This window comes from Peribacillus asahii (genome assembly GCF_004006295.1).
Classification (GTDB): Bacteria; Bacillota; Bacilli; order Bacillales; family DSM-1321; genus Peribacillus; species Peribacillus asahii_A.
Genome location: NZ_CP026095.1, coordinates 3,997,501 through 4,112,843, shown reverse-complemented (window position 1 = coordinate 4,112,843; position 115,343 = coordinate 3,997,501). Strand labels below are relative to the sequence as shown.

Sequence of the window (115,343 nt, the reverse complement as noted above, 5' to 3'; positions counted from 1 at the left end):
AATGTATCATATTATTGTAGAGATACAACCTGGTGATATGACAGAATTAGAATTAATTTCTCATAGCGGCGAAGAATGTGGGTACGTATTACAGGGGACATTGAAGGTATATTTAGGAGATCAACAATTTCACTTAAATGAAGGTGATAGTATTTCTTTCTCCAGTATGATACCCCATCATTACAATAATCTTGATAATGATGTATAAATTTCTGAGTTCTCCATAAAGAAAGGAGCGCCTTTGAGACGCTCCTATTTTATTAAACAAGAGATTGCCAAGATGAGTTTACTTTTTTAAAGTGCACATTCCTCAATTTCAAAACCTAAATCTTCAATTAGTCCCCAGTCACTCGTTGGTTCTTGTCCTTCAGTTGTTAAGTAATCGCCAACGAAGATAGAGTTTGCAGCAAATAATCCAAGAGGCTGCAAAGAGCGTAAGTTTACTTCACGGCCGCCTGAAATACGGATTTCTTTTGTTGGATTAACAAAACGCATCATTGCTAAAATCTTTAAGCATTGCATCGGTGTTAAGGCGTCTTTATTCTCGAGCGGTGTACCAGGAACAGCCACAAGGAAGTTACATGGAATTGAATCTGCATCCAATACATTTAATTGGAAGGCAATTTCTACTGCTTGTTCTTTTGTTTCGCCCATCCCGAAAATCGCACCTGAACAAGGAGATAATCCTGCTTTTTTAGATGTACTAACTGTATCTACACGATCGTCATATCCATGAGTGGAACAAATCGAATCATAGTTATCAGCATGAGTATTTAAGTTATGGTTATAGCGGTGAACTCCTGCATCAACGAGTCTTTCGGCTTGGTTTTCATTTAGAAAACCTAAACATGCACAAATTTTTAAATCTGTTTTTTCACGAATTTCTTTTACGGCACCAATGACGTGCTCTACTTCTTTATCCGTTGGACGGCGACCTGATGCGACAATACAATATGTACCTGCTTTACGGCGCTTTGCTTCAAACGCACCTTCAACAATTTTATCTTTCGTTAACCATGCATACTTATCAATCGGTGCTTCAGACACAATCGATTGTGAACAGTATCCGCAGTCTTCAGGACAAAGTCCAGACTTTGTATTGATAATCATATTAAGCTTTACTTTTTTTCCATAATAATGATGACGAATAAGATAAGCGGCATTCAGTACTTCTAATACTTGCTCATCCGGCACGTTTAAAATATGTAGGGCATTTTCTTGTGTAATACTCCCTCCATTAATGACGTTTTCGGCAAGCTGTTGCCAATTGATTTTCTTTGTAGTAGTCATGATATCCCCTCTTTGTTAACTATTTTTATTATAAGTTAACAATAAATGGTGTTATATGTCAACTTTTATTTATTATAAGTTTACAATTTTGCGAGAAATAAAAAGAGAACGGAGGAGTTGATGATTATTTCCGTTCTATTATAATGAATCAACAATTTCATAGATTAATGAGGAAGAAGGATTCCCTATTTAATAGGCCATTTCGTATCTTCTATAGCTCTTCTAATTTGCATTTGTTCAAGTTCAAGCTTGATTTTTTCTGTTTCTATGAGATAGTTTTCGTGCTTGAGTTTTTCTAGTTCTAACTCATCTTTTAGCATATCCCGTTTGATTTTCGATTGTTTTTGAAAATGACCTGTGATGATTGCGATGATGGGGATGGAAAAAATCATAATTACAGCGATTGTACCTGTCATTATTATCACCTCTTTATGGAATTTTTGTTAGTTTAAGTATACAATACTTTTAAACTAGCAACTTTACTATATTATGTTTAGATTCTTAAAAAGTTAGGAAATAGAAAGCGTTTAGTAAAGAAAGAATCGCCTTTCACAATGAATGTGAAAGGCGATTCTGATTTTGTTTAAATCGAAAAATCTTCAGGAATAAATACTTTTAATTGTTTTGGTCGTACATAAACTTGTTCGCCGACCTTTAGTTGGAGAGAGTGATAATGCTCTTTCGTTACTTCAGCTTCTAAAAATTCTTCCGCGTCTGTACGTTTTAATTCGATTTGGACAATTGGACCAATTACATGGATGTGGCTAATTGTCGTATGAACAGCATCTTCACTTGTTTTGGTTTTCTCGATTTGAATATCATGCGGGCGAACGTAGCCAATGGCTTCAGGATGATTTTGACTAAATAATTCTGGGATGTCTGCTTCAAAGCTTCCATGTTTTAATTTTCCGTTTTGGATGCGTCCTTTGAATAAATTGACATTGCCTAAAAAGTCATACACAAATGGACTATTTGGATGATCATATACTTCTTCAGGGCTGCCAATTTGTTCAATTTTTCCGTTATTCATGACAACGATTCGGTCCGCTACATCGAGTGCTTCTTCTTGGTCATGGGTTACAAATATACTAGTAATATGAAAGTCATCATGTAATTTCCGTAACCAGCGGCGTAAGTCTTTTCGTACTTTTGCATCGAGCGCACCGAATGGTTCGTCGAGCAATAATACTTTAGGTTCAACGGCTAAAGCACGAGCGAGCGCAACTCGTTGACGTTGCCCGCCTGATAATTGTGAAGGATATCTGTCCGCAAAGTTTTCTAATTTGACCAATTGTAATAATTCCATTACTTTCTTTTGAATGTCCGCTTTAGATGGTCTAGTTTTTCTCGGTCGTACTTTTAAACCGTAGGCGACATTGTCAAAAACGGTCATATGTCGAAATAAAGCATAATGTTGAAATACAAATCCAACATTTCGTTCTTTCGGATTTACATCTGTGATATCTTTTCCATCAAATAAAATCGCTCCTTGATCTAATCCTTCTAATCCAGCAATGATGCGTAGAAGTGAGGTTTTTCCTGAACCGGATGGACCAAGTAAAGCAATTAGTTCTCCGGTTTGAATGTCGATGTTAATCCGATCGAGCGCCTGAAATGAGCCGAACGCTTTTGAGACATTTTGAATTTGTATACTCATCTGTAAGAAGCTCCTTCTATTTAAATATGTTTTGCTTTCCATTCAATTAGATTTTTCACAATCAGTGTAATAATGGCGAGAACAGACATAAGTGATGCGACTGCAAATGCGGCTGAAAATTGATATTCATTATATAAAATTTCAATGTGAAGCGGCATCGTATTGGTCATGCCACGAATATGTCCTGATACAACGGATACGGCGCCAAACTCGCCAATTGCTCGAGCATTACATAAAATGAGGCCGTATAATAACCCCCATTTAATATTAGGGAGCGTAACTAAAAGGAAGGTTTTAAAGCCGCTTGCTCCTAATGTGAGGGAAGCTTCTTCTTCCGCTGTTCCTTGAGCTTGCATAAGTGGAATCAGTTCGCGTGCTACAAAGGGCAGGGTCACGAAAATGGTTGCTAACACAATTCCTGGTAACGCAAAGACAATTTTCAGATCATGCTCGAACAGCCATTCTCCAAATAAACCTTGTGCACCGAAAAGAAGAATAAAAACAAGACCGGCAATAACAGGTGAAATGGCAAAAGGCAAATCGATGATGGTAATTAAAATGTTCTTGCCTTTGAATTGGAATTTCGTAATCGCCCAGGCCGCCATGATGCCAAAAATAGCGTTTAACGGTACGGTAATAAGAACGACGAGCAAGGTTAATTTAATGGCTGAGAGTGCATCGGGATGTGTAATCGCCGCCACATAAGTTTCCCAACCTTTTTGAAAAGCCGTAATAAAAATGGTGACGAGTGGTAAAACAAGAAATAAAGCTAAAAAAGCGAGGGCAATGAAGGTTAAAATCCATCTGATTGCCTTCGGTTCTTGCGAGACGGAAGTTACTTTGATTGTAGTCGGCGTTTGTTGCAGTGGTACATGTCCAGCCATAGATTCTCCTCCTTAACTATGTAAAAACTTTCGATTAGTCACCCATTGAATCATATTAATGATGAATAATAACAAAAAGGATACAACGAGCATGACTGTTGCAATCGCGGTAGCCCCTGCATAATCGTATTGCTCTAGCTTTGTCATAATGATGAGCGGGGTAATTTCTGTTTTCATCGGCATATTTCCAGCGATAAAAACGACCGATCCATATTCCCCAAGAGCACGAGCAAATGCAAGTGAGAAGCCTGTTAAAATGGCTGGAATTAATTCTGGTAAAATAACTTTTATAAAGGTTTGAAGTCGATTGGCACCGAGGCTTGCAGATGCTTCTTCTACTTCCCCATTAAAGTTTTGGAGAACAGGCTGCACGGTACGAACGACAAAAGGTAAACCGATAAACGTTAATGCGATAATAATGCCAAGTGGAGTAAAGGCAATTTTAAAATTGAAAAACTGACCAACCCATCCTTGAGGGGCGTAGAGTGTCGTTAAGGCAATTCCAGCAACAGCGGTCGGCAGGGCAAAGGGCAAATCGACTAAACCATCGACAATCCTTTTTCCGGGAAAATCATAACGAACAAGCACCCAAGCAATAATGGTTCCGAAAATAACATTTAGAATGCCTGCTGCTAAAGCAGTGCCAAAGCTTAATTTATAGGAAGCAACGACTCTTTCGCCGGTAATGGTTTCAATAAATTCGCTCCAATTCATTGTGGTTGTGTTAATAAAAACCATTGATAAGGGCAGTAAAACGAGAATGCTAACATAGAGCATCGTATAGCCAAGTGATAAGCCAAAGCCAGGTATTATATTACGCCTTTTCTTTTTTCGTACCGGTAATATGTTCACGGAGTTGCACCTCTATTTCGCTAGATAACGTGAAAAGATACATACAAAGATATGTATCTTTCACTAATCATTTTGTGGAGTTATTATTTAGGTTGATAAATTTCGTCAAATGTTCCTCCATCATTAAAATGAGTTTCTTGTGCTTTTTTCCAGCCGCCAAAATCTTTAACGGTCACTAAATCAAGGGATGGAAATTGATTTTTATATTTTTCTAATACAGCTTCGCTTCGCGGACGATAGTAGTTTTTCGCTGCGATTTCTTGCCCTTTTTCTGTGTATAAATGTTTTAAGTAAGCTTCAGCTACTTCACGCGTTCCTTTTTTATCGACGATTTTATCAACAACGGCTACTGGCGGTTCAGCTAAAATACTTAGAGACGGTGTGACAATTTCAAATTCATCTTTACCTAATTCATTTAAAGAAAGATATGCTTCATTTTCCCAAGCGATTAATACATCACCAATACCGCGCTCTACAAATGTTGTTGTTGAACCGCGAGCACCTGAATCTAACACTTCAACGTTTCCATACAAGTCTTTCATAAATGCTTTAATCTTAGCTTCATCCCCGTTATATTGCTGCTTCGCATAGGCCCATGCTGCTAAGTAATTCCATCTAGCACCACCTGATGTTTTTGGATTTGGTGTAATAACGGAAACACCTTTTTTCGTTAAATCGTTCCAATCTTTAATGCCTTTAGGATTGCCTTTACGCACTAAGAAGACAATTGTTGATGTGTACGGTGTTGAGTTGTCTTCAAATTCTGTTTCCCAATCTTCATTTAATAATTGTCTTGCTTGAGCAATTTCATCGATATCATAGGCTAAAGCAAGTGTGACAACATCCGCTTCAAGTCCATCAATAACGGCACGCCCTTGTTTTCCAGATCCACCATGTGATTGTTGAATCGTGACATCCTGACCTGTTTCTTCTTTCCAGTAAGCGATAAAATCTTCATTAAATTCTTGATACAATTCACGAGTTGGGTCATAAGAGACGTTTAATAATTCCACAGGTTTTTTAGAGTCTGAAGAACCATCCTTCTCCTCATTGCTGCTTGATTGACTGTTGCTGCAGCCTGCTAGAATCATCATTAATGCTGAAAGAATTAATAAAAAATGAAATGCACCTTTTTTAGCTTTTACCACTGTGAACTCCCCCTTTTTTTCTCTAAAAATACAAAAAGACTGCAATCTTCATTACATGTCACACACGTAATAAGATGCAGCCTTCAGTTTGTCTGATCAGCATATGCATTTGGATATTCTTTTTAATAAAGGCAATAAATTCTTGTTTTTAATTTAAACTTATTTTTCTTATTAGTCAACTATGAATTTAAGATTTTTAGAATATTTTATTATTGTTTAGGAGAAGATAAGGTAATATAGATAATCTGAACTTATTTTTTTAATAAAGGAGCACGGTCATATGGATAAAATTGAAGTTGGCGATATTTTTACCCTATTTGATGAAAATGATGAAGAACAAGACATCGAAGTCTTAGGTACGCTAAGTGTAGAAGGAAATGAATATGTTGCGGTTGGTTTTGTAGAAGAACTAGAGCAGCAAACAGAAGAAGATGTTGATATTTTCTTTTTACGAGTGGAAGAGGGAGAAGAGTTGTCTGAAATTGTAAGTGATGAAGAATTTGCAAAAGTATCGATGGCTTTTGAAGGTGTTACGTCCTCAAAATAAACAATGAGCTCTTTGATTTTCAGATAATCAAAGAGCTCGTTTTATTTATCATTTCACAATAATTCTTCTGCGTGCTTCACCTTTGAGTAAGGTAGAGGGCGCAGGAGGATTTTTTAAATCCTTTGATTGGAAGTCCGGAGTTAGACGATACCATTTAATCAACAAGAAGTTAGGAAAAATATGCTATGATAAATGCTAGATTAGTATATAAGGAAAGGTTCTATATGTATATGAAATCAGCAGCTATGATGAAAATGATATTAGCCATGTCTATTTTTGGATCAATTGGATTTTTTACTGTGAAAACGGGTGTTCCGGCATCTGAGCTAGTGTTCGTTCGTTGTATTTGTGCCACGCTATTTTTAGGTTTGTGCTGGTTTATTACAGGACAGCATAAAGTAGAGGTTTGGAGAAAGAAAGATGTACTAGTTACAATGCTATGCGGTGTGTTTTTAGTATTAAATTGGGTATTTCTATTTAAAGCATTTGAGGAAATGTCTATAACCATTGCCATCTCTATCTATCATTTAGCTCCTATATTAGTATTGATTTTCGGAAGTATCTTTCTAAAGGAAAAAATGAATGTATGGTCTTTGTTGGCTGTTTTTGTGTGTTTCCTTGGAAGTGTCCTCATAATAGGCATTACTGGTCAAACATCATTTTCAGACTTCGTAAGCTCAGGCTTTATATGGGCTTTACTTGCAGCCATATGTTATGCAATGACGATGATTATAGGGAAAGGCATTCAAGGGTTAAGTGCCTATGCGATGACATTTGTTCAGACTTCGGTTGGAATCATTATTTTATTGCCATTTATGGACTTTAACGTGTTTCATCATTTGAGTTCAACGAATTGGCTATTTATTTTAGGGACAGGATTGATTCATACGGGGATTGTTTATTATTTATTTTTTGACAGTCTTAGACAACTATCTACACCTGTTATATCTGCTCTAGTTTTTGTTGATCCAGCTGTCGCTATCTTGTTGGATACCATTATAATAGGATTTCGACCTTCGACTTTACAGGTTATTGGAATGATCCTTATTTTTAGCGGAATGTTGTATACATTAGTGGAGCCAAAGAAGGTGACTTAAACGGTCATGCCTAAGGTTTGTATAGAATGTAGTGAAACATGAATGCATTGATGATGCGGAGTTTTGTTAAAATGGATGTATGGAAAAAAGAACGCTTAAAATCACCCTTATAAGGGCATTCTAAGCGTTCTTTTCTGTTTATCAACCAAAAGAATTAATGTTTAATTTGTTCGATTACACGTTGTTTTAGCTCTTCGTCCATTGAAGAAAGCTTAACTTGGTTTGTTAAACGATCTTGTATCTCTTTATCAGTTGTAATACCGTGTTCTTTTAAGATTTGGATAAGTAATTCAAATGTCATTTGGTCTTTAATATTTTTTGCTGTGTGTTCCATAGTAATGTCCCCTTTAATGATGTTGCTATATAGATTCTTTTATTTAAAGAGATGGTTTTTTCAAATACTGTACGCTAGCGATATAAATACTGTAACAAACTTTTCGTGATATAAAAAATATATTTATAATAATGATATTATATGAAAAAAATATGATTAGGGGGTGTATGAATGGATCTTAGGCAATTAAAGTATTTTAAAACAATCGTTGACGAAGGGAATATAACGAAGGCAGCGGAAATCTTGCATATGGCACAGCCGCCATTGAGTCAACAGCTTAAACAATTAGAAAAGGAATTAGGAACGGTTTTAATTAAACGCTATAGACAACAGTGGGAGTTAACGGAAACTGGGAGGGTCTTATATAACCATGCTGTGCATATGCTGCAAGATATAAAAGAGGTTAAGCAAGAAATACAAGAAATAGAAGAAGGAACTCGGGGAACATTATCGATGGGTATATCATCGAGTTGTGTTAACTTACTTCCTAAAAAGGTCAAAGAGTTTAGAAGGGAATATCCTGATGTATTCGTTAATATTTGGAAAGAGGATTCATCTTACCTGCAAAAACTATTAATTGAACGAAAAATCGAACTTTCATTTATGCTTCCTCCAGCTAATTTAGAAGAGTATCAAGTGCAAAGACTTAAGAGGAAACCTTTTGTAGTGACCCTTCCTGCTGCATGGGCAAACGGGCTTAATAAAAGTTCAATTAGTTTAAAGGAAATCATTAACTATCCATTTCTTATGTTAGGCCCTATGGAGGGTTCATCTATTTATAGGGACATTTTGAATGAATTCAATAAACGTGATTTTTCTCCTAATATTGTTCTAGAATGCAACGATATATTTACGGTATTGAATTTTGTTGCGTTAGAAATAGGTATTTCAATCATTCCGAAATCGGAAATTCATGATATCTCTCATCAGAATATTAGTACACTTGAAATTGAGGATTTTCCATTATTTATCGAACCAGCCATAGTATCCTTAAAAAGAAATCGTTTGACTAAAGCTGCAGAGCATTTCTTGAATTATTTTGCAGATTAATCATATGATTTCCATAGAATTTGGATTTTACCTATATTTCCAATGATAAATTCAAGCCCCCATACTTATGAGGGGGCTTGAAACTATACGTATCAAGGTTCAGTAGGGTGATCTGGTCCTTGTAAATCTAATTGATAAAAGGCAAGATCCAGCCATCTGCCGAATTTATAGCCTGCTTTTTTTATTGTGCCAGAATGGATAAAGCCTAATCCTTCGTGGATTTTGATGCTGGCCTCATTAGCGGCATCAATGCCAGCGACAAGTGTCGCATATTTCTGTTCATTGGCAATCATTATTATTTCCTTTAATAAGTGTAGTCCAATTCCTTTTCTTCGATGGTCTTTATGTACATAAACAGAATGCTCAATCGTATATTTATAGGCAGGCCAAGCTCTAAAAGGACCAAAAGTGGCAAAGCCCATTATTTGATCTTCTTCTTCAAAAACAATTATAGGGTATCCCGCTTCGAGCTTTTGTTTATACCATGTTCTTCTATCTTCAATGGTGTGTGGTGTATAGTCGTAAACCGCTGTGCTGTTTATAATTGCATCATTATAAATGTCTAAAATGGTGTGTAAATCTTTCTCTTGAGCATATCTAATCATCGATTTTACCCTTCTCTTCATGTAGTTTTTCTTATTATATTATCATCCTGAATGTATATCAGTATATGCATCTGTCTGATATCGATTCTATTCCTAAAGCAGGCGAAATGCTAGAGGCAATTGCTGAAGCAAATCGAATCTCAATTAATTGACAAAAATAGTGATAATGCTATCATAAAATTAATTATGATTGAATTAACTGTAAGCTATGTAAATTCGTTACGGTGATTACGGATTTATACTATTTTTGAATAATATTATTTATGCTTGTTTCTTCTATCTATAATGAGGGAGAAGAGTAGAATAAACTAAAATACAGGCGGTGAAAACAACATGGTGGAAACATGGTATTTTATTGATTCTGGGTTACAAAGTCCTGCTTATAATATGGCATTGGATGAAACGCTTCTTAACTGGCACAGTCGCGGTCTTATTCCGCCTGTTCTCCGATTCTATGGTTGGAAACCAGCTGCATTGACGCTCGGTCATTTTCAAAAAACAGTCGGTCGAATTGATATCGAGGCTACTAAAGCAAAAGGAATTGAAATTGTAAGACGTCCAACAGGAGGGCTTGCGGTGCTTCATGATAATGAGCTTACGTACAGTGTGATTGTGAGTGAATCGCATGAGAAGATGCCAGCTTCTGTTGTTGAGGCGTATCGAGTGTTATCGCAAGGGATTTTAGAGGGATATAGAAATCTAGGGATTCAAGCAGAACTAGCAATTCCAGATGCGCCGGTTGGAAGAACAGGGACAGCGGTTTGTTTTGAAGAAGCCTCCTGGTATGAATTAGAAATTGATGGAAAGAAAGCGGCTGGAAGTGCCCAAAATCGTCAGAAGGGCGTTATTTTACAGCATGGTTCGATTCCTATTGAAATGAATACAGAAACCTTATATGATTTGTTTATATTTGCAAATGAAAAAGTGAAAGAGAGAGCAAGAGAAGCGTTTGCACAAAAGGCTGTTTTCATTCATGATATTTTAGAACGAGAAGTAACAATGGAAGAGTTAAAGGCAGCTTTTAAAGACGGGTTCCAAAAAGGACTTGATATTGAGTTAGCTGCATTTGAACCAAATGAAGAAATGTTAGAGGAAGTCGAAGAATTGATGAAATCCAAATATACAAATGATGATTATACTTTTCAAAGATAAGGGGTAGAGAGCGTGGCGAACAAGGAATACTTGCGAAAACCTGAATGGTTAAAAATTAAATTAAACACAAATGAAACCTATACAGACTTGAAAAAAATGATGCGTGAAGAAAAGCTGCATACAGTATGTGAGGAAGCGAAATGTCCGAATATTCATGAATGCTGGGCTGTTAGAAAAACAGCGACATTTATGATTCTAGGAAGCATCTGTACACGTGGTTGCCGCTTTTGTGCTGTTACAACAGGAATGCCAACTGAATTAGATCGTGAAGAACCAGAACGTGTAGCGCGCTCTGTGGAGGTTATGGGCTTACGCCATTGTGTTGTTACGGCTGTTGCTCGCGATGATTTAGCGGACGGCGGTGCTGAAATTTTTGCGGAAACGGTTCGTGCGATTCACCGTAGAGTGCCTTCATGTACGGTTGAAGTTCTGCCATCAGATATGAAAGGTGACTATGAAAGTTTGCATATGCTGATGGATGCGAAGCCGGATATTTTTAACCATAATATTGAAACGGTAGAACGTTTAACTCCGCGTGTTCGTTCGAAAGCTACTTATCAGCGCTCTTTACAATTGTTAAAAAGGGTAAAGGAGATTAGCCCTGATACACCAACGAAATCTAGCTTAATGGTTGGTCTTGGCGAAACAAAAGAAGAAATTTTACAAGCGATGGATGATTTACGTGCGCATGATGTAGATATTATGACAATCGGTCAATATTTACAACCAACGAAAAAGCATTTGCCAGTTGAACGCTATGTGCATCCAGATGAGTTTGCCGAGCTAAAAGAAATCGCTCTTCAAAAAGGTTTTAAACATTGTGAAGCAGGCCCGCTCGTTCGTTCTAGCTACCATGCTGACGAGCAAGTAAACCAAGCAGCACGTCAAAGACAATTAGAAGGCGAAAACAAAGAGCCGGAACAGGTTATTCAACAATATAAAGCACAGTTTTCGAATTAATAAAGAGGAAGGAGGGGCCTGACGGACTCCCTTCTTCTTTTTTGCATGGTTTTTGACAAGAAAGGAAGATTTGTTTGGAAAATTATTTGCTATTTATTATCACAGCATTGCTCATTATTATCGTTCCAGGTCCTGACTTTGCTTTAGTGACAAAAAATACAATTACTTATGGAAAGGAAGGGGGATTTAAAACGGTTGCAGGTATTGTTACAGCGCTTTTCATTCACACGTTACTTGCAACATGTGGTCTTTCCGCTCTTATTATGAAATCGGCGGTGCTCTTTTCCGTACTTAAGTTAATTGGCGCAATCTATCTTATTTATCTTGCTATTGATTCTTTTCGTAGTGCTTTGAAGCGTCAGTCATCTCAATTAGTAAAAGAAGAGCGGGCTCACCAACGTAAGACAAAACCGAAAAACTTCAAAGAAGGATTTCTAACAAACATCTTTAATCCAAAAGTAGCGTTTTTTTTCTTAAGTTTTTTACCTCAATTTATCTCAAAAGGTGAACATCACTTTTTGAAATTTTTAGCACTTGGAGTGATATTTATTGCTCTTTCTGTCATATGGTATTTCTTTTATATTTCGCTTATTAAACGCTTGCATGCCTTTATGCAAACCGAAAAAGTAAGCAAAGCGATGGAAGTAATTACAGGAACTGTTCTTTTAGGATTTGGGATACGGATGGTGTTAGAGAAGTAATAATGTTATTGACTTTTTCAGTTACCTAAATTATCCTAATAGTGTAAGTGATTACTTGCATAAAGTGAAGGTTGGTTGTATATGAATGAAATAAAAAGTACATCAGAGCGTATTATTGCAGCCTTTATAGAATTATTTCGCGATTATGGATATAAAGGAGCCACTACTCGTGCTGTTGCGGAACGAGCCGGTGTGAATGAAGTAACAATTTTTCGTCATTTTGGAAATAAGAAAGGGATGATGGATGCAGCGCTGCAATCCTTATCCTATAGCCCTTTTTTAGAAAAAATAATCAAGGAAGAAATGGTTTGGGATCTTGAAAAGGATTTGTGGGTAATTGCTGATGGATACCAAACTTATATGGAGAAAATAGGGGACCTTGTATTAATTGGTCTTCGAGAAGCTGGATTGTTTCCGGAACTCAATGAAGCGCTTATGCAAGTTCCTAAACAATTGAAAGACAATATGGTTGCCTATTTGGGGGAAATGAGTAGAAGGGGCAAGCTAATTGATACCGATATTGAGTTTCAAGCGATGAATTTTATTTGGTTGAACTTTGGCCACTTTATTTCAAAATCGCGATTCGGTAATAGTGTCATTTCTAATTCAAGAAATGAATTTTTGAAAAATAGTGTTCAACTTTTTGCTAGGGGGTTAACCCCCTAGTAAATTTTTAATCTGAATGCAAGTATGTACTTACTTTAATGGAGGGCTTTAAATGAAAACATTCAAGCATTTTTTAAAACATTCTGAAACATTTGTTGGGATTGCTGCAGCTTTCGCCTTTTTACTGGTTTTTTTCTGTGTGTGGATGACAGCATATAATGGTGTGGCAGACCGGGCAGACAAACTGAAAATTGGCTTAGTTAATGAAGATCAGCAAATGGGTTCAATGATTGAAGAAGAAATCATGAAAAAAGTTCCATTTGAGATTAGGAGTTACCAATCTATTGAATCAGCTAAACAAGATATGAATCAACGAGAGTTAGATATGGTAATGCAAATTCCTGAAAGTTTTTCTAATCAACTTCAGGAGAATACACAAACGGAAATTCATTACTTTATTAACCAGGCAAATGCCTCTTTGGCCAAACAAATCATGGATGGAGCTGCTAATAATATTACGCAATTGATTAATGAACATGCTTATGCTTATAAGCAGAAATTAATTGTTTCTAATTTACCGGAACAAATGAATGCAGCGGTTCCATCAAAAGAGCTCGCTCAAAACTTAACAGCAAGTATTTCAAAAGTTGTGCAGTCTTTACATGTTCAATCGGTTCAATCAGTTGTTGAAAAAACGAATAATACAGATGGATTTACTGTTACGATGGTACCGCTGATGGTTGTGCTCGCCTCATTTGTCGGGTCTATGCTGATGAGCCTCAATTTAACTATTGTTTCATCAAAATTAAAAAACAGCTATAGTAAATGGTCTATCTTTTTAGTCAGACAAATCATTAATGTAAGTGCTTCTATATTGTTAGCAATGATTACTTTACTATTTTTCGCTATTTTCCATATTGAATTGAATACCACTTTATGGGAGATGGGGATCTTTCAAATATTAGTTTACTTCTCTTTCTTAAGCTTAACTCAAATGTTTGTTATTTTATTTGGACCAAGCGGTATGCTATTTAACATCCTTGCTCTTTCGTCACAACTCGTCACTTCGGGTGTAATCGTTCCAAAAGTGATGTTATCTGACTTTTATCAAACAGTAGGTTCTTATTTACCTGCCACATATGTAGCAGACGGCTATTATACCGTCATTTTTGGGGGAGAACATTTAACAACTGATATGCTGCCTCTGCTACTTATATCAGTGGTGACTCTTTTTGTAGCAGTGATTCGAATTATGGTTCAAAAAAATAGTGTACTTACAGTTAATGAGGAATTGAGAGAAAAGAATATTTCGAGCTAAATGATTAAACTATACTAGTTGACAGTATGAAGTGGATTAGAGAAAATAAGAAAGAGAACGCACGTTTGTTTTTGGTTTAATAGAAGGGGGCTCTTACATGGGAAATGCAAATCAAAAAGTTACGCCGTTTTTAATGTTCTCTGGAACGTCCGAAGAGGCAATGAACTATTATACTTCTATTTTTGACGACTCAGAGATCATTCATATTCTTCGATATGGTGCAAATGAGGTTGGTGAGGAGGGAAGTGTGCTGCATGCTACATTCTCATTAAAGGGACAAAATTTTATGTGTATAGATAGCAGTGTGAAGCATGAATTCACCTTTACACCTTCTATATCATTATTTGTCACATGTGATACGGAGGACGAAATTTATCGAACTTTTGAAGCTTTATCCCAAGATGGAATTGTTTTAATGCCGTTAGCCCCTTCCCCTGTGAGTGAAAAGTTTGGATGGGTTCAAGATAAATATGGTGTTTCATGGCAATTGAATCTAGCAAAAATCTAATTAATGGGGAATCTTGTCATAAGAAAAGGAGTTCTATTTCTTATGACAAGATGATTGCTTTTATATTAGTTTGTCTTAAAGTGATTTACCTTACTATGTAATTGTTTAGAGTTTTCACGAAGCTGATAAATACTGTCGATCATATTGTTCATACGTTCATTTTGGATGTCACAGTTATCAGAGATGCTCTGGATATGATGTTGTGCTTCATGAGACGCACCCGCAATCGTTTCAATAGCGGCATTCATTTCTTCTGTACCGGCTGATACTTCTTCAGTTGCTTGTGTAATAGATTGAAGTTTCTCAGTTATACCGCTTATTTCCTTCAGCACATGTAAAAATGATTGTCCTGCTTCTTCGGTAATTTCCTTTCCAGTATCTACATAATCACTGCTAATGTGCATGTGGTTGGCTGAACGTTCTACCTCATGCTGCATTCTTCCAATCAATGCTTGAATTTGCTCTGTAGCTGTATTAGTGTGTTCTGCGAGTTTGCGAACTTCTTCAGCTACAATGGAGAATCCTCTTCCATGCTCACCAGCGCGAGCCGCTTCAATGGCTGCGTTTAATGCTAATAAATTAGTTTGTTCCGAAATAGCTGAAATAGTGGATAAGAATGAATTAATTTCTACTGTATTAGATTGAATCATCCCGATTGTTTCCGATAGGATGTGGACTGATTCATCAATTGTTTTCATTTGGTTCACTGCGTCATTAATAACACGGTATCCTGTTTCAGCAGCTTCTTTTGTTCGTTCTGATTGTTTAAATAATTCACTAGACACTTCAGTAACCTGTTGAATATTAAGAGCAAGCCCAGTTGTCGTATGTACGCATTCATCTGTCATTGCTGACTGTGTAGCAGCTCCTTGTTCAATTTGTTCTACTGATTCTGATACTAAATGTGTTTGCTTAGCGGTTTCTTCTGTAAGCGTTGACAATGAAGAAGAAGAATCTAAAACATTGGCTGCCGTTTGCTTGACCCCGATAATAATTTCTTGAATTTGCGATAATGTCTGATTGAAAGCAGATGCAAGCTGGCCAATTTCATCTTTTCTATGAACATCCAGACGCATCGTTAAATCTCCTTCTCCATGACTAATCTCTTCAAGTGACTTTGTCATCATCTCAAGCGGTTTTAATAATTTTCTAACAACGAAATAAATGGCTAGTATGACAAGAATAATACTTATTAAGGCTGCAAGCATTGTATACAATTGCACAGTGTCCATCACTTCATTAGACAGGCCGACAACTAGCAGTTGCCCATTGGATAATGATTTGGAAAAATACATAACACGTTGATTATTGACTTCACCATTCCACTGTTTATTGGTTTCAATATTGGAATCAAGTGATAATTTTTCATTTGTTGAAACGATGACCTCACCAGATTTACTTAAAATAGCTGCATATTTTACCGTATCGCTTAGTTCATCTTTTAAGCTTGCAATCATTGGGGGTATGCCGATTTGTTGATCTAATTCTTGCAGCGTTGCTCCGTCGCGTCCGACTTGTACAATACGTTCATCATTCCAACCTGTTACACCAACAAATTTATATAATTTACCGTCAACGGAACGTTCAGTTGCTTTTTGAGTGACCACAGATTCTTCACCAGAAATCAATTTCATAAATTCATAGGCTTGCCCGTTGGGATCACTGCTGAAATTAAAGTCAACCTTCTTCGCCATATTTGTTAAAATCGTATTACCATGTTGGTCTGTAATCCAAAACTCATCGATTCCAGACTTTTCAGATAACTCAACCAACTCTTCATAACTTGTTCCTTTTTCAAATAAAGAAGCAGTCATTACAGCCTGTCCAATCATTTCCTGATCTAAAATGGATTCTGCTTTCTCGCGTGAAATAATGGAATCTTCTATATTCAATTGAATGGTTGACACAATCGCCTCACCTTTTTGTGTCAAAGACTGTTCCACTTGCTTTGTTAAAAAGAATGAAAAACCTCCAAATACTACAATAAGTGATAGAATAATAGGAAGTAAAATCTTCCACTTTATAGAAATTACCATACGCTACTAACTCCTTCCTGTGCCAAATTAACTATTGATAGCTACTATCTACCTATTTTACAGAATACAGATAATTAAATGCGGATAAATTGGAAATTATTTTTGACATATATGTTACAGAAAAATTCCTGAAGGATAGGTAAAAATTTAATAAAATTGAAAACTAATTTTCTATATTTATATTGTAAAATTACAATACTTAACAAAAAGGGTGGTTTTCATTTTAAAATGAGGATTAATAAAAAATATAAAAGATTTTCCTTACTTGCACTCGTACTTGCTTTAGTTGTTGTCTGGTTTCAATTTAATAATGGTTCGAATCAAACAGAAGCTCCTGATGAGAAAAAGGCTTCAACAGAGCATCGGGAAAACGCAATGACCACAGACGAAAAGGTCATAGAAGAAAAGCAGGAAGAGCAAGCAGCTGACACAAGTAATGTCGATGCTATAGGGAATCCAAAGGATAAAGTAAAAAAGCTGCTCGAAACGATGACATTGGAAGAGAAAGTCGGGCAGTTAATGATTGTTGGGTTTGATGGAACAGAAAAGAATGATCATATCAGTGAACTGATTGAAGAGAAAAACATCGGCGGAGTAATTTACTTTGACCGTAATATGTCGTCGCCGAAGCAAGTAGCAGAGCTGTCCAACTCCTTGCAGCAGTCAACGGGCAATAGCTCTACTCAGCTGCCGCTTATGCTTGCGGTCGATCAAGAAGGCGGGGATATTGTGCGGATGCGAGAGCAAGTATCACCGATCCCTTCGCAGCAAAAGCTCGGCAATCATGCCGATGCCAAACAAGTTTATGAGGTAGCTAAATTAAATGGAGCAGAGCTTGAATCAATGGGGATCCATATCAATTTTGCTCCAGTACTTGATTTATCAACAACAGATAGTCGTTCGTTTGGGAAAGATCCAGAAAAGGTATATCAATATGGAAGAAAAGCCATCCAAGGCTTAAATGATTCCTCTATTACAGGGGCATTAAAGCATTTTCCTGGGAATGGTCGCAGTAATATTGACCCGCATATTGAAACGTCTTCTGTAGAATCAACACAGCTTGATCTCGAAAATTCAGATATTTATCCATTTAAACAGATTATTAAAGAAATGGATAATCAGAAGTTTTTCGTGATGGTCACGCATATTAAATACCCAGCCTATGATCAGGAAAAGCCAGCGAGCCTTTCACATGCCATTATTGAAGACTTGCTTCGTGAAAAGCTTGGATATGAAGGAATCGTCATTACCGATGATCTAGAGATGGGAGCTGTGAATAAATATTTTTCCTATAAAGATATGGGAAAAGAGGCACTATTAGCTGGAGCGGATATTTTGCTTGTATGTCACCAATATGAGAATCAGCTTGAAGTGTATAACGGCATTATTGAAGCCGTTCAAAAAGGTGAGATTCCAATGGAGCGCATTGATGAAGCTGTAGAGCGAGTTTTGACGTATAAATTAAACACGATTCACGGAACTGTGGTCGATCCTGAACAAGCAGAAAAAGTTGTCAAAAGTACAGAACATGTCAATTATATAAGAAACCTTCAGTTGAATTGAATAATTGCAAAAGCCCTTTCTGAAACGGAAGGGCTTTTGCTTTAGATAATCACTTTGTAGAGTAAAATAAATCTATAATAATTCGCTAATTTTTTATAAAATTCGATAAATTAAAATTGCTGTTGTAGTACAATAACGTATATAGAGATAAAAATAACTACAGATTTCATCCTTTTTATACTATTTTGCACTATAATTGGTATAAAGGAAAAGGGGAAGTCATCAACAAGAAAAGAAATTAGGGAGGAAATGCAGCATGCAAGTACAAACGACTCGAATGGAAGAGGAACAAGCCAAAATTATTCTTCAAGAAACAGCAGGGTTAGCGATTATTACAATCCATCGCCCGCATTTAAAGAATGCCTTAACAGCGAATATGTGGGATCAATTAGCGGATGTTGCTTTGAAAGTACTTGAAAATCCGAAAAATAAAGTGCTGTTGTTAAGAGGATCGGGTGAGCAGTTTACGGCTGGATCAGATATTAAAGAATTTAATCAACTATCTTTAGAAAAAGCAGAAGAGGCATTTGTGCATATGGAAAAAACCATTTCAACAATTGAACGCTTACCGATTCCAACGATTGGGGTAATTAACGGTCCTGCGATGGGAGCTGGACTTGAATTAGCTTTAGCTTGTGATATTCGAATTGGATCAGAGAAGTCTAAACTAGGGATTCCTGTCGGAAAGTTAGGGATTACATTAAATAATAAATTTGCGCAAAGACTTGTGAATTTAGTCGGTCCAAGTTTAACGAAGGATTTAGTATATACAGGTCGGATGTTAAAAGCGGAAGAAGCATACCGAGTAGGGATGCTGAATTATTTGGTAACGGAAAAAGATTTGAACCGTTATGCTATCAAAATGGGAAAATTAGTCGCCTCTATGTCTCCTGCATCATTGCTAGCGGTTAAGACGTCTGTACAAGAATGTATCGACAGTGTACCAGTTCTTTGGAAAGGGTCTACACCGTTTGTTGATCAGAATGATTTCCCTGAAGGCGTTGGAGCATTTGTAGAGAAACGCTTACCTCGATTTACTCGTCGTACACAGTAATGAGCTAAAAAGACGACTCACATTCATCTTGAATTTGTGAAGTCGTCTTTTTTAGCTCATTGTTGATTTTGAATTAAAAGGAAATCCCGCGAATCTTTATGAATACCCCGTCAATTGATGAAATATACTCTAATTTACTTTGGTCTTGCCAACTGAGGAAACATGAACGTCAATAGAAGCAAATTCGATATTAAAGTGGTGAAGAAAATTGTGCTGAATTTCTAGTTGAAGCTGTTCGAGCATGTTTGGTAAATGATATGAGATAGGAGAGACGACAGAGACGTTTAAGCTTGCTGTCGGTAGTCCTTCTACCTGTACGTGAATAGAATCAAGATGGTCTATATACGGATTGTTTGAACATGTATGCTCAATAATATCGATAAATGCCTTTTTCTCGATTCGAATATATCCTTTATGAAAGTCTGGACGAACAATAGTTGTTTCCCCAATTTTCTCTTTTTTAGGGGAAAAGATATCCATCCCTTTATAAACTAATCTTTTGAAGAAGTTTTGCCCCACTTGTCTATGTGGAATCGGCATAATATGTTTTCCTTCTGTTTTTCTAATAAATTGCGCCATCTTGATTTCACTGGAAGAGCGAATATCTTCTACATAATAATAATGATTGATATCTCCTAATTCGAGCCGTTTAGCAATTAACTTGGTCATTTTGTCTGATGTACCAATAATAAGAATCTTATTGATTACGTAAATTTTTAAAGCTTCCTGTACTTCTTTTGCATGTAAATCATCGGAAAAAATGGCCCGTCTTACTGCAGTTACCGTGTTTTTTTCAAATTTTGCTGAGGTACCGGCTACTTTATGGCCATTTACAATTAATAGCCCATCATCAATAATAGCAGGAATTTTATGCTGGTCAGCAAATGCAAGGGCACTTGTACTTTTACCAGTCCCGCTAGGTCCACTTAATGAAAAAATCTCCATATGTATACTCCCTGTTTTTAGTTCCATTATATAGTTCATGAAGGGATTGTTCAAACGAGCATAATTCTTCTTACTAATCTCATACTAGAAGGTAAGAAGGAGGGATATCCATGGCTAAACGTACAAAAAAGAATGACGCGGATCAAAAGAATAAACAAGGATTTGATTCAAGCAAAACAGATTCAGAATTCTCTCAGGAATTTGGGAGTGCTAATGCTAATCGAGCACACAAACAGAAAGCAAAAAAAGAAAAAGCATCCAAAAATCAAGGTGAATGGAAAGGCATGCATTGACGTGCCCTTGTTAGCGTTTTATGAAAAAGATTGCGATATTTGTTCTATGTATACTGATTTTATTTCTTCCATTACAAGTGTTTGCGGAGCGAAAGGTACCGATTTTACTTTATCATTCGATTGATGAGTTTAAGGGGCATGGCTCTAAAGAGTTGTATGTAACGCCAAATAATTTCGAGCAACAGATGGTGTATTTACGAGATCATGGTTACACATTATTAACTTTTGAGCGATGGCAAGATATCGATAAAGTAAATAAACCGATTTTCATTACATTTGATGACGGATATAAAAATAATCTGAATGCATTTGCTGCTTTTCAAAAGTTAAAAACTGAGCGCTTTAAACCAACTGGTACAATCTTCGTTATTTCTGATTTTATCGGTCGTTCGAACCGGTTGTCACAGTCGGATTTAAAAATGATGGTCGATTCAGGCTTAATCTCCATTCAGTCTCATACGGCTACACATCCTTATTTGACACAAATAAAAAATTATGGGTATGAACTGAAAGAGTCCAAAGATAAAATTCAGCGAATAACAGGAAAACCAGTTATTGCTCTTGCATATCCGTATGGAATTTTCAATGACAAGGTTGTTGCAGAAACGAAGAAGTACTACTTATTTGGACTGACAACAACGCCCGAACTATTTTCTAAAAAGGGTATAAAAGATGAACTCTACCTCTTACCGCGAATCTATATCAAGTATTCAACGACACTTGATGATTTTGCCAAAATCGTGGAAGGAGAATGAATACATTGGAAAACGGGAAGAAAATATCTTCCCGTTTTTCTATTAAGGTTCTGTTACATAACGTATAAATCAACAATATTCATTCACATAGCCTATATTAAAATGAAATCACTCTAACTTTATCTGTTGATTTCCTCTAGTTCTCTTGCATGTTGGGCCATTTCATATAAGATGAGTTGACTATTTACTTCGCTTTCATCCGTTGCTTTTTCAACATAATGATAATAGCCTGAATTATTTTGTTCCCGTGCTTTTACATTATCGGCTAACATGAGCTTTACCCATGTTCTAATTCGTTGTTTTAAATGACCTTTTAAGATAGGAAATAGGATTTCTACACGGTTTTCCATATTTCGTGTCATCAAATCGGCTGAAGATAAATAGACTTTTTCTTCTCCGTTATGATGGAAATAGTAGATACGAGTATGTTCTAAAAAAACACCCACTATGCTTCGCACTTTGATATTTTCGCTGACTCCTTTAATTCCTGGGCGCAAACAACAGATTCCACGCACAATTAAATCGATTTTTACACCAGCATTAGATGCTTCATATAGCTTCATAATAAGGTTTTTATCAGATAGAGAATTCATTTTGGCGACAATATAGCCGTTTCCAAATTGTTTATGGAATTGGATTTCTTTATCGATTAATTCAATAAATTGATCTCTAATATCAAATGGAGCAACAATTAAGTGATGGTAGTGTGGCTTCTCCATATGCCCGCTTAAATAATTAAAAAAGTTCGTAGCATCAATTCCAATTTTCTTATTAGAAGTAATCAATCCCATATCTGTATAAAATCTAGCTGTTGCATCATTATAATTGCCTGTACCTAAATGAACAAATCGCTCGATTTTATTTTTTCTACGACGCACCACAAGGGTAATTTTACTGTGGGTTTTTAAATGGGTCATTCCGTAAATAACATGACAGCCTGCTTTTTCTAGTTCCTTTGCCCAATGGACATTGTTTTCCTCATCAAATCGAGCCTTTAATTCTACTAAAACAGTGACCTGCTTGCCATTTTCGGCGGCTCGTTTCAGGCTTTTAATAATCGGAGAGTTCCCGCTTACTCGATAAAGGGTCTGCTTAATCGCCAAAACATCCTGGTCACAGGCTGCCTGTGAAATAAACTCAATGACCGGTTCAAATGATTCATATGGATGGTGCAGCAAAATATCTTCCTGAAGAGCAGCGTCAAAAATATCTTGTTTTCCCACTAAATCTTTTGGAATGTGTGGAATGTATGTTGGCTCGCTTAAATATCCATGAGTAGATTGAATCTCATTACAAAAAGAAAATAAAAATGTTAAGTCGAGAGGAGCTTGGACAAAGTACACATCTTTTAAATGAATCTCTAGTTCGTCGATTAAATAATTTACGACCTGTTTGTCGTGCTCAGGATTTTGTACCTCTAATCGGACAGGTGCTCCCCATTTGCGTTTTTTTAGTTCTTCTTCAATTTCTTGCAGCAAGTCCTCTGCTTCATCTTCGTGAATTGTTAAATCAGCGTTACGCGTGATGCGAAAGGCTGTTACAGATTTTATTTCATAGCCGCTGAATAATTTATGAATAAAACGAGCGATGACTTGTTCTAATAATACAAACGTTCTTGTATCTTTTTCTGAAGGCAATTCAATATAACGTTTAATGACAGAAGGAACTTGGACAATGGCAAGCTTTCCTGAAACAGATTCAATATCGATATTTTCTTCCTTGTCTCCAATGATAATCGCTAAGTTTAGCGATTTGTTTGCTAACATTGGAAATGGTCGGTAGGCATCGATTGCCATCGGTGTTAATACGGGAAAGATGTGCTCATCAAAATGATTTTCTAAAAAAACTAAATCTGTCTTGGATATTTTCGTAATTGGAATGATGTTTATTTGTTCGTTTGCTAGAAGAGGAGCAAGTTGTTTCTTGTAAATATGGTCCTGTTTTTCAATCAGCTTATGTGTAATTTGAGAGATTGATTCCAGCTGTTGTACCGGTGTTAATCCTGCTTTATTTTCAGGACGATTAAACCCTGCTTTTACTTGATCGAGCAACCCAGCTACACGAACCATGAAAAATTCGTCTAAATTGGAACTTGTAATAGCTAAAAATTTGTATCTTTCTAGTAAGGCATTTTGGCTATCCATTGCTTCTTCCAATACCCGTAGGTTAAAGGCCAACCAACTTAATTCACGATTATTATAAAAAGAAGGATCTGCAATATTAATGGTTCTATCTAGTACTTTCAAGCTGAGTACAACTCCTTATATGTTACTATCTAGTCATATTGTAAGATATATGATGAAGAAAAATGTAAAGATTATATATTAATCGCGTGAATTTTTTGTAAACTCATGGAATATAGACACTTTAAAGGCGTATATGGAACAATAGCATTTGAATATCTATCACATTTAAATTGAGGAAAAGCTTTTTTAGTATTGAATTAATTGTTAGAAGGGTTTTTGTTTTTGAACGGTTTAGTACAAAACCACCTACAACAAAGATGTTGGAATCCTTACTACACGGCATATTGTTGGAAGGGGCAATTTAAGGTTGGCATGTAGATAAGGTTTATACAGATTCGATAGATATGGCAGAAAAACATAAACTAATAGTTGTAACTCCCAACGAAGAACGAATAACCTTATTTTTACTGTTATGTAAATATAAGCGATATAATTGATTGAACGTTCATTCATTGAGTGTAGGGAGGAATAGCTTATGAAAAAATCTAGTATTATTTTCTTTGAAAGAAAATTTCCCAGTGCAAACATGATCCTTATTAAGGATAAGCTCCCAATCCTTATTGATACTGGTTTTGGGAGTGAAGCGAAAGATACAGAACAATTAATTAAAGAAGCGGGCGTTTCACCAGAGGAATTACACCTTATTGTGAACACGCACTATCATAGTGACCATGTAGGCGGCAATTCTTATTTTCAAAAAAACTATGATGTTACGATTGCTGCTCATAAATGGGATGCCAATTTAATTAATTCTTGTGACCCTGAAGCCTGTAGTGCAGAATGGTTAGATCAGCCTGTAGAGCCTTATCGAGTCGATAAAAAGCTCTCAGATAACGATGAGATTCATACAGGAAGTAGAGCTCTGAAAGTCATACACACACCGGGACATACGTTAGGACATATTTCTTTATATGAACCTGAAGAAGAGGTATTGATTTGCGGAGATCTTTTTCACAAAAATGATATCGGATGGTTAAATATCTTTCGAGAGGGTGTTTCATCTATCCAGCGATCGATACAAAGTTTGGATCGGTTGTCCAGGCTCCGGATTGGGCGGGCATATTCAGGACATGGCCCTCAAATAGAGAATCCTAGTGCTTCCATTGATGCAGCAAGGGAGCGGTTTGAAAAGTGGCTTATGATGCCAGAGAAGGTTTCATGGCATGCCATCAAAAGGATTTTTGCATTCACATTAATCATTAAAAATGGATTGGCAAGAGAAGAAATCGATAGCTACCTACTAAAGTGTGGTTGGTTTCAGGATTTTGCACGCTATTCTTTCCAGCTGCAACCCGAAGAATTTATTCAAATTCTGCTTGATGAAATGATTCGTTCTAAAGCAGCGAGCTGGCACAATAATTATTTAATCGCTACGACCCCATACCAAGTACCACAAGAGAAATGGATGAATAAGAACATAAAGCCGAAAGATTGGAAGCCTCAAGATATTCTTACATAAAAAAGAGGTGGAAAGTGTCGAATACCGCTCACCATTATTTGAATATTTTGACTATTAACTATACAGCATAAAACCTTCAGGAGGGAGATCTATATGTCATTAAAAGTAGGAGATATTATTACATTTGAACGAACTTTTACAGTAAGGGATGTTGAATTATTTACAGAGATTTCAGGTGATGAAGGAATTCATCATATGACCCCGGATGAACAGGGAAGACTTGTTGTTCAAGGGTTATTAACCGCAACTCTACCAACAAAAGTAGGTGGAGATCATAACGTACTGGCTCGTACTATGAATTTTGAGTTTTTAAGACCTGTGTTTACAGGGGATACAATCATCTGTGAAGTAAAAATTGAAAAATACGAAAGGCAAGAAAATAAAAATAATAGAACAGCTATTATGGCATCCTTTTTATGTACAAATCAGAATGAAAAAGAAATACTAAAAGGGGACTTTGCGGGTGTGATCCTTTAAATTGCTTATATTTTCTTCAACTAACGAAGGCGTTAATTTAATAAGAAAGGACATTACATATTAGGTCAGATAAAATATGTAATGTCCTTTTATTTTTCAAAACTTAGCTTTTGATCAGCTTAGGAACTGCACTTTTTTGTTAGAGAAAATAATAATTAAGATCGAAAGACCAAGGCTATGAAGATTTTTACTTATTATGCCCACAAAGCCGGCTTTACGACCATAAACCAAAGCATCGTAATAAGAAGGAGGATATATATCCAAATAGTTCGCTGCAACTTAACAGCCAGTTCTTCCTTATTGGTGTCTTTCTCTTGGAACTTTCTGAGTTTTGGAGAAAATGCACGCGCAAGAAAGAATAATGAACAGAATAAAATCAATAGCGTCATGATAATCCATGATGTATTCCATGTCCATGGACCGGACATAACGAGTAATATACCTGATATTACTAGAACATGTCCTGAATGCATCGCAAGTCGAACGACAAATCGGAATGTGCCCAGATAGGCATCCAATTCTTCTTTTCCTACTAAGTGCATTTTTTTAGAAATCGGCAGGAGAATAAAGAAAGGACCGATGGATACGATTACGCTTAGAACATGAATATATAGTAAGAGTTTGTACAATAAATCCATTTCTTTTGCCTATTAATCGGTAACTGGGCTAAACTCATGCACCCAAACTCTCATTTGTGGAAGCCATGGCATTCCTGGATGAATAGAGAGGATAGATTGTTTGTATTCTTCTACTGTCCCATATCCTTCCTGACGCGCATGTTCATCCGTTAATTCACCTAATGATTGAGAATATACACGATTTACGATGAACTTTTTATCGTTTAGCACCATTATTTCACCTACATCAGCATATCTTCCATTCCGGCGCGTTGCTGTTTTGCGGCCTTCGATTACTTTATTAACATCTTCGGGCATAGTGACAAGTCTTTCAATTGTACATGTTTTTGGAGGCAGTGTATTCAGATCTTCATGATTTGACATTGAAAAATCTCCCTTCATATCTAGTTTCTCTTTAAATGTACCATATTTTTGATGTGGGAAAAGGACTAATCTTTATTTGCTTCAGATTCTTTTAGCTTCTCATTATCTCGAAATATTATGTGTAATCCTTCAAAATTCTAAGCTTGGCTAAGTAAAGGGAATATCTCATTTAATCTCGTAATATGATGGAATATCTATATGAGAAATGGGGCGATTGGATTGCAAATGGATGATTCCTTGATTACAAGGGACAAGTTGGTGCAATATGTTGAGCTAAGTCGCAAGAAAAAAGAAGTAGAAATGCAATTAGATGCTTTAAAGAAGGACTTTAATAAATATTTCGATCATTCAGTTGGAAAGTATAGCAAGGGTGAAATAACTATTAGCGATTATAAATTGCAAAGACAAGTAAGGAAAATGGAGAAATTTGATCGAGAGATAACGGTCAATCGATTAGAAGAATTGAATTTAAAGGATTTAATTCAAAAAAAGCCTGATGAGGAGAAGATAAAGTCAGCACTAAATTTAGGGCTATTAAAAGAGAATGATTTAGAAGGCTGTGTAATTACAAGTTCTTCACAGGCAATCTACGTTAAACAGATAGATTCATAGAAAGTGTGTGCCAGTTGCACCTAATATTGATAGGGATTGTCAATCATGAACGCCCTAAAGAGAAAATAATTTCTCTTTAGGGCATTTTTTATATCTAAAATGTAAAAAAGGATGTAGCTTGAAAGCTTCGAGTCCATTTGTTTAGCATAGGGCCACACTGTATAACAGAGCTATTATCGGAAGAAAAGAACACCTCCAGAATGGTGAAATCAAGATTCTGGAGGTCAATCAAGAATATGTTCAATTTTAAATAGAACTTCTGGTTTCTTATGGGGATAAGATTATTCCAGTACGAGTTTTTTTCTATTATAAAAGAGGTTATCTTAATGCTTTAATTCTTTACCCATTCCTTTTAGGAAATGGATACCAAAGCCAAGTGCTCGATTAATATCAGGATCATTTAATAGTTTAACTAGGTCCATTACTTTAACTTTTTTATCAGTTTGCAAATAGTCATTGGCTTCATCCATACCTTTCATAGCACTATTTACAAGCTTCGTTATTAATTCAGGATCAGTCTTCATGAGGGCACCTGTTGCCCCCATAAGTGTGTTAATTAAATTGGTCACCGGTTCTCGAGAGACTTGGTGAAGCGCAATTTGGGCAATCTTTTCTTTAGCTTGAAGCATGGAATCAGCTGCCTCTAGAACACCGATATCGTTTAGTTCACCCACAATGGTTAGTACTTTGTTTAAGGCTTCATCGTTATTGGCAAGAAGTGTTGTTAAGGCTTCTAGCTTTTTTTGTTTCTGTTCCTCCTCGGTGAGAAGGTTTTTTTTGATTTCTGTAATAGGTTGAGCCATATTTATTTCTCCTTCCTATTGATCTGTTAGATGGACATAGCCTGGACGAGCCCATTTTCGATTAACCTCAACTCCATTTTGAGGATAACGTTTTTTATTCCGTGGATTCGTAGATGGCAGTGGAACTGTTCCGCCTTCACTGAGCACTTCCATACGAACCTTTGTTTGTTTATAAGCAGGTGTATTTGTTCGTTGATCGAATATAGGACCTGTTAAAAAGTTAATAGCGGACTCTTTATCTACCGAGTTCATCGGAAGGAAAAGCTCGTTTGCTTTGACACGATCTGTAACAAGTGCATTTAATTTAACGGCTCCAAAAGGAGAGACTAATCGTACAATTGCACCATCATTAATTCCGCGCTCTTCAGCAAGTTCTGGTGAAACTTCAACAAAGATCTCTGGAACTTTCGATTGGATACCTTTGGATTTGTTTGTCATATTCCCTTCATGGAAATGCTCTAGCATACGTCCATTGTTAATATGCAAATCATATTCTTCAGGGAATTCTGCAGGCTCCACCCAGTCCGATAAGGCAAAGCGTGCTTTCTTATCCGGAAAGTTAAATCCATCCACATAGAGAAGTGGTGTGCTCACTCCTTCGAAGCTGCCCCATAGGAAGCTGTTCCAACCTTCTAGTACTTCATAATTGGCTCCGCTGAATAATGGAGATAGGCTGGCCATTTCATCATAGATGTCACTTGGATGATTGTAATTCCAATTTGCGCCTAGACGGTTTGCAATTTCTTGAGTAATCCACCAGTCCGGCTTAGCATCACCGAGTGTTGGGAGTGCTTGATATAATCGTTGAACACGACGCTCTGTGTTTGTAAATGTACCATCTTTCTCAAGAGATGGAGCTCCCGGTAATACGACGTCCGCATATTGAGCCGTTCTCGATAAGAAGATATCTTGGACAACAAAGAAATCAAGTTGTGATAAAACTTCGTGAACATGATTTGCGTCGGAGTCTACGAGAGCCATATCTTCACCAACAAGGTACATCGCCTTCATCTTTCCTTCTTCAATAGCATGAAGCATTTGAATGTTATCGAGGCCTGGTTTTCCGTCAATTTCTACACCATAAGCCTTTTCAAATTTTGCACGTGCGGTATCATCGGTAATATGTTGATATCCTGGAAGCCAGCCAGGAAGAGTTCCCATATCACAAGCACCTTGTACATTGTTATGACCACGAAGAGGATAAGCACCTGCACCTGGACGACGGTAGTTTCCTGTAGCAAGAAGTAAATTAGAAATGGCTGCGGAAGTATCAGAACCACCGGTATTTTGTGTAACGCCCATTCCCCATAGAACACAAGTCCCATCAGCATCACGAATCATTTCAGCGATTTGAATAAGCGTTTCTTTTGAAATACCTGTCACTTGTTCTGCGTAGTCAAGTGTGTATTTCTCAAGTACTGTTTTGAAATCTTCAAAGAAGTTTACGTTTTCTTCAATAAATCTTTGATCATGCCAGCCTTGGTCAATGATATACTTTGTCACAGCCATCAACCACACTTGGTCCGTCCCTTGTTTTGGGCTAATAAAGATGTCGGAACGCTCAGCCATTTCGTTTTTACGAAGGTCTGCTACGATAAGTTTTTGACCATGAAGTTTATGTGCTCGTTTAACACGAGTGGCTAATACTGGATGTCCTTCTGCTGGATTTGCTCCAACGATAATAACAAGTCCAGCTTGAGCAATATCTTTGATTGTACCGGCATCTCCACCCATTCCAACTGTACGGAACAAGCCGTCAGTCGCAGGAGATTGACAGTAACGAGAACAGTTATCGACATTGTTTGTTTCAAATATTTGTCGTGCTAGTTTTTGTATCACATAGTTTTCTTCATTTGTAATTTTTGAAGACGAAATAAATCCTACAGAACCCTTTCCGTATTGCTGCTTAATGGAGCCTAGTTTACTAGCAACTAAATCAAGTGCTTCTTCCCAAGTTGATTCTACGAATGCACCATCTTTGCGGATTAATGGTTTTGTAATTCGTTCCTCCGAGTTAACAAAATCCCAGCCGAATTTTCCTTTTACACAAGTAGATATTGCGTTAACTGGAGCATCGGAGACAGGTTGAACTTTAAGAATCTTTCTTCCTTTTGTCCATACTTCAAATGAACAGCCTACGCCGCAGAAGGTACAAACGGTTTTCGTCTTTTTCGTACGTGTGTCACGCATAGCTGCTTCTACTTCTGAAATAGCAAAAATACCGCTATACCCTGGTTCTACTTCTTTTACTAAATCAATCATCGGACTAAGCATCTCGTTTTGGAGACCTGTCATAAATCCAGCTTCGCCAAGCATAGACTTTTCCATCAAAGCGTTACAAGGACAAATCGTTACACATTGACCACAGCCTACACAAGATGAGTCGTTAATAGAGACCCCATCATCCCAAATAACACGAGGGCGCTTAGCTTCCCAGTCGATAGATATTGTCTCGTTTACTTGAAGGTTTTGACAAACTTCTACACATTGTCCGCAGGCAATACATTGGTTTAGATCATAACGGTAGAATGGATGGGACATGTCGACAGCATTTACGTCTGCTTTAGGTGTGTAAGGATATTTTTGATGTTCGATTTCCATCAATTCGGCAGTATTATGTAATTTACAGTTGCCGTTATTATTATCGCAAACAGTACAATACAGCAGATGGTTTTCTAGTAGGCGATCCATTGCTTCTGTTTGTGCAGCTTTTGCACTAGTTGAATCTAATTCTATGTTCATTCCGTCTAAAGCGACCGTTGAACAGGAGCGTACAAGTTTCCCGTTAACTTCTACAATACAAGTATCACATGTTTGGATAGGATCAACTTCAGGTACATAACAAATTTGCGGATGAGCGATTTTTTCTTGATTAATAATTTCTAATATGGTTGAGCCGGAGTTTGCTTCGTATTCGACATCATTGATTTTTATATTAATTTTAGAATGTGTCATTTTCTTCCTCCTCTTGCCTGTTAAACAAAAAAAACCACCACGAATACACATCTTAATTTTCAGAAAAAATGATGTGTAATCATGGTGGAATAGAGTATTAGCAGAACTTACTAATAGACCAATCCGATCCATTTAAAATGTAGTTTAATAATTGATAGAGCGGTAACAAAGCCATTATTATCGTTCCATCAAATCTTATTATGATTATATCGTTGACTTTAGAAATATACAAGATTTAAAAAATGCTGTAAATGCTTTTCCACTTTTATTTTTTTATTTGTTGCTTTATGATTAGAAAACTATAGGAGGATGTTTATTTATGTCAAAAAAAGTTCACGAATTTAATGATATCATCCGAAAGCTTCGTAAAGATCTTTTTGGAAAAGGACCAGAAAGAATTCATACGGTTTTTGTTGAAAATATGGCTATTTCAACGTTATACGGAAACCTCACTCCTACAGAAACTTTTATAGCAAAAACTTCAGAAGGACGTGAAATGGTTCATTTAGCTAGAACAAAAATGATTCAAGATGTGTATAGTGAGGGCCCTCCTGAAGGGCTGGAGGAACTAGTAGGAGCCAAATTTGTCCATCTGTTTTCAGATATCAAAATTGAAGAGAATATTGCAGTTTCCGTCTTTGTTTTTGATAAAAATATCACTTGAAGGGGAAGTTGAAATGAAGACGATCGTGAAGAAAAGGGAAATTCTCAAGTTTAGCAATGGACAACTAATGGATGCTGAAGATACAATTGTAACCGAATTTCCTGTTACGGTTAAAATCAATGAACAAGAATTTGTTACGATGGTTTGTACTCCCGAGTACATTGAAGATATGGTAATTGGTTATTTAGCATCTGAAGGTATTATTCGAAAGTATGAAGACATTAAAGATATTTGGATTCAAGAAAAAGAAGGATATGCGCATGTGAAGATTGATAAGTTGAATCCGTATTATCAAAACCTTCAAAATAAACGGTATATCACTTCGTGTTGTGGAATGAGCAGACAAGGCTTTGTTTTTGCTAATGATGCTCTTACTGCTAAGAAAATGAATGACATTCGAGTGACAATCTCTCCTGATGAGTGTTTCCGTCTCATGAATAATATGCAAAATTCAGCGACTATTTTTCATGAGACAGGGGGAGTCCATAACGCAGCATTATGCGATAAAAATGGATTTTTATTAAGTCGTATGGATATTGGGAGACATAATGCATTAGATAAAATATATGGGTATTGTTTGAAAAATAATATTCTGATTGAAGATAAAATCATTGTGTTCAGCGGGCGAATATCTTCAGAAATTTTATTAAAAGTAGCGAAAATAGGATGTGAGATTGTCCTCTCTAAATCTGCACCAACCGAATTGGCATTAAATCTAGCAGAAGAATTAGGAATTACAACGGTAGGATTTATTAGAAATCAATCTTTAAATATATATACTTGTCCGAAAAGGATTTGCTCAAATAGTAAGAAATTATAAATAAAACATGTTATTATATATAACATGATAAGTAAGGTTTGCTATCAGAGATGAGAGGTGAGAAAACATGCAAGCTAGTATAGCTGATACATTGCAGCGCCCCCTAAGAGATTTGCGTTTATCTGTGACAGATCGTTGCAACTTTCGCTGTCGATATTGCATGCCGGAAGAAATATTCGGAAGTGATTATCCATTTTTATCTTCGGAAAAAATTTTATCCTTTGATGAAATGGAACGATTAACCTCTATATTTGCTTCTTTAGGCGTCCAGAAAGTGCGTATTACAGGAGGAGAGCCATTATTAAGAAAGAATCTCCCTGAGCTGATTTATCGGTTGAAATCAATAAAGGGAATAAAAGATATTGCAGTGACAACGAATGGATCCCTTTTGAAGAAATTTGCCTCCAAGCTATTTAATGCAGGATTATCACGAGTAACCGTCAGTCTTGATTCATTAGATGAGGAACGATTTCATCAATTAAATGGTCAGAGAGGGACGGTAGCAAGTGTTTTAGAAGGTATTGAAGCCGCATCTAATGCAGGATTAGAAGTGAAAGTAAACATGGTTGTTCAGAAAGGACAGAATGATCAAGATATTGTTTCAATGGCTGAATATTTTAAGGAAAAAAAGCATACGCTTCGTTTTATTGAATATATGGATGTAGGAAATTCAAATGGCTGGAGAATGAATGATGTCGTTACGAAACAGCAGATTCTAAATAAAATTGGCGAAGTAATGCCTCTAGAACAGATTCAGCCGAATTATCCAGGTGAAGTAGCAACTAGATATCGATATGTAGACAGTGATCAAGAAATTGGAATTATTTCATCAGTTACCGATTCTTTTTGCTCAAGCTGTTCAAGAGTGCGTGTTTCAGCTGAAGGAAAGCTATATACGTGCTTATTTGCATCGAAGGGCTTTGATTTGCGTGATTTATTACGTTCAGATAAAGCGGACGAAGAGGTTGCTAAGGTTATTACAGATATTTGGAATCATCGCGGCGATCGTTATTCAGATGAAAGAGGAAATGGAACGAAGAAACGTCCAAAAGTAGAAATGTCTCATATTGGCGGTTAATATCCCGAAGAGTATGAAACAAGTTGTCTATGAAAAAGGGACTGAACTTCAAAGCATCTGCTCTTAGTAGCTAGTCCCTTGTTTCATGGATTGTTTTTGGAAAATAAGAAAGTATAAAATTTTCAACACGTTTCGGTGTCTAGTTTCAGGCGTCATTGGCTCTATAGTCTAGTTAAGCACTTTTCTTAGAATAGGCCATTACTTTTCATGGAAGAAGTCGCCGCTTTTTCCTCCTGTTTTTTGAACGAGCAAAGTTTCTTTAATAACCATTGTTTTATCAACCGCTTTACACATGTCATAAAACGTAAGAGCAGCGATGGATGCGGCAGTTAATGCTTCCATTTCGACTCCTGTTTTTCCACTGCATTTAACAGTAGCTTGGATGAGTAAATCATATCCAGCCGCTTGTTGTTGATAATCAAAGGTGAAATCTACGCCTTGTAACATAATGGGATGACACATCGGAATGATGTCAGCCGTTTTTTTGGCACCCATAATTCCAGCAATTTGGGCTACTTGAAGGGGATCTCCCTTTTTAATTAATCCATTTTGAATGGCTTCATATAATTCATTAGAAAAAGAGATTGTACTTTGAGCGATTGCTGTACGTGTTGTGACATCTTTTTGAGAGATATCTACCATTTTAGGTCTTCCTTCTTCATTCCAGTGTGAGAAATTACTCATTATTTGCCTCCTTGCTGTTTTTTAACATGTTTCTATAGGTAGCTCAAGCGAATTAGAGGGCTTGTTACCTTATTCTAATCAACCTTTAGCAGCTTGATTTATGAACTTACAATAGAGTACGAAAGGAGGGAATGTCAATGTCAAATCGCTATTCACGGCAACAGCTATTCAACCATATTGGTATGAAAGGGCAAGAGAAAATTAGCCAAAAGCATGTATTAATTGTTGGAGCAGGGGCATTAGGAAGTGCCAGTTCTGAAGCATTTGTCCGAGCAGGCATTGGCAAGCTTACTCTGATTGACCGCGATTATGTTGAATGGAGTAATTTACAGCGTCAACAATTATACAATGAACAAGATGCTAGATTGAAGATGCCAAAAGCAATTGCTGCTAAAGAACATTTACACAAGATTAATTCAGAGGTTGAAATTGAAGCGCTTGTGATGGATGCGAGTGCAACAAATTTAGAGGATTTGCTGCATAGTGTGGACGTAATCATCGATGCTACAGACAATTTTGATATTCGTTTTATTTTAAATGACTTATCTCATAAACATAATATACCTTGGGTTTATGGGTCTTGCGTTGGAAGCTATGGGGCGACTCATACGATTCTTCCAGGAAAAACACCATGTCTACATTGTCTATTAAAATACGTTCCAGTCGGTGGGGCTACGTGCGATACTGTCGGAATTATTAGCCCAGCAGTACAAATCGTAGCGGCTTATCAAGTGGCTGAAGCATTTAAAATTCTTGTAGAGGATTTTTCATCACTTCGAAATACTTTTTTGACTTTCGATGTATGGAGCAATCAGCATTATTCTATTAAATTAGACAAAATAGAAACGGCGGACTGTCCATCTTGTGGAACGATTAGAACGTATCCTTATTTGTCTTATGAAAACCAAACAAAGACGGAAGTATTATGTGGAAGAAATACAGTTCAAATTAGGCCGAATAGACGTAGTCAGCCTAATTTCGATCAGTTACAAAAACAATTGCAAAATCATGGAACAGTTGAGCAAAATCCTTACCTGTTGTCTTGTCAACTTCAGGATTATCGTATGGTTGTTTTTCGTGATGGTCGCGTTTTTATTCATGGAACGAATGATATCCAAGCGGCCAAAAATCTTTATTATCGTTTATTAGGATAGTAGAAGGAGCGAGCGTTATGGTAGAGAAACGAACCCCTATTTCAGTAGAGAATTGTGTTCGGAAAGTAATGGAATTTTCCAAAAGTGGAGTAATAGAAACTGTAGCGATTGAACAAGCTTACGGTCGTTTTTTAGCACAAGATCTAAAAGCCGATCATGATGTACCTTCCTTTGATCGATCACCGTATGATGGATTTGCTATTAGAGCAGAAGATACAAAATCTGCTTCTTCCGATCATCCTTTATCATTAAAGGTAGTAGGGGAAATTGGTGCGGGTTCTGTCTTTGATGGAACTGTTCAAGCGTTTGAAGCTGTTCGAATTATGACGGGAGCGCAAATTCCTGAAGGATGCAATGCTGTTGTCATGCTGGAATTAACGCGAGAATATACAGACAATGATCAAAAGTTCATTGAAATTAAACGCTCTTATAAAAAGGGTGATAATATCTCCTTTCAAGGTGAGGATACACAAAAGGGCACGGTTTTAGTACAAAAAGGTACATATATCAATCCTGGAGTTTCAGCATTGCTTGCAACTTTTGGATACAAAGAGGTGCCTGTTGCTAAAAAGCCGATTGTTGGAGTAATTGCAACTGGAAGTGAACTTCTTGAAGTAGAGGAACCGCTTGAACCTGGAAAAATCCGCAATAGCAATGCATATATGATTTTGGCTCAAATTGAAAGAGCGGGTGGAAAGGTTAAGTATTTTGGCAAGCTAAGTGATGATTTGGATCAATGTTTACTAGCTGTTAAACAAGCATTATCAGAAGTAGACATATTAATTACAACGGGCGGTGTTTCCGTCGGTGATTATGATTATTTACCAGCGATTTATGAGAAATTAGGCGCGTCCGTTCTGTTTAATAAAATAGCCATGAGACCAGGGAGTGTCACAACGGTTGCGGAGTTAAATGGCAAGCTTCTATTTGGGTTGTCTGGTAATCCTTCTGCTTGCTATGTGGGTTTTGAATTATTGGTACGACCTATTATTCGTACGTATTTATTTAACGACAAGCCCCATTTGAAAAGAGAAAGTGCGTGGTTAGGAGAGGATTTTTCTAAACCAAATCCGTTTACTCGTTTTATTAGAGGACACATTTCTTTTGAGGAAGGTAAGATGATCGCTTCTCCTTCTGGCTTCAATAAATCTAGTGCTGTTTCCTCTTTAGCGGCAGCGGATGTTTTCATTGTTCTTCCTGGAGGAACACGAGGATATAAACAAGGAATGATGGTTGATGTTCTCTTATTAGAAGATGTTCAAGGAAGTGAGTGGCCTTGGGAAAATATTGTCCCATCTTACAGGTCGTAGGGTATCAAAATAGCGGTAAGACGACATTGATGGAAAAATTAATTAGTAGAGCCGCACAAGTTGGATTAAGAGCAGCATCCATTAAGCATCATGGGCATGGCGGAGCACCCTCTTATGAATCACCGTCTAAAGATAAAGATAGTATCCGTCATTATGAGGCAGGAGCTGTTGTGTCTAGTGTAGAAGGGGGAGGCACCTTACAGCTGCGCGCTAAGATGGATGATTTGAGTCTGGATGAAATGTTGCAATTTTACCAATTTTTTTCAATAGATGTCATCTTCGTTGAAGGATATAAAAGGGAAAGTTATCCGAAAGTAGCCTTGATTCGAGATGAACAGGACCTTTCCATTCTGGATTCTTTAACGAATGTACAGTGCATCATTAGCCATGTGCAGGTAGATCAAAAACTAGTTCAGAACTATAAAGTGTTTCAATTAAATGAAGATCACTTATATATAGATTTCATAATGGAAGTGGTGAATAAGGATGGAGTTATTTGAAATTACGCATAGTCCCATTTCGGTAGAAGCATTAATCAGCAAGGTTTCCCGAAGAGAGGCAGGTGCGATTACGACTTTTATTGGGACGGTTAGAGAATTTACAAAAGGGAAAAAGACATTATCTCTTGAATATCAAGCGTATGAACCAATGGCTGTTAAAATGCTTAGTCAAATTGGAGATGAAATTCAGCAAAGATGGCCAGATGCCTTAACAGCTATTACTCATCGTGTAGGTAAATTAGATATAACAGAAGTTGCTGTAGTTATTGCGGTCTCCTCCCCGCATCGAAAAACGGCATATGAAGCAAATGAGTATGCCATTGAACGGATTAAACAAATTGTCCCTATTTGGAAAAAAGAGTTTTGGGAAGATGGAACGAAGTGGATAGGAGATCAGCTAGAGACGGTTGAATATCCTGAAGGAAAACCAAGTAAGGGGGAATCGATGTGATCACGGTTTTATTTTTTGCAGGAATACGTGAAGAAGTTGGAATGGACCAGCTGCAAGTAGAGAAACAAGATATTACCGTTTCACAATTAAAAGAGTATCTTCAAACGGAATATCAGCTTTCTTCGCTTCAGCAAGTGATGGTCGCTGTTAATGAAAGCTTCGTGACAGAGGATGAAACGCTAAAGGATCAAGATACGGTTGCATTCATTCCTCCAGTCAGTGGTGGTTAAGGAATAGTGAAGGATATTGTTTAGGGGAATCGAGAGTGATTATGAACTGCTCGATTCCTTTTTTGATAGGATTTGCTTTAATTATTGTCTCTGAATTGACAAGTCATTCTATGATGAAAAAAGTAGAAGACAGTCCTCAATTAATGGACTGCCTAGTAGTTAGTTGCTGTATAAACCATTTAAATATCAACTAATATAATTTCCCTGTATGCTTGATTCCGTCATATGTGTAGGTGATTTTGGAATATGTTGAACTATTAAATGTTGCTAATCTGTTTTTTGGTTTAAATGTAAACGTTTTAGAACCCTGTACCTTTACAGTCCAATTTTTAGGACTGTAAGAGTAAATTACTTTATTCCCATTGTAAAGTTGAATTTTGTTCACTGTTAATGTCTTACTTCCGTTATTGTCTATGAAGAATGATGCTGAATTCTTTGAGTAATCATAATTTAAATTCATTCTATAAGCTGGAGCTTCTTTAATAGTTAGTGTAATGATTTTGGTTTTTACTTTGTTTGTTCCTTTTTGACGGACATCAACAGCTACTTTATATGTTCCTGTATAGTATGGGAAAGCAGAGTAGCTTTTCTTACTAGAATAATTTTTTGCTGTATACCATTTGCCTTTTTCGTATACACGGTAACGGTACTCCAGATACGAACCTTTCGTTTTTACAGTATAGGTAATGGTAGTTCCTTGGATTTGTGGAGATTTTTTATTGGCTGTAAATGAGACTATGGAAAAATCAGATGGTTTGAAAACAGTGTAACTGCTTTCCTTTGATACGGTTTTTCCGGAAACAGTATTGCGTACAGTTACTTTAACCTTATACTTTCCAGCTTTATTTGGTGTCCAGTTTACCGAGCTTTTAGAAGAGTAATTTTGTAGTGTAGTCCATTTTTTATTAGAATATACACTGAATTTATATTGCAAATCTACTCCCTTTGCTTTTGCTGTCCATTTGATTGTCTTGTTTGTTGGTTGTGGTGAAACAACATTTGATTTTAATGATGTAATGCTTACCTTACCATCATTAAATTCTTGCAATAGAAGGTAAGGTTCATTGTTGAAAGTAAACTGATTGTTTGTAACTTGTACAGCGATATAATACGTACCTTTTTCTAGGGCCGCTTCGATTTTTTGGAAGTAGAATAGCTCGTTTTCAAGATAGGCACCATAAGCGGTACTTGTTTGAATTAGTTGGCCGCTGGCGTTATATAGACGCAGTTTGTAAGATTCATAATAATTTCGATTTGTATCAAATTCATTTCCTAGAATAGAATGTACTCGGAACGTACCTTTAGTGGATAAACTAACTCGATAAAAATCTACATCACTATTATTTGTAATGCTTCCTTCCACTTCTTCTAATAGCTTAATACTTGTTGCTTTTTCCCTCACATTATTTGGCTCAGCTTCTATTTTAGCTGCTTCTGCAGTAGTAATAAAAAAACTGAACATACATAAAAAACTTAATACACCAATCATTCCCTTTATTTGACGCATAATAGACCTCCTTGAATAAATAGAATATGGATAATTCTATCATTTGAGGTTTTAAATGTTATGGTAAAATGTAGCATTTTTGTAATAATGATGCTTTGTTCCTTGTTTTGATATTCGATAATGAGAAGAAGTACCCTTATGGGATTTTGATTGATATAGACCTAAAGTTGTGTGTTTCTAAAATTCTCATCTTATTCTTTAAATATGATAGACTAGTGTCAATGGCTTTACATTGCCGATATGATGTACATAACGAGGAGGAGTTCATTTTGGAAATTACTATTACTCGTGCTTTATCAGAATTAAAACTGTTAGATAAAAGAATTCAACGTACCATTCATGATTCGACGTTTGGCGGCTACATGGTTGGGAAAAAAGTGATGACTGGATTCAACAGTGTCGAGGAAGTCGAAAAACGGGCAAAAGCGGATTATCAGTCTGTTCAAGATTTAATTAAAAGACGAAATAAGATTAAATCAGCGATTGTTGTATCAAATGCAACAACGACTGTTGAAGTAGCTGGTATAACGATGACGGTGGCGGAAGTTATTGAACGGAAAACATCGATTGAATATGAGAAAACGTTATTGGCGAAATTGAAAAATACATATACGAAACTAGTTGATTATGTCGATGAAGTAAATGAAGAGGTTAAACATCGCTTGGATCGTCAACTCGAGGCGCTTTACGGAAAAGATGGAAAGGCGAAAGCGATGGAAAATGAAGAAATTACAAAAGCGTTTAAAGCAGACAATGAAGCAAAGTTGATAGATTCTCTTAATCTAAAAGAGAAAATCGAAGAATTAACAAGAAAAATTGAAGACTTCGAAACAGAGTGTGATTTTGTTCTTTCTGAAAGTAACACAATCACAAAAATTCATGTAGAATAAAAAGAAAATACTATTAGTTAGTCGAAAACTGATAAAACTTAAACACGCACGGGCGGCTATGGCGTAACAGTCGCCATCTTTTATCATGAGATGATATCAAATAGTTGATACTAGATGAATAAAAGTTCAACAATCAAAACTCAAGATATAAAGCTCAGAAATTAAAGTTCTTATGCGTTCAAGTTTCAGCTCTCATATTTTAAAGTTCGATAAAATCTAGGATCAAGGCTTGAGTGGTTGTTTATTGACTCTATCGGTTGCCTCCTAGCTGACTAGCTAACAAGTAGTTCTATGATATAAAAGCAACAGACAGTTCATGAACTGTCTGTTACTTTTATATAGATCCTATTTAATATTTCAGCATCATTCGTCGAGCCAAATCAAGAGACGTACAGCGTATTGATTTACATCCCGTTGACTTTATGAAGAGGGAACCTCCGCTTATATGAATAGATTGGTTTTGAACGGTTAACTAGAGTTCAATTTTCAACCCGCCGATAATGGGATTATTGTAAAGACGTACCGATTTCCTATTGAATAAAGCTATTTTCGCACATAAAAACGGTAGGTTCTTCTTTAACTCTACCGTCCTTCATTATAAGGTTTATTCTTCTCCCAAAGCGATTGCATTTTCAGGATAGCTAATCCAGTCACTCCAGCTACCAGCATACAGTTTTACATTTTGATAGCCAGCCTCATGTAATGCCAAGATATTAGGACAGGCAGAAACGCCAGAACCGCAATACACGATAATTTCTTTTTCTTTGGGTACAGAAGAAAAGTACTTCTGCAAATCATTCTTTGTCTTCCATTCTCCGGATTCAGTAATGACCTCTTTCCAGAAATAGTTGATGGCACCAGGAATATGCCCCGCTTTTTTATCTATCGGTTCTTCTTCCCCAAGGTATCTCGTTCTTTCTCGTGAGTCGATTAAAAGAACATTTTCATGGTGAAGTCTGTTTTTCACATCTTCCATATACATGATCTCATCTGAAAGCAAAGCGGGATGAAATGTTCTTTTCTCATATTGCGGAATGTCTGTTGTTTGATCCAATCCAGCTTGCACCCATTTAGAGTAACCTCCATTTAAGATGTATGTATTTGTATGGCCTAGATAACGCAATTGCCACCATAAACGAGCGGCAAACATCCCATCTTGATCATCATAAATAATCACATAAGTGGATTGATCAATCCCTATCTCTCCTAATTTAATACATAGTTCATCTATATTGGGTAATGGGTGCCTCCCGCCGTGTTTGCCTACTACGCTAGATAAATCTTGATCCAAATCCAAATAAACTGCGCCTGGGATATGCCCGTTCAGATAAGATTTTCTTCCTGCATTTGGATCACCTAAGCTAAATCGGACATCCACGATTACAAAATCAATTATCTGTTGATCCATTAGATTCTTCAACCAATCTATGCTTTTTAAATAAGACATGATTTTCACTCCTTTGGACAGTTAGTCAACAAACATTCAACTATTTGGAAAATGTATATTGAATGTTGTTAAATCATCATTAGAGACACAATTTATATAACCATCATAACATTCTATAATCTTCTTACAAACGTACAAGCCGATGCCTGTTCCTAATTCTTTCGTTGTGAAAAAAGGCTCAAAAATCGATTCGATGTATTCACTTGCAATGGAGGGTCCGTTGTTTGATATGCTAATTATCTGTTCATTCGAAGTGGTGAAAGAATGTACTTTCAAAGTTCTAGGCTGATCTTTATGCTTTAATGCATCAATGGAATTTATAAAAAGGTTTAGTAATACTTGTTTTAGCGCATCTCTGCTCGCTATTATAGAAAAGTCAGGGGGGATTTCTATATCTACATTTATGCTTTCGTCGACTATACTTGCATAAGTTAGTTGTTGAATTTCATCAAATAGGTCCCGGATGAAAAATTTTTCCCTTTTTCCCTCGTTAAAATCAGCTTTGGAAGTGTGAAGGAATTGCGTTATCCTGAAATTCAGCTGATTTAGTTCATAATCCATGATATCCAGATATTTCAGATGGGGATTTTCCTTTTTCAAGAGTTTATTAAAGCCCATAACTGCGGTTAGGGGGTTTCTGAATTCGTGAACAAAACTAGATGATATTTGTCCTAGTACTGCCAATTTATCTCTGTGATTTTCACTTATGAAAGTGTTCTTTTCTTCTATCACTTTATTTTTTAGATGTGTATATCTTGTCACGGCATGGAAGCTAAATGTATCGAATAGATTGATGATGTCATTGATTATCAGTTGTATATCATTTAAGGGGATATTTGCTCCAAAAACATTCCTGACAATGATATTTCTTCCTAAGTTAATATTGTATATAAAATCACCAATATTAATATTTGCTTCAATACGTTCATTTGCAACCTCATAAGCCAATTGCTTCAGCTCGTCGTCGGACAAAGAGCCTTTAATGGCATTCAGGATGAATGAATACAACATAATTCCGTTTTCTTTTATCTTTTCTTTGTAGAGGTCGTTTTCATCCATTATTTTGGTCTCATACCATTCATTTAAAAACAAAGATTGTTGCTCTACCATATATTTTAAAAATACTTTTTTATACCTCATTTGTTCCGTTGTCGATTCCATTTTATTGATCACCTCTTCCTACTGTGCGATATTTCAGGTTCTTATATTAATAAAATTATACGCCAAAATGCTTCAATTTCATCTACTTATCTGACTATGTCATTATATTATACAGCAGACGCGTTAAAAGCTGTCATTATCGTCTATGATTATTAAGATAAAGGATATAAAAGTATCCAATTGTGGAAGACGAAATAACAGAGCAGCTACAGGTGTATACAAGATGAAGTATAGAAGGGGCTTACGCATTATATCGTAAAATCATGATTGAAACGAATTCTTAATTCTGTATGACAATCAAAGAAATGGGCTTTATCCATATCGAATACAAGATTACATATTTGTCCAGAGGAAATGCTTATATGTGAATGGACACGAGCTGCAAAATTTTGCCCTTCAATCTGAAAATAGATAATCGTTTCGGCGCCTGTGAATTCAGAGACTTCCACTTTGGTATGGATTGCAGTCCCTTTTGCAGCGTTGGTAAACGTAGATTCATGATGAATATCTTCCGGTCTAATACCAAGAATAATCTCTTTTCCAACATACCCTTGGTCACGCAGCATGTTCATTTTGTGTTCTGGAACGGTTACTTGTGTATTGCCAATGATAAATTTGCCTTCTTCCAGCTTTCCATTTAAGAAATTCATGGCTGGTGAACCGATAAAACCGCCTACAAACATATTTTCAGGCTTTTCGTAGACGTCTTTTGGAACTCCAACCTGTTGAATCCTGCCATCTTTCATCACAACAAGGCGAGTAGCCATTGTCATCGCTTCCGTCTGATCATGCGTGACATAAATGGTAGTTGTCTGTAAACGCTGATGGAGTTTAATAATCTCTGTACGCATTTGTACACGGAGCTTCGCATCAAGGTTTGATAAAGGTTCATCCATCAAGAACACCTTTGCGTCACGGACAATCGCACGTCCTAAAGCCACACGCTGACGCTGACCTCCGGATAAAGCTTTAGGTTTACGATTTAGACAGGATTGAATTCCGAGTATGGCAGCTACTTCGTTTACCCGACGATTGATTTCGTTTTTAGGAAGTTTACGAAGCTTCAGACCAAACGCTATATTGTCATATACAGACATATGCGGATATAAGGCATAGTTTTGAAAAACCATTGCGATATCACGATCTTTAGATGGCACATCATTTACTTTCTTTTCATCGATATAAAAATCACCTTGTGATAGTTCTTCCAGGCCGGCAATCATACGAAGCGTTGTTGATTTTCCACAACCGGAAGGGCCAACAAAAACGATGAACTCCTTATCTTTCACATGCAGATTAAAATTTTCTACAGCTGTTACGGTCTGGTCGTACATTTTATAAACATTGACTAATTTTAATTCAGCCATCAGAGGCGACATCTCCTATATTTTCTGATTAAGGTTTCACTAAGCGCACGCAGATTAACATAAAAAATGAAATCACAACCATGCTTGTGACCCATAACCAAGCCATTTCCATATTTCCTGAATCAATAGCGATATAGATGGCTGTAGAAGTTGTTTGCGTTTGTCCAGGGATGTTTCCAGCAAACATTAGAGTGGCTCCAAATTCACCTAGTGCGCGTGCAAAACTTAAGATTGCACCGGAAATAATCGATTTAAGTGCAAGGGGAATAGAAATAAAAAGAAATATTTTATATTCATTTGCTCCATCGACACGAGCTGCATTCTCAATATCTTGATCAATTGCTTCAAATCCTGCCTTAGCAGATTGATACATAAGCGGAAAGGATACAACAACAGCGGCAATAACAGCAGCCCACCATGTAAACATAACTGGTTGTTTAAAAATCCACTCAATCAATTGTCCGACTGGACTGTTCCTTCCAAATAGCACAATCAACAAAAAGCCCACAACAGTAGGAGGTAATACTAAAGGCAAAAGGAAAACTGTTTCAACAACAGATTTCCCTTTGAACGTAGCATTTGCCATGACTTTCCCACATATTAATCCTAAAACCACAACTATTATACTGGATACAGACGCTACCTCAAGGGAGAGGCTGATTGGTGACCAAAATTCTGATGCCATTTAATTACTCTAAACCTTTAAATCCATATTTTTTAAAAACATTTATAGATTGTTCACTTTGAAGATATTCGTAGAAAAGTTGGGCTTCTTTTGGATGGGAACTGTTCTTAATTACACCGACTGGATAAATAATAGGTGCGTGAGTATTTTCATTAGCTGTTGCGATAATCTCAACCTTTGGAGAAATCAATGCATCTGTTTTATAAACAATTCCGGCATCAATATTACTCGTTTCAATATATGTAAGTACTTGGCGAACATCTTTAGCATATACGGTGTTCCGTTCAACCTCTGTCCATATCTTTAAATGCTCCAACGTTTCTTTAGCGTACTTTCCTGCAGGTACAGTTTCAGGCGTACCGATGGAAATTTTCTTAGCTTTAGTAAGATCTTCGAATGACTCGATGCCTCTACTGAAGTCTTTTGGAACGATTAAAACAAGTTCATTTCCGAGAAGGTCGATTCCTTTTTCTATTAGATCTCCTTCTACTAGCTTATCAAATTTATCCTCAGCTGCTGAGAAAAAAAGATCCACAGGTGCTCCTTGAGAGATTTGTTGTTGTAGAGCCCCTGAAGCTCCAAAATTATAGTTAATGTTTACATCGGGGTGTTCTTTCTCAAAAGTCGCTGTTATGTCAGTTAAAGCGTCTTGTAAACTTGCGGCTGCTGAAATTGTTAATGTGACTTCTTCATTAGCGGCTTCTTGTGTTTGTTTACTTGGCTCGTTGTTCGAACAGCCAGACATAACGAGCGATAACAACAAAATTGAGAAAAATAAGAAAGATAATTTTTTCATCTGTCCTTTTCCTCCTTGCTACGTTGAGAAACTTGCTTATATGTAAGCCAATCTTCGCGACGATTAATATTAATAAACACTGGATCTTCATGAGAGAAGGGGATGGTGTGTACACGAATTTGGTCTAGAAATAAGCGGATTTTTCTTTCATTTTGATCTACTAATTGTTTCATCGTAACGAGGCTTTGGCGATGGTATAAAGCCAAAAGCGGATGGATTCGATCAGCTTGAGCAGGGACAATGGCGTCATACTCGCTATCCTTAGTTAAATGAATCATATATTCAACAAAAGCAGCATTTACAAAAGGAATATCACATGATAGGACAAAAAACCAGTCAGCATCAGCTATGCTAGATAGGGCCTGATACATAGCGAATAACGGGCCTTGATAAGCGTTTGTATCATGTTCAATAATAAACTCCACATCATCTCGTTTGAAAGAAGGAAATAGATCGTCATTAGTGACAATAACAATGGGAGAAAGAGAATGGGCTTTGAGCGCATCAATACTATGTTCATAAAAGCATTTGCCTTTATAGGTTTCAAACATTTTCGGTTTACCGTAACGTGAGGACTTACCGCCAGCTAAAATGACACCTGCTATTTTCATTGTCGGTTTAATTCCTCCACGAAATGTTGACATGTCGGTAAAATTAACTTGTTCATGGCAAGCTTAACCGCATTTGTAGAGCCAGGAAGAGCATAAATGGCTTTCCCGTCTAGACTTCCAGCCACAGCTCTGCTGAACATCGATTTAGGACCGATTTCTATGTAACTTAAAGAGCGAAACAGTTCTCCAAACCCTTGCATTTCTTTATCAAGAAGACTGGAAACAGCTTCATATGTAACATCGCGAGGCGTAAAGCCTGTTCCCCCAGTAATAATAATCATCTGAATCAGTGGATTTTTACACCAGTCTTGAATGGTAGAAGTGATCAATGACAATTCATCTTTTACAATTTGATAGTCATGTAAGATATGGTGTTGCTCTGTTAAAAGGTTATAAATTTCTTTTCCGCTTGTATCATTTTCTTTTGTTCTTGTATCGCTAACCGTTAATATCGCTGTACGAACAGATATAGATGGATTATGATGATGCATTGTTTTTTACACTCTCCTTTATAAGGAAGATAGGAAGTTTTGTATGAATATATTAACACATTGCTGTTTAACTTGTTAATGAACTTACCAATAGATAGGTAAGAGGGGAGTGTCAATGTCGTATTTTCTAACAGATTGTATCCAATTTAAATTGATTTGTATCCAATTTTTGTATTTTTCAAGGTTTACTCAATGTAATAAACATGATAATATGTAAAATGTATCCAATTTAATGCGAGGTGGATTTCTTTGCTAGAAAGTAAAAAGAAAGATAAGTCCACAGTTGTTAATGAAGTAACCAAAAAGCTGAGGCAAGCTATTTTAGTAGGAACACTGAAAGAAGGAGAACGGCTTATTCAGGAAGAATGGGCAGAGCGGCTAAATGTCAGCCGGATGCCGATTCGAGAAGCGTTAACACGGTTACAAATGGAAGGACTTGTTGAAATGGTCCCGCATAAAGGAGCAGTGGTCACGCCTATTACGCGAGATCATATTGAAGAAATCTATGATACTCGCGCCATGCTAGAGGGATTAGCCATTGAGAAGTCATTGCCATTTTTAACTGAACAGGATAAAAATGAGTTGGAAGAGATTCTATTGCAAATGGAAGGAATTGAATTATGCGATGAAACAAATGATCAGTACATTCAATTGAATGCATTGTTTCATGAGACCCTTAGGAAGGGGTGTCCGTGGTTACGGGTTCATAAAATGGTTGAAACGCTTGGCATTTCACCGATTGCACCCAATCTGTTAATCGATTATCACAAGGAAACGCAACGTGAACATCGATTGATTTACGAAGCTGTACGACGCGGAGACCCAAAAGAGCTACGGGCTGCAGTTGAGTATCATATTTTACGAACAAAAAATAATTTAATTGAATATATGGAGAGGTTGAATAGTACAAAGCCAGAATAAATGGGGGGTATTGACTATGTATGATTTTGCAATTGTAGGTGGCGGTATTGTTGGTTTATCAACAGGAATGGCTATTTATGAGAGGTTTCCAAATTCGAAGGTGATGGTTATTGAGAAGGAATCAGCTGTAGCAGAACATCAAACAGGTCATAATAGTGGTGTCATTCACTCTGGCATCTATTATCAACCAGGAAGTTTTAAAGCAAGATTTGCGAAACAGGGAAGTCAATCCATGACGAAGTTTTGCCAGACTCATGGAATTCAACATGATATTTGTGGAAAAGTGATTGTTGCGACAAAAGAGGAAGAATTACCTCTTCTTGATAACTTATATAAACGTGGTCTGGAAAATAAATTAAACATCCAAAAAATTTCTATCGATGAATTAAAAGAAATTGAACCACATGTAAATGGGCTGAGTGCGATTCGTGTTCCCCAGGCAGGTATTGTGAATTATCGACAGGTCAGCGAAAAATTTGCTGATATTATTCGTGAACAAGGGGGGGAGATTCAACTTAATACAAAAGTAGAAAAAATCCATGAGGAATCGGATAATGTAACGATTGAAACGAGTCGCGGCACATTTAAAGCGCGAATGGTGATTAACTGCGCTGGTCTCCATAGTGATCGCGTGGCAGCGTCAGCTGGCTACAAAACAGATATGAAAATTGTACCGTTTCGTGGAGAATATTATAAATTAAAGCCGGAAAAACGATATCTTGTCAAAAATTTAATTTATCCTGTACCCAACCCTAAATTTCCGTTTCTGGGTGTGCATTTTACAAGGATGATTAGTGGGGAAGTAGACGCTGGACCCAATGCAGTGCTTAGTTTTAAACGTGAAGGCTATAAAAAAACAGATTTTAATGCAAGAGATTTAGCTGAGGTACTTCGTTACGGAGGCTTTTGGAAGTTAGCTGGTAAGTTCATGAAAGAAGGATTAGATGAATATGTCCGCTCCTTTAGCAAAAAGCAATTTACAAAGAGCTTGCAAGAGTTGATTCCTGAAATTCAAGAAGAGGATTTAATTCCAGCACCCGCAGGCGTTCGTGCCCAGGCTTTAAGAGATGACGGGAATATGGTAGACGACTTCCATATTATTGTGGGAAAACGTACGATTCACGTATGTAATGCACCATCACCTGCTGCGACAGCTTCAATTGAAATTGGAAAAGAAGTGGCCAGTCGTATTCCAAATCAGTCTCATTTACTTCAAGCTATTTTATAATGTAATAATTGTGTACAATTTCCCATTGAATCCATCCCAATTACTAGCCGATTGGATGGTTTTTTTTATTGGTTAGGTTTTCGAAAATATATTCAGTTACTTTATTTTATTTGTTAATTAACTAACTTTTATATATTAGGTTGAAAATAAATAGTAGTATAATGAGACAATATATAATAGAAAAAATATAATAAAGGAATGATAAAGTTATGCAAACGTCAATAATATATGAACTTCGTAAACCAAAACAGGTGGAGCCAGGTAAAACATATCCTGCTTTATTTTTAATGCATGGAATGGGAAGTAATGAACAAGATTTACTGTCACTTACGGGTGGCTTGGAAAACTCATGTTATATCTTTAGTATTCGAGGTCATCTAACACAGCCGCCAGGTTATGCATTTTTTACAATTGAGGGATTTGGCAGACCGCATCGATCTGTTTTTGATGACGCAGTTAAGCGTATTACCAATTTCATTGATTATGCCTGTGACAAGTACCCGATAGATCGAAGTCAGTTGTACTTATTAGGCTTTAGTCAAGGAGCCATTCTTTCCATGACATTAGGTTTGACACTTGGAGATCACATTAAAGGGATTGTGGCACTTAGTGGATACATTCCTGAGTTCGTAAAGAATGAGTATTCAATTCAGTCTGTTAAGCAGTTATCTATTTTTATTTCGCATGGGGAATTTGATCAAGTGTTACCATTTGAATGGGGAAAAGCGAATGATGAGTATTTTAAACAGTTAGGTGCAAATGTAGCTTTTCATGCTTATCCAGAAGGTCATACTGTATCTCAGCAAAATTATCAAGACTTTATGCAATGGTTACATCATGAATTAGGAAATAAGGAGGAATAAATATGTTCCCATCTTTTTTTATCGCTCACGGGGCACCGTTGTTAGCGATCGAGGATAATGAGTATACACAATTTTTAACACAACTAGGTTGTACATTACCAAGGCCGAAAGCCGTTGTTTTATTTTCAGCTCATTGGGAGTCTTCGATACAAGAGGTAAGCCAAGTAGGCGAATATGAAACAATCTATGATTTCGGCGGCTTTCCTGAAGCGCTATATCGCATTAAATATCCTGCAAAAGGAAACGAGCAGCTTTCAGAGGAAATTAAAGAACTGTTTACGGACCATGGTATATCTTATGAAGTAGAAACAAGCCGTGGATTAGATCATGGGGCTTGGGTTGTCCTTAGAATGCTTTATCCAGATGCTGATATACCAGTTATTTCTATGTCTGTTAATCCACATCTTTCAGCAGAGGAGCAATATAAAATTGGTCACTCTCTGTCTGCATTGAGAGAAAAAGATATTTTAATTATTGGGAGTGGAGGTACCGTACATAATTTAGGAATGGTGAATATGGCGGGAGAAAATCAAACTGATCAATGGGCTCTCGATTTCGACAAGTGGCTGGAAGAGCATTTGAATAATTGGGATGTTGAGTCTCTTTTTCAGTATCGTTCGTTAGCTCCGGCAGCAAAACTTGCTGTGCCGTTGTATGGAAGTGAACACTTTATTCCGCTTTTTTATGCGATGGGGGCCGCTCATAATCAACAAAAAGCTACATTACTTCATCGAAGTTATCGTTATGGAAATTTGAGTCATAGTGTATGGCAGTTTGGTGAGTAATTGAAGAGAATGTTATATGAATTTAGGACTGTCGAGTTTCTCGACAGTCTTTTTAAGCTATTTGTACTTTTAATACACAGAACGAGTTATTCTAATCTTCTTCTTGAAATAGTATAGATACATACATGGAATCCAAAAATTGACTGTTATTTATATGTGAATTAAAATAGTTTAAAGGACTTATTTTTGGAATTTTCAGTTTATTAAAGAGGCTTAGTTTAAAAATATAAGCACTTTATTTAGTGAAGGTGAAACTATATGAAGGAGGAAAAAGACATGATTAAACGTTCTGGACAAAATGTTTCTGCAAGCGAGGTAGAAAGTGTTATTGAAGAACATCCAAGTGTATATGAAGCTGCAGTAGTTGGTATTCCTGATAAGATTCGTGATGAAGGGATGAAAGCCTATGTTGTTTTGCAGCAGAATCATGAGGTATTAAAAGAAGAGCTTATGCACTACTGCCGTTTACGATTAGCTAAATTTAAAGTTCCAGATATTATTGAAATTATTGATGAATTTCCTCGTACTTCAATTGGAGAAGTTCAAAAGCATGCTTTACAACAAATGCATGTAGAAGAATATAGAGACTTTTTTTAAAGGGACATAAGAATAAGGATGAGCTGGATTCCGATGGTAGCAGCAGCTGTTACTGAAATTGGAAGCATAAATTCGTGAATTTTTTATTTGAAAAATGTTTAAAAAGCTTGAGTGAAATTTCCTCAAGCTTTTTGCGATTTCTGATGTTCCCTGTGAAAATAGAACGGGCTACTCTTCATTCACTCGATTTTTAAATGCTTCTTCCGGAATAATATTTTCAATCGGTTTACCATATTGGATATGATCTTTTCCTTCGGTTACACTATTTTTAGGAAGGTTTCCAGGGTGCCCTTTTTTCTTATGATTATAATGCTGACCTCGACTCATATTTCTTCGCTCCTTTCTATAATTCCTCTCTAGTTTTTCTCGAAAAGCATTTTTCATGCATGTTCAAGCGAATCAAGCGACAGATGGGTCCGAATACTATAGCATAGTTATTACATAATGATGAAGGAAGGGATGTAGTTTGAAGCTCAGTATTCTTGATCAATCCCCAATTTCTGAAGGACTTTCTGCGAAAGAAGCTTTGCAGCAATCGATTCAATTAGCCAAAGCAGGTGAAGCATTTGGTTACACTCGTTATTGGTTGACAGAGCATCATGATTTAGGTGGGCTCGCCAGTTCTGCCCCAGAGATTTTGTTAGGAGTGATGGGTGCTCATACTGAGAAAATAAAGCTTGGCAGCGGAGCGCTTTTATTACCTTACTATAGGCCGTATAAAGTGGCAGAAACGTTTAATACATTAGCTACACTTTTTCCGAATCGAATTGACCTTGGAATTGGACGAGCACCTGGAGGAGCAGCAGAAGCATCAATGGCGCTAGCGAATAACTTTCTTGAAAATGTGTGGAAAATGCCGGAGCTAGTTGCTGAATTAATTCAATTTCTCCATGATGATTTTCCTGACTCTCATGCATTTTCCACCGTAAAACCAGCACCAGTTCCAGATGTCCCGCCTGAAATATGGATGCTTGGAACGAGTAAAAAAAGTGCCATGCTTGCAGCTGAAAATGGAGTGGCGTATGCGTTTGGGGAATTTATGAGTGAAGCGGATGGTAAAGCGAGTATGAAAAGCTACAGAGAGAATTTTAAAAAGTCGCGTATGTTGGCCTCGCCGAAAACATTGCTCACAGTGACAGCTATTTGTGCGGAAACAGAAGAGAGAGCAAGGGAGCTAGCTTTAAGTTCGTCTATTTGGAAAATTCGGAGCGCCAAAGGAAAAGGAGCATACATTCCATCTGGTGAAGAAGCAAAGAAAGAAATATTATCTTCCGAAGAAAAACAAGTTAAAAAGCAAATGGAACAAAAAATGTTAATTGGCACTCCAGAACAATTACAGGAAAGGTTTCAAGCTCTGCAAAAAGAATATGAAACAGATGAAATAATGATTACTACGACAACACATTGTTTTGAAGACAAAATTAATTCCTATCGGTTATTAGCTGAAGCGATTTTATTTTAAATCTAATGAACTAGAATGTTGTAAAAAGAGCAGCTCTACTTTGTAAAATTAAAGATAAGTGAATGTATTTTTATTATAAGAACAGTAACTTGTCTTTAATGTCACACATTATATGATAATTATTACATCACTTATATATTAGTGGTGTATTTTTTTATTTAGTAGACCTCTTATTCAACAAAAGGGCCATATTATTGAACAACACCTTTTAAGAAAAATGGGTATGTATCTATGTTAATCTTTAGAAGAGTTTGTGAAGAAATGTACTTAAAAGTAACGAAGCATGTTAGTGGAATAAGATTTCTTAAAATATAAAGGTACCTGCTTAATAAACAGGTACCAATTAACTATCTAAAAGCGTCGTTTTGTTAGTATTTTTCCATTTTTAATATCCACCTAAAGAATAGTCTCCTGGTCCAATCAAAGCTAAACCCACCGAGACTACAATTAAAAATAGGTTATACTCGAATCCTCCAGCTGTAACGGAAAAACCTTTTGGACCATGAACTTTAACAATAGCTCCTAACATTACTAAAACAATAAGGAGTGCACCTATGGGAAGAAATATTCCCAGTATAAACAAAATAGCAGCCAATAGCTCAGCAATCCCACTAAACGTTGCTATAATTACCCCTGGCTTTATCCCGATTGATTCAAACCATCCTCCAGTCCCTTTAATGCCGTGACCTCCAAACCAGCCGAAAAGTTTTTGACAACCATAAAAAAGAAATATAAATCCAATCATTAGACGTATAAGGAGTAATCCTAAGTCTGCCATTTAATCAACCTCCATAAAATAGAAACTCTACTCTTTGTAATTCCCTAAAAATTTTATTTTATTCAGGAATCATAAAGTGAGATTACTTTATGTGGTCCTATAAAATATTCTTAGTAAGATCTAAGGCTTTAATTATCAGGTAGCTTTCTTTAATAAGGAGTAGAGCTTTTTCTGTTGTTATATTTTTAATTCGGTTTTACGTGGATAGGAAATTCATAAACATTATGTTCTTTAATTAATTTATTTTCCACCGAAGTTGCTATGTCATGTGCACTTCGTATATCTAAATTTGAATTAACTAGAATGACTAGATCAACTACAACGTTATTACCGTAATTCCTTGCTTTTATACTTTTTACACCTTTTACTCCATTAACCTCCTGATTTATTGATATATAGGATTTTTTAATTCTTAAAAATGGTTCTTCTTATCCTGCTAATCTGTAAATAAGACTTGCCTTAACGCATATTTAAATGACCATGTAAATATGAATAGAGCAGAAGGAGTATTTTGGGGAGGTTATAGAATGAACGGGGATGATATATCTTTGCATGCTGATACTGGTGTTACATCTGGATTGTTTGTTGAGCGCTCTTTAAATGAAATTCGTTTTTGGGCTAGGATCATGAAAGAACATTCTTTATTTCTTCGATTGGGTTTTAGAGCAGAAGATACTCAACTAATTCAAGAGGCTAATCAATTTTATCAATTATTTGAATACATCGAACAAACTGCACATTCCTTTAATAATCAAACAGACTCCGAACAAATAAGAAGATTTAATTCAGAGGTACAACAAGCTGCAACTAATATTTTCTTATTTAAACGGAAAGTATTAGGACTAATTCTCACATGCAAATTGCCAGGGGCAAATAATTTCCCACTATTAGTTGACCATACAAGTAGGGAAGCTAATTATTTTAGAAAACGATTAATTGAATTAAATGAAGGAAAATTACAAGCACTTCCAGATGCTATTATTAAAGAGAATGTCTTCTTCTTAAGGATTATGGCAGACCATGCTAAATTTATTGGTCATCTCCTTGATCCTTCAGAAAGAAAACTAGTTGATTTAGCACAGAATTTCAGCAATGATTTTGATCAATTGCTGTATCAAGCAAGGGATTTAGAATCTATGAGGCCACAATCTCAAACAGTTCCTCTTTTAGATCAATTCCTTGATCAAAATCGAGTGTCGGTCGCATCTCTTAGGGACTTCAAAAAAACAGCCCGTGATTTAATTGAGCAATGTAAAATAAAGAGCATTATTCATCCCCTATTAGCAGATCATGTTTTCCGAGAAGCTGATAGATTCCTAGAAATTATTGATATGTTTGATGCACATCTTACAGGCGGTACCAAATAAAACAGATAACGGAAAAGGTTAAAGAATGTGCATGTGGGTCTAATAAAGCATGCTAGTTAAAAAGTATCTATCACTCCTAAATTGTAAATGATCACACAATGAAGGCGGTGTGATACTTGGCTAACAGGGGCGTTAATTGAAGAATTAAGTAGATATTATGAGTGAGGTCAGATTTTAGTTATTCAATTAAAGGGCGCAATTCTGTAGCTGGTATGCTCCCCTTATAGTAGACACGTTTTAAAAAGCGCATTAATCTGTCTATTATTAAGGGGGTATTTTTTATGGAGAAAAAAGCAGAGACTTATGATATATCATTCAAGAAAAAAGCAGTGGATTTATTTCATCAAAAGAAGAATTATGCAGCCGTTTCCAGAGAATTAAACACTCATCGAAAAAACATACAACGATGGGTTAAACAGTTTAGTGAAGATGGGATGGTTGGTCTTAGAGAAAAACGTGGCAGAAAAAGTGGGTCTAGTAGAGTCTCTTCATCTACCTTTGAAAATACCCAACAGAAAATAAAGCGATTAGAAGCTGAGAATGAACTATTAAAAAAGCTTTTAAAGATGTGAAAGGAGGAATGAATCTAAAACCTAGTATTCTATTTCCAATCATTAATGATTTATCTAAACAAGCTCACTCTATACAGCTACTTTGTCATCTAGCTAAAGTATCAAGAAGTGGATACTACAAGTGGATAAAGCGTAAAGCATTACCTTCGGAAAAGCAGATAGAGGATGAGAAGCTAAAGCAGAAAATAATAGAATGTCATCAGAAATATAAGGGCATCTATGGCTATAGAAGAATACAAATTTGGTTAAAGAGGACCTATGATATTCATATTAATCACAAAAAAGTTCAACGGTTACTAAGTGAGCTAGGTATTAAAGCAATTATCAGGAAGAAACGAATTTATTACGGTAAGAAAGAACCTTATCTTATCTCGAATAATTATTTAAATAGATCCTTTTACGCTTCTCGCCCTAATGAAAAGTGGGTAACGGATATTACGTACCTCATTTTCAATGGACAGAAACTATACTTGTCTGCCATCAAAGACCTATATAATAACGAAGTTGTTGCGTACCAAATTAGTAGACGTAATGATTATAAACTAGTCTTGGATACTCTTAAAAAAGCCATAAAAGGAAGGAATGTAAAGGGACTCCTTCTCCATAGTGATCAAGGATACCAATACACTTCCCATAACTATAATCAGCTACTCACAAGAAATAAAATGAAAGCTAGTATGTCTAGAAAGGGCAACTGTTGGGATAACGCTAGTATGGAAAATTTCTTTAGTCATTTAAAAACAGAATGTTTTAACCTGCATACTTTTAAAACTTCACAAGAGGTTAGAAGGGCTATTAAAGACTACATTCACTTTTATAACCACGAAAGGTTTCAAACCAAGCTAAACAACCTGACTCCTATCGAATATAGAAGTCAGGCTTCTTAACTGCGCTTATTTTTTTATGTCTACTTGACAGGGGTCAGATCATAGCATGAATTGCGCTCTTTATTTTTGTGTCGGGCCATTTAATGGAATAAGGCTTATTGAACGAGGGAGTAAAATTAAACAATTAATATTTCACAAAATAAAAAGGGGAATTATGGTAGTGTGGATAGAAACACTTAAACTTTTGAATTGTTCAAGGAGAGTGGTATTAGTTGCTTGATTATGAACGTTCTTTGCCTTTAGATTTTGAGGAATCTTCGTGTATTGAAAAGGATGGTTATACGGTTAGAGATGTGTCTTATTTAAGTCCATATGGTGGGAAAGTACCTGCATATCTGGTCGTTCCAGATACAGGCGGACCCTTCCCAGCAGTGGTTTTTATGCATCCAGGTCAAGGTAGTCGAATAACGTTTTTACATGAAGCTGAAGCTTTAGCTTTAAAAGGTATAGTTTCTCTTTTAATCACTGCACCTGCCATGCGAAGTCGTTCTCCAAAAGATTTATCTGAGGAACAGAAATTAAATCTTATGATAGAAACAATAACTAATATTAGACAATATACTCAGACAGTCGTTGACATCCAAAGGGGAGTTGACCTTCTTTGTAGTTTCGGAAATATTGATTTAAATCGTCTTGCCTATATTGGACATAGTTTGGGTGCTACTTGGGGAGGAGTTCTTGCTGGCGTCGAAGAACGTATTAAATCATACATTTTAATGGCTGGATTCCCTAGTGTGTCTGAGTGGCATAAAACAAGTGAGCATCCATTAGCGGCATTGATTCGTGCCAAGCTCCCAAGAGAGCAGTTTAATAAATTTATTTCTGAATTAGAACCATTGAATGCGATTCATTATATAAATAAAGCTACACCTGCATCACTGCTATTTCAATTTGTTCATGATGACGAATTTGTACCAAAACATCAAGCAGATACATTCTATTCTGTTGCAAGTTCACCAAAGGAAATTTCTTGGTATAAAACTGACCATCTTTTTACGAATTGCGACTCTGCCTATCAAGAGCGTACGCAATGGATTATCAAGCAATTAGGAATTAACGATAATTAATCATTTGGAGACTTTTGAAGCCGTTTCAACGATCTGAGTAATTCCAGAATTGGGCGCTATTCTTGAATAACATAGGTAGAAAATGATCAAACTTTTTTAAAACACGCTCTTTCTTTTTATTCGTTCATCAATATTATTAGTATTAATTTGATCAAACATTGTTCTAAAGCAACACAAGATAAGGATTAAAAACTTTTTTATCCATTTTTGTATCAACTTTTTTGTCCTTTTACATCAGGAAAAGGAGAGAGTGGTTAAAAAATAAACTTTAAATCACTTAAACTATTCGTATAATATCAGTTTTACGAATAATATTGTATCCTACGGATAGTATGTTCTAAATAATAATAATAATAAGAGTTGACGAGTGACACAAAAGCTTATACACTCTTGTACTACAGCTCTAGTTATATAAAAGCTCATATATTCTAGTCTTGAATAGGTATGTATTTGTCTTATATAAAGCCAAAGCTCTCCTTCAAAAAGTATTGGTTTTCCACTTTTTGAAGGAATGCTTTATTATCGAAATAGAAAAATAGTTCTTCTTTATTTTTCATTAAAGGGCCAGATTGTTGAACAACACCTTTTAAGAAAAATGGGTATGTATCTATGTTAATATTTGGAAGAGTTTGTGAAAAAATGTACTTAAACTATTGGGTAGCTTTAATTGTGTGTGGAAGCTAAATTTCAGTTTCATTGAGCTTATCGGTTATAATGGAGTTGGAAGTCTTCGTTTGCGATTATGTGGAGACCCGAATTTTATATTATCTGAGGTCAGTATACCTTACTTATCAAAGGAGTTTATTCATCATGCATATACTACCAAAAACACAAAAAATAGTTCGCTATCAGAATCAACATGGCAAAATACATTACGGTATTGTTGAGGATGATGAGATAATATTACAACTGTCTAGCAGTTTTGCTGAACTTGTCAACAAGGAAATAAAGTATGACGGGGTAAAGGTAAAATATAGTGACGTGAAAATTTTGGAGCCAGTAAAACCTTCTAAAGTGGTTAATTTCGGCTGGACATATGCAGATCATGCGAAGGAAACAGGGGGAGAGCCAAACCTTATAGAGCCATTTCTATTTTTAAAGCCATTATCTTCGCTTATTCCAGACAAGGGAACGATTTTTCTTCCTCCCAACGATCTAACCAACCAAGTGGAACTTGAAGGGGAAGTAGCTCTGGTCATTGGAAAGCGCGGAAAAAACATTAAAGAAGAAGATGCGCTTGATTATGTGTTTGGTTGCACGATATTTAATGACGTCACAGCAAGAGATCTTACAAAAAAAGATCCACAGTTTACGCGGGGAAAAGGATTTGATACGTTCGGGCCTTTGGGGCCGTGCATCGTTACCGGGGTAGATCCTACAAATTTGCGGATTGTAACCACTTTAAACGGCCGCGTTGTCCAAGACGGGAATACCAATCAAATGTCTCTGAGCATTCCGTATCTAATCAGCTGGCTTTCGCAGGTGATGACGCTGGAGCCCGGTGACATTTTGGCCACGGGTTCACCATCTGGCAGCTGCCCGGTTAAGTCGGGGGATGTGGTAGTTGTGGAAGTCGAGAAAATCGGTCAGTTGTGTAATTCTGTCCAGTAGGATGTGCCAGCATTCTTAATAACCAAAAATGAAAATATTCATAAATAGATGAGCCGACTTTTTAAAATGTTACAGAGGACATCGTAATAAAAAGAAAGAAGAGTTTCTTTATACTTGCATTTTTATGTGGTGCTGCTAGAGTAACGGCAGTATTAAAAGAGCTTGGTGTCAATTTATTTGAGATAAATGATAAACCTGATGGTCAATGGCTAAATATAGTTGAGTATTGAATCATTCCTTAATGAACTACCATGAAAATAAACTTCTGTAATTTAGTGAAAAAGGCAATACTTAATAAGACGCAGCTCATTCATTTTAAAAAAAGGGGAGAGCGCCTGATTTATTAATCTATTGTAGGAATATGGACTGGATTAAGATGCTTCAGGTTCTTGTAACGTTACTGTGTATCCTAAACTTTCAAGTCTTCGGAGTGAATGTTGTACAATAGATTGCTGTCTCTGTTTATCAAAGTAGTCTTCGCCTAAGTCTACATATATTTCTTTTCGTGTTAAGAGATAATAAGCTATTCTCATCATGGCATGAGCGACGACAATTCCTGCTCGTTTCTTACCTTTTCGTGATGCTGTACGCCTATACAGTGCTCCAAGGTAATTTTTTGATCCTCTTACGGAATGAGCTGCCTCTGTTAATGCTGATCTCAAATATTTGTTTCCTTTTTTGGTTTTAGCTGATTTTCTTTTTCCAGCACTTTCGTTATGTCCAGGAACCAAGCCTGCCCAAGAACACATATGAGCTGCACTTGGAAACTGTTTTTTTATATCAGTCCCAATTTCGGATAAAATTTGCTCAGCCATTCTTGTAGCTATACCAGGAATAGAGTCTAATCGTTCCACATCTTCTTGATAGGAGCTTACCCTTTGCTCGACCTCTTGGTCGAGCATCTCGATTTGCTCTGTTAAAAAATCAATATGCTTTAAAATAGTTTTTAACATGAGGCGTTGATGCGAATTGATATAACCTTTAAGGGCAAGCTGCAGTTCATCTTTCTTCTTTTTCATTGTACGTCGAGCGAAGTTTGCTAGTTTTTCAGGATCTTCTTCGCCTTCGACAATAGCGTTAAGCATATCTCGAGCTGAAACGCCCATGACATCCGAAACCACAGAACCCAGCTTAATGTTTGCTCCCTCTAACACTTTTTGGATGCGATTATGTTGTCTAGCACGTTCTTCAATAATACTCCTGCGATACCGAACTAGTTCGCGTAGTTCCCGTTGATTTCGATCTGGAATGTAACTAGCTTTTAGGAGTCCATGACGAAGAAGTTTGGCAATCCATTCTGCATCTTTCACATCTGTTTTACGTCCTGGTACTGCTTTCATATGTTGGGCATTCACAACCAAAAACTCAATATCTTCAGCCTCTAATAAATTAACAATAGGTTTCCAATATACACTGGTACTCTCCATTGCAACATGAGTACAGTTATGCTGTTTAATCCAGTCCATCAACTGTATTAGAAAAATAGTTTTTGTTGAAAACGTTTGAATCTCCTTTCCTTCTGGTGTCATAATACATGCAGTCATATTGTCCTTATGGACATCCATACCACATGCTCTTTCAATGACTACTTCCATTGAAAACATCCTTTCTACGGCTCTCAATATAATTGGAGGCTGGTGCATCAATCAGAATAGGATTAATCTACCATGTGTGCTTTCCGTAAGGGAGCGACAGTCAGTGGTGCACCTTGGTCGTTGGAGTCAGACTAACGGATGGGCTCTAACGCACCATAGTTCATCGACCTTCCTCTCCCAGCCTTGACGATTCTGAACCATTTTCATTCTCTGTGGTGAAGCGCTGATTTTGCGCTTCATGGATGGCTAACGGGTCGGATGAAGAAAAATAAAAAGGGGCAAAGCAATCAATCATTGCAGCAAACAATGAATTAATGTCTCTGTGTTGTGTAGCTAATTCTGGAGAAGGTTTTTGTTAGAATAATTTTCTAGGAAAATAATTGAAGTTAAATATTGAGAACAATCTATTTATGGACTAATCTGAAAAAAATTCATATGGAAACATTTTTAAGGTTGAAAATTAATAAAGAATTCGATAGAATAAAGGCAAATGAAAAGGCTATGTGTGACTGGCGAAACGCGGATAACCGCGAGGGAGCACATAGTGTCGTAGCCGTTCGCCTGGGCAGAGGTAAGGAAAGTGTAGCAGCATTCCTTACCTCTTTCTGTTTACTAGGAGGGATAGTCAATATAGATTGTAAATTTCTTATTGTAGTAAACAAAAAATTTTCAAAAAATTTAATCGATATTAAGTCACTTGCTTAAAATTTTGTTAATATTAGATTAGGAATTTGAAAACTATCAAACGTGAAAGAGGAGACGACAGAATGAGCACAGTAATTTTAGATAAAGTGAACACAATTAAAACGTTAAATAATATTGCAGAAGCTGGGTTAAATGTATTCAATACAGACAACTATAAGCTTGATGATAACAATGAAAATCCTGATGCTGTTGTTGTTCGTAGTTTTAACATGCACACAATGGAATTCGGAGATAATTTAAAGGCTATCGCACGAGCTGGAGCTGGTGTTAATAATATTCCGGTTGAAAAATGCACAGAGCAAGGAATCGTTGTATTTAATACTCCAGGTGCAAATGCTAACGCTGTAAAAGAAATCGTATTAACTTCATTAATGGCTTCATCTCGTAACCTTTTTGATGGTGTAACTTGGACAAAAACATTAGTAGGTGAAGGCGAACAAGTTCCAAAGCTTGTAGAAGCAGGAAAGAAACAATTCGTAGGTAAAGAAATTAAAGGGAAAACTTTAGGGGTAATTGGTTTAGGTGCAATCGGTGCACTTGTAGCAAATGATGCTCTTAATTTAGGTATGGATGTAATCGGGTTTGATCCATTCATCTCTGTTGATACTGCTTGGAACTTATCTCGCAATGTGCAACGTGCTATGACGATTGAGCAACTGTTTGCTAACTCTGATTATATCACTGTACATGTTCCTTTAACTGATGACACAAGAGGAATGTTTAACGAAGCAACATTTAGTATCATGAAGCCAGGTGTTCATATTTTGAACTTCTCACGCGGTGAGCTTGTGAATGAAGCGGATATGGAAGTGGCACTTGAAAGCGAAAAAGTTGGCAAGTATATTACAGACTTCCCAAATGAGACTGTATTGAAAATGAAAAATACAATTCCAATTCCACATCTTGGTGCTTCTACAGCAGAATCAGAAGAAAACTGTGCGATTATGGCAGCTCGCCAAGTGAAGGAATTTTTAGAAACAGGAAACATTAAAAACTCAGTGAATTTCCCAAATGCTTCTCTTCCTTACACAGGAAAACGACGTGTGGCAGCTTTCCACAAAAACGTTCCAAACATGGTTGGGCAAATTACATTAGCTCTATCAAGTGATAATTTGAACATTGCTGACATGGTTAACAGAAGCCGTGGAGAATACGCGTACACAATGATTGACATTGACAATGAAGTTAATGGTGATATCATTCCTAGCCTACAAGAAAAAATTGGCCAAATTGAAGGTATCGTTACAGTTCGAATGATTTAATATACGAGAAACTATAAATGAATGAGTAAGTAACAAACAGTCCCCCTGTCCGAAAGTACAGGGGGACTGTTTGTTATTGATATTAGGAGTTCAAAGAGAAGATTAAAAAACTTCTTACTCGATTTTTTATGGCTTAGTCACGTAGCTTTAAGAATTTTAGAAAACTGTGATAAGGACACTTTGACAACGATGTATCATCATCTCTTAAAAAGTATTGTTGCCACTCATAGTTATCTTCTTGACCATAGCTGTTTAGATGAGGATGGATGGTGGTAGAGTCATAATTTTTTAATCTATTTCGTATCCTCGTTTTTATCCGTTCAGCATAGGGCTGAGATTTATTAAATTCTTGCAATACCCACCTAGGTGTAATAGCGAGCATCATGAAATCAAACTGTCTGCTTTTTCGATTCTCATGAGCAGGAGTTGCACAATACATAAAATAGGGTTCTCCGTGATAACAAAACTCCCAAATAGGATTATGTGGATCAGTTGGCATAGCGTTTGGCCAATCTATAAGGTCAATTTCGCTTAACCCGCTCAGTTGTTGCCAGAATATCTGTTCATATTGTTCAACTTGGTACGTTTCCTTCATATCCTGTGGTGTTTCATAAAATATAATGAGAGAAGTATAACTGCCCAATTGTCTCGAAACTTGGGTGAAATCATTTAATAGTTCAGCGAGCTCATATAATGTTGTGTTTTCCCTAGGATCTCCTATAAAACCATAACGTAGTTGGTTTAAAGAAAAACCTATTGTAGCTGGTATACAAGGAAATGGCTTCTGTTTATCGGTCATTTTTATTTCGAACAGTTCCAAGGCTGTTCTTTCCCAGTGATTAAGTTGGTTTCTAAGAATGGGAGTATCCATGTATAAACCGTTGATAAGAATCACCTCGCAATCACTTCTACAATGTATTCAAAGTAGGAATAATTGGGAGGGTGTCCTAGTGGAATTGGGCATTTAATCAATGTCGATAATAATTATGAGGATGAGTACGGAGATTTTGAACTACTCACCACTTAAATTTCTAATGAAAATTTGAGGTGGGAGTCTTCTCGCCTAAAACGATAAAATTTATCCTGAAAAGTCGCCATTTCCTTCAATTTTCGTGTATAGTTATCTGAGTAATTATGTATGGAAAAGAGCTGAATGGATTGCAATCTTCAAAATTATGGACGAAAGATTTTGTATTATTTATTGGTTCCAACTTCTTTGTTGGCCTAGCGTTTTATACGCTGATGACCACGGTGACGGTTTATACAATTCAACAATTTAGTGCTTCTCAAAGTCAAGGTGGTCTTGCTTCAAGTATTTTTATTATCGGGGCCCTACTCGCACGCTTAGTTGCCGGTAAATTGGTTGAAAAAGTGGGCCGTAAAAAGATGATGTATAGTAGCTTATTGCTATTCTGCCTCACATTGCTTTTATATTTCTTGGTTAATAATTTGGCATTATTATTTGCCGTTCGTTTTATTCATGGTGTCGGCTTCGGCTTTGCTAATACTGCAATGACAACGACCGTAATGGATGCCATTCCAACTGGCCGTCGTGGAGAAGGAACAGGCTATTATTCGCTGAGTACAACAGCCTCAACCGCAATCGGTCCATTTGTCGGGATTTATTTAATGAATCATGCGGATTTTACTGCGATTTTATACTGCTGTACGTTTTGTGCTGCGGCGGCGATGGGTTTTGCCTTACTTGCGAAGGTGAAGGAAGCAGATTTAACACCGGAAGAACGTAAAAATATTAAAATTGGCTTTAAAGTTTCAGATTTTCTTGAGAAGAAAGCTATTCCGATTGCCGTTATTACCGTATTTATGGGTATTGCCTATTCAAGTATTATGTCGTTCATTAACTTATACGCGTATGAAATTGAATTAGTTGATGCGGCAACTTATTTCTTTTTAATTTATGCGATTTTCTTATTCGTAACACGTCCGGTGGCAGGGAAGTTACTTGATCAAAAAGGCGATAACTTCATTATGTATCCATGTATTTTATTATTCTCTGTCAGCTTATTTTTAGTGAGCTATGCACACAGTAGCTTCGTCTTATTACTTGCAAGTGCTGTGCTTGCATGTGGCTTTGGTACGTATATGTCTAGCGCTCAAGCTATTGCAGCGAAAGTTGCTCCACCGAAAAACATTGGACTTGCGATTTCAACCTTTTATATCGGACTTGATTTTGGAATTGGTATCGGTCCGTTTTTACTAGGCTTCGTTATTCCTTTAGTAGGGTTCCGTACGCTATACGCATTATTAGGGATTCTTATTCTAATTTTACTTGGTGCCTACTTTATGCTCCATGGAAGTAAAGTGAAACAATTATATAGTAACTAAATAAAAAGAGGTGAATCATAAAGTGATTCACCTCTTCAGTGTGTAGAGAAATTTTATATTCTTAAATGAATGATAATAGTTAATTGTGTTTTTAGTAGTAAGCACCATCAATTTCTAGATGGTGCTTTTTGCTTAGTGTTTATTATCTTAGAGGTTCAGTTTGAAATTTTTGTATTTTTAATGTAATTTTTCATTACATGTAATTACTGTGAGTGAGTATATGATAAATAATTTAGATATGTATGTCGTAATTCCGGGATTTATTGGCAATATTTCCGGAAAAATATAGATATATAAACGATTACAACTTTAAAAATATTAAAGTTGTAACTATTAATGTAATAAATAGTTACATTGATTGTTAAAAAATAAGTTATAATTATTAAGATGGAATCAATAGAAAAGGAGGGAGAAAGATTAAGTGAGGTTAACAATAAGTAAAAAATTGATTATTGGGTTTCTTTCTGTTTCTCTTTTCTCCGGAGGAACAATAGGGATTATTTTCTATTACATAAATAAGGCAGATAGTTCTTATGCAAAAATAGAGAATCAACAGATAACGATTTTAAATAATGTAAAATCTATACAAGTATTATCTTATCAACAGACCAATAGCTTACGAGGGTATCTTCTGACAGGAAATTCTGAGTTTAAGGAAAATCTAAAGAATGAAAATAACGAAATGACTCATTTAATTGATGAAACTCATAAACTGACCATCGAGTCTGAAAGTGAAGCAGACATTATCAAGTTAGGCGAACTTAATCAAGAATTTCAAACGAGATATGAAGAACTATTAAGCATATTTGAAGAAGATGTTGATCAAGAACAGGCTTCTGACTACTTTGTCAATAAACTGTATCCAATTGGGAATGGGCTATCCTTGCTAACAACGTCACTTGCTGAACGCCAACAGATAATGATGGATGTAGCCAGGGAGGAATATTCTAAAAAAGAAAGACAAATGAAACATATGCTAATCATATTCAGTGTACTTGCTGTACTGTTAAATATGATTATCGGACTCATAATTTCTAGAAATCTAACAAAAAACCTTTCTAAAATTACAAATGTCATTAAAAAGATGACAGAAAATTCTAGCAATGAAATAGAGATACCTAAGATTGAAGTTAATTCCCGAGACGAAGTTGAAGATATAGCAACGGCATTTAATAAAATGACGTATTCGATAAAGGAAAAAAGCTGGTTGGAAACAAGTATTGTCGAAATGGCTACGATGTATCAAGGAATTCATGATCTTAAAACGTTAGGTCAACGGTTTATGAATAAAATTACTTCCATGATTGATGCAAACTATGGTGTTTTTTATGTTAAACAAGGAACGGGAGAAGAGAGATTTCATAGTATTGCCTCTTATGCATTTAATGGGCAAAACAGCGGCCAATCTAGTTTCGGATATGGAGAAGGGATTGTAGGGCAAGCAGCGCTTGAAAAGCGAACGATTTATTTAACCGATCTTCCGGAAGACTACATTAAAATCACTTCTGGTGTTGGATCAGCATCACCGGCGAATCTTATGGTGATACCGGTTGAATATGAAGGAGAAGTTATAGTTGTTATCGAACTAGCAAAGTTTAAAGAATTCACGTCGATTCAACAAACATTGATAAACCAAGTAGCTAACCAAATTGGGGTTACAGTAAAGAGTGTTAGTGGACGAATGCAGATTGAAAATCTTTTGAAAGAATCAAAAGATTTAACAGAAGAGTTACAAAGCCAGTCTGAAGAGTTGCAGCTACACCATAATGAACTAGTTTGTATGAACGAAAAGCTTGAGGAACAGGCCAGACAATTGGAGCTTACTTCGAATTATAAGTCAGAATTTCTTGCTAATATGTCTCATGAGTTACGTTCGCCGCTGAATAGCTTACTCGTTCTTGCTAATCTGATTGCTGAAAATACAGAGGGAAATCTTACAGAGCAACAAGTGGTTTTTGCTGATACGATTTATAAATCTGGGAATGATTTGTTACAGCTTATAAATGAAGTATTAGATTTATCGAAAATAGAATCAGGAAAAATAGACATCATTCCTAGTGAAGTTTTATTAAAAAATATATGTTTATTTGCTGAACGTCAATTTTTACCACTCGCTAAGCAAAAAGGACTTCATTTATCTATTCAACTGGATGAAAACCTTCCGGAAACAATACGGACGGATCAGTATCGATTACAACAAATTATAAGAAATTTGCTGTCAAATGCTATTAAATTTACAGCAAAAGGTGTGGTTACGCTGCATGTTCATCAAGTGCATGTTGAAAATATGAATACAACAATAGCTTTTTCAATAAAAGATACCGGTATTGGGATACCAAAGGAAAAACAAAAATTAATATTTCGAGCCTTTCAACAAGGGGATGGAACGACTAGTCGAAAGTATGGAGGGACTGGGTTAGGCCTCTCTATTAGTCAGGATCTTGCTAGTTTGTTAGGCGGTAATATAAAAGTGGAGAGTGATTTAGGGAAGGGAAGTATTTTTACATTATATTTACCGATATGTGAAACGAGTAATATAAAAGAAGCGGCATTTGCTATTGAGGTTATAGATGGAAACGAACGGAAGACTGTAGCTTTAGATCAGGAAGACACTCTATTTATAGGAAAGAAAATCCTTGTTATTGATGATGATATGAGAAACATATTTGCCATTACCTCTGCACTAGAAAATAAGCAAATGGAAATAGTCTTTGCTCAGAATGGGAAGGATGGAATGAGTGTCTTAAAGGAGAATTCTGATGTGGATTTAATTCTTATGGATATTATGATGCCTGAAATGGATGGGTATGAAACGATATATGCAATTCGAGAAATGCCAGGGTACAAGAAGCTCCCGATTATTGCATTGACGGCAAAAGCTATGGCACATGATAAAGAAAAATGTATAGAAGCGGGTGCGTCTGATTACATAAGCAAACCTGTTTATATAGATCAGCTTTTATCCTTAATGCGAGTATGGCTATATAAATAGTTGAAGATAATTGTGAATGTTTGTTAGTAGTAGAATTCGTTTTACATAGCACTTTGATAGAAAAGTCAGTTTTTAAACTTAATAGACAATGCACAGGGGGAGCTGTTTTAAATGAAAAACTATATCGACATATGGAGGAAAGATGAAAAGAAAGTAAATATATTATTAGTAGATGACCGTCCTGAAAATTTATTGGCACTTGAGAGCATACTTACCTCATCAGACTATCATTTAATTAGTGTCAATTCAGGAGAAGAGGCATTGAAGCGTGTGTTAATAGAAGATATTGCTGTTATTTTGCTTGATGTACAAATGCCGGGGTTAGATGGGTTTGAGACAGCGAAATTGATAAAATCTCGTGAAAAATCAAAACATATTCCGCTTATCTTTCTAACTGCTATTAGTCAGGCTATAGAGTATGTTAAAGAGGGCTATCATGCAGGAGCGATTGATTATATATTTAAACCATTTCACCCAGAAACATTGAAGATGAAGGTGGAAGCTTTTGTGAAAATCTATCAATATCAAGAACAGATAAAATTTCAAAATGAAGCGTTGAAAGTGATTAATGAAACATTGCTAGATACTCTTGTTACATTTGATAAAGCAGGACGGATTGTAACAATTAACCCTGCTATTACAAAGATGTTTGGGTATACAGACGAAGAATTAAGTGGAGAGCCGATTGATTTGCTTGTTCCTAGTATAACTAGTTATTATTCAGACCCCCATAAACTAGGTAGGATTATTGAAACGTTTGCTGTCTCTAAGAATACAACTGTTTTTCCAGCTGACATTCAACTTGGTGAGGCGAAAATTGGAGGGCAGCATGTTTATATTTGTTCGATTCGGGATGTTACGGAACGACATCTATTGGAGGAAGAGAGATTTCGCAAAATATTTGAGTCCACCTCTTGTCTTGTTTCATTGCAAGCGGTAAACGACTGGCATTATATTAATGTAAATAAAACCTGGCTGACAAGCTTTGGTTATAATCACTATGATAAGGTTGTTAATCGATCGGATCTCTCTATAAAATACATCGTTCAATCAAATGATAACGGTGAAACTGTTGTAGAAACAAAGGATTTGATTCATCCTGTTCAAAGCAGCAGAATTAAGTATTTCAATCAATTAGGGGAATTGCGAGATGGGTTACTGTCTACTGAATTTATGGACATTCATGGAGAGGAATGCGTTTTATCTGTTATTACGGATATAACAGATAGAATGTCCGTTGAAAAAGAGATGGCAAGGCTAGATGGATTAAATCTCATCGGTGAAATGGCTTCAGGAATTGTTCATGAGGTGCGTAATCCGATGACAACCATTCGTGGATTTTTACAAATTTCTAAGGATGTACCATCTCCTGAATTTATTGATATTATGCTTGAAGAGCTAGATCGTGCCCATAACATTATTAGTGAATTTTTATCCATATCAAAAACGAATAACACAAAACGAATTTCGAAAGATTTGAATGTTATTATCGAAAACTTATTTCCCCTTATCCAGGCAAAAGCTATGTATTCTAATCATCAAGTTTGTCTGGATTTAAACGATTGTTTTGAGTTGAAAATTAATGAAAGGGAAATTCGGCAATTGATTTTAAACCTTTCTCTAAATGGGCTTGATGCAATGTCTTCTGGAGGGACACTAACAATAAAAACATATCAGCAAGATAATGAAGTAATTTTAGCGATACAAGATGAAGGAAAGGGAATTAAGCAAGAAATCATTGATAAAATTGATAAACCTTTCTTCAGTACAAAGGAAAATGGCACGGGATTAGGGTTATCCATTTGCCAAAAAATAGTGTCTAAGCATGATGCTATCATGGATATAAAAACAAGTAGTGAAGGTACAATATTTTTTGTTCATTTTCCTATTTAGCCTAAAAAAGCCTCATTTCTCAATGTTAATGCTGAGAAATAGAGGCTTTTTCTTTAATCGGCAATTTAGTTGGATTTAAAAAATTATTTTTCTAATCCAGCTTTTCTCACCACTACTTCATTTTCAAGCATATCCCACATGCCTTCATCTTCCATTCCTAATCTCCAAAGTGCTAAGCCTCTTATTCCAAGACGGTCTGCAAGTTCGGCCTTCGCTTTTATACTTGCTCGATTTTCAAACCATACCTCGTGATTGACCCCTTGTTCATCTGTATAGGCAAACATTGGGGTTTTCGTTTCTTCATCAAATATGATTTCTTTATTGTATTGTTTAGCTAGAGTCATTGCTCGATCAAATGATGCATAAGCAGCACGACCTGTTTGGAGATTAAAGTCAAAACCAAATACTGAAACAGCAGCAACGATTTTTTCTTTAGGCATTACTGTAATAGCGTAACGTAGCACTTTCTCCATCCGGCCAATTGATACGACTGGACCTGGTCCGCTTCCTGGCCAACCGTGCTCATTATAAAGCATAATGACAAATTGATCAGTTGGTACATGTAGTTTAGGATAATCAAATGGTTTTGCAAAAACACTTGGATCCTCTGGTCCTGTTTTAGATGGTACAGCAGTCGAGAAGAAATATCCTTTTGCATCAAACACACGCCCGATTACTCGATATAACTGAGTTAAACGATCTCGATCCTCTTCCAATACATCCTCAATATCAATATCAACACCGTCTAATCCATATCTTTCGACTAATCTAACTAAATTTTGAGCAAATGCAATCATATTCTGTTCAGAGGAAACCAACTCGTGAATAACCTGCTTTGCCAGTTCTACGCCTTCTGCATATAAAAGGTTATGAACAGTTGCTAACATTTTTACATTATGACGATGACCGATTCGTACAAGATTCCGTACTTCTTCATCAGTGAAATTTCCAAACTTATCAATCGTTGTTGGATTGTCTTTGCTAATTCTAAATAAGAATAATCCATTTTGTGAAATATTCTTTGTGTTTGTCACAAATGATTGATAAGAACTAGGTAATGTGGGCCCTTCTGATAATGTATAATATCCTAAAATTTGAATAATAGGATCAGATCCATCATATGCTCTTAAGGTAGAAATAGTCTTAGAGATCCACCCTGGATTACCGTTGAATAATACAACTTTATACCAATTTCCTTGAACACCAATAAGAGGTAATCTTGCACCGTGATCCATTTGGGCAATCACTCTAAAATTAGAACCTGGCCGTTGTCGAACATTCGCACCATCTATATTGACAATCACTTCCGAGTATTCCGGAATCTTAATTCTTTGACCGACAGTTAGATTCATGCCTTCTAAATTATTTAAAACAATGATACTTTCGACGGTTGTATTATATCTGCGAGCAATCTCATATAAGGAATCACCTGACTTAACGACATATTCAGTTTGTCTCTCATCTATTTCAGATACTTTCAATCTTTGATTAATGTAAATTATATTCGTATCTAAGTTATTCAAGGTTTTTATTTTGCCAACAGTCGTTTCAAAACGTTGTGCAATTGAAGAGAGAGAATCTCCTTCTTGGACAACGTAATAATCCGCATCAATTTCTTCAGGAATAACAAAATGTTGTCCAACATAAATCATATTGGAGCGTAATTGGTTTATTCTTTGCAATTCCTCAATCGAAACACCAAATTTCGTTGCAATTGTGTACAAGCTGTCACCTGGTTGAACAATATAAATATTCCTTGCAGCAGTAACGGGTACTACCAATTGTTGACCAATATAAATAATATTAGAAGTTAGTTGATTTTCATATTTAATACGTTCAGCATTTGTTTCAAATTTTTGAGAAATCGTATCTAACGAATCTCCAGGCTGTACAATATAATTAATCTGCCGATAATACATGCATATATCATCTCCCTCACCAACGCATCTATATTTATATATGCGCTGGCCCGGAATTATTGACAGTTATTTTTAGGAACAATCATTATATGCTGGGTTATGCATATGTAGTCCTAATCAATTGAAAAGACTCTTGTACATGGCAAAGGTCAATCCAATTATCTATTCTTTATTATCTCTTGAACGATTTTATCTCTCATGAGGAACAACGTGAAATTGGCACTACTTTTTGAATTGAAGGATGATTAAGGAAGGAAAATAGGCTTCGCTGCATTTAGTTAATTAGGTGATAAGATTATGCTTAAAGTGAGTGTTTCTGGTCTTACTTCTGAATTTGCGTTACGCTACTAAATTTTATAATCGCTCCGAGTGACAATCTTACTTTTTTAGATAAAAACTATTACTAAAAGTTTTATATTGTATAAATATTTTAAATATGTAAAAAAGCTTACTCTAAGAGTAAGCTTAACCTCTATAAACACTATCACATGTTCCAGGTTTTGGTTCATAAAAACAATGGTCTTTAAATTGACCAGTATGAGGCTGACCATACCATGTTGGGGGGCATGGAGCATATGGATTAAAGTACCAAAGAGCATATCTAGCTGGATGCTGTCTCCAGTGCTTCAAATTCTGTTCTGCTAATCTTCTTTCAATACCTCTCGCTCTTTGATAAAATACATTCCCTTTTTGAACAGCTTCAAAAGAATAATTTCCTCCTTGTACTTGATAAATGACTTGTGGAATTGTTCTTAAACCTTTAAAGTCTAAACAATTAGCTACAAGACGATTCACAATTACATTTCCAACATATAACATTCCTAGTTGTCCTTCACCTTCGGCTTCTGCTCTCATCATCCTTGCCATTAAGTCAACGTCTGAACTTCGGTAGCTTGCTCTTGCCATTTTTCCACCCCAAAAATATTGTATGAAAAATAGCCTACAGTCATGTCATTATTTATGTAATATAAATGCTTAGTTATAATAACTTACAGCTTTTAAGTAGGATGTAGAGAAATTAAAGTTGAGCAGAAGGAGCAATTATTCGAAAAGGCGGAAAGAAACATTTTGGTATTTTACACAGATTAGTAAATTTAAAAGATCACGGACGTGCCAACAATAATAGAGGGAACAAGCAACAACGGTAATGCATCTGTCAAATCATTGGAGTTGTACTATGAATTGGCCGGTAAGCTAGTTGATCGTCGTGAAGTTGTATCAGATGCAGAAGTTAACAAAAACGTACGCGAATCTCTGAAGACGAGCTTTAACGAGGATAAACGATATGTTGAACTAGGTTAAGTGTTACCATATGATGACCGCGGCTTTTATCATTGGGGTTGACGTGTTATTATTAAATGTCAGGATCAAACTATACACAACCTGTTAGGATGTTGTATAGTTCATCAAGCTTAGTTTATAACTAAGTATAATGGACAAAATTAACCCATGACAAGTAACTCAACTGAAGGCAAGAATAATGGGGTGATGGTATCAGTAAAGCTAAAGGTAAAGGCGGAACAGGTAGAGGGACAGGTAAGAAGGGCTGGAATCGTTGGCAAGCTAGTTCGAACAGAGCGAAAAGTGCTAAACCTTATATAAGCAAAGGCACTAAAAAAACAGATAAAGAGGATTGAAAGTCAGCATTCATAATGTTGGCTTTTTTTATTTCGCTGTAGGAGGAAACTGTGCGATAGAGAATTTTACAAACACACACGCACACACTGAGTCGCCATCCAAAGGGCGGCTTTTTATTTACCTAAATTTAACGAAAGGGTGAAGGAAAATGAACGAAAAACAAACGTTATCGCACGCAATGGCAGTACGAATACTAGCGTTTGAAGTTGCTTGTTTAAAGGTGCTAGACCCGAATATAAGCAAGAAACAAGCGCCCAAATCATTGGCGAAGGTTGGCTGTAGCTGACTTTCTGAAATCGCATTTTGTTAAGGTTATAAATATATGTATATATCATAGAAGAAGAGAACAACATGATTAATACATATGGAGAGTTAATTGAATTATTGAATACACAGGGAGAGAGTATAAAAACTCTTGCGAAAAGACTCCCGTTTGGAGAAAAAACTTGAAGTGTTATTAAGAGATGCAGAGTATAGCTTTGATAAATCAACAAGTAATTGGCGATATACAGGAGAAGGCCAAGTGCCGGACGATGAGTTATTATTGGGAAAACCTCACGAAGAAGAAACCGAGATTTCAACTTCCGCGCAACCTACTAAAGAACAAGTCGCTCTTGCAGTATTCACATTGGAACAAGTAACGTTAAGGTCTGATACGTTTTCGTATGTAGTTGCTTCGACATTTTATGGGGCTCCTTTTAAGGAGTGCAAAGGCCGCGATTAGGCACACTCAAATAAACGTATTGATGTTACGTTTTTTTCGTGATATACTAAACACCTCAAATTTTCTGCATTAAATTGCGGCGGAGCGTTTGACTATGTGGAGTAGTCAAACGCTCTTTTTGCGTGGTTTGTTGAGTTTATCTGTGATAAGGTTTAACGCTTCGAATTTAATACGGTCATTCAATAACCAGATCGCGAAATTTTGGCACACGTCGATGTTTAATTTCCGCACGTCATCGCTTTGTAGAAACTCCCCTAATAAATTGAAAGCATGCTGGTATAGCCAAATGGTGCCATCCGCCAGGCCTTTCACTTTCTTTGCGCTCTTTACCTTTTCCGCAAGTAGTTCCAACGAGTACGGTTTCTTTTTAACGCTAACTGTCAGCGTGTTCTTCACCCGTTTTCCGCGTCTATTTTCCGAATGCAAAGCAAAAAACGCCTCCAGTCTCCGATAAAGTCACCATAAAAGTGATCGGAAAAAGGAAGCGTTTCGCTGTCCGATATAGGAGCGTTACGTCACCGATAAGTCACCAGCTTAGAAACGTTGCCGTAATGCGTGTATGGAGCATAGGGGGCTCGAACCCCTGACCTCTACGCTGCCAGAACAGCTCGCGTATTTTTAAGCCTGTAAATTAAGTTTAATTGAGTTCAATTGAGCAACGGGAAACCTTGATATATCAACGTTTTTAAAAGTTTGTTTATGCAATCTAGTTAAATACGATAAAAAGAAAAAATACGTTTGTGCACATTTTGTGCAAGTTTTTATGTAAGGGTGCGGTCATATGTGAAGTATGTTTTTGGTACGCTACTAAAAAATAATTAAGCAAAATGAGAGCGCTGGATAATGGGGTAGTCATTTATCCAGCGCTTTATTTTTTAATCGCTGCTTTGCTTTTTCAGATACCCATGGAATACAACCTTCTATTTAATGTAGGGTGGCTTTTTATTCTACATAAGGTTTTCTGAATTTTTACAATTAGCGGTCGAATGGCGTACTCGAAAAATATTTGCTCAGTGTTTAAATAGAACCGAGCATTTTTTATAAACCCACCAGCACTTATGTGTTGCCACATACACTCCACACATGTGGAGTGCTGTTCACTACTTGTAAGGAAAGATTAATAAGAGATGTGACAGTGAGCTTAAGCCCTTTCTTTATTGAAAGGGCATTTTTTAACCTCAATCTAAAATAGTGGCATGTACATAGAAATGAGATTTAATATTAATTACCATTAGGAATGGACATACCGTTTTATTTATATATATTTTTAATGAAAATCTTAATTTCGACAAGTTGCAACAAAAAATGACTTATTTCTTATTATAATCAAGTAGTAAAATATACCAATTTCGAAAGAGGGGAATAATTTTTGGATATAATGAGATTTGAGCCTCTTTTTAATCAAAAACTGAAAAAAGTGAAATCGCGCTGTCGATTTCACTTTTTTTCATTTCAGAGGTGGGTTTTGTCCCAGCCCCTAAAACTTTTTAAAAAGGGCACAGTGGCATCTTGTTCCATTTATTGGATAACTTTATTCGGGAACGTAATAAGTTATATATATACCCTGTTCATTCATTTATGAAATAGATGCAATAATCCGTTTCAATTCCTCTTCAAAGTCTGCAGGTTCGTTCGCATAATTATAAATTCCCAAAAACTTTTCAACCGCTGAAGGATGTGCCCCAATGATTTTATTTACCATATCCTGCTGTTCTGTAATAGGTTCATTTTTAGAAAGCTCACAGCCCATATGGAATCGAACCATAAATTCTTTTTCCATTTCATTCTGATAATCCACAGCAACTTTTTCCCACTGTATCGTTTGTAAGTCATTTTTGATTAATTTATCAGCCAAAATTCGTGCTCCACAGATAGCATCATGGATTCCTTGAGCCATCGCAGGGTCCTTAAAGCAAATGGCATCCCCAACCAGTGCCCACCCTTTTCCCATACCTTGGTACCAATAATTTTCATAGCCGATCAAACCTTTGATAGACTCAGTCAATTGAGATTCCTTCACGCGATCAGCAATCGATGTGTTTGGAAAGTTATTCATTAGAAATGTACGGAAACTATTTTCTGGGACTGTTTTAAATTGATCAAGTAAACTCTTATTTTCTAAAGGGAAATTTATTACTAATACATATAAATCATCGTTTGTTGGGAAAAAGATCGCCATTTTATCTTTTCTTTTATATACCTCAAATTTAGGAACAGAATCGTGCTGAATACCGGAGAAATAACCATAGTAAACTGCTGTACTGGCAGGACTGCTTATTTTTAATTCGCTATTTACTAACTTTCGAATCCGGGAGTTTCTTCCGTCTGCCCCAACCACTAATTGTGCTCGGAACTCTTGTTTCTGTTTTTCCAAATTTTCCCCTCTTACCCCTATGACGGTTTCTCCATCATATATTACTTCTGTCACACGAATTCCTTCTATCATTTTTATATTTTCTTTTGTTTTTGCATGTTGAAGAAGGATATGGTCAAGATATTTTCTTCTAATAGAGTACGCAGTATCTTCACCATCTACCTTAGGAATTGGCCCTTCTATGACGGTATCTTCAAACTGAAATTTGATTGTCTGTACCGGTGTCACATTGGTTTCTAATAGTTGATCCAAAACACCAATTTCCCTAAAGATAGCTGTTGTGTTGTTAAAGAAAGTATTAGTAGTTAAAGTATCACTTGGAAAAGTTGCTCGGTCCAATAAAAGAACTTGAAAGCCCGCTTCAGCAAGAGATATTGCCAAAGTAGCTCCGGCACATCTTGCACCAACAATAATTACGTCATAGTTTTTATTCATTCCATCACTCCACTTCTTACGATTAAAACCTTTGAAAGCCCCATTTTTAAAGCTCGTATTACCACCAAAGCAATATATGTAATACTTTATAAAAACATGCCTTTTTCAAGTATAGTAGTTCCAGAGAATAATTAAGTGGCTACTTACTTAAGGACTTTTGGGTAAAATACAGTTGAATTCGCATTTAGGAGAGACAGATATAGTGAAACTTCCATTATTTTTACGAATAAATGAAATTGTTAAAGAATACAGTCGGAAGGAATTGTTAATGTGAAATATATTGCCCGGATTTTAAAGGAGTGCTTGTAATGAATAGTTTAGATGAGTATCCAGATGTGCTAAACGTCAATGACATTCAAGAGATTTTAGGAGTTGGTCGACGTCAAGCTTATGAATTGGTTTCTTCAGGGCAATTTCATACAGTGAGAGTTGGTAAAAGAATTAAGATATTAAAAGCTGTCTTTATGCGTTGGCTGAACGGTCAAGAAGATAAGGAGAAATATCATGGAGTAAAATAACAACTCGAATTAAGTAGTTGATTAATACACTGGAGTGCATGTATATTTGATATGGCATAACTATCACATTCTCAAATATTAGTTTTATGTTTGAGATGTGCTTTATCAAAAGCACTCTCCTCTAAATAAAAGTGCTAATCTTGTTCATTGAGATTTAGCGCTTTAATATTTTTAGAATGAGGGAGAGTTTTATATGAGAGGATCTGTAAAGAAAGATAATTCCGGTTGGTACTATGTGGTTGATGTTGGAACAAACGGTAAGCGAAAGCAACAGAAACGGAGATTTAAAACTAAAAAGGAAGCAGAGAAGGCATTAGCCGAGGTTAACTATGCTTTAAATAAAGGTACTTACTTTGAACCTTCCAATATGCTGTATAAAGATTACTTAGAGCAATGGTTTTCGACTAAACGAAACAGTATAGGGATCCAGACAGCTAAGGTTTATAAAGATTTTCTTCACAGTAAAATAATACCGGAATTAGGGAATTGCAACATATCAAAGCTCTCGATCATCCAACTCCAATCTTTTATAGATAAATTGAGTGAAAAAGGACTAAGTAGTGTGACAGTAAAACAGACATATGAGATTATTAGAAACTCCTTGGAACATGCTGTGGATTTCGAGTTGATTTCTAAAAATCCGGCTATAAAAGTTAAATTGCCAAAGGCTAATAAAAAAGAGATGACTGTTTGGAATGAAGAGGAAGTAAATAGATTTCTTAAAGTAGCAAAAGAGGATCCACTTTATATTGTTTTCCATCTTGCTTTAATGACAGGAATGCGACAAGGAGAAATCTTGGGATTGCGTTGGAAAGATGTGGATTTAAAAAAAGCTTGCTAAGTATTAGGCAGATTTTAAGCCACGACGGAAAGTCATTTATAAATGGGGCAAAAAACAAATCTAGTCTGCGAACAATCAATTTATCTGAAATCACTATGAGGAGCCTTAAATCTCGAAAAATAATGATCTCCAAAGAGAAGCTTAGCTTTGGTCCAGTTTATGAAGAATTTGATTTAATCGCATGTACCAAACATGGAACACCTCTTAACCCAGCAAATGTAAGAAGAACATTTAATAGGTTGATTAAATTAGCTGATGTTCCTCAAATTCGTTTTCATGATTTAAGACACACACATGCAACAATGCTTCTTGCTAAGGGGATAAATGTAAAAGTAATCTCAGAACGGTTAGGTCATAGTAATATTAAAGTTACTCTAGACACTTATTCACATGTTCTTCCAACCATGCAGGAGGAAGCTGTTCGGAAATTAGATGAAATCCTAAAATGAATTCTTCTGTGACCAAGGTGTGACCAAAAGTTGATTTTGACTGGTGGCTTATTTATATATCAGAAATAAATAAAAAGGGGAAACCCTTATATATCAAGGTTTCCAGATCTTCTTTTAAGTATGGAGCATAGGGGGCTCGAACCCCTGACCTCTACGCTGCCAGAGATAGATATGGTTTCGGATTATAACAGATTGGGTTTGAAAAAGTTGATATAATAGGTTTGGATTTTTAGTGTATCGGATTTAGTAGGAGATGGTTGGGGACAGTTTGTTTATTTGTGTCCCCAAGTTGTCCCCAAATAAATTTGCATAACCTTAAGTAACCCGAGCACCTTTATTCTTTAAGGATGTTTAAGAAATTCATCATGTCTATGATATTCAAAATGTGATTGTAATTTAGACTAAAATACTTATTAAGGTTGTGAAGAAATGTACTTAAAGTAACGGGCAGCATTCCTGTAATGAAGAAATAGAGGGTTTGAACATAAAAAACACCTCTTGGTATGATAAGAGGGTCCTAAAGCTTGCCGGCAAAAAGGACTACTTATTCGCATACCAGGAGGCTCACTATGAATTATAACCAAAATCAAAAAATCGCTCAAATCACTTCCCAAACACTTATTGTCGGTGTTGATATTGCCAAATCGAAACATGTTGCACGTGCACAGGACTTTAGAGGAATGGAGTTTGGGAAACCTTTATACTTTGAAAATACAAAGCCTGGCTTTGATGGATTTTCGAGTTGGATTCAACAGCTTATCACTACACATGACATGGATCAGGCTATCGTAGGGATGGAGCCGACCGGTCATTATTGGCTGAATCTAGCTCATTTCTTGAAAGAACAGGACGTTAAGTTTGTGGTCGTGAACCCTATGCACGTCAAGAAAAGTAAAGAATTAGATGATAATTCACCTACCAAAAATGATGTCAAAGATGCCAGAGTGATTGCACAGCTAGTCAAAGATGGAAGATATGCTGAACCTAAGATTCCGCAGGGAGTGTATGCCGAACTTCGTGCGGCAAGAAAAATACGTGATCTTTTATCTGTTGATCTTCAATCCGTACAAGGGCAAATTCACAACTGGCTGGATCGGTATTTTCCTGAGTTTCTCACGGTTTTTAAAGACTGGGAGGGAAAAGCAGCACTACAATTATTAAGGCTCAGCTTACTGCCAAGTGAGCTAGTAAAGATCTCTGATGAAGAAATCTTAGCCCATCTTAAAAAGGCCGTAAAACGTGCAGTTGGTCTTGGGAAAGTAAGAGAGTTAAAACGAGTCGCCGGTCTTTCAATCGGCATTCGTGAGGGATCAGAGCTGGCGAAATTAGAGATTCGCATTTTATTAGACAAGTATGATCTCATTAAACAAAAGTTCGAAGAACTGGAACCTAGAATAGATGCCTTACTTGAACAGATACCCGGTGTTCATCAAATGCTGGCAATCAAAGGGATTGGTAAAGATACAGTGGCTGGATTCTTGGCAGAGGTCGGAGACCTAAACGATTATTCACATCCTCGCCAAATCATTAAGTTGGCAGGACTAAGCTTAAAAGAAAATACGTCAGGTAAACATAAGGGACAAACGAAGATTACGAAGAGAGGTAGGAAGACGCTGAGAGCTCTCCTTTTCCGAGTTGTCATGCCATTAGTCGCCAAGAACTCTGCTTTTAAAGCCCTACATGCGTACTATACAAAACGTCCGAACCATCCTTTAAAAAAGATGCAATCTCTTATCGCCCTGTGCAATAAATTGATACGTGTATTGTTTACCATCGGTAAAAAACAATGTGAATTTAGCGAAGAAAGAATGTTACAGGACATCCCTCATATGGCTGTGATGCTGAAGGTAGCTTAGGCTTTTGTAGCCCTGTTAATCAGAATAAAGGAACGTTTATGGTTTAGTAGACATTTGAAGCACGGATTAGTCAGTATTCAACTAAATTTCGGGCAAGGACCCTGTCGGGCAGCATAAACTGACATCCACCTCATGGAAAGGTTGGACGAAGGAATTTTGGAGCGAAGACTCTGTGAGACATGGGAGGGTTGACCTCCATGAGAGACGTGGAGACCACTAGTGCAACTATAATTTAACTGGATACCCACTTATTGGATAAAGGTGGTTAAGTGGCTAAAGGTTTTTTTACTCCTTGGCTCCAAAAATATCCTTCACTTCCTTCTAATCCCAATAAGAGAATGACTAACACCTGTAAGCGACTTTAAAATTCTAAGAAAACAGGAGAAAACAAGAGATATTCCTTATTTTATAGAGGGAGGTTAGTTTAAGAAGAAAGAAAAAAGACATTCCTTTGGAATGTCTTTTTTAACAGATATTTTCATTAGTAGCAATATCCTTCACAACATCTTCTAAAGTAACATTTCTTAAAACCTTCTCCATTGCGAATTGTGCTGCTGTGAATAATTGTTCTATTGTATTCTGGATGTTCCTACCTACGGGACAATCAGGATTTGGATTTTCATGTATGCTAAACAATTCTTTCTCCTTTACAACATTTACTGCCTTATAAACGTCGAACATTGTAATATCCGATAATTCCTTTGCGAGTTTAGCCCCTGCAATACCAGGATGTACCTCTATCAAACCAGCTTTTTTTAGCATCCCCATTAGTTTTCTTATTACGGCTGGGTTCGTGTTAACACTTGAAGCTAAAAATTCAGAAGATGTAACTCCTTCTTTATTTGATTCAATTAGAGTCAATATATGAATTCCGACAGCGAATCGGCTGCTGATGGACATGTTCAGTCACCACCCCTATTAACTATTGTGTTATTTAATTTTAGTTTTCCATCATGTAATTAATTTGATTACAAGCTTATTATACCAGATTACGAACAAAATAATAAATAGTATTTTACATGTTGACAAAACGATTACATGTAACTAAAATGAATACATGTAATCAAATTAGTTACAAATGGAACTTAAATAACAGGAGGACTATACAATGAAAATCGGAATTATTGGAGCAAGTGGTAAAGCAGGAAGTCTTATTTTAAAAGAGGCAGTTAGTCGAGAACATGAAGTGACGGCTATTGTAAGAGATGCGAAAAAGGTCAAAAGTCTAAATGTAGCAGTATTGGAAAAGAACATTTTTGACTTAAAAACAGAAGATATAAAGAATTTTGATATTATTGTCAATGCTTTTAATGCACCATTTGGAGAAGAACATCTTCACGTTGAAGCAGGAAAGGTATTAATTGAAACTCTTAAAGATGCACCAAAAACAAGATTAATTGTTGTAGGAGGAGCAGGAAGTTTATTTGTAGATGAAACAAAAACAGTAAGAAAATTTGAAACTCCTGATTTTCCTGAAGCCTATTTTGCAACTGCTAAAAATATGGGGGAAAACCTTGAAGAACTACAAAATACGAGTGGAGTCCAATGGACATATATCAGTCCAGCTGGATTTTTTGATGCTGAAGGTAAACGTACCGGAACTTATCAAAAAGGTGGGGACCAATTAATCTTCAATTCAAAAGGTCAAAGTTATATAAGTTATGCGGATTACGCAATTGCAGTTTTAGATGAAATTGAAAATCCGCAGCACATAAACGAACGTTTTACTGTCGTTAGCGAAGCAGAGTAAGTAATGACGGTGATAACAGGCTTTTAAGTACACTATAAGCCCTGAAAAAAGTAACAATAAAAGTTGTACACTGCTGTTAACCTATATACTAGGTAATTAATTTCTATTTAAGAAAGGAAGACTAATTTTATGACAAAGGTTTTATATATTACTGCTCATCCACATGATGATACTCAATCCTATAGTATGGCTGTAGGAAAAGCATTCATTGACACGTACAAAGAAAAAAATCCTGAACATGAAGTTTTACACTTAGATCTTTACAAAGAAGATATTCCACACATTGATGCAGATGTGTTCAGCGGTTGGGGAAAGCTTCGGGCTGGAAAAGGATTTGAAGAGCTTTCTGCCGAGGAAAAAGCAAAGGTAGGACGTCTTAGTGAGCTTGTCGAACAGTTTGTTTCTTTTGATAAATATGTGTTTGTTACTCCATTTTGGAACTTTTCATATCCGCCAGTAATGAAGGCTTATCTGGATTCAGTCTCTTTAGCAGGAAAAACTTTTAAATATAGCGAACAAGGTCAGCCTATCGGGTTACTAACAGATAAGAAAGCACTCCATATACAAGCTCGTGGAGGGTTTTATTCAGAGGGTCCTGCCGCATCGCTAGAAATGGGGCATCGCCACCTTCAGGTCATGATGCAATTTTTCGGTGTACCATCGTTCGAAGGGCTTTTCGTTGAGGGACATAATAAAGCTCCTGAAAAAGCCAAAGAGATTAAGGAAAATGCAATTGCGCGTGCAAAGGACTTAGCACACACCTTCTAAGTAAAAGGAGACATAATAATGAACAATATACAAACTAAGCTTATATATGTTTGGGACGCTTACTGTGGTTGGTGCTACGGGTTCTCGAAGAGCCTTCGAGCCTTCCACGAGAATCACCCTGAATTACCCCTGACTGTTTTGCCTGGAGGTCTATTTGTAGGTCATAAAAAGCTACCCATAGCCTCTTTCTCACACATTCCAGAAGCAAATAAAAGAATCAGCCAGCTAACTGGTGCAGAGTTTGGTACCTCTTACCAAACATTGTTGGAAGAAGGTACTTTCGTCATGGATTCCGAGGCGGCGGCTAAAGGCTTTTCTGCATTGCGTTACTTCGCTCCAGAGCGTGCCTATTATTTAGCCTCTTCCATGCAGCATGCGTTTTATTACGAAGGTAAGAGCCTCAGTGACCCAGCAACTTACCGGGAAATTGCTATTGCTAATAATCTTGAACCAGAGGCAGTTTTGGCACGATACGATGACATAGTTTCCACCGAAGAAGCCCATGCAGACTTTGCTAAGGTTCAACAGCTTGGCGTCCAAAGCTATCCTACATTGCTGTTGCAGAAAGGTGACGAATTTATCGCGCTTGGTGGTGGTGTTATGACCGCCGAGAAGATAGAGGCTCGTCTGGAAAATGTCATTTCATAACTATCTCTTAAATAGCATAATTGAACTTAATTTTAAACCGACCTTCTTCCATTAGAAAGGTCGGTTTTTTTTTATAAGAATTATGCAATTCTAATCAGAATCAATGTATGTTATTACCATCATTCATTCCAAAACGAATATGAGAGAATGTGAAGTATTGTACTTAAACTATCGGGTGCGATGCTTCAATAACGAAGAATCGCTTTTTCTTATTGAAGTAACGGGAGTTTAGTTTTAAAAAAGGACCTACATCGGTCCCTTTTGTTCTAAAGAAATTCACAGAATAAACTTAACCAATTTAAAAAGTTGATTTAACCCTTATTCTATATTTGAAAATTCAGCAATATCCTCTTTCTTCCCAATCATCACTAATAAATCTTCCTTGTGAATAATACGATCTGGAGAAGGAGAAATAATAATATCTCCTTCTCTAACGATAGCAATAACACTGACATTATATTGGGCACGAATGTCAAGGTCACGCAGACTTTTTTCAGCCATTTTTAAAGGAATCATAATCTCCTCTATACTGTGTTCTTTTGATAACTCAATATAGTTCAACATATTTGGTGATAGGAGCTGATTGGCCACACGTTCTCCCATGTCTCTCTCAGGATAGATAATCCAATCAGCACCTACTTTCTCTAAAACCTGCCCATGTCGCTTTCCAAGAGCCTTTGCAATGACTTTTTTAACCCCTAGCTCTTTAAGTAGTGAAACAGTTAAAATGCTAGATTGCATATCATTTCCAATGGCTACGATTACACAATCAAAATTGCTTATCCCAATCGCTCTAAGTGCCTTCGTTTCTGTCGCATCAGCCACTACTGCATGAGTGACGAATAATTCAGCATCCTCGACTTTTTCCTCATTTGCATCAATTCCTAGCACCTCTTGTCCAGCCTCATATAGTCTTCGAGCTACACTTGTTCCAAATCTCCCTAAACCAATTACAGCATATTGTTTTATAGCCATTTCCATCTACACTCCCTGAATTTAATTAACCAATCATTATATTTCCTTTAATATGACGGAAAGTATCTGATTTACGTCTCTTTGTAATAGCAAAAGCAACTGTTAAAGGACCTAATCTTCCTGCAAACATCGTGAAAATGATAAGTATACGACCAATAGGAGATAGCTCTGGAGTTAATCCCATGGACAGTCCCACTGTACCAAACGCAGAAGTAGCTTCAAATAAATACATCATAAAATCGTGACCGGGTTCTGTAATGCTAAGCGCCATAGTCATGAATACAACAATGCTCAATCCGCACAAAGCAACTGTCAGTGCTTTTAATATCGTTTCAGTCACAATTCTGCGCCTAAATAAGACAACATCTTCTTTCCCTTTAATTTGAGACCATACGGTAGCTACTAAAACAGCAAAGGTCGTTATTTTAATTCCTCCAGCTGTGGATCCTGAACCTGCTCCAATAAACATAAGAAAAATGATTAAGAACAAAGTAGAATGTGTTAAATCTCCAATTGGTAATGTATTAGCACCTGCCGTCCTTGGAGTCACTGCTTGAAACAATGAGCCTAATACTTTTCCAGTTTCGGATAAAGGCCCTAATGTCTTAGCATTTCCATATTCAAATATGAAGATTAACAGGGTTGCCCCTACTGTTAGAATAACGGTTGCCAGTAATACTACCTTCGTATGCACAGATAAGCGACGAGTATCACGGTATTCATAAAGTTCGTTCATCACAATAAATCCTAATCCACCGAGTGTGATGAGAGTGCATACGGTTAAGACGATAATAGGATCATCTACATAAGGAGTTAGACTCCGAAATTCTCCCATTAAATCAAAACCAGCATTATTAAAGTTAGATATCGCATGAAAAAATCCAAAATAGATGGCTTTACCTATTGGCATATCGTAAGAAAAACGAATCGATAAAATGATACCACCAACAAGTTCAATCACTGCGGTGAATATCAATATTCTTTTTACTAACCTTACAAGCCCTGTAATGGATACGTTATTGAAAGCCTCCTTCAGTAGCAGCCTTTTTTTTAAAGAGATTTTTTTACCTAACAGCAAAAATAAAAAAGTTGCAAATGTCATAAATCCTAATCCACCGATTTGAATGAGTGTTAAAATGACCAATTCACCAAACATAGAAAATGTATCCCCAGTATCTACGACGACAAGCCCTGTTACACATGTGGCAGATGTAGCAGTAAATAAAGCATTTAAAAATGAGAGACCTTTTCCATCCTCAGTGGCAATGGGAAGAGTCAATAAAAAGGCTCCGATAAGGATGACAGTTGCAAAACCTAATACAAGGACTTTTGGAGGGTTAACCTCTTTTATTTTTTTCATCGTTATCTCCTAACTGACCTCATAAAAAAATTTAGTATCCAGTTTACTTTTTCCATTAATGCATCTAAATATTTGTCCCATTCTAGTTAAAAGATAATAAGAAGTTCTTAACATGCCGTGGGCAATTTCTTGAAAAGAAGTATGGAATTGAAGAAGATAAAAAATCTTTTTTTAATGATGATTTAGATAATGATAAATAAATGAAAGGAATTAATTATGATGAAACATTTTATTTTGATGTCAGTTCATCCTTCAAGCTCATTTACTGCTCAGAGTTTCAACGAAATCATGATTCAATTAATAATTCTTTTAACAGTCAGTGTTGTAGTAGCTTCGTATGCCTATCATAAAAAAATACCATACAGTCTTCCTTTAGTTATAATAGGGCTTGTTCTAGGAATGCTTAATTTACCTATAATAGACGAATCTAGAGATTTCATTACAAATTCTGAAACCTTTCAAATTTTCGTTATTTCCATTTTCTTACCTGCGTTACTCGGAGAGGCTACTTTAAAACTGCCTTTTCACCATTTAAAAGAAAATAAAGCTCCAATTTTAGCTTTAGCTATTGGAGGGACATTGATTACCTATGTAGTCATAGGTTTTGCGAGTCATTATTTGTTAGAAGTAAGTGTAATTGTGGCATTTACCTTTGCTGCACTCATGAGTCCTACAGATCCGATTAGTGTTTTACAAATTTTTAAGCCATTAGGTGTTCATAAAAGGATGAATGCGATTATGGAAGGTGAAAGTCTCTTTAACGATGGAGTAGGAGTAGTGCTATTTAAAATTTCTTCCATTTATCTTTTAGTTTATATGGAAATGGGGGTTGCTGGATTCGGACAAGGCCTACTGTTATTTTTGAAGTTTGCTGTCGGAGGATTGGTTATTGGTTTAATCATTGGCTATATCGGTTCTATCTCCATTAAAAAGATTGATAATTATCCGCTAGAAATTGCCATATCAATCATCGTGTTCTTCGGTTCATTTTTGATAGGGGAAACGGTACATGTGAGTGGTGTCATTGCAGTGGTGGTCGCCGGATTATTATTTGGAAATTACGGTGGGAAAATTGGGATGTCACCTGTTACTAAGCTAAATATTTATAATTTTTATGATGTGATTGCCTTCATCGCAAATTCAATCATCTTCCTAATGGTAGGCTTGGAAATTTCCCGAATCGATGTGCAAGGAAAATGGGGAATGATTATCATTAGTATTATTATTGTCTTAATTGGTAGAAGTGTAGCCGTTTATGCAAGCTTAGCATGGTTGAAAGAAATCCCTTCAAGTTGGAAACACATTCTAAATTATGGTGGATTAAAAGGAAGTCTTTCCATTGCGTTAGCCCTCAGCTTACCTAGAACATTCGAAGGACGAGAAGAGATTATCGTGTTAACTTTTAGTGTCGTGATTTTTTCACTATTATTTCAAGGGTTAACGATTAAATCACTTATAAATAAACTAGGCATTATTGAGAAACAAAATCATATTTGGGAATATGAAGAAGTAATTGCGAATCTTAATCGTAGTAAAACTTCTATATCTACGTGGTCAGATATGAAAGAAGAATCCTTATTAACAGAAAAAGACTATCAGGATTTAGTGAACCTCGAAAATGAAAAATTGAAGAAGTATAATCAAGCATTAGATCAACTATATTCCTTATATCCTCAAATCAAAGAAGAACAACTCAGAGATGCTAAAAGGGAATCTTTGTATAACCAATATCACGAATTAGGGAAGTTAGTTTCAAAAGAAGTGATTTCTCAAAGTATTCTTGAGAGGAAACAAAAGGAAATTTTGGAAGAAGTTGAAAACTTGTCATAAAATTCTTGAACATACACTAGAAATTTTTTTATTGTTGGGAGCATATATCTTCCAACAATAAAAAAAGTATAAAGTATTTTAAACTTAAGTAAATGTCCATTTTTAGGTCATCCTTTTTAAGTATGGTTTTTAGTTTGAAAATTGTTGCACAATTTGAATCAAATGCGACATAAAAGATTCATTTTTTTATTCAACAAAAAAACCGCACACAAGCGGCTTGGTGTTCAATATTTATGGGATACCTTTTTAGAAGGGGCTATATTCTACTCATTATTTATAGATTCCGTATTTTGTTCATGTATGTAACCACCATATTGCTGGTTAATTTCTTTAGCTAACTCATCTAAAAATTCATCAGTTAAAAAGGGCTTATTTTCTTTGAACATGTAATTTCTCCTTTGGCATTCAATCTCTGAAATCTTTTCCTAAGGTATGAATTAATATCTATATTACTAATATTTCCTTTTCCCTAAATTTTAATCTTTACATAAAATTCATTTACTTTTGCTAAAACCAAGAGTATTATAATCACAGTTTCAAATTTCTAAATCGCTGAAACCATTAGGTACGGGGGAACCATTTTTGTGGATTGATACTTAATCCAAGGGGTGAATCCTTTTTTAAGGTAGGGCTACTCAAAGGTCCGAATCCGACAGCTAACCTCGTAAGCGTTATATGAGAAGGAAGGTGGAGCTTGTGACGCAAAAAAAATGATGTGTCTACAGGTCTATTTAACGATGACTTGTAGGCACTTTTTTTTTGGGAATATGGAACTTTTTGAGAAATTATTGTGGAAATGAGCAACATATAATGTATGAACACTATTGGAGATGAGTAATAAATGTTTTCATCAATAAAAAGGTTTTTAATTGGACGACCCTTGAAATCCAATGAATTAGGAGAACAGAAACTTAACAAAACCAAAGCATTAGCCATCCTTTCTTCTGATGCTTTATCTTCAGTGGCATATGGTCCTGAACAAATTTTAATCGTATTAGTTACGTTAGGTACAGTAGCATTTTGGTATTCTATTCCTATCGCAATTGGTGTATTAATTCTTTTAACAGCTCTCATATTGTCATATAGACAAATTATCTTTGCTTATCCTCATGGAGGGGGAGCCTATGTTGTTTCAAAGAGTAATTTAGGGGTAAATCCAGGTTTAATCGCTGGGGGATCATTATTGGTAGACTACATACTTACTGTGGCTGTGAGCGTATCTGCTGGTACTGATGCTATAACATCTGCCTTTCCTACACTACATGATCACAATGTGGAAATTGCCATTGTATTTGTGATTTTCCTTACGATTTTGAATTTAAGAGGAGTAACGGAATCTGCTTCCATATTAGCTTACCCTGTGTACTTATTCGTTTTAGCCTTGTTCATTTTAATTGGTGTGGGCATTTATCATATTCTCACAGGTGGGGTTTCTCCTGAATTACACAGTCCCGTAGGTACACCTGTGACTGGAATCAGTTTGTTTATTCTTTTAAAGGCATTTGCTTCAGGAAGTTCTGCCTTAACTGGGGTTGAAGCCATATCGAATGCCATTCCTAACTTTAAAGATCCAGCACCTAATAATGCTGCTAAAACATTAATGGCAATGGGAGCTTTGCTTGCCATACTGTTTTCAGGAATCGTATTTTTAGCCTATTATTATGGAATTGCTCCAAGTGGAGAGGTAACGGTTGTTTCCCAAATTGCCGAAGAAACTTTCGGACGAAATTTCATGTACTTCTTTATTCAAGGAACTACAGCACTGATATTAATCCTTGCTGCAAATACTGGTTATTCTGCTTTCCCGTTGCTGGCAGTTAATCTTGCAAAAGATAAGTTTATTCCAAGGATGTTTCTGATTAGGGGAGACCGATTAGGATATTCTAATGGAATCATCATACTTGGAATTGCTTCTATTATTTTAATCCTTGCTTTTCAGGCAGAAACAGAGCATCTTATTCCACTTTATGCAGTCGGAGTATTCCTTCCATTTACTTTGTCTCAGTCGGGAATGATGGTTAAATGGCTGCGAGAAAAGCCCGAAGGTTGGATTCCAAAATTTATAATTAATACAACGGGTGCCGTTATTAGCTTTACGGTCACAATGATGTTCTTTTTAACAAAATTCTCACAGGTTTGGTCAATCTTAATTTTTCTACCTATCATTGTTTTCCTCTTTCATCGAATTAGAAAGCATTATGAAGCTGTTGGGGACCAACTTAGCCTTACAACTTGTGAACCATCTGTGACCATTGAAGGTAATGTTATGATAGTGCCTGTTGCTGGTATGACTCATGTTGTAGAGAATTCCTTAAATTATGCTAAATCTCTTTCTCCTGAACAAATTATTGCTGTGTATGTTGCATTTGAAAGAGAAGATGAGAAGAAGTTTGAGGAGAAATGGAAGAAGTGGCAACCTGATGTAAGACTGGTGACACTGCACTCTCATTATAGGAGTATCATTAATCCCCTTACCAAATTTATTGATACTATTGAACATAAAGCTAGTGAAGCGAACTACCAAGTCACAGTGGTCATCCCACAATTTATTACTAAGAAGGGCTGGCACAATATTCTTCATAACCAATCAAGTATACTGATTCGTTCGTTCTTGTTGTTTCGAAAAAAAGTGGTAATCACCACTGTACCTTATCATTTAAAAAAATAATAAAATGTGGGCTTCGTGTCCATAAAGATAGTTTGGAGTTGCTTACGCAACTCCCTTCTTAATTTAACTTGTGCGATTTTTCATAAAAGAAGGTTACTTTTTTTATTCAAGTAAAGAAGCAGTTTAGTGGAAGAGGAATTTATAAGGTTATACTGTTGTTAATTTAAAATAAAGATTGATAATTTGTAAAAAAAGTTCGATAATTTAAAACAAAGTTTGATAAAACCCTGTATTAATATAGGGTTTTTCTTTTGGCCCTTAAACTTCAGCTGTATTGTTCAATTAAAGGGCCATATTGTTGAATAACACCTAGATGTCTAGGTTAAAGTTCAGGAGAGATCGTGAAACTTTGTACTTAAAGTAACGGAGCAGTTTAGTACAATAAGGATGACAATGTATGGATTTATTTGAGAGGTGTAGTTCATGATTTTGGTCAGTTCTTGTTTAGCTGGATTAAAAGTAAGGTATAACGGTACACATAGCTTAGATAATAGGATAAGTAAATTAGTTAGAGAGAATAAAGCTGTTACTATCTGTCCCGAACTGCTTGGTGGATTTTCAACCCCAAGGGAACCTGCTGAAATAGTAGGCGGAGACGGAGAAGATGTACTGGATAGAAAGGCTAAAGTGGTAGAGAAATCTGGTAAAGACGTAACCGAACTTTACATAAAAGGAGCTTATGCTACTTTAGAAAAAGCTAAAAAAATAAACGCAACAATAGTTGTTCTCAAGGAGAATAGCCCATCCTGTGGTAGTTCAATGATTTATAACGGTGAATTTAAGGGTAAGAAAATTGTTGGAAATGGAGTTACTTCAGCCTTACTTAAAAGAAATGGTTTACAAGTAATTTCAGAAGAACAATTTATTAGAAATTTCTTTTAGTTATTCAATTAACGGGCGCGTTTATTTAGGAACGCGTCTTTTTCATGTATGGGCCATTTAATGGAGGAAGAATCTCAAGGGGGAATTGGAAAAAAGTTAAGATCGAGATAAAAATTGATCAAATATTATAATAAAAAACGCCATTTTAATCAAACTTTTTTAAAATGACGTTTCTTCATTTGCTGTTAAATAAGTATTCGAGAGAAACTGTTAATAATGCTTTTTTCTAAAGCTATATATTATACTCTCGAACTAAAAGTGAAAAATAATGGCTGGTCGTCTTTTAAGTTTTATAAAATTAATGTGCATTCATTTCTTCTGCGATTTCTTTACCACTTAAATTAGAAAAATAATAAGTTGGCCAATTGTCTAATTCTTTTAAAAGAGTGACATGATCTTCATTACCAAAATAAATATGGTAATGATCTGCTTTTGTTGGATAAATACTATGGTCACTGAATTGAACATGTTTTGGTACACCATCTACTTTTCCAACTAAATCAAATAAATACCGAACGCCTCTATTTCCAGATTCATAAGTCAAAATTTCGTATCCATGATACTTATATTCCCCTGTTTTTCCTTTTCCGTTTTTATAAAACGTTATCGTATTATCTTTTATAACGATTCGTTCAATGTCTGTTTCATACCCAACTTTGTAATATTCTTTGTACTCTTCAAAGGTTTTATCTTTCTTCGTTTCTACTTTTTTCTGTAAGACCTCATCTAAGGTTCCATCTAATAGATATGGATAGACCGATTGCCAATCTCCTTCCCAATCTGATAATTCTCTATCTTCTACTTCATCATCTTCAAATATCCCTGAATATATTTCTTTCTGTTTTTCATCATCGTGACTATGGTTATGATTATAGCTATGATCTGTACTTTCTGTAGATTCAGAATTGGAATCAGAAGAAGCAGGCTCTGATTCAGAGGAAGCATTTTCGACAGGTGTATCTACTTTTTCTTGACAGCCTGTAAGGATTATACCTAATAAGATAAACACATGTATTGATTTGATAAGTTCCTTTTTCATAAATAAAATATCTCCTTTTCCTTTTTAATCATCGATTCAAATCGTAACAATTACTATTTAAACCTTTATGAATATACTATGTTTTAAATCTTCTGTAAAGCGTGATGATTATGATTTGCATTATTTTTGTAATTTAATAAAAGATCGAATGTATATAATTAAATAAATTTTAAACAAACGGGAGTATTCTTCAATAAGTAGGAACGCTTTTTTTACTAAACGGGTACTAGAGTTCAATAAGTGCGATCCATCTTAAACAGCCTTTGGTCTTCAACAATCGGGCGCAATTCTGCAGTAAGATTTGTGCTCTTTCTTCATGTTTAGGGCCAGATTGTGGAGTAATTCCTAGTATCTTAAATGACGATGAACGGTGACAAGGTTTGTTTGATACAGAAAAACTTCAAGGGAACTTTTCATTGGAAAATTAAGAATATCTTAAGAAAAATATTCATTAAGTATTAAGATTTTCCAGTTAGTATAAAGACAGTAATAGAAAAGAAGTTGAGGCGCTGCTCTGTCTTGACATGACAGAAAACGAGTTTGTCCTCTAATTAAATAGAGTTATATAAAAAATAGTCTGGAGTGATATGATGAAAAGATTTCTTGCAGCCATTATTATTTCTTTAACCTTGTTTGGCTGTTCTGCTCAGGAAAAAACGAACGAATCTTTATCGTTTGAGTTTGTGAGCTGGGACAACAAAATGTATGTGGTCAGTGATGGTGAAAGCGTTGAGAATGATAAAGTGGGGCAAAGTATCGGAGAAGTAACGGAGTTTGTTGATCAAGAGGGGCAAAATTATCAAGGAACAGCATCAAATATATTCAAAGAGGGAACAAAGCTCTACGAAATTAAAGGAACTGGAACAAATCTGGGTATAGCCGTTCAAAAAGACGACGGGACATTCATTCAAGGGGTATTATCTGATGAATGGCTTAAAGAAAATTTAGAGTTAATTACTGAACAGGAAATTTCCGTTCCGGTGGGAAAATAAAAACTGTTAGTATGAAAAAAGGGTGAAATTTGTAATTTAAGGATTTCTCTTAAAGAACGTACACAACAAAACCAGCTAAGAGAAGCTAATCATTATTCAACAATCGGGCCATATTGTAGAATACCACTTAATAAGAAAAATCTGATGTTTAAGTTAAAGTATATAGAGTAGATTATGAAGAAATGTACTCAAACTAACTCGTTTTGGGAGAATTCGTTTGGTTGTCTTGATGGCGATGTGACTTGTATCCCCAATAAGAAAAGAATTTATAAAACCTTTTGTGAAAAAAGTAATATACTTACTGAATATGAATGATACATATATACCATTTACCAAATTATTCATTAATAGAAAAATAATATATATATATATTATTAATTCGTCGGGGATGGATATTATGTTTAAGAAAATTATTATTTCTTTTTTTAGTGTTATATTATGTTTTTCTAGTTTAAATTTAATAAATATTTCAGAAAATCATAATTCTGTGTATGCTAGGGAAAATGTTTTTCTTAATTCTTCTAATAAGGTAATAGAAAGTTATTTTGAAAAAGTTAAAAAAGAAGAACAACTAAAAGCAAATTCTAATGGCATAACTACAGCTAGTATTACTGTGCCAAAGTGGGTTAAAGACGCCGAAAAATTTGCAAAAGATGCTTTGAAAGCTGGTATAGATTTTTTAATTTTAGATGATATTAAAACAATTTTTAACCCAAATTCTAGTAAGACTGAAGTTGCATTGGCTACTGTAGCTTTATTCCCAGCTGGTAAAGTAGTTAAAGTAGGTAAGGTAGCGAATTTATTAAATGATGCTGGTAAGAGTGGGTTAGTTAAAGCTTATTCTGGTCTAGGTAAAACTCTTAAACATTCTTCAAGAGGTATTTTGTTTGAAGGAACAAGAAATGAAGGTTGGGAACATATTAAGAAACGTCATATAACTGGGCAAATTAAAGTAAAAGGAACAACAACTTTTTATCCTAAAGGTCTTAAAGAATCACAAATAAAAAATATTATTATGACATCTTTGAAAAAAGGAAAGCTAAGTGGTAAAGCTAAAAATGGTTATAAAACTTATACTTATGGACTTAATAAATATGGTATAAAAAATATGAAGGTAGTTGTAGATAAAGACAATGTTATCATTACTGCTTATCCGATTTCTGGTTCTAAAGTGAAAAAAGTAAAATGAAAGTAGGTTGTATTATATTGAAAATAGAATTAAATATTGAAGAATTTGAAGATTTAACTGAAGAAGAGAAAAATTCTTTAAGATTTTATTATGCTAATCCTATAAATTTAATTGTTAAAGAAAATGGAAAGAAAATAGTAGAGTTGAATAGTACATTTCATGATGCTATTTTAATTGAAATACTTGATATATTAGCCGATTTTAAAGATAAAAAGAGAAGGAAACGTCATCTGGAGGCATATGATAATGCCGAATCATATTTGTTTGAGAGAGAGAAAGATGAATTGATTATTTTGAATTTTGATGAATATGATGAAAAGCAAGAATGGAAAAAATCAATTGGATTTATGGAATTTAAGAATGCTTTTGTTAAAGAAGTATTAAATTATTTAGAAAAATTAGTTAATCGTTTTCCAGAGGCTATTAGTAGTGAATCATATTCACTTATGAAGGATTCTTTAAATAAATTAGTTTGATTTTAGGAAAAGAAAAAGGTTGCAGGATCTGCAGCCTTTTTCTTTCCGATAATTGAATTAATCTATATCTTTTAAAAGGGGGCGAATCAGGAAAATGCGGTTATCTTTACTATGAAAATCAGGAGTATTTAAAGTATCCTAAGAAGATAAAACTGATTCCATTTGCTATATATCGCTTTGTACTAGCTATTGTGTTTTGGATATTTATTCTATAATTCAACGGGGTTAATATCAAAGGTTCAATCCGGTTTCAATAACTTTCAATCTTCCGCAATCGGGCGCGTTTCTGGAACTGATCTGACCCCTGTCAAGTAGACATAAAAAAATAAGCGCAGTTAAGAAGCCTGACTTCTATATTCGATAGGAGTCAGGTTGTTTAGCTTGGTTTGAAACCTTTCGTGGTTATAAAAGTGAATGTAGTCTTTAATAGCCCTTCTAACCTCTTGTGAAGTTTTAAAAGTATGCAGGTTAAAACATTCTGTTTTTAAATGACTAAAGAAATTTTCCATACTAGCGTTATCCCAACAGTTGCCCTTTCTAGACATACTAGCTTTCATTTTATTTCTTGTGAGTAGCTGATTATAGTTATGGGAAGTGTATTGGTATCCTTGATCACTATGGAGAAGGAGTCCCTTTACATTCCTTCCTTTTATGGCTTTTTTAAGAGTATCCAAGACTAGTTTATAATCATTACGTCTACTAATTTGGTACGCAACAACTTCGTTATTATATAGGTCTTTGATGGCAGACAAGTATAGTTTCTGTCCATTGAAAATGAGGTACGTAATATCCGTTACCCACTTTTCATTAGGGCGAGAAGCGTAAAAGGATCTATTTAAATAATTATTCGAGATAAGATAAGGTTCTTTCTTACCGTAATAAATTCGTTTCTTCCTGATAATTGCTTTAATACCTAGCTCACTTAGTAACCGTTGAACTTTTTTGTGATTAATATGAATATCATAGGTCCTCTTTAACCAAATTTGTATTCTTCTATAGCCATAGATGCCCTTATATTTCTGATGACATTCTATTATTTTCTGCTTTAGCTTCTCATCCTCTATCTGCTTTTCCGAAGGTAATGCTTTACGCTTTATCCACTTGTAGTATCCACTTCTTGATACTTTAGCTAGATGACAAAGTAGCTGTATAGAGTGAGCTTGTTTAGATAAATCATTAATGATTGGAAATAGAATACTAGGTTTTAGATTCATTCCTCCTTTCACATCTTTAAAAGCTTTTTTAATAGTTCATTCTCAGCTTCTAATCGCTTTATTTTCTGTTGGGTATTTTCAAAGGTAGATGAAGAGACTCTACTAGACCCACTTTTTCTGCCACGTTTTTCTCTAAGACCAACCATCCCATCTTCACTAAACTGTTTAACCCATCGTTGTATGTTTTTTCGATGAGTGTTTAATTCTCTGGAAACGGCTGCATAATTCTTCTTTTGATGAAATAAATCCACTGCTTTTTTCTTGAATGATATATCATAAGTCTCTGCTTTTTTCTCCATAAAAAATACCCCCTTAATAATAGACAGATTAATGCGCTTTTTAAAACGTGTCTACTATAAGGGGAGCATACCAGAACAACGGAAACGCTCTTTTCTTTTTCAAGTAACCAGTTCAAAAATCTAAAGATTTGTGTCACTCGTCACGTGTCCTTGAACAAGATAGAAGGGGGCTTTCTTGATTTTACTTTTTCGCGTTAAATTCTCATTTAACGCATTTTAGAATAAACTAAGTAAATTTATGTTTATTCTAATCAATTAAAACAATTAGAGCGTTGACGGTTGACACAAAAGTCTTTACTAATAAATCTCTTTATACCAGTATTTATTTTAAAAAGTCTATACTTTTGTGTCAAAAAAAATGACGCAAAAGTATAGACTGTTATGTGAAATGACACAAAAGTCCTTACTATCTTGTAAATATAAGAATAATAAATGATTTACGGGATTAATCGTTTTTTATTTTTTGATCTTGTTGATGTTGACAACATCTTAGCTATTCCATTAAAGGGCCATTTAACGGAAGAAGATAAATATTGAATACTTATGGTAATGTTAGTTTGGTGTTTGTGAAAGAGTGTACTTAAAGTAACGGGGGATTTTTTTATCGAATTTGTAAGGTGAAAATTATAAACGAAAACAATTGATAGAAATTGTGCAAACAACTGAATTTTATATAATATTGAACCTGAAAAATTTATAAGCCAACAGTCCAGTTTTTTATACTATTTGCTCAATAAGAAAGTTTCCACTATTTTTAATAGTCACATATAAAATGTTGTAATGTAGCGAATGAAAAAAATAAAAATTATTGAATTTCGAAAAATGGAGAAATTTACATGAGAAATATTGTATTCTACTACTCCTTAAGATATTTTTATCTTGGGAGTATTTTAGTGTATTAATATATTTTTTAAGTAAAACTCAGAATAAAAGTTGAGGATGGGATTATGAACAATCGAATTTTAATCGTAGAAGATGATCACTACATTAGTGAAATGATAAGGGATACTTTAGTGAAACATGGATTTGCAATTTCCACCGTATTTGATGGTGAAGAGGCATTAAAGATAGTGGAATTACAAAATTTCGACTTAATATTACTTGATATTATGATTCCAAAAATTGATGGAATGGAATGCTTAAAGATTATTAGAAACAAAAGTATGATCCCCATTTTAATTTTGTCTGCAAAAGGAGAAGACGTCGATAAAGCATTAGGTCTAGGATTCGGTGCAGATGATTACATTGCAAAGCCATTTTCAATGATTGAACTAGTCGCTAGAGTGAAAGCCATTCTTAGGAGAGAAAGACATTATATAGACTTGAACAATCAACTGATAAATCCATCTTATCAAGACGAAACGATCCAACTAGGTGATTTAATCATTGATATGAAAAATTACTCTATAAAAAAATGTGGTCACGACTTAAAGCTGACGTTAAAAGAGTTTAATATCTTAAAACTCTTTATTACAAATCCAAATCAGGTGTTTACAAAAGCACAGGTTTATAACCTTGTTTGGCAAGATGAATACTACGGTGATGAAAATGTTATTAATGTGCATATTCGCCGTCTCCGAGAAAAAATAGAGGATAACCCTTCCAATCCAAAATATATAAAGACTTTATGGGGAATTGGTTATAAATTGGGGGAATTTTAACATGATTTATCTTCTTGTATTCTTGTTAGCAGCTTCCTTGATATTCAATATTTATTTAGTTCAACATCAAAGGGTGGCGAATCAAGAAATTACCTATATCGAAAAGAAGGTTCAATCCATCATTGATCAACAAACGGATGAAAATGTTCTACTTTACACAAGTAATTCACAAATGAAATCTTTATTAATTCAAATCAATCGCCTCTTAGAACACAACCAGAAGACAGTGGCTAATTTTCATTCTGTTGAACGCTCCATGAGAAAAATGCTCTCGAATATCTCGCATGATTTAAAAACTCCACTTACTGTCATTCTAGGTTATATTGAAATCATTTTACACGATAAAACGATTAACCAAGAAAAAGAGAAATCCTTATTACAAACTGTTCATTTAAAAGCAGAAGAAGTTTTAGAGTTAATTAATCGCTTTTTTGAACTTGTCAAACTTGAATCAGATGATGTCCATCTTAATATGTCCAAAATCGAATTAGGAGAGATTTGCAGAAAAACGATTCTGGATTATTATGAAATATTAACAAAAAAAGAATTTGACGTATCTATTAAAATTCCGAATGAACAGATTTTTATTTGGGGAAATAAAGAAGCGGTTGAGCGGATTTTAAATAATTTAATTTCCAATGCTCTTCGATATGGTTCAGATGGAAAACTAATTGGGTTACACCTAAGAAGTACAGAGGATAAGGTTTACATAGATGTCATCGATCGAGGAAAGGGCATTCTGGAAGACGATAAAGATCGCGTCTTTGAACGATTATACACGATGGAAGATTCAAGAAATAAATTCTATCAAGGCAGTGGTTTAGGTTTAACTATAACGAAGAGACTAGTCGAACAACTAGGCGGAAAGATTTCATTAGAAAGCATCCCCTATCACAAGACTACCTTCACCGTTGAATTGAAGCGTGTTACATATTAGTCGAAATGTTGACTTTGAATACTTAAGAATTTTGTAAGAAATGGTTAAGAAAAAAGAAAACATTCATCGTTAGAATGAAATTAAAAGGTGAAGGAGGGAAAAACATGACCTATATAATTCAAACAAATCATCTTACCAAAAATTATAAAGGAAACACGGTCGTTTCCAATGTGAATATGCATATCAAAAAAGGCGAAATATATGGCTTTTTAGGTCCGAACGGTGCAGGGAAAACAACCGTTATGAAAATGATTATGAACCTAATCAAACCAACGAGCGGTGAAATTATTATTTGTGGCGAAACAGTAACTCCAAAATCTTATGAACTATTGAAGCGCATGGGGAGCATTATTGAATATCCCGTTTTTTATGAGAAGCTAACAGCACGGGAAAACTTAGAGCTGCACTCCGATTATATGGGTTACTACAACAAAAATGCAATCGACACGGCTCTTGAAATGGTACAACTAAAGAATATTGAGGGAAAGGCAGTCAAGGAATTCTCTTTAGGGATGAAGCAGCGACTTGGCTTAGCAAGAGCTATCATTACAAAGCCTGAAATTCTTATTTTAGATGAGCCAACAAATGGCCTTGACCCTGTAGGAATTAAGGAATTTCGAAATCTTTTTCAAATGCTAAGTAAGGATTATGGAATGACACTATTAATCTCCAGCCATATTCTCGGAGAAATCGAACAGATTGCCGATACCATTGGAGTAATCAAGGACGGGACATTATTAGAGGAAGTATTAATGGAAACAATTCGTCTTCAAAATACAGAGTATATAGAGTTAAAAACGGATGATGTGAAAAAGGCGGCATACGTCATAAAAGAAACATTGTACACAACTAATTTTAAAATACTCGATGATGTTACCATTCGTATCTATGACATGAACACGTCTCAAGGGAAAATATCTCAAACCCTTGTGTTAAATGGTGTATTAGTGGAGTCAATCAATAAAAAAGATAATACGTTAGAAGATTATTTCTTAAAGATGATCAATGGGGGCGTGATCCATGCTTAAACTTATTAAGCTTGAAATAAAAAAATTTAAATTATGGAACTACTGGAAAGCTGTTTCTATATGCAATATCGCATTTATTGCACTTCTCAGTATGATGTTTTTTATAGAGATAGACAATGGAAAAATACCTGTTGAAAGTTTCGATATGGCGGCCAGCATAATAGGCGCAATGGTACGGACAACATTTACAGTTTTTGCATCCGTAATTATTGTGAAATTAATAATAGATGAATATAAAAATAAATCAATAGATGTATTATTCACCTATCCCATTAAGCGCAAAAAAATTATCTCTGCAAAGTTAACAATCGTTTTTGCTTTTACTTTTGTCAACGTCTTGTTTTCTACATTATTTCTAGAAGGCCTCGTATATTTAGCGGACTCGAATTTTAATATTCTACCAGGAGTTATCGAATCAGGAGACATCTCTAGAAATTTATTGACCGCTTTTATGAACGCTATTGCGACAGCAGGTATTAGCCTTATTCCTCTGTTGTTTGGTATGCATCGTAAATCGGCACCTGCAACCATTGTATCTTCAATTCTTATCGCTACAATTTTGAATTCAACAAGTGAGGACTTTACCTTATTTTCAATTATAGCAGTTCCTTTATCACTAGGACTCTTCGGTTTATTCATCGGATACTATTCTATTCGAAATATCGAAAAGAAAGATTTAGTCTAATCCATTAAAATAAAGGAAAGAATGTGAAGAGATAAAATAATCATTATGAGCGTTGTCGCTATTTTCCTAATTGGATTGTCTGGTTTTTTATTTTTGAAGTTTCAATTTAATAGGTCTCCATTTCGGAAGAACATAGCAATGATATTCAACAATCGGGCGCTTTAATTGAATAGTATTTATTTTAAATAAGGCTTTATATACAAGATTTTATGCATAACTTGTGTATAAAGCCTTGATTTCTATTCAAAAAACATACAGCCGTAAACAACAATTTTTAATTGCCAAATACAATTAGGGCTTCTCTTGTTTGTGCATTTTGGAGTTTAAAGTCGTTAGTTAAATGAAATGAAAATAAAATTATAAGAATAGGGAATATTTTTTTGGGGTTAAATTAATGGCGAACAAACAGACTAAATTTTTATATTCTAAATGGATTGAATTAATATTGGAAGCGAGGGAGATGGATATCACAGTAAAAGAGATAAGAGATTTTCCGCCAAAGTGTAAAAAAGACTATTGTTAATATCAGTTTAAAAATTTTCTTTATGTTATGTAATAACACAATTTTTTAAGTGTATGACCAATTTATGACCAACAAAATGATTTTAGACAAGTGATTAAGATCGTTAATAAAAGTGAAAAAGAAAGAACCTTGATTTCTCAAGGTTCTTAGGTCGTTGTAATATATGGAGCATAGGGGGCTCGAACCCCTGACCTCTACGCTGCCAGCGTAGCGCTCTCCCAGCTGAGCTAATGCCCCGCGATAAATCAACATTTTATTCATACTGACCACAACTCTAATCGAATTGTAATTTAATTAGGGATAATGGTCAATAAAAATGCTGTAGTGGTCATGTGATAGCCTATTATTTATTACCAAATATGGTGATGCTATAGCAACCTCACCAACACATAATAACATCCAGAAGCGGCTACATAAGTATTCTAGGGTGTATGGTTTAAAGAACATCAATCCTCATGACCTAAGAAGGGTTTTGCAAAATCATTGCTAGATAAAGGGGCAAATGTTGCTGTAATCTCTAAAGCATTGGGTTATAGTGATTTATCAGTAACAACTAAATATTTGCGTTTAGATGTCGATGAAGTAGTAAATAATCTACGCTCTTATTTATAGTGAGCATGAATCTAAAAACATACTTAGCGGGCTAAAGGGAGCGGTCATTGTGGCTGCTCTTTTTACTTTATTAGAAATGGGGAATGGTTTCTACATTTTAAGTTTTCTTGTTGGAAAATTGAAGGATTGAAGGGTAGTATCTTAAATCGAATGATACAGTTCCAATCATTTCTGGTACAAAACGATTCTTTTAAATGATACAACTAGATATTAAACTTATTTTTTACTTTTACTTATAATGCCCTCCTGTTTATTGGATATTTTGCCTTTATTGTATACTAAGTAAGTAGAGTATCTGATTAGTTGGTTTAAGGTATGTATGATGTACTGGATAATAGTAATTACATGGACAGTGAAAGTGAAGAAGGAGGAGGAGCAGTGGTTAAGCGTGAGTATACACATGTAGATGGGTTTAATTATACTTCATTAATAGGTCTATCAGGAATATATATATTTCAAGAATTGTATGGAAACCTTGTGTATATTGGTATGTGGTATAACGATGACTTTAGGAGTAGAATGAGGAAACATGGTTCAGACGTTGATAGCAAGTATGATTCAAACATACATTACATTCATGTTATTATTGTAGACCAAAATATCTATCCAATTCTTCCCTTGGAACATTTATATATCTGGTATTTTAACTTAACTGACCAACAGCTGTTGTTCTATAAGTGGGATGATAATGAAGAAGTCGTAAAACAGAAAGCTAAGGAACAAAATCTTGATATAGGAGATTCTATTAAAGATTTTCTATTAACATTTGAATGTGTCCTCCTTGAAAAGGAGTGGGGGGAAGACTCAGCAGCTAAAAGATATGGAGAAGTTGAGAAATTATCTTCTAAAAAATATCAGTGTGATGGAAGCATAAAATGTCGTTGTTATAGATGTCTTTTAAATCGTAGAAAGAATTAGAGGTGGTGAAAATTTTTTAAAAAAATATCAACTTAAAGTGCAACTTTTTCCTTGCTTAATCCTATATATAGTATAGGGGTTTGTACACCATATGAATTAAAGTAGTTTTACTAAGGTTAATGATACATTTGTTAGAGAGCGGTCATATTGCTGCTCTCTTTTTCTTTTTGGAAATAGAAATAAAAGGGTTAGTATTTTCCACATTTTATGCCTGTTGACCCTGCTACGACAGTGTGAGGCTAGCACTTCAAAGCACACTAACAGGGTGTTCTTATAAACACCGACACGATAGGCATTATACCCCAATCTTTTGTAGATGAAATTACAGCGCCCTCTTTATTTACAAAAGGAATGTCGATAAGTAAAAAATAATCATTGAAAAATTTAAAGATGGCTTTAGCAAACACGATTAGGTGCGAAGTCATGAAAGGTTGACAGCCTTTTATATAAAATCCTGAAAACAATGGAGGAAATTAATTATGGAAAATAAAAATACAAAAAAAGAATGGAAAAAAATGAAGTTTTACTTTGTTAATTCTGAATTATTCAATGAGTATGGAGACAAGCTTAGTGCTGCTTATATATATATTGGTGACGATTCAATAAAGTTGACTTCACAGCCTACTCTGGAATATAAGGATAATGCTTTGGACACGATAGATTGGTCTTGTATCGAGATTGAATACTAAAGCCTATCAAAAAACAAATTTCAAATTTAGCATCTGAAATAATGTCTCATATCTTTTATAACGATTCAAGTTCTAGAGTTGTATTCCCTAATTATAGATACAATTGCTGAGGCAACTATCAAACAAATAAACTATGTAAGGAGTGAATTTACATGCAACCGCCTCATGAGGAGGCACACTTATTCTGTATATCTATGACGTACTCATAGGGATAGGTATAATTTTATGCCTATATTAGACAGGGATAAGTGTGCTTTCTAACGGAGGAATTGTGTGTAAAGCCACTCCTTTTTTGTGTTTGTCTAAAGAGCGGCAAAACAAATTCAAGTATAGAAAGAGAGGGACGAGTAGTAAAAATAATGTGAGTGAGATAGTGCGAAATTTACACTACCCTAGTGAAAATTTTGCATTAGGGGTAGTGCAAAAAATGTAAAAGGGTAGTGCGAAATTTGCCCAATATAAGAGAAGACATTAGAGGATTAAATAAGAGAAATAAATAAACAGGTCGCTGACGCTCCTAGTCGCTCCGCTCCTTTCTATTTCTCTTCTATCTATTGCAAACGGGGGATTAAGACTTAGGGAAGTAAGTCGTTATGAATCCATATAAATTAAAAAGAATTGAGGTCATAGTGTTGAAAGAAAATAAAGTAGCATTTATCAAGTTTAACGCAAATTTAATGAGTGATTATGAGTTAAAGGTCGGAGAAACGCTTGTATACGGTGCATTGGTATCGTTTAGAAATATGAGTATTCAATCCAATGCGAAAGATGAAAAGGGTCATGTATACGCTTATCCACCTATCTCAAGTATTGCAAACATTACAGGACAATCAGAAAGAAGTGTTAAGAGTCATATTCAAGTTTTAGAACAAAAAGGATTAATGACGGTGAAAAGGTCTTATAAAGAAGGCAGTAAAGAGAAAAATGTAAACCACTATTATCTCAACACTGAGGTGTTAGAAGTCTATTTTACTGCTGATGCGACTGAGTCGATTAAGACTGCTAAACCAAAATCTAAGAATAAAGAAACATATAAAGATTTAAGACAAAAGGTGTTCATTGCTGATGCTGAAATCGAGAAATGGTTCACTCATTATCAAGGTGAACATAATAATAACTCAGCTAAGAAGCTAAACCAATTAGCTGAGAAGTATGGAGCGGAAACTGTTGTAAAAGCTATTCATAATGCAATGGAGGGTGTAAATATTGACACTCTATCTCAAGGTTCAACAGGTCTTATTCTAAGCAGATTGAATGATAAAAACCTAGAGGATGCAAAGCTACAATTGCAGAATGAGAAAGAAAGAAAAGAGCGATTTATGAACGAACCCATTAAACCAGTATTGGACTATACTGCAGGTTTGAAGCGTAGAGAAAGTAGGAAGATTAGAACAAGCGATGATGTTATCAATATATGACTATTCGGAGGGGGAAGTGGAGATTGGGGATGACTTAGATTTAAGTCATCTTCTTTTTTATATTTGAGCTGATGATTAAACATGAGGAGCGGAATTTGAAGCATCGTTACGCAACTAATAAAACTTTGGTTTTAATAAGAATAAACAATGTCTGTTATTATTTGTAAAAGAATGCACTTAAACTAATTGGCAATTTAGTTGAAGAAGGATTTTTCAATTTCCTATGGTTTCAGAACCCCTAACCAGTTAGGAAGTCCAGATATTGTTGTTGAGGATATTGATTCATTGCCAATTGGAGGACATTAAAAAAGTCTAGTTCTTTTTTTGTATCATTCTGGTAAAATTGGACTAGCATCATATGAAAATACTTTAGGGGGAGTTACAAATTGAAAGTGGTTTTAGGATTTTTGAAAAAGAGATGGAAGTATGTAATAACAGCATTGATTGCTCTTAGTATTGGAGCTGCAGTTGGTCCTTCACAAGAGCAAATTGATAGTGCAAATGCTAAGGTAGATGAATTAAAGAAACAACTGTCTGCTGAAACAGAAACCGTAGCAAGCCTTGAAACAGAAAATAAAGATTTACAAGCGAAAGTAGATGAAGCAGCTCCATGGTTTAAAATGCAAGATGAGCAGAAACAAAAAGAAGCTGAAGCTAAGGCTGCCGAAGAGAAACGTTTAGCGGAAGAAAAAGCAAAACAAGAAGAAGCAGCAGCTAAAGCTAAGGCAGAAGCGGATGCCAAAGCAGCCGAAGAAGCAAAAGTGGAACAATCAGAACAGCAAATTACAGCAGATAAAGTGAATGAAATTATTAAGGATTATTCTTATGTAGTAAATAACGTTTCTTTTAAAAATGGTGAAATAAAAGCAACGATTGAGTTAGCACCAATGGAACAGTTTTCTGCCGAGGATTTAGCAGTTAATGGATACAGTCAATTATCAGATGAGTTATTAAACCATGAAGGCTGGCAAGTACTGACTGTTACATATCCTGGTGCAGGAACTATTAGTATGAATCGTAATGAAAAGGAAACAAATGAGTTTGGTGATTACTTCCCAACACTGGAAATTGAGGAAAGATTAAATTGATAAAATAAGCATTCCTAGGATACTTATTGTTTGGCTAACAAAACAAACATAATTAAACCTGGGTCTGTAAGATTTCAACTTTATTCGAATGGACCGTTGAATAGCCTGTCAAGAAATGTACTTACACTAACGGGTGCAAGAGTTGAATAACAAACCTTAAAGGACTTGGATACTCTTCAAGTCCTTTTAGTGTTAATTACGTAGTGATTTCCTGCGAGATTTGGATCTTGTGATTTCCCTGCGTTTTTCTATTCTTGACCTCTTTCGAGCAGTCCTCTTTACAAATTGGACTCATTTATTATAATGCGAATGGTTCAATATGCTCCTCTGATTGAGTGGGTTACCTCTCTCTTCTTACAGTAGCATCGAGTAACTCCTAGAAGTTACTTTGTTCCATAGATTAAGAATGGAGTAACTGCCAATGTGGTCTGAATTCAAGACTTGGTTACCAGCCTTTAATAAAACTGTGATTTCATTAGGAGCAACAATCCATTAAAGTTCCAGTAGAAAACAAGGAGTCCTTACCGAATTCCTTGTTTTCTAGTTTCTAATAGACTTTCTCTCAATGGCATAAAAATATTCTCATAGTGATACCTAACATGAGTTGACGATAACCTATGTTTATTAGCCATTAACATTTTCTGATGTAAAGGGTTTTTACTATCAACATGCAATATTCTCTGATGATTTTCTGGGTCTAAAGCTATAATTCCCATATCAAAAAGCTTATGATGATTAGGGCATACTACAATCATATTCGATTTGTCATCAATTCCTTGATGCAATTTATTAAAAGGTTGAATATGGTGAACTTCCGAATAAGAAATTTCATCAATTAATGTAATTTGTTCATTGCATATTTGACAGGAGTTACCGTAAATTTCTTTTAACTTTTTAACCTTTACACTGTCTCTTACCAATCTATCGATGACACTAATTCGGGATTCTACCTTTTTTTTTTCATCTTCATCTTCAATAAAAGATTCTTCCGATTTAGCCGTGTCTAAAGAAAGTACGGAGAAGATTGGCTCGCTATCCCTGCTTGTTGTCATACAGTATTTCTCAAATGCTTGTTTAACAAAAGGCGGGAATCCGTACAATTCTATTATGTCCTGTAATGCAGAACCCTTACTGTTGTATAAAGAATGTAAAACCATATTTGCCCTTAAATCGGTTATTAAAGGAGTAGGTTGTCCTTCTTTTACGGTAATGTACTTTAACATGTATGATACTAAATCATGTGGGTAATAAATCATCTTTGTTGTAATTTTAGTATCAAAATTCAACTCATTAGTCTTCCAAGTATTAGCTATAAAAAGGGATTGTTGAAATTTCTTTGTTATTGGGAATGACAATCTTAACTTATAGTATTCCTTTACATACTCAGCATTTTTTCCTTGTATTAAAATAAAAGGAACAGTCGATTGACTAGAAAAATTCCTAACCTTAATGTAATCCTCTTCAAAAAAAACATCATCCATCTTCATGGCTTTTTCATGTTCTCCATTTGTAGGAAACATTTCCCCACTATCGTAACCTGCTGACAATGCTAATGCTAAAGATGCCTTAACTGCTAATGCTGCTCCATGATTATTTAAGTGTTCATAATGCCTATCGTCGAATAAACAATTGAAGTCAAATTCCTTTGAAAAGTAAACTGGTCTTCTTTTTTCTGGATTGTTTCGTGATACCAATTCTTTAGTATCGATTGGAAACACGGGAAAATTCAGTTTGGATAAATTTAGAATTTCCTCATAGTAATAGTGATAGAAATTCTTTAACGCATCATACTTTCCCTTCGGGTTTTGTTTTTTATCAAATATGTACTTGCGTAATAAACTTTCATCGAGTGCCTTTTCAATATCTTGATTACCAATAAAAGTAATATATTTATCCACTTTTCCCTTGTGGACTTTTAACGAGGACTTCGTTTTATCGCTATTAATGTATGAATCAAAAACCTCTCGAATTTTCAATACACCACACCCCAAATAATGTTTATAGTAAAATCTTACCACGAAATAAGATGTGAAAATTGAAAATTTAGCAAATTTTATAACATTATTTACCCAAGTACATTGCCACGGACGTTCAGAGCGGCTCATGTGTGGCTCTTTGTTGTTTCTTTCTTAAGTTATGCTTAAGACTGAATCTTAGGGCATTATGTAAGCCTCTTATGACTGCTTAGTGTGTTGATATGAAATCAGAAACCACTCTCATTCACAAACTGGCATTTAGTAAGTTCACGATACGACTCAAATAATGGATAGGATTTAATACACTAAGATGATAAAACGTGAAGTAATACACTGAGGTAGTTCGATAGTGATAACCGATAATAGATGCGTAACCTATCTAATGTTGTTAAAGGACAGACATCACTGCTTTTATCATAGTTGTTTTCGATAAGCTTATACGTTTCAAAAGGTACACTTTTTGCGACGCATTTTACTTAATGGTTGAATGAGGGTTTCGATAGTATCATATGGTGTCAAATTAACTTTTGGAACGTATCATAATCACGATTGACATTTTGATACTCATTCTGTACGATAAGAGTATTAAATAACAAGGTGGAATTAATCATGGACAACAAAGAGTTTGGATATGTAAGAGTAAGTAGCAAAGACCAAAACGAAGCACGACAATTGGATAGTATGTATGCTCTTGGAATTGATGAGCGTGATATTCATATCGATAAGCAGAGCGGTAAAGACTTCAATAGACCTCAATACCAAGCTTTGAAATTGAGGTTGCGTGAAGGAGATACATTGTACATACATTCATTAGATAGACTTGGTCGTAACAAAGAGATGATTCTAAATGAGTGGAAGGATATCACGCAAAACATCAAAGCACATATTGTTGTCATTGACATGCCATTATTGGATACGCGGAAATACAATGATTCAATCGGTACTTTTGTAGCGGACTTAGTATTACAGGTATTGTCTTGGGTTGCTGAAGAAGAGAGAACTAAGATAAAGGCTCGTCAAGCTGAAGGCATAGCTTCAGCAAAAGCTCAGGGTAAGCACCTAGGAAGACCTAAAACATCTATTACATCTGAATTCGAGCAGGCTTATAAGCAATGGAAGGCAGGAGATATCACTGCAGTTGAAGCAATGAAAAAATCAAATATGACTAAGGCTACATTCTATCGCAAGGTTAAGGAATATGAAGCAAGTTAAGGGACTCCTCATGGGGTCTCTTTCTGTTATGTGATGATATGGGGGGATGATTTCGACATTTTTAGTGGGGGCACTGTGAGGGATACACACTATGTACCCTCTTCCACACGTCACAAAGTTTTTTGAGAGTGGTGATTAAAGGAGGACTGCTCTTTTTTTATTAGTATGGTATAATTTTCCTGTGTAGTTAGTATTGAGTTTTTCGAAAGTCCAGGTGGCAAACCTTACTGAGTTTAGGTTGAACTAATTATTGAAAGGTATTATTAAAATTAAATGAGGTGAAAATAAATTGGAACGAAAGCCACGTTTTATTGTACCCAAACCAAGGAATACTGCTGAAAAAGACCCAGAATCAATTTTTAGGGAATTACAAATTCCTAGTGTAAAAGGATTGTGGTCTCAACAGGCTGATATATTAAGGGATTATTATAATAATTATAAGGATAAGCCCAACATTGCTATAGAACTTCCAACTGGAACTGGGAAAACACTAGTAGGTTTGCTTATAGCGGAATATAGAAGGAGATGTAAGGGGGAGAGAGTTTTATATTTATGTCCAACAAGGCAGCTTGCGTATCAAGTGTCTGAGAAATCTCAAGAATATGGCATTAAAACGAGTATTTTGGTTGGTCCCCAGGCAAATTACTCTGAAAAAGACTATGGTGATTACGTTACAGGGAAATCAATCGCAATTACTACTTATAGTGGTCTTTTCAATACTAACCCAAAGCTTAATGATGCACACACAATAATTTTTGATGATGCACATTCTGCAGAAAATTATATATCATCATTATGGACTTTTGCTGTAACTAGAAAAGATAATCCAGATGAATTTAATAGTATTATTGAATTATATAAAGATGATATTTCTGAATATAGCTATTCAAGAATTATGAGGGATGATTATGAATATAAAAAACCTATTTATGATTTAGTTCCTTATCCAAAATACTTAGAGAAACTTCCACAACTTGTGGAGTATATTGATTCGAAAATTAGCACATTACCCAATAATGCAAAATTTCCTTGGTCAATGATAAGAGATAATTTAGAGGCTTGCCAGTTATTCTTTTCCTGGGGAGAAATAAATATTAGACCTTTAAGTCCTCCAACATTAACTCATCGCCCTTTTGCAAATGCAAAACAAAGAATATTTATGTCAGCTACATTAGGGGAAGGTGGAGAACTTGAAAGAATCACAGGAATTAAGAAGATTAATAAAATTCCTATTCCAAAAGGATGGGATAAATATAGTAATGGTAGAAGGTTGATATTATTCCCTAATAGGAAGTTTAGTCAAAAGGAATCTCTTGATTTAACCTTTAAGGCAATCAACAATCACGGTAGAGCTTTAGTTTTATGCCCTGACAATAGAACTTCAAGTTACTTTAAAAAACAATTTATCGAAGAATATCCACAAATCCCAATTATCGAGGCGACTGATATAGAGGAAAATCTAAATGCCTTTATAAATAAAGAACGAGCGGTTTTACTCCTAACTTCTAGATATGATGGTATTGACCTTTCAGAGGATTCATGCCGTTTATTAGTTTTATATGGAATGCCTGAAGCCACAAATCTGCAAGAAGGTTTTTTATGGAATTCTCTAAATGCAAATGTCCTATTAAAAGAATTAGTTAAAACAAGAATTACTCAGGCATTAGGTAGGTGTACACGGTCAAGTGATGATTTTGCTAATGTCTTAATGGTGGACCCTACTTTACTCAAGTTTTGTGCAAATAGTGAAAATCTAAATGGATTTCATCCTGAGATTCAAGCTGAAATTGATTTTGGGTTACAAAATTCCGAGAACTTTGAATCGATTGATGAAATTATCGAATTTATGGATTATTTCATTGGAGATAAAACATTCTTTTCAGAAATTAATAGTGCAATAACTAGCATTAGAGAAGACTATGAGAAGCAAGTTCAAAAAGCTACTAGTAAGTTAACTGAAAGTGTTAAATATGAAATAGAATATGTATATGGAATGTGGAAAAATGATTTGGAATGGTCGTTAGAAAAGGTAAAATCCGTTTTAGATACTGCTACTGGTGGGAAAGAATTAGACGGTTATAGGGCATGGTGGTACTATTTAGCAGGTAATACAGCTTACTTAGCAAAAGATACTATCCAATCAGCCTCAAAATTAAGTTCTGAATATTATTCTTCTGCTCTAAGAATAACTTATGGTATAAGTTGGTTAGCAGAATTAGTAAATCATTTAGCTCTTGAGAAAAAAGATGAAGTACAAGTTGACCCTTACTTAACGATTCAAGCTGAAAATATAGAAGATATTATTTCTAGCTTAGGACTTATGGGTGGGAAATTTGAAAAAAACGTAAATGAATTTTTTGGATTAATTAATACCGATGAAAGTGAAAAATTTGAAAAAGGTCTAAAAAAACTAGGCGAGTTTCTTGGGTTTGAGACAGATAGACCAAATGGGGACGGTGCTCCAGATGGTATTTGGATATTAAGGGATTTAATCTGTGGATTTGAGGCTAAGTCAGATGAAGATAAAGAGCATAGTATTTCAATTAGTACTTGTAGACAGGCCTTAGGTCATAAAGATTGGATTAGAGAAAAAAAGGCACTACCAGAAGGTCAAGAGATTAATGTCACTGTTCTAAGTCACAAAAGTAAAGTTCATACTGAGGCAGTACCTCATGCAAAGCACATTTTTCACTTGGAAGTAGAGGAAATAAGGGAATTATCACTTCGAATTACACAGGTTTTGAGAAAAACTAGAAGTGTTATATCGAAAGATAGTGGGAATACCCTATTTACTAAAGAGTATATTTGTAAAATACTAGAACAAGAAAATTTGACATATAGAGATATTCTTGAATTATTAAAAAGAAAAAGAGTTAGTGACATGGAGAAAGGTAAATAAAGTTGTAAAAGCCTACATTAGGTAGGCTTTTTTTGTTATTAATTTAAACTTTAACGGGTAGTAGAACTTACCTGTAATTGTTACTAATCAAATTATATTTAATACTCCTTTGTATTGTAATTAGATATATAGAGAGGTTCAGCAAGATTTATAATGCAGTTATTTGGGGCTGTTTGTATTAAAGCTAACGAAATATAAGAACTTTAAATTTCTAATTTTATATTTCACATATTGCCTTCAATGGTTTAAAATGCTATATTATAGTTCGAACCTAACATTCCAAAAGTTAAGTAAAACCCCGATGAAACATAGTACGTATTTAGAAATAAATACCTACAACCTAGGAATGAATACATATAACTTTTGAATCATTGACCATGAATCGGAAGTTAGTGTCAGAGGTAGTATTTATACGATATCTCTGTCCAAACAAAAATACATATCGGGGGGAATGCGGAATGTTTATTAATTATGAAAAGGAAACAACAATACGAAAAAATAATGGGGAAGAGGTTATCAGTAGAACAGTTATCTCAATACCTGTTCTAAAATATACCTTAATTTCTGTGTTGTTTGGAGTATTGCCTTTCCTTGGAAAAATTAATGCAGCATTTCATTGGTTCTAAAGAGATTTTGTCTGTTGACAAGTCTCTTTTTTTTGACATTTTTTAAACCAAATAGTTTCAAAGGGACTATTAATAAATTATCGACTTTATTTAAAAGTGGTATGTTTTTCTCTTCAGAGCAAGAAAGTAAGTTATGTAGGAATTCATTTATAAGTATAGTGAATGATATAATACTCCTGAAAATTTAATTTTGGAGGTTTAAGAATGTCGAGGTTAGACAGAGAAAAAGATAGGGATGAGAAAAGGCGGTGGCGGTGGGGGAGCATTTATGTTCCTTTGATAGGAATCTTATTAACTACTGGTGTTTCAGTTTTTGCGGTTGTTTATAAATCCGATGTAGAATCAAAGGCGAAAGAACCTCAAATAGAAGAAACAAAAGATGAAACCGTAACGACAGCAGAAACAAAATCGGCAATAAAAACAGAAACGGAAGAAAGCTTTGACATAATTTTAAAGGGATTGGAGGATTATAGAGCTAAGTATGTTGAAGCATATAACAAAAACAATATGTCTTACATAAAAGAATTCTATAGTGATGAAAAAAGTGATTTTTATAATGAAACAAAAGACCATATAATTAAATCGTATTATGAAAATCGTAAGATAGAGAATTTAGAAATGATTCTCAAAAACAATAAGAGAAAAGGTTCTAATACATATGATGCCGTTGTGGATTTAGTATACATTTATGATGTTAATGGAGATAAAGAGAAAGAAACTGTAACGAATAGACATTATATAATTGATATAACTGAAGATAGTAAAATAATCCTCAGTGCTAGTCCTCTTGACGCCAGAGGTAATTCAATTATTGAAAAGTTAGAATAGCCTTAATAAATTATAGTAGCTGTTTTTTTACATTGTTATTACTTGTTCTAATGTAAAACGTTGAGTACAATTCAATTAACGACATTAACAATCGATGATGGGTGGAGGGTTTACCATCGATAATCCAAATTCCATGTATCTTGTGAATGTGGTTTATCGTTTAGAACGAAAACTGAAGCTGTTTATCTGTAACGATGCTTATAGACTGTATTAAAAGAAAAACCCTATCTCCCATTAAGGAGATAGGGTTTTTGGTTCATTAAAGTGATATGTGTAGTATAACCAATGTTCTTCAAGTACAAGTAGGCACTTAAAATAACTTGTTTAAAGGATTAAACTTTTCGTTATTCTCTTTCAGTTCGTTAGAAAACATATGCAGATAACGCTCAGTTGTTTTTATACTGGTATGTCGTAAAATCCTTGCTAAGGACACGATGTCACCACCAGATTGAATATAGGTCTTGGCATAGTAATGTCGACAAGAGTGTGCAGAACAGCGTGTCTCAGGAAATTCCATAGCCTGAGCAAGACGTTTAAAAAAGCACTTGATAGCATTGTCTGTCAAAGGCTGATTGTTCTGGCTAATAAAAACGTTAGAAGATAGCTTGTTAAACTTCTCTTCACAATATACTCTCCAAAGGGATAGTTCTCTGAGTAATGAGCTTGCCAGAGGTACATTGGCTTCCTTCCTTGCTTTTCCAAAGACTTTCATTTGTCCTGTTTCAAAGTTGATATCTTCCCATCTTAAATTGACTAGTTCACCAAGTCGTATTCCAGTTCCTATAAGAGTAAGGAATACAGTGTAGTTTCGTACTGCATAAAAGGTATCTTCTCTACGCTTCTTTCTTCTAAGGTATGAGATAATTTCTTTAACTTCTTCATCAGTAAAAGCTTGAATTCGGATGTCTTCCCTCACTTTCTTAACCTCTGTAAAAGGATTTTCTTCAATAATCTTCTCCTTCACTGCCCAATTAAAAAGAGCCTTAATTCGCTTCAGACGTGAATTTAAGGTGGTTGGCTTATCGCCACTATCTTTGCAAAACATCATATAACGTTTGGCAACACGAGAAGAAATGTCTTTGACTTGCTCAATACCTTGGGTAGCGAGAAAACTCTCCAAATGTTTGTAATTGTACTCGGAAGTCTTAATACTTTGCTCTGTTACGTTTTCATAGCGTTTCTCAGTGATAAACTCATCAATTAAAAATCTAATTAACATAAAAAACCACTCCTCACAAATTAGTAGAGAAGTGGTCAGTCCGTCACGTTTTAGATAATGTCTAAGACCACTACACAAAATTGTCTTAGAAAAAAACCAAAACCGTTGATAATATTGATTTTATGGAGCATAGGGGGCTCGAACCCCTGACCTCTACGCTGCCAGCGTAGCGCTCTCCCAGCTGAGCTAATGCCCCGAATAGGATACACTAATTATTTTAACTGAATTAATAGAAAAGTCAATAAAAAAGGAAAAATCCGTTAGAATGCCATATTCTAACGGATTTTTGGTGTTGTTATAGAACGTTATTGATTTTTAAATATTTTCAATTTCTACCTTTGAGACTTCTTGAATACTAGAAATTGTGTAGTACACGTCAGATGTTTTTCTTTTTTGATCGACAAGTATTCTTATGGTAAGTGAGTGAATGTTTGTTTCGACATCTTTGATTCGAATGTTTTTTACATGAATATTTTCATCTCTGATTTTTTGTAA

110 protein-coding genes, 2 tRNA genes, 2 pseudogenes and 2 riboswitches (1 of these 116 running past the window's edge) are annotated in these 115,343 nt (G+C 35.5%); of the genes and pseudogenes, 69 read left to right on the top strand and 45 right to left on the bottom strand.

Going from position 1 to position 115,343, the window contains the following annotated elements; all coding sequences use genetic code 11:
• Position 1 precedes the first annotated feature (1 nt).
• Entirely contained in the window at positions 2-208 is a 207-nt protein-coding gene (locus BAOM_RS20300; RefSeq protein ID WP_127761830.1) for a cupin domain-containing protein, read from the top strand.
• Positions 209-294: 86 nt separating this feature from the next.
• Here BAOM_RS20300 and bioB read toward each other — a convergent pair whose 3' ends face one another.
• The 6 genes from bioB to BAOM_RS20270 form a co-directional block, all read right to left on the bottom strand.
• Positions 295-1,290, bottom strand: a complete 996-nt coding sequence (gene bioB, locus BAOM_RS20295) for a biotin synthase BioB (RefSeq protein WP_127761829.1) — start codon at positions 1,288-1,290, stop codon at positions 295-297.
• Between the two features lie 185 nt (positions 1,291-1,475).
• A complete protein-coding gene (locus tag BAOM_RS20290) occupies positions 1,476-1,706 on the bottom strand; it encodes a hypothetical protein (protein ID WP_127761828.1) in 231 nt (76 codons plus the stop codon).
• A 167-nt stretch (positions 1,707-1,873) separates the two neighbouring features.
• Complete coding sequence (locus BAOM_RS20285) at positions 1,874-2,947, bottom strand: sulfate/molybdate ABC transporter ATP-binding protein (RefSeq protein WP_127761827.1); 1,074 nt, start codon at positions 2,945-2,947, stop codon at positions 1,874-1,876.
• 20 nt (positions 2,948-2,967) lie between these two features.
• Complete coding sequence (gene cysW, locus BAOM_RS20280) at positions 2,968-3,831, bottom strand: sulfate ABC transporter permease subunit CysW (RefSeq protein ID WP_127761826.1); 864 nt, start codon at positions 3,829-3,831, stop codon at positions 2,968-2,970.
• A gap of 12 nt (positions 3,832-3,843) precedes the next feature.
• Positions 3,844-4,677 (bottom strand): sulfate ABC transporter permease subunit CysT, encoded by an 834-nt coding sequence (cysT, locus tag BAOM_RS20275; RefSeq protein ID WP_373995348.1) that lies wholly within the window; start codon positions 4,675-4,677, stop codon positions 3,844-3,846.
• Positions 4,678-4,766: 89 nt separating this feature from the next.
• Positions 4,767-5,777 (bottom strand): sulfate ABC transporter substrate-binding protein, encoded by a 1,011-nt coding sequence (locus tag BAOM_RS20270; RefSeq protein ID WP_127762662.1) that lies wholly within the window; start codon positions 5,775-5,777, stop codon positions 4,767-4,769.
• A gap of 334 nt (positions 5,778-6,111) precedes the next feature.
• Between BAOM_RS20270 and BAOM_RS20265 the strand changes: the two genes are divergently transcribed.
• Together BAOM_RS20265 and BAOM_RS20260 are read left to right on the top strand one after the other, a co-directional pair.
• Positions 6,112-6,378: a DUF1292 domain-containing protein gene (locus BAOM_RS20265; protein ID WP_127761824.1), complete on the top strand. Its 267-nt coding sequence runs from the start codon at positions 6,112-6,114 to the stop codon at positions 6,376-6,378.
• Between the two features lie 230 nt (positions 6,379-6,608).
• Positions 6,609-7,475, top strand: a complete 867-nt coding sequence (locus BAOM_RS20260) for a DMT family transporter (RefSeq protein WP_127762661.1) — start codon at positions 6,609-6,611, stop codon at positions 7,473-7,475.
• Between the two features lie 154 nt (positions 7,476-7,629).
• On the opposite strand, the gene BAOM_RS20255 is transcribed toward BAOM_RS20260, so the two are convergent.
• Positions 7,630-7,809: a hypothetical protein gene (locus BAOM_RS20255; protein WP_127761823.1), complete on the bottom strand. Its 180-nt coding sequence runs from the start codon at positions 7,807-7,809 to the stop codon at positions 7,630-7,632.
• A 171-nt stretch (positions 7,810-7,980) separates the two neighbouring features.
• Here BAOM_RS20255 and BAOM_RS20250 point away from each other — a divergent pair, with 171 nt between their 5' ends.
• Complete coding sequence (locus BAOM_RS20250) at positions 7,981-8,859, top strand: LysR family transcriptional regulator (RefSeq protein WP_127761822.1); 879 nt, start codon at positions 7,981-7,983, stop codon at positions 8,857-8,859.
• A gap of 92 nt (positions 8,860-8,951) precedes the next feature.
• Here the strand turns inward: BAOM_RS20250 and BAOM_RS20245 are convergent, their stop codons facing one another.
• The gene (locus BAOM_RS20245; RefSeq protein ID WP_127761821.1) at positions 8,952-9,464 is read right to left on the bottom strand and encodes a GNAT family N-acetyltransferase; all 513 of its coding nucleotides are present in this window, start codon (positions 9,462-9,464) and stop codon (positions 8,952-8,954) included.
• 333 nt (positions 9,465-9,797) lie between these two features.
• Here BAOM_RS20245 and BAOM_RS20240 point away from each other — a divergent pair, with 333 nt between their 5' ends.
• From BAOM_RS20240 to BAOM_RS20215, 6 genes are all read left to right on the top strand, one after another.
• Positions 9,798-10,616, top strand: a complete 819-nt coding sequence (locus BAOM_RS20240; protein WP_127761820.1) for a lipoate--protein ligase family protein — start codon at positions 9,798-9,800, stop codon at positions 10,614-10,616.
• Positions 10,617-10,628: 12 nt separating this feature from the next.
• On the top strand, positions 10,629-11,576 hold the full coding sequence (lipA, locus tag BAOM_RS20235; protein ID WP_119117320.1) for a lipoyl synthase: 948 nt from the start codon (positions 10,629-10,631) through the stop codon (positions 11,574-11,576).
• 74 nt (positions 11,577-11,650) lie between these two features.
• Positions 11,651-12,277, top strand: a complete 627-nt coding sequence (locus BAOM_RS20230) for a LysE family translocator (RefSeq protein ID WP_127761819.1) — start codon at positions 11,651-11,653, stop codon at positions 12,275-12,277.
• An 81-nt stretch (positions 12,278-12,358) separates the two neighbouring features.
• Complete coding sequence (locus BAOM_RS20225) at positions 12,359-12,943, top strand: TetR/AcrR family transcriptional regulator (protein WP_127761818.1); 585 nt, start codon at positions 12,359-12,361, stop codon at positions 12,941-12,943.
• 52 nt (positions 12,944-12,995) lie between these two features.
• Entirely contained in the window at positions 12,996-14,201 is a 1,206-nt protein-coding gene (locus tag BAOM_RS20220) for a YhgE/Pip domain-containing protein (protein ID WP_127761817.1), read from the top strand.
• Between the two features lie 97 nt (positions 14,202-14,298).
• A complete protein-coding gene (locus BAOM_RS20215) occupies positions 14,299-14,709 on the top strand; it encodes a VOC family protein (protein WP_127761816.1) in 411 nt (136 codons plus the stop codon).
• A 65-nt stretch (positions 14,710-14,774) separates the two neighbouring features.
• On the opposite strand, the gene BAOM_RS20210 is transcribed toward BAOM_RS20215, so the two are convergent.
• Positions 14,775-16,745: a methyl-accepting chemotaxis protein gene (locus BAOM_RS20210; protein WP_127761815.1), complete on the bottom strand. Its 1,971-nt coding sequence runs from the start codon at positions 16,743-16,745 to the stop codon at positions 14,775-14,777.
• Positions 16,746-16,973: 228 nt separating this feature from the next.
• Here BAOM_RS20210 and nagZ point away from each other — a divergent pair, with 228 nt between their 5' ends.
• Both nagZ and BAOM_RS20200 read left to right on the top strand, forming a co-directional pair.
• On the top strand, positions 16,974-18,308 hold the full coding sequence (nagZ, locus tag BAOM_RS20205) for a beta-N-acetylhexosaminidase (RefSeq protein ID WP_127761814.1): 1,335 nt from the start codon (positions 16,974-16,976) through the stop codon (positions 18,306-18,308).
• A gap of 256 nt (positions 18,309-18,564) precedes the next feature.
• Positions 18,565-19,362: an enoyl-CoA hydratase/isomerase family protein gene (locus BAOM_RS20200; protein WP_127761813.1), complete on the top strand. Its 798-nt coding sequence runs from the start codon at positions 18,565-18,567 to the stop codon at positions 19,360-19,362.
• A gap of 129 nt (positions 19,363-19,491) precedes the next feature.
• Here the strand turns inward: BAOM_RS20200 and BAOM_RS20195 are convergent, their stop codons facing one another.
• Entirely contained in the window at positions 19,492-20,307 is an 816-nt protein-coding gene (locus BAOM_RS20195; protein WP_127761812.1) for a hypothetical protein, read from the bottom strand.
• Between the two features lie 110 nt (positions 20,308-20,417).
• On the opposite strand from BAOM_RS20195, the gene BAOM_RS20190 reads away from it, so the two are divergent.
• Together BAOM_RS20190 and BAOM_RS20185 are read left to right on the top strand one after the other, a co-directional pair.
• Entirely contained in the window at positions 20,418-20,600 is a 183-nt protein-coding gene (locus tag BAOM_RS20190) for a hypothetical protein (protein ID WP_127761811.1), read from the top strand.
• Between the two features lie 20 nt (positions 20,601-20,620).
• Complete coding sequence (locus BAOM_RS20185) at positions 20,621-21,355, top strand: polysaccharide deacetylase family protein (protein ID WP_127761810.1); 735 nt, start codon at positions 20,621-20,623, stop codon at positions 21,353-21,355.
• A gap of 119 nt (positions 21,356-21,474) precedes the next feature.
• On the opposite strand, the gene BAOM_RS20180 is transcribed toward BAOM_RS20185, so the two are convergent.
• Positions 21,475-23,601, bottom strand: a complete 2,127-nt coding sequence (locus BAOM_RS20180) for an RNA degradosome polyphosphate kinase (protein ID WP_252282644.1) — start codon at positions 23,599-23,601, stop codon at positions 21,475-21,477.
• 475 nt (positions 23,602-24,076) lie between these two features.
• Between BAOM_RS20180 and BAOM_RS20175 the strand changes: the two genes are divergently transcribed.
• Both BAOM_RS20175 and BAOM_RS20170 read left to right on the top strand, forming a co-directional pair.
• Positions 24,077-25,060 carry an MBL fold metallo-hydrolase gene (locus tag BAOM_RS20175; protein ID WP_127761809.1) on the top strand — a complete coding sequence of 328 codons (984 nt, stop codon included), beginning with the start codon at positions 24,077-24,079 and terminating at the stop codon, positions 25,058-25,060.
• A gap of 93 nt (positions 25,061-25,153) precedes the next feature.
• Complete coding sequence (locus tag BAOM_RS20170; protein WP_127761808.1) at positions 25,154-25,537, top strand: hotdog domain-containing protein; 384 nt, start codon at positions 25,154-25,156, stop codon at positions 25,535-25,537.
• A gap of 194 nt (positions 25,538-25,731) precedes the next feature.
• Here BAOM_RS20170 and BAOM_RS20165 read toward each other — a convergent pair whose 3' ends face one another.
• Together BAOM_RS20165 and BAOM_RS20160 are read right to left on the bottom strand one after the other, a co-directional pair.
• On the bottom strand, positions 25,732-26,175 hold the full coding sequence (locus tag BAOM_RS20165) for a hypothetical protein (protein WP_127761807.1): 444 nt from the start codon (positions 26,173-26,175) through the stop codon (positions 25,732-25,734).
• A gap of 12 nt (positions 26,176-26,187) precedes the next feature.
• Positions 26,188-26,538, bottom strand: a complete 351-nt coding sequence (locus tag BAOM_RS20160; RefSeq protein WP_127761806.1) for an ASCH domain-containing protein — start codon at positions 26,536-26,538, stop codon at positions 26,188-26,190.
• A gap of 198 nt (positions 26,539-26,736) precedes the next feature.
• Between BAOM_RS20160 and BAOM_RS20155 the strand changes: the two genes are divergently transcribed.
• Positions 26,737-27,150 carry a hypothetical protein gene (locus BAOM_RS20155; RefSeq protein ID WP_252282643.1) on the top strand — a complete coding sequence of 138 codons (414 nt, stop codon included), beginning with the start codon at positions 26,737-26,739 and terminating at the stop codon, positions 27,148-27,150.
• 323 nt (positions 27,151-27,473) lie between these two features.
• Here BAOM_RS20155 and BAOM_RS20150 read toward each other — a convergent pair whose 3' ends face one another.
• On the bottom strand, positions 27,474-27,953 hold the full coding sequence (locus BAOM_RS20150) for a helical membrane plugin domain-containing protein (RefSeq protein WP_127761805.1): 480 nt from the start codon (positions 27,951-27,953) through the stop codon (positions 27,474-27,476).
• A gap of 15 nt (positions 27,954-27,968) precedes the next feature.
• Entirely contained in the window at positions 27,969-30,908 is a 2,940-nt protein-coding gene (gene fdhF, locus BAOM_RS20145; RefSeq protein WP_127761804.1) for a formate dehydrogenase subunit alpha, read from the bottom strand.
• A 319-nt stretch (positions 30,909-31,227) separates the two neighbouring features.
• Here fdhF and BAOM_RS20140 point away from each other — a divergent pair, with 319 nt between their 5' ends.
• The 3 genes from BAOM_RS20140 to moaA all read left to right on the top strand — a co-directional run bounded on the left by BAOM_RS20140 (position 31,228) and on the right by moaA (position 33,470).
• Complete coding sequence (locus BAOM_RS20140) at positions 31,228-31,572, top strand: Na-translocating system protein MpsC family protein (protein ID WP_127761803.1); 345 nt, start codon at positions 31,228-31,230, stop codon at positions 31,570-31,572.
• A 13-nt stretch (positions 31,573-31,585) separates the two neighbouring features.
• Entirely contained in the window at positions 31,586-32,392 is an 807-nt protein-coding gene (gene fdhD / locus BAOM_RS20135) for a formate dehydrogenase accessory sulfurtransferase FdhD (protein WP_127761802.1), read from the top strand.
• A gap of 67 nt (positions 32,393-32,459) precedes the next feature.
• The gene (moaA, locus tag BAOM_RS20130; RefSeq protein WP_127761801.1) at positions 32,460-33,470 is read left to right on the top strand and encodes a GTP 3',8-cyclase MoaA; all 1,011 of its coding nucleotides are present in this window, start codon (positions 32,460-32,462) and stop codon (positions 33,468-33,470) included.
• A 198-nt stretch (positions 33,471-33,668) separates the two neighbouring features.
• On the opposite strand, the gene moaC is transcribed toward moaA, so the two are convergent.
• Positions 33,669-34,154 (bottom strand): cyclic pyranopterin monophosphate synthase MoaC, encoded by a 486-nt coding sequence (moaC, locus tag BAOM_RS20125; RefSeq protein ID WP_127761800.1) that lies wholly within the window; start codon positions 34,152-34,154, stop codon positions 33,669-33,671.
• 137 nt (positions 34,155-34,291) lie between these two features.
• On the opposite strand from moaC, the gene BAOM_RS20120 reads away from it, so the two are divergent.
• Genes BAOM_RS20120 through moaD form a run of 5 tightly spaced genes read left to right on the top strand, consistent with a single transcriptional unit; the run spans position 34,292 to position 37,799 of the window.
• Positions 34,292-35,308 carry a molybdopterin-synthase adenylyltransferase MoeB gene (locus BAOM_RS20120; RefSeq protein ID WP_127761799.1) on the top strand — a complete coding sequence of 339 codons (1,017 nt, stop codon included), beginning with the start codon at positions 34,292-34,294 and terminating at the stop codon, positions 35,306-35,308.
• 17 nt (positions 35,309-35,325) lie between these two features.
• Positions 35,326-36,618 (top strand): molybdopterin molybdotransferase MoeA, encoded by a 1,293-nt coding sequence (locus BAOM_RS20115; protein ID WP_127761798.1) that lies wholly within the window; start codon positions 35,326-35,328, stop codon positions 36,616-36,618.
• A complete protein-coding gene (gene mobB / locus BAOM_RS20110) occupies positions 36,579-37,118 on the top strand; it encodes a molybdopterin-guanine dinucleotide biosynthesis protein B (protein ID WP_127761797.1) in 540 nt (179 codons plus the stop codon). Before BAOM_RS20115 ends, mobB begins: the two co-directional genes overlap by 40 nt.
• On the top strand, positions 37,099-37,569 hold the full coding sequence (locus tag BAOM_RS20105; RefSeq protein WP_127761796.1) for a molybdenum cofactor biosynthesis protein MoaE: 471 nt from the start codon (positions 37,099-37,101) through the stop codon (positions 37,567-37,569). Before mobB ends, BAOM_RS20105 begins: the two co-directional genes overlap by 20 nt.
• Positions 37,566-37,799, top strand: a complete 234-nt coding sequence (moaD, locus tag BAOM_RS20100) for a molybdopterin converting factor subunit 1 (protein ID WP_127761795.1) — start codon at positions 37,566-37,568, stop codon at positions 37,797-37,799. The genes BAOM_RS20105 and moaD overlap by 4 nt, the downstream gene beginning before the upstream one ends.
• A 190-nt stretch (positions 37,800-37,989) precedes the next feature.
• On the opposite strand, the gene BAOM_RS20095 is transcribed toward moaD, so the two are convergent.
• Complete coding sequence (locus tag BAOM_RS20095; RefSeq protein ID WP_127761794.1) at positions 37,990-39,306, bottom strand: triple tyrosine motif-containing protein; 1,317 nt, start codon at positions 39,304-39,306, stop codon at positions 37,990-37,992.
• 269 nt (positions 39,307-39,575) lie between these two features.
• Between BAOM_RS20095 and BAOM_RS20090 the strand changes: the two genes are divergently transcribed.
• Positions 39,576-40,196, top strand: a complete 621-nt coding sequence (locus BAOM_RS20090) for a hypothetical protein (protein ID WP_127761793.1) — start codon at positions 39,576-39,578, stop codon at positions 40,194-40,196.
• Between the two features lie 604 nt (positions 40,197-40,800).
• Here BAOM_RS20090 and BAOM_RS20085 read toward each other — a convergent pair.
• The 7 genes from BAOM_RS20085 to BAOM_RS20055 form a co-directional block, all read right to left on the bottom strand.
• The gene (locus BAOM_RS20085; RefSeq protein ID WP_127761792.1) at positions 40,801-41,643 is read right to left on the bottom strand and encodes a sulfurtransferase; all 843 of its coding nucleotides are present in this window, start codon (positions 41,641-41,643) and stop codon (positions 40,801-40,803) included.
• Positions 41,644-41,679: 36 nt separating this feature from the next.
• The gene (locus BAOM_RS20080) at positions 41,680-42,804 is read right to left on the bottom strand and encodes a histidine kinase N-terminal domain-containing protein (protein WP_127761791.1); all 1,125 of its coding nucleotides are present in this window, start codon (positions 42,802-42,804) and stop codon (positions 41,680-41,682) included.
• A gap of 248 nt (positions 42,805-43,052) precedes the next feature.
• A complete protein-coding gene (locus tag BAOM_RS20075) occupies positions 43,053-44,171 on the bottom strand; it encodes an ABC transporter ATP-binding protein (RefSeq protein WP_127761790.1) in 1,119 nt (372 codons plus the stop codon).
• Between the two features lie 28 nt (positions 44,172-44,199).
• The gene (gene modB, locus BAOM_RS20070; protein ID WP_127761789.1) at positions 44,200-44,856 is read right to left on the bottom strand and encodes a molybdate ABC transporter permease subunit; all 657 of its coding nucleotides are present in this window, start codon (positions 44,854-44,856) and stop codon (positions 44,200-44,202) included.
• A 4-nt stretch (positions 44,857-44,860) separates the two neighbouring features.
• A complete protein-coding gene (modA, locus tag BAOM_RS20065) occupies positions 44,861-45,652 on the bottom strand; it encodes a molybdate ABC transporter substrate-binding protein (RefSeq protein WP_127761788.1) in 792 nt (263 codons plus the stop codon).
• Positions 45,649-46,263, bottom strand: a complete 615-nt coding sequence (mobA, locus tag BAOM_RS20060) for a molybdenum cofactor guanylyltransferase (protein WP_127761787.1) — start codon at positions 46,261-46,263, stop codon at positions 45,649-45,651. Before mobA ends, modA begins: the two co-directional genes overlap by 4 nt.
• Complete coding sequence (locus BAOM_RS20055) at positions 46,260-46,754, bottom strand: MogA/MoaB family molybdenum cofactor biosynthesis protein (protein WP_127761786.1); 495 nt, start codon at positions 46,752-46,754, stop codon at positions 46,260-46,262. The genes mobA and BAOM_RS20055 overlap by 4 nt, the downstream gene beginning before the upstream one ends.
• A 249-nt stretch (positions 46,755-47,003) precedes the next feature.
• On the opposite strand from BAOM_RS20055, the gene BAOM_RS20050 reads away from it, so the two are divergent.
• The 5 genes from BAOM_RS20050 (at position 47,004) to BAOM_RS20030 (ending at position 51,148) form a co-directional block, all read left to right on the top strand.
• On the top strand, positions 47,004-47,675 hold the full coding sequence (locus BAOM_RS20050; protein WP_127761785.1) for a GntR family transcriptional regulator: 672 nt from the start codon (positions 47,004-47,006) through the stop codon (positions 47,673-47,675).
• Positions 47,676-47,691: 16 nt separating this feature from the next.
• The gene (gene lhgO, locus BAOM_RS20045; protein WP_127761784.1) at positions 47,692-48,903 is read left to right on the top strand and encodes an L-2-hydroxyglutarate oxidase; all 1,212 of its coding nucleotides are present in this window, start codon (positions 47,692-47,694) and stop codon (positions 48,901-48,903) included.
• A 209-nt stretch (positions 48,904-49,112) separates the two neighbouring features.
• Positions 49,113-49,766 (top strand): alpha/beta hydrolase, encoded by a 654-nt coding sequence (locus BAOM_RS20040; RefSeq protein WP_127761783.1) that lies wholly within the window; start codon positions 49,113-49,115, stop codon positions 49,764-49,766.
• A gap of 2 nt (positions 49,767-49,768) precedes the next feature.
• The gene (locus BAOM_RS20035; RefSeq protein WP_127761782.1) at positions 49,769-50,551 is read left to right on the top strand and encodes a dioxygenase family protein; all 783 of its coding nucleotides are present in this window, start codon (positions 49,769-49,771) and stop codon (positions 50,549-50,551) included.
• A 276-nt stretch (positions 50,552-50,827) separates the two neighbouring features.
• A complete protein-coding gene (locus tag BAOM_RS20030) occupies positions 50,828-51,148 on the top strand; it encodes an AMP-binding enzyme (protein WP_252282635.1) in 321 nt (106 codons plus the stop codon).
• A gap of 168 nt (positions 51,149-51,316) precedes the next feature.
• Here the strand turns inward: BAOM_RS20030 and BAOM_RS24645 are convergent, their stop codons facing one another.
• Positions 51,317-51,475: a hypothetical protein gene (locus BAOM_RS24645; protein ID WP_164853298.1), complete on the bottom strand. Its 159-nt coding sequence runs from the start codon at positions 51,473-51,475 to the stop codon at positions 51,317-51,319.
• 139 nt (positions 51,476-51,614) lie between these two features.
• Between BAOM_RS24645 and BAOM_RS20025 the strand changes: the two genes are divergently transcribed.
• Entirely contained in the window at positions 51,615-52,610 is a 996-nt protein-coding gene (locus BAOM_RS20025; protein ID WP_127761780.1) for an LLM class flavin-dependent oxidoreductase, read from the top strand.
• Positions 52,611-52,995: 385 nt separating this feature from the next.
• Here BAOM_RS20025 and BAOM_RS20020 read toward each other — a convergent pair whose 3' ends face one another.
• Both BAOM_RS20020 and BAOM_RS20015 read right to left on the bottom strand, forming a co-directional pair.
• Positions 52,996-53,388, bottom strand: coding sequence for a DoxX family protein (locus tag BAOM_RS20020; RefSeq protein WP_127761779.1), 393 nt, complete (start codon positions 53,386-53,388; stop codon positions 52,996-52,998).
• Positions 53,389-53,573: 185 nt separating this feature from the next.
• Positions 53,574-53,777 (bottom strand): cation transporter dimerization domain-containing protein, encoded by a 204-nt coding sequence (locus BAOM_RS20015; protein WP_257467718.1) that lies wholly within the window; start codon positions 53,775-53,777, stop codon positions 53,574-53,576.
• 138 nt (positions 53,778-53,915) lie between these two features.
• Between BAOM_RS20015 and BAOM_RS20010 the strand changes: the two genes are divergently transcribed.
• The 5 genes from BAOM_RS20010 (at position 53,916) to BAOM_RS19990 (ending at position 58,892) form a co-directional block, all read left to right on the top strand.
• Positions 53,916-54,755 carry a DUF2935 domain-containing protein gene (locus tag BAOM_RS20010; protein WP_127761778.1) on the top strand — a complete coding sequence of 280 codons (840 nt, stop codon included), beginning with the start codon at positions 53,916-53,918 and terminating at the stop codon, positions 54,753-54,755.
• 281 nt (positions 54,756-55,036) lie between these two features.
• Positions 55,037-55,327 (top strand): helix-turn-helix domain-containing protein, encoded by a 291-nt coding sequence (locus tag BAOM_RS20005; protein WP_127759245.1) that lies wholly within the window; start codon positions 55,037-55,039, stop codon positions 55,325-55,327.
• 8 nt (positions 55,328-55,335) lie between these two features.
• Positions 55,336-56,214 carry an IS3 family transposase gene (locus BAOM_RS20000; protein WP_127759246.1) on the top strand — a complete coding sequence of 293 codons (879 nt, stop codon included), beginning with the start codon at positions 55,336-55,338 and terminating at the stop codon, positions 56,212-56,214.
• A 212-nt stretch (positions 56,215-56,426) separates the two neighbouring features.
• Positions 56,427-57,281, top strand: a complete 855-nt coding sequence (locus BAOM_RS19995; protein WP_127761777.1) for an alpha/beta hydrolase family protein — start codon at positions 56,427-56,429, stop codon at positions 57,279-57,281.
• Positions 57,282-58,091: 810 nt separating this feature from the next.
• The gene (locus BAOM_RS19990) at positions 58,092-58,892 is read left to right on the top strand and encodes a fumarylacetoacetate hydrolase family protein (RefSeq protein WP_127761776.1); all 801 of its coding nucleotides are present in this window, start codon (positions 58,092-58,094) and stop codon (positions 58,890-58,892) included.
• A 371-nt stretch (positions 58,893-59,263) separates the two neighbouring features.
• Here BAOM_RS19990 and BAOM_RS19985 read toward each other — a convergent pair whose 3' ends face one another.
• Entirely contained in the window at positions 59,264-60,487 is a 1,224-nt protein-coding gene (locus BAOM_RS19985; protein WP_127761775.1) for an IS110 family RNA-guided transposase, read from the bottom strand.
• Between the two features lie 495 nt (positions 60,488-60,982).
• Positions 60,983-61,061, top strand: a riboswitch (ZMP/ZTP riboswitch).
• A gap of 193 nt (positions 61,062-61,254) precedes the next feature.
• Between BAOM_RS19985 and BAOM_RS19975 the strand changes: the two genes are divergently transcribed.
• A complete protein-coding gene (locus BAOM_RS19975; protein WP_127761773.1) occupies positions 61,255-62,454 on the top strand; it encodes a phosphoglycerate dehydrogenase in 1,200 nt (399 codons plus the stop codon).
• Between the two features lie 133 nt (positions 62,455-62,587).
• Here the strand turns inward: BAOM_RS19975 and BAOM_RS19970 are convergent, their stop codons facing one another.
• Entirely contained in the window at positions 62,588-63,325 is a 738-nt protein-coding gene (locus BAOM_RS19970; protein ID WP_127762657.1) for a YqcI/YcgG family protein, read from the bottom strand.
• Positions 63,326-63,612: 287 nt separating this feature from the next.
• On the opposite strand from BAOM_RS19970, the gene BAOM_RS19965 reads away from it, so the two are divergent.
• The 3 genes from BAOM_RS19965 to BAOM_RS19955 all read left to right on the top strand — a co-directional run bounded on the left by BAOM_RS19965 (position 63,613) and on the right by BAOM_RS19955 (position 69,685).
• Positions 63,613-64,800, top strand: a complete 1,188-nt coding sequence (locus BAOM_RS19965; protein ID WP_127761772.1) for an MFS transporter — start codon at positions 63,613-63,615, stop codon at positions 64,798-64,800.
• 421 nt (positions 64,801-65,221) lie between these two features.
• On the top strand, positions 65,222-67,792 hold the full coding sequence (locus BAOM_RS19960; RefSeq protein WP_127761771.1) for an ATP-binding protein: 2,571 nt from the start codon (positions 65,222-65,224) through the stop codon (positions 67,790-67,792).
• 111 nt (positions 67,793-67,903) lie between these two features.
• Positions 67,904-69,685 (top strand): response regulator, encoded by a 1,782-nt coding sequence (locus BAOM_RS19955; protein WP_127761770.1) that lies wholly within the window; start codon positions 67,904-67,906, stop codon positions 69,683-69,685.
• Positions 69,686-69,768: 83 nt separating this feature from the next.
• Here BAOM_RS19955 and BAOM_RS19950 read toward each other — a convergent pair whose 3' ends face one another.
• Both BAOM_RS19950 and BAOM_RS19945 read right to left on the bottom strand, forming a co-directional pair.
• Entirely contained in the window at positions 69,769-71,604 is a 1,836-nt protein-coding gene (locus tag BAOM_RS19950; protein ID WP_127761769.1) for a LysM peptidoglycan-binding domain-containing protein, read from the bottom strand.
• A 465-nt stretch (positions 71,605-72,069) separates the two neighbouring features.
• Positions 72,070-72,510: a cell wall hydrolase gene (locus tag BAOM_RS19945; RefSeq protein ID WP_127761768.1), complete on the bottom strand. Its 441-nt coding sequence runs from the start codon at positions 72,508-72,510 to the stop codon at positions 72,070-72,072.
• 204 nt (positions 72,511-72,714) lie between these two features.
• On the opposite strand from BAOM_RS19945, the gene BAOM_RS19940 reads away from it, so the two are divergent.
• From BAOM_RS19940 to BAOM_RS19930, 3 genes are all read left to right on the top strand, one after another.
• Positions 72,715-72,906 (top strand): hypothetical protein, encoded by a 192-nt coding sequence (locus tag BAOM_RS19940; RefSeq protein ID WP_127761767.1) that lies wholly within the window; start codon positions 72,715-72,717, stop codon positions 72,904-72,906.
• A gap of 191 nt (positions 72,907-73,097) precedes the next feature.
• Positions 73,098-73,241, top strand: coding sequence for a DUF3934 family protein (locus tag BAOM_RS19935; protein ID WP_119117398.1), 144 nt, complete (start codon positions 73,098-73,100; stop codon positions 73,239-73,241).
• 434 nt (positions 73,242-73,675) lie between these two features.
• On the top strand, positions 73,676-73,966 hold the full coding sequence (locus BAOM_RS19930; RefSeq protein WP_127761766.1) for a hypothetical protein: 291 nt from the start codon (positions 73,676-73,678) through the stop codon (positions 73,964-73,966).
• 105 nt (positions 73,967-74,071) lie between these two features.
• Here BAOM_RS19930 and BAOM_RS19925 read toward each other — a convergent pair whose 3' ends face one another.
• Positions 74,072-74,392, bottom strand: a complete 321-nt coding sequence (locus BAOM_RS19925) for a hypothetical protein (RefSeq protein ID WP_127761765.1) — start codon at positions 74,390-74,392, stop codon at positions 74,072-74,074.
• Positions 74,393-75,542: 1,150 nt separating this feature from the next.
• Positions 75,543-76,775 carry an NAD(P)/FAD-dependent oxidoreductase gene (locus BAOM_RS19920; RefSeq protein WP_127761764.1) on the bottom strand — a complete coding sequence of 411 codons (1,233 nt, stop codon included), beginning with the start codon at positions 76,773-76,775 and terminating at the stop codon, positions 75,543-75,545.
• Positions 76,776-77,083: 308 nt separating this feature from the next.
• Here BAOM_RS19920 and BAOM_RS19915 point away from each other — a divergent pair, with 308 nt between their 5' ends.
• The 3 genes and pseudogenes from BAOM_RS19915 to BAOM_RS19905 all read left to right on the top strand — a co-directional run bounded on the left by BAOM_RS19915 (position 77,084) and on the right by BAOM_RS19905 (position 80,439).
• Complete coding sequence (locus BAOM_RS19915; protein WP_127761763.1) at positions 77,084-77,293, top strand: helix-turn-helix domain-containing protein; 210 nt, start codon at positions 77,084-77,086, stop codon at positions 77,291-77,293.
• Positions 77,294-77,486: 193 nt separating this feature from the next.
• Positions 77,487-78,583 (top strand): annotated as a pseudogene (locus BAOM_RS19910) (site-specific integrase).
• A 569-nt stretch (positions 78,584-79,152) separates the two neighbouring features.
• Positions 79,153-80,439 carry an IS110 family RNA-guided transposase gene (locus BAOM_RS19905; RefSeq protein WP_127759247.1) on the top strand — a complete coding sequence of 429 codons (1,287 nt, stop codon included), beginning with the start codon at positions 79,153-79,155 and terminating at the stop codon, positions 80,437-80,439.
• 465 nt (positions 80,440-80,904) lie between these two features.
• On the opposite strand, the gene BAOM_RS19900 is transcribed toward BAOM_RS19905, so the two are convergent.
• Positions 80,905-81,339 carry an Rrf2 family transcriptional regulator gene (locus tag BAOM_RS19900; RefSeq protein ID WP_127761762.1) on the bottom strand — a complete coding sequence of 145 codons (435 nt, stop codon included), beginning with the start codon at positions 81,337-81,339 and terminating at the stop codon, positions 80,905-80,907.
• Between the two features lie 208 nt (positions 81,340-81,547).
• On the opposite strand from BAOM_RS19900, the gene BAOM_RS19895 reads away from it, so the two are divergent.
• The 3 genes from BAOM_RS19895 (at position 81,548) to BAOM_RS19885 (ending at position 83,605) form a co-directional block, all read left to right on the top strand.
• A complete protein-coding gene (locus tag BAOM_RS19895) occupies positions 81,548-82,189 on the top strand; it encodes an NAD(P)-dependent oxidoreductase (RefSeq protein WP_127761761.1) in 642 nt (213 codons plus the stop codon).
• A gap of 129 nt (positions 82,190-82,318) precedes the next feature.
• On the top strand, positions 82,319-82,957 hold the full coding sequence (locus tag BAOM_RS19890) for an FMN-dependent NADH-azoreductase (protein ID WP_127761760.1): 639 nt from the start codon (positions 82,319-82,321) through the stop codon (positions 82,955-82,957).
• Between the two features lie 18 nt (positions 82,958-82,975).
• The gene (locus BAOM_RS19885; RefSeq protein ID WP_127761759.1) at positions 82,976-83,605 is read left to right on the top strand and encodes a DsbA family protein; all 630 of its coding nucleotides are present in this window, start codon (positions 82,976-82,978) and stop codon (positions 83,603-83,605) included.
• A 318-nt stretch (positions 83,606-83,923) separates the two neighbouring features.
• Here BAOM_RS19885 and BAOM_RS19880 read toward each other — a convergent pair whose 3' ends face one another.
• Both BAOM_RS19880 and BAOM_RS19875 read right to left on the bottom strand, forming a co-directional pair.
• On the bottom strand, positions 83,924-84,580 hold the full coding sequence (locus BAOM_RS19880) for a potassium channel family protein (RefSeq protein ID WP_127761758.1): 657 nt from the start codon (positions 84,578-84,580) through the stop codon (positions 83,924-83,926).
• Between the two features lie 25 nt (positions 84,581-84,605).
• Positions 84,606-85,940 (bottom strand): TrkH family potassium uptake protein, encoded by a 1,335-nt coding sequence (locus BAOM_RS19875; protein WP_127761757.1) that lies wholly within the window; start codon positions 85,938-85,940, stop codon positions 84,606-84,608.
• Positions 85,941-86,156: 216 nt separating this feature from the next.
• Here BAOM_RS19875 and BAOM_RS19870 point away from each other — a divergent pair, with 216 nt between their 5' ends.
• Positions 86,157-87,770, top strand: a complete 1,614-nt coding sequence (locus BAOM_RS19870; RefSeq protein ID WP_257467451.1) for a cation:proton antiporter — start codon at positions 86,157-86,159, stop codon at positions 87,768-87,770.
• A gap of 263 nt (positions 87,771-88,033) precedes the next feature.
• On the opposite strand, the gene BAOM_RS19865 is transcribed toward BAOM_RS19870, so the two are convergent.
• Positions 88,034-88,156 carry a hypothetical protein gene (locus tag BAOM_RS19865; RefSeq protein ID WP_127761756.1) on the bottom strand — a complete coding sequence of 41 codons (123 nt, stop codon included), beginning with the start codon at positions 88,154-88,156 and terminating at the stop codon, positions 88,034-88,036.
• 154 nt (positions 88,157-88,310) lie between these two features.
• A riboswitch (cyclic di-AMP (ydaO/yuaA leader) is annotated at positions 88,311-88,457 on the top strand.
• A gap of 154 nt (positions 88,458-88,611) precedes the next feature.
• Between BAOM_RS19865 and BAOM_RS19860 the strand changes: the two genes are divergently transcribed.
• Positions 88,612-90,438 carry an APC family permease gene (locus BAOM_RS19860; RefSeq protein WP_127761755.1) on the top strand — a complete coding sequence of 609 codons (1,827 nt, stop codon included), beginning with the start codon at positions 88,612-88,614 and terminating at the stop codon, positions 90,436-90,438.
• Between the two features lie 423 nt (positions 90,439-90,861).
• A complete protein-coding gene (locus tag BAOM_RS19855; RefSeq protein WP_127761754.1) occupies positions 90,862-91,320 on the top strand; it encodes a 2-thiouracil desulfurase family protein in 459 nt (152 codons plus the stop codon).
• 298 nt (positions 91,321-91,618) lie between these two features.
• Here the strand turns inward: BAOM_RS19855 and BAOM_RS19850 are convergent, their stop codons facing one another.
• Complete coding sequence (locus BAOM_RS19850) at positions 91,619-92,359, bottom strand: metal-binding protein ZinT (RefSeq protein WP_127761753.1); 741 nt, start codon at positions 92,357-92,359, stop codon at positions 91,619-91,621.
• 587 nt (positions 92,360-92,946) lie between these two features.
• On the opposite strand from BAOM_RS19850, the gene BAOM_RS19845 reads away from it, so the two are divergent.
• The 3 genes from BAOM_RS19845 (at position 92,947) to BAOM_RS19835 (ending at position 95,016) form a co-directional block, all read left to right on the top strand.
• The gene (locus tag BAOM_RS19845; RefSeq protein ID WP_252282628.1) at positions 92,947-93,351 is read left to right on the top strand and encodes a hypothetical protein; all 405 of its coding nucleotides are present in this window, start codon (positions 92,947-92,949) and stop codon (positions 93,349-93,351) included.
• A 397-nt stretch (positions 93,352-93,748) separates the two neighbouring features.
• Entirely contained in the window at positions 93,749-94,540 is a 792-nt protein-coding gene (locus BAOM_RS19840; protein ID WP_127761752.1) for an EndoU domain-containing protein, read from the top strand.
• Positions 94,541-94,557: 17 nt separating this feature from the next.
• Complete coding sequence (locus BAOM_RS19835) at positions 94,558-95,016, top strand: hypothetical protein (protein ID WP_127761751.1); 459 nt, start codon at positions 94,558-94,560, stop codon at positions 95,014-95,016.
• A gap of 335 nt (positions 95,017-95,351) precedes the next feature.
• Here BAOM_RS19835 and BAOM_RS19830 read toward each other — a convergent pair whose 3' ends face one another.
• Positions 95,352-96,230, bottom strand: a complete 879-nt coding sequence (locus BAOM_RS19830) for an IS3 family transposase (protein ID WP_127759246.1) — start codon at positions 96,228-96,230, stop codon at positions 95,352-95,354.
• Positions 96,231-96,238: 8 nt separating this feature from the next.
• On the bottom strand, positions 96,239-96,529 hold the full coding sequence (locus BAOM_RS19825) for a helix-turn-helix domain-containing protein (protein WP_127759245.1): 291 nt from the start codon (positions 96,527-96,529) through the stop codon (positions 96,239-96,241).
• Between the two features lie 947 nt (positions 96,530-97,476).
• Here BAOM_RS19825 and BAOM_RS19820 point away from each other — a divergent pair.
• The 4 genes from BAOM_RS19820 to BAOM_RS19805 all read left to right on the top strand — a co-directional run bounded on the left by BAOM_RS19820 (position 97,477) and on the right by BAOM_RS19805 (position 100,840).
• Positions 97,477-98,190 carry a response regulator transcription factor gene (locus BAOM_RS19820; protein WP_127761750.1) on the top strand — a complete coding sequence of 238 codons (714 nt, stop codon included), beginning with the start codon at positions 97,477-97,479 and terminating at the stop codon, positions 98,188-98,190.
• A 1-nt stretch (position 98,191) separates the two neighbouring features.
• Entirely contained in the window at positions 98,192-99,127 is a 936-nt protein-coding gene (locus tag BAOM_RS19815) for a sensor histidine kinase (RefSeq protein ID WP_127761749.1), read from the top strand.
• A gap of 104 nt (positions 99,128-99,231) precedes the next feature.
• The gene (locus BAOM_RS19810) at positions 99,232-100,155 is read left to right on the top strand and encodes an ABC transporter ATP-binding protein (RefSeq protein WP_127761748.1); all 924 of its coding nucleotides are present in this window, start codon (positions 99,232-99,234) and stop codon (positions 100,153-100,155) included.
• Positions 100,148-100,840: an ABC transporter permease gene (locus BAOM_RS19805; protein WP_127761747.1), complete on the top strand. Its 693-nt coding sequence runs from the start codon at positions 100,148-100,150 to the stop codon at positions 100,838-100,840. Before BAOM_RS19810 ends, BAOM_RS19805 begins: the two co-directional genes overlap by 8 nt.
• Positions 100,841-101,527: 687 nt before the next feature.
• Here BAOM_RS19805 and BAOM_RS19800 read toward each other — a convergent pair.
• A tRNA-Ala gene (locus BAOM_RS19800) sits at positions 101,528-101,600 on the bottom strand.
• A gap of 106 nt (positions 101,601-101,706) precedes the next feature.
• On the opposite strand from BAOM_RS19800, the pseudogene BAOM_RS25235 reads away from it, so the two are divergent.
• The 5 genes and pseudogenes from BAOM_RS25235 to BAOM_RS25230 all read left to right on the top strand — a co-directional run.
• Positions 101,707-101,975 (top strand): annotated as a pseudogene (locus BAOM_RS25235) (tyrosine-type recombinase/integrase); the annotation flags it as partial.
• Positions 101,976-102,353: 378 nt separating this feature from the next.
• Positions 102,354-102,893, top strand: coding sequence for a hypothetical protein (locus tag BAOM_RS19790; protein ID WP_127761746.1), 540 nt, complete (start codon positions 102,354-102,356; stop codon positions 102,891-102,893).
• Positions 102,894-103,372: 479 nt separating this feature from the next.
• A complete protein-coding gene (locus BAOM_RS19785; protein WP_127761745.1) occupies positions 103,373-103,582 on the top strand; it encodes a hypothetical protein in 210 nt (69 codons plus the stop codon).
• A 593-nt stretch (positions 103,583-104,175) separates the two neighbouring features.
• Positions 104,176-105,000, top strand: coding sequence for a helix-turn-helix domain-containing protein (locus BAOM_RS19780; protein WP_127761744.1), 825 nt, complete (start codon positions 104,176-104,178; stop codon positions 104,998-105,000).
• 386 nt (positions 105,001-105,386) lie between these two features.
• Positions 105,387-106,088: a toxin regulator gene (locus BAOM_RS25230; protein ID WP_257467450.1), complete on the top strand. Its 702-nt coding sequence runs from the start codon at positions 105,387-105,389 to the stop codon at positions 106,086-106,088.
• Positions 106,089-106,609: 521 nt separating this feature from the next.
• On the opposite strand, the gene BAOM_RS19770 is transcribed toward BAOM_RS25230, so the two are convergent.
• Positions 106,610-108,064 carry an HNH endonuclease gene (locus tag BAOM_RS19770; RefSeq protein WP_164853297.1) on the bottom strand — a complete coding sequence of 485 codons (1,455 nt, stop codon included), beginning with the start codon at positions 108,062-108,064 and terminating at the stop codon, positions 106,610-106,612.
• A 609-nt stretch (positions 108,065-108,673) separates the two neighbouring features.
• On the opposite strand from BAOM_RS19770, the gene BAOM_RS19765 reads away from it, so the two are divergent.
• From BAOM_RS19765 to BAOM_RS19755, 4 genes are all read left to right on the top strand, one after another.
• Positions 108,674-109,276 (top strand): recombinase family protein, encoded by a 603-nt coding sequence (locus BAOM_RS19765; protein ID WP_127761742.1) that lies wholly within the window; start codon positions 108,674-108,676, stop codon positions 109,274-109,276.
• Positions 109,277-109,565: 289 nt separating this feature from the next.
• Complete coding sequence (locus tag BAOM_RS19760) at positions 109,566-112,175, top strand: DEAD/DEAH box helicase (protein WP_127761741.1); 2,610 nt, start codon at positions 109,566-109,568, stop codon at positions 112,173-112,175.
• Between the two features lie 458 nt (positions 112,176-112,633).
• Positions 112,634-112,801, top strand: a complete 168-nt coding sequence (locus BAOM_RS24640) for a hypothetical protein (RefSeq protein WP_164853296.1) — start codon at positions 112,634-112,636, stop codon at positions 112,799-112,801.
• A gap of 204 nt (positions 112,802-113,005) precedes the next feature.
• Positions 113,006-113,629 carry a TcaA NTF2-like domain-containing protein gene (locus BAOM_RS19755; RefSeq protein WP_127761740.1) on the top strand — a complete coding sequence of 208 codons (624 nt, stop codon included), beginning with the start codon at positions 113,006-113,008 and terminating at the stop codon, positions 113,627-113,629.
• A 310-nt stretch (positions 113,630-113,939) separates the two neighbouring features.
• Here BAOM_RS19755 and BAOM_RS19750 read toward each other — a convergent pair whose 3' ends face one another.
• From BAOM_RS19750 to BAOM_RS19740, 3 genes are all read right to left on the bottom strand, one after another.
• Positions 113,940-114,848 (bottom strand): tyrosine-type recombinase/integrase, encoded by a 909-nt coding sequence (locus tag BAOM_RS19750; protein ID WP_127761739.1) that lies wholly within the window; start codon positions 114,846-114,848, stop codon positions 113,940-113,942.
• A gap of 123 nt (positions 114,849-114,971) precedes the next feature.
• Positions 114,972-115,044, bottom strand: a tRNA-Ala gene (locus BAOM_RS19745).
• 119 nt (positions 115,045-115,163) lie between these two features.
• Positions 115,164-115,343: the 3' end of an MgtC/SapB family protein gene (locus BAOM_RS19740; protein ID WP_127762654.1), read on the bottom strand. The gene runs 534 nt beyond the window's last position; only the last 180 of its 714 coding nucleotides appear in the window; its start codon lies off the right edge, out of view; its stop codon occupies positions 115,164-115,166.

Excerpts from the sequence above, each read along its gene's own strand:
- BAOM_RS20300 (WP_127761830.1), top strand. The coding sequence starts at position 2 with ATGTATCATATTATTGTAGAGATACAACCTGGTGATATGACAGAATTA.
- bioB (WP_127761829.1), bottom strand. The coding sequence starts at position 1,290 with ATGACTACTACAAAGAAAATCAATTGGCAACAGCTTGCCGAAAACGTC.
- BAOM_RS20290 (WP_127761828.1), bottom strand. The coding sequence starts at position 1,706 with ATGACAGGTACAATCGCTGTAATTATGATTTTTTCCATCCCCATCATC.
- BAOM_RS20285 (WP_127761827.1), bottom strand. The coding sequence starts at position 2,947 with ATGAGTATACAAATTCAAAATGTCTCAAAAGCGTTCGGCTCATTTCAG.
- cysW (WP_127761826.1), bottom strand. The coding sequence starts at position 3,831 with ATGGCTGGACATGTACCACTGCAACAAACGCCGACTACAATCAAAGTA.
- BAOM_RS20270 (WP_127762662.1), bottom strand. The coding sequence starts at position 5,777 with ATGATGATTCTAGCAGGCTGCAGCAACAGTCAATCAAGCAGCAATGAG.
- BAOM_RS20265 (WP_127761824.1), top strand. The coding sequence starts at position 6,112 with ATGGATAAAATTGAAGTTGGCGATATTTTTACCCTATTTGATGAAAAT.
- BAOM_RS20260 (WP_127762661.1), top strand. The coding sequence starts at position 6,609 with ATGAAATCAGCAGCTATGATGAAAATGATATTAGCCATGTCTATTTTT.
- BAOM_RS20255 (WP_127761823.1), bottom strand. The coding sequence starts at position 7,809 with ATGGAACACACAGCAAAAAATATTAAAGACCAAATGACATTTGAATTA.
- BAOM_RS20250 (WP_127761822.1), top strand. The coding sequence starts at position 7,981 with ATGGATCTTAGGCAATTAAAGTATTTTAAAACAATCGTTGACGAAGGG.
- BAOM_RS20245 (WP_127761821.1), bottom strand. The coding sequence starts at position 9,464 with ATGATTAGATATGCTCAAGAGAAAGATTTACACACCATTTTAGACATT.
- BAOM_RS20240 (WP_127761820.1), top strand. The coding sequence starts at position 9,798 with ATGGTGGAAACATGGTATTTTATTGATTCTGGGTTACAAAGTCCTGCT.
- BAOM_RS20225 (WP_127761818.1), top strand. The coding sequence starts at position 12,359 with ATGAATGAAATAAAAAGTACATCAGAGCGTATTATTGCAGCCTTTATA.
- BAOM_RS20220 (WP_127761817.1), top strand. The coding sequence starts at position 12,996 with ATGAAAACATTCAAGCATTTTTTAAAACATTCTGAAACATTTGTTGGG.
- BAOM_RS20215 (WP_127761816.1), top strand. The coding sequence starts at position 14,299 with ATGGGAAATGCAAATCAAAAAGTTACGCCGTTTTTAATGTTCTCTGGA.
- BAOM_RS20210 (WP_127761815.1), bottom strand. The coding sequence starts at position 16,745 with ATGGTAATTTCTATAAAGTGGAAGATTTTACTTCCTATTATTCTATCA.
- nagZ (WP_127761814.1), top strand. The coding sequence starts at position 16,974 with ATGAGGATTAATAAAAAATATAAAAGATTTTCCTTACTTGCACTCGTA.
- BAOM_RS20200 (WP_127761813.1), top strand. The coding sequence starts at position 18,565 with ATGCAAGTACAAACGACTCGAATGGAAGAGGAACAAGCCAAAATTATT.
- BAOM_RS20195 (WP_127761812.1), bottom strand. The coding sequence starts at position 20,307 with ATGGAGATTTTTTCATTAAGTGGACCTAGCGGGACTGGTAAAAGTACA.
- BAOM_RS20190 (WP_127761811.1), top strand. The coding sequence starts at position 20,418 with ATGGCTAAACGTACAAAAAAGAATGACGCGGATCAAAAGAATAAACAA.
- BAOM_RS20185 (WP_127761810.1), top strand. The coding sequence starts at position 20,621 with ATGAAAAAGATTGCGATATTTGTTCTATGTATACTGATTTTATTTCTT.
- BAOM_RS20175 (WP_127761809.1), top strand. The coding sequence starts at position 24,077 with ATGAAAAAATCTAGTATTATTTTCTTTGAAAGAAAATTTCCCAGTGCA.
- BAOM_RS20170 (WP_127761808.1), top strand. The coding sequence starts at position 25,154 with ATGTCATTAAAAGTAGGAGATATTATTACATTTGAACGAACTTTTACA.
- BAOM_RS20165 (WP_127761807.1), bottom strand. The coding sequence starts at position 26,175 with ATGGATTTATTGTACAAACTCTTACTATATATTCATGTTCTAAGCGTA.
- BAOM_RS20160 (WP_127761806.1), bottom strand. The coding sequence starts at position 26,538 with ATGTCAAATCATGAAGATCTGAATACACTGCCTCCAAAAACATGTACA.
- BAOM_RS20155 (WP_252282643.1), top strand. The coding sequence starts at position 26,737 with ATGAGAAATGGGGCGATTGGATTGCAAATGGATGATTCCTTGATTACA.
- BAOM_RS20150 (WP_127761805.1), bottom strand. The coding sequence starts at position 27,953 with ATGGCTCAACCTATTACAGAAATCAAAAAAAACCTTCTCACCGAGGAG.
- fdhF (WP_127761804.1), bottom strand. The coding sequence starts at position 30,908 with ATGACACATTCTAAAATTAATATAAAAATCAATGATGTCGAATACGAA.
- BAOM_RS20140 (WP_127761803.1), top strand. The coding sequence starts at position 31,228 with ATGTCAAAAAAAGTTCACGAATTTAATGATATCATCCGAAAGCTTCGT.
- fdhD (WP_127761802.1), top strand. The coding sequence starts at position 31,586 with ATGAAGACGATCGTGAAGAAAAGGGAAATTCTCAAGTTTAGCAATGGA.
- moaA (WP_127761801.1), top strand. The coding sequence starts at position 32,460 with ATGCAAGCTAGTATAGCTGATACATTGCAGCGCCCCCTAAGAGATTTG.
- moaC (WP_127761800.1), bottom strand. The coding sequence starts at position 34,154 with ATGAGTAATTTCTCACACTGGAATGAAGAAGGAAGACCTAAAATGGTA.
- BAOM_RS20120 (WP_127761799.1), top strand. The coding sequence starts at position 34,292 with ATGTCAAATCGCTATTCACGGCAACAGCTATTCAACCATATTGGTATG.
- BAOM_RS20115 (WP_127761798.1), top strand. The coding sequence starts at position 35,326 with ATGGTAGAGAAACGAACCCCTATTTCAGTAGAGAATTGTGTTCGGAAA.
- BAOM_RS20095 (WP_127761794.1), bottom strand. The coding sequence starts at position 39,306 with ATGCGTCAAATAAAGGGAATGATTGGTGTATTAAGTTTTTTATGTATG.
- BAOM_RS20085 (WP_127761792.1), bottom strand. The coding sequence starts at position 41,643 with ATGTCTTATTTAAAAAGCATAGATTGGTTGAAGAATCTAATGGATCAA.
- BAOM_RS20080 (WP_127761791.1), bottom strand. The coding sequence starts at position 42,804 with ATGGAATCGACAACGGAACAAATGAGGTATAAAAAAGTATTTTTAAAA.
- BAOM_RS20075 (WP_127761790.1), bottom strand. The coding sequence starts at position 44,171 with ATGGCTGAATTAAAATTAGTCAATGTTTATAAAATGTACGACCAGACC.
- modB (WP_127761789.1), bottom strand. The coding sequence starts at position 44,856 with ATGGCATCAGAATTTTGGTCACCAATCAGCCTCTCCCTTGAGGTAGCG.
- modA (WP_127761788.1), bottom strand. The coding sequence starts at position 45,652 with ATGAAAAAATTATCTTTCTTATTTTTCTCAATTTTGTTGTTATCGCTC.
- mobA (WP_127761787.1), bottom strand. The coding sequence starts at position 46,263 with ATGAAAATAGCAGGTGTCATTTTAGCTGGCGGTAAGTCCTCACGTTAC.
- BAOM_RS20055 (WP_127761786.1), bottom strand. The coding sequence starts at position 46,754 with ATGCATCATCATAATCCATCTATATCTGTTCGTACAGCGATATTAACG.
- lhgO (WP_127761784.1), top strand. The coding sequence starts at position 47,692 with ATGTATGATTTTGCAATTGTAGGTGGCGGTATTGTTGGTTTATCAACA.
- BAOM_RS20040 (WP_127761783.1), top strand. The coding sequence starts at position 49,113 with ATGCAAACGTCAATAATATATGAACTTCGTAAACCAAAACAGGTGGAG.
- BAOM_RS20035 (WP_127761782.1), top strand. The coding sequence starts at position 49,769 with ATGTTCCCATCTTTTTTTATCGCTCACGGGGCACCGTTGTTAGCGATC.
- BAOM_RS20030 (WP_252282635.1), top strand. The coding sequence starts at position 50,828 with ATGATTAAACGTTCTGGACAAAATGTTTCTGCAAGCGAGGTAGAAAGT.
- BAOM_RS24645 (WP_164853298.1), bottom strand. The coding sequence starts at position 51,475 with ATGAGTCGAGGTCAGCATTATAATCATAAGAAAAAAGGGCACCCTGGA.
- BAOM_RS20020 (WP_127761779.1), bottom strand. The coding sequence starts at position 53,388 with ATGGCAGACTTAGGATTACTCCTTATACGTCTAATGATTGGATTTATA.
- BAOM_RS20010 (WP_127761778.1), top strand. The coding sequence starts at position 53,916 with ATGAACGGGGATGATATATCTTTGCATGCTGATACTGGTGTTACATCT.
- BAOM_RS20005 (WP_127759245.1), top strand. The coding sequence starts at position 55,037 with ATGGAGAAAAAAGCAGAGACTTATGATATATCATTCAAGAAAAAAGCA.
- BAOM_RS20000 (WP_127759246.1), top strand. The coding sequence starts at position 55,336 with ATGAATCTAAAACCTAGTATTCTATTTCCAATCATTAATGATTTATCT.
- BAOM_RS19990 (WP_127761776.1), top strand. The coding sequence starts at position 58,092 with ATGCATATACTACCAAAAACACAAAAAATAGTTCGCTATCAGAATCAA.
- BAOM_RS19985 (WP_127761775.1), bottom strand. The coding sequence starts at position 60,487 with ATGGAAGTAGTCATTGAAAGAGCATGTGGTATGGATGTCCATAAGGAC.
- BAOM_RS19975 (WP_127761773.1), top strand. The coding sequence starts at position 61,255 with ATGAGCACAGTAATTTTAGATAAAGTGAACACAATTAAAACGTTAAAT.
- BAOM_RS19970 (WP_127762657.1), bottom strand. The coding sequence starts at position 63,325 with ATGGATACTCCCATTCTTAGAAACCAACTTAATCACTGGGAAAGAACA.
- BAOM_RS19955 (WP_127761770.1), top strand. The coding sequence starts at position 67,904 with ATGAAAAACTATATCGACATATGGAGGAAAGATGAAAAGAAAGTAAAT.
- BAOM_RS19950 (WP_127761769.1), bottom strand. The coding sequence starts at position 71,604 with ATGTATTATCGGCAGATTAATTATATTGTACAGCCTGGAGATTCGTTA.
- BAOM_RS19945 (WP_127761768.1), bottom strand. The coding sequence starts at position 72,510 with ATGGCAAGAGCAAGCTACCGAAGTTCAGACGTTGACTTAATGGCAAGG.
- BAOM_RS19920 (WP_127761764.1), bottom strand. The coding sequence starts at position 76,775 with ATGAATAAAAACTATGACGTAATTATTGTTGGTGCAAGATGTGCCGGA.
- BAOM_RS19915 (WP_127761763.1), top strand. The coding sequence starts at position 77,084 with ATGAATAGTTTAGATGAGTATCCAGATGTGCTAAACGTCAATGACATT.
- BAOM_RS19905 (WP_127759247.1), top strand. The coding sequence starts at position 79,153 with ATGAATTATAACCAAAATCAAAAAATCGCTCAAATCACTTCCCAAACA.
- BAOM_RS19900 (WP_127761762.1), bottom strand. The coding sequence starts at position 81,339 with ATGTCCATCAGCAGCCGATTCGCTGTCGGAATTCATATATTGACTCTA.
- BAOM_RS19895 (WP_127761761.1), top strand. The coding sequence starts at position 81,548 with ATGAAAATCGGAATTATTGGAGCAAGTGGTAAAGCAGGAAGTCTTATT.
- BAOM_RS19890 (WP_127761760.1), top strand. The coding sequence starts at position 82,319 with ATGACAAAGGTTTTATATATTACTGCTCATCCACATGATGATACTCAA.
- BAOM_RS19885 (WP_127761759.1), top strand. The coding sequence starts at position 82,976 with ATGAACAATATACAAACTAAGCTTATATATGTTTGGGACGCTTACTGT.
- BAOM_RS19880 (WP_127761758.1), bottom strand. The coding sequence starts at position 84,580 with ATGGCTATAAAACAATATGCTGTAATTGGTTTAGGGAGATTTGGAACA.
- BAOM_RS19875 (WP_127761757.1), bottom strand. The coding sequence starts at position 85,940 with ATGAAAAAAATAAAAGAGGTTAACCCTCCAAAAGTCCTTGTATTAGGT.
- BAOM_RS19870 (WP_257467451.1), top strand. The coding sequence starts at position 86,157 with ATGATGAAACATTTTATTTTGATGTCAGTTCATCCTTCAAGCTCATTT.
- BAOM_RS19865 (WP_127761756.1), bottom strand. The coding sequence starts at position 88,156 with ATGTTCAAAGAAAATAAGCCCTTTTTAACTGATGAATTTTTAGATGAG.
- BAOM_RS19860 (WP_127761755.1), top strand. The coding sequence starts at position 88,612 with ATGTTTTCATCAATAAAAAGGTTTTTAATTGGACGACCCTTGAAATCC.
- BAOM_RS19855 (WP_127761754.1), top strand. The coding sequence starts at position 90,862 with ATGATTTTGGTCAGTTCTTGTTTAGCTGGATTAAAAGTAAGGTATAAC.
- BAOM_RS19850 (WP_127761753.1), bottom strand. The coding sequence starts at position 92,359 with ATGAAAAAGGAACTTATCAAATCAATACATGTGTTTATCTTATTAGGT.
- BAOM_RS19845 (WP_252282628.1), top strand. The coding sequence starts at position 92,947 with ATGATGAAAAGATTTCTTGCAGCCATTATTATTTCTTTAACCTTGTTT.
- BAOM_RS19840 (WP_127761752.1), top strand. The coding sequence starts at position 93,749 with ATGTTTAAGAAAATTATTATTTCTTTTTTTAGTGTTATATTATGTTTT.
- BAOM_RS19830 (WP_127759246.1), bottom strand. The coding sequence starts at position 96,230 with ATGAATCTAAAACCTAGTATTCTATTTCCAATCATTAATGATTTATCT.
- BAOM_RS19825 (WP_127759245.1), bottom strand. The coding sequence starts at position 96,529 with ATGGAGAAAAAAGCAGAGACTTATGATATATCATTCAAGAAAAAAGCA.
- BAOM_RS19820 (WP_127761750.1), top strand. The coding sequence starts at position 97,477 with ATGAACAATCGAATTTTAATCGTAGAAGATGATCACTACATTAGTGAA.
- BAOM_RS19815 (WP_127761749.1), top strand. The coding sequence starts at position 98,192 with ATGATTTATCTTCTTGTATTCTTGTTAGCAGCTTCCTTGATATTCAAT.
- BAOM_RS19810 (WP_127761748.1), top strand. The coding sequence starts at position 99,232 with ATGACCTATATAATTCAAACAAATCATCTTACCAAAAATTATAAAGGA.
- BAOM_RS19805 (WP_127761747.1), top strand. The coding sequence starts at position 100,148 with ATGCTTAAACTTATTAAGCTTGAAATAAAAAAATTTAAATTATGGAAC.
- BAOM_RS19785 (WP_127761745.1), top strand. The coding sequence starts at position 103,373 with ATGGAAAATAAAAATACAAAAAAAGAATGGAAAAAAATGAAGTTTTAC.
- BAOM_RS19780 (WP_127761744.1), top strand. The coding sequence starts at position 104,176 with ATGAATCCATATAAATTAAAAAGAATTGAGGTCATAGTGTTGAAAGAA.
- BAOM_RS19765 (WP_127761742.1), top strand. The coding sequence starts at position 108,674 with ATGGACAACAAAGAGTTTGGATATGTAAGAGTAAGTAGCAAAGACCAA.
- BAOM_RS24640 (WP_164853296.1), top strand. The coding sequence starts at position 112,634 with ATGTTTATTAATTATGAAAAGGAAACAACAATACGAAAAAATAATGGG.
- BAOM_RS19755 (WP_127761740.1), top strand. The coding sequence starts at position 113,006 with ATGTCGAGGTTAGACAGAGAAAAAGATAGGGATGAGAAAAGGCGGTGG.
- BAOM_RS19750 (WP_127761739.1), bottom strand. The coding sequence starts at position 114,848 with ATGTTAATTAGATTTTTAATTGATGAGTTTATCACTGAGAAACGCTAT.